Here is a 111,268-nt window from a genome sequence, read left to right as displayed (position 1 = left end):
TGCAGCTCGTCTTCGGTCACCGGGATCTTGCGATCGTTCATATCGGTTGTCTCTGGCTCTGGGGCCCAAAATGTTCTTCGTGGCTCAATGTCGCTCGCTCCATCGGCATGTGGGCGGACAACACGCGATGCATCAACTCTGCCATCATTTCACCCGCCTGAGCGCCGGGCGCTCGCCGTTCAGCGAGGCTTTGACGTGGGCGCGGGCGCGCGCCAGGCGCGACATCACGGTGCCGATCGGCACGCCCTGAATGTCGGCGACCTCGCGATAGCTCATGCCCTCCAGCATCACCAGCAGCAGCACCGAACGCTGCTCCTCGACGAGGGTGGCCAGCGCCTTCTCGATATCGCGTCCTTCGGCCTCGGTCCCGCTGGCGTCCGGATTGTTTTCGGTCAGCGGCATCAATTGCGGCCGCCTCGCCAGTGAGCGCCGCCGGTTCTTGTTGAGGTTGGTCAGGATCGTGTAGAGCCAGCTCCTGACGTCGCCTCCGAGGAACAGGCGCTCGGAGCGCAGCGCGCGCACCAACGTATCCTGCACCAGATCGTCGGCCGCATCCCCATCGCGCGTGAGCGCGCGGGCATAGCGGCGCAACGCCGGGATCATGGCTTCCACACTCTGGCGAAACGCATTCATTGCGGTTTTCACGTCCCAGTGTCCGGCGCGAGCGCCTCAACGATCATAACACCCGAATGAAACGGCTATTCCGGCGCTCGAAACAGCGTTAACGCCGTGCATTAGGACTGTACCGCGAAGGAGGGCTGGTGTACCTCCAGACCTTAACCCGCTCGATGGGACGTTGAGAAATGGCGCAGAATTCAGGTCTGATGCAGGGCAAACGGGGCGTGATCCTCGGTGTTGCCAACAACCGCTCGATCGCCTGGGGCATCGCCAAGGCATGCCGCGCGGCCGGTGCCGAGCTCGCCTTCACCTATCAGGGCGATGCGCTGAAGAAGCGCGTCGAGCCGCTCGCCGCGGAGGTCGGCGGTCTCGTGCTCGGCCATTGCGACGTCACCGACGCTGCCACCATCGACGCCGCCTTCGCGGTGCTGAAGGAGAAATGGGGCAAGATCGACTTCCTGGTGCACGCGATCGCCTATGGCGAGCAGCTCGACGGTCGCTACGTCGACACCACGCAGGAGAATTTTTCGAAGTCGATGCTGATCTCCTGCTACTCGTTCACCGCGGTGGCGCAGCGCGCCGAGAAGCTGATGACGGACGGCGGCTCGCTCATCACGCTCAGCTATTACGGTGCCGAGAAATGGATGCCGCATTACAACGTCATGGGCGTGGCCAAGGCCGCGCTGGAAGCCAGCGTGCGCTATCTCGCCGCCGATCTCGGCGAGAAAAACATCCGCGTCAACGCGATCTCGGCAGGTCCCATCAAGACGCTCGCCGCGTCCGGCATCGGCGATTTCCGCTATATCCTGAAGTGGAACGAGTACAACGCGCCGATGCGGCGCAACGTTTCGACCGAAGACGTCGGTGGCAGCGCGCTGTATTTCCTCTCCGACTTGTCGCGCGGCGTGACCGGCGAGGTTCACCACGTCGATTCCGGCTATCACGTGCTCGGCATGAAGCGCCCGGACGCGCCTGATATCTCGCTGGGTGGCAAGGACTAACTTTCAGCGGCAATGCCCGTGCCTACGATCTACTTTCTGCGCCACGGCGAGACCGAGTGGAACGCGCTCGGGCGGCTTCAGGGCACCCAGGACATCCCGCTGAACGCACGTGGCCGCAGCCAGGCCGCGCACGCGGCTGACGTTCTGGCCGATCTGTTCAGGCGCGACGGCAAGGACAAGGCGGCGCTGCCCTACGTCTCGAGCCCGCTCGGGCGTGCGCGCCAGACCATGGAACTGGTCCGCCGCAAGCTTGAATTGCCGCTTGCCGATTACTCGCTCGACGACCGCCTGCGGGAGATCGGCTACGGCACGTGGGAGGGGCTGACATTGGCCGAAAGCGAGGCCTCCGATCCTGATGTCTATGCAAGGCGCCTCGCCGACAAATGGACGGTCGCGCCCGCTGGCGGCGAGACCTATGCGGCCGTACAGCTGCGCGTCCTCGATTGGTACGAGTCGCTTCTGGTCGATACCGTCGCGGTCGCCCATGGCGGCACCTGCCGGGCCCTGATGGTGGCTTTGGGCATCGAGACCCCCGCCAGCGCCGCCGACCTCTATATCCAGCAGGGCGCCGTCTACGTGTTCCGCGACGGCCGGCTGGAGAAGTTTTATTAGGCGAGATTTCGTCATCCCGGGGCGCCCGAAGGGCGAACCGGGAATCTCGAGATTCCGGGTTCGATGCTCTGCATCGCCCCGGAGTGACGGAACTAGGCTTGAATGCCGTGGCCCTCGGGGCTACGACGTTGACATACAACGTTTATGTAAAAAGTAAGCACAGGCGACAGCCAAGCATGTCCTTCAACACCTTCGGCCACATGTTCCGTGTCACCACCTTCGGCGAGAGCCACGGAGTGGCGATCGGCTGCGTGGTCGACGGCTGTCCTCCCATGATCCCGCTCAGCGAGAGCGACATCCAGGGCGACCTCGACCGCCGCCGGCCGGGCCAGTCGCGCTTCACCACCCAGCGCCAGGAGCCGGACCAGGTGAAGATCCTGTCCGGCGTGATGGCGCATCCGGAGACCGGCGTGCAGGTAACGACGGGCACCCCGATCGGGCTCCTGATCGAGAACACCGACCAGCGCTCGAAGGACTATTCCGAGATCAAGGACAAGTTTCGGCCTGGTCATGCCGACTTCACCTATGAGGCGAAGTACGGCCTGCGCGACTATCGCGGCGGCGGGCGCTCCTCGGCGCGCGAGACCGCGACGCGCGTTGCCGCCGGTGCGATCGCGCGAAAAGTGCTGCCCGACGTCAAGGTGCGCGGCGCGCTGGTGCAGATGGGCCCGCACAAGATCGACCGCACCAAATGGGACTGGGACGAGATCGGGAAAAATCCGTTCTTCTGTCCCGACAAGGACAAGGCCGCCTTCTTCGAGACCTATCTCGACGGCATCCGCAAGAGCGGCTCCTCGATCGGCGCGGTGATCGAGGTTGTCGCCGAAGGCGTGCCGGCAGGCCTTGGCGCGCCGATCTATGCCAAGCTCGACTCCGATCTGGCCGCCGCGATGATGACCATCAACGCCGTGAAGGGCGTCGAGATCGGCGCCGGCTTTGGCGCGGCCGAATTGACCGGCGAGGAGAACGCCGACGAGATGCGCACCGGCAACGACGGCACGCGCTTTCTCTCCAACCATGCCGGCGGCGTTCTGGGCGGCATCTCCACCGGACAGCCGGTGGTGGTGCGCTTCGCAGTGAAGCCGACCTCGTCGATCCTGCAGCCGCGCCTCACCGTCGACCGCAAGGGCACTGATACCGAGATCTTCACCAAGGGCCGCCACGACCCCTGCGTCGGCATCCGTGCCGTCCCCGTCGGTGAGGCCATGATGGCCTGCGTGCTGGCCGACCACTTTTTGCGCGATCGCGGCCAAGTCGGACGCTAGTTTTTCACCTCTCCCCGACCGGTAGAGCTGAACGCCGCCGCCGGCGTTCGTGTCGCACCACAAGCTCTCCGCGCAGCTTGACGGGCCCGCAACTTCGTCCGCAAATGCGGACATGAACAGCTCCGAGCTCCAGCGCATTACCAACTGGCTGATCGACGGCGCTTGGACGTCGCAAGAGCCGGCCGAGATGATCGCCGATTTCTGCGAACGTCTGGTCGCGGCCGGCCTGCCGCTGTGGCGGTTCGGTATCTTCATCCGCACGCTGCATCCGGAAATCTTCGGTCGCAACTTCATATGGCGGCAGGGCGAGGAGGTCGAAATCGGCAGCGTCGATTTCGATATTCTGGACACGCCCGAATTCGCCCGCAGCCCGCTCCGCATCGTGTTCGAGCAGAGGCTGGAGGTCAGGGGACGCGCGAGCGATCCTGACAGCAAGCGATTTCCGTTCCTCGACGACATGCGTGCCGAAGGCGCGACCGACTATATCGCGGTGCCGGTGCCGTTTCTCGACGGATCCATCCACGCGACGAGCTGGATCACGCAGCATCCCGGCGGCTTCAGCGACGACGACATCGCGGCGATCCGAACCATCATAGCGCCGCTGGCGCGCGTCAGCGAGATCATCAGCCTGCGGCGCACCGCCGAGATGCTGCTCGACACCTATGTCGGCAACCGCGCCGGCGCGCGCATTCTCGGGGGCCAGATTCGCCGTGGCCACACCGACACCATGCAGGCGGTGATCTGGCTGTCGGACCTGCGCGGCTTCACCGCGCTGTCGGACCGGCTGCCGGCCGAGACGGTGGTCGCGATCCTCAACCATTATTTCGATTGCCAGGTCACCGCGATCCGGGGCCATGGCGGCGAGGTGCTGAAATTCATGGGCGACGGCCTGCTCGCGGTGTTTCCGATCGACGAATATGTCGGCGATGCTGCCCATGTCTGCGCGCGCGTGCTGGAGGCCGCGCGCGAAGCGCGCGCCAGCGTGGAGTCGCTCGCGTTTCCGGTCGGCGATGCCGTCGAGCGCTTCCGTTTCGGGGTCGCGCTGCACGTCGGCAACATCCTCTACGGCAATATCGGCGGCGGCAACCGGCTGGACTTCACCTGCATTGGCCCCGCCGTCAATCTCGCGGCCCGGCTGGAGAAGATCACGGGGCGGCTGGGCCGGACCGTCGTCGCCTCGGAGGGTTTTGCCAATGTCTGCCACCACCACTGGCACGAGCTCGGCGAGTTTCCGATCGCGGGCTTTTCCAAGGCGCAGCGCGTGTACGGGCTGGCGGAAGAGACGCCGGTGGTGATGGCCTAAAGCATGATCCGGAAAGGTGCGCAGCGGTTTTCCGAAGAGATCATGTTCAACAACAATCTAAAGCGCGATGACGATTCGTTCTATTCGCATCGCGCTCTAGGGCTGGCGCTGCCGGCGGCTCTAGCTGTCGCGAACATAAGACTGTTTCAGACCGAGAGTCAGCACCCTCAAGGTGATCCACAGCCGCAGCATGGCGAAGCTGAAGATGAAGACGAAATAGATCAGGTTCTTGGTGAACTGCGTCGAGGACGAGGTCTGCCAGAAGTTCCAGATCGCGGTACGCACCGCCTCCTGTCCATAGGCGAGAGCCACGTTGATGACGCCGAGGGCGATGACGGCGGCGCCGAGCCACAGCCCGCGTCGTGCGAATTCGCCGATCGCCGCAAACAGGGCGACCCTGCCGTCGTCGCGCTCGGCACGCACGATCATGAGCAGCACGATCGCGGCGATCCATGCGCTCCAGAAACGTCCGGGATGGGTGAACTGATCGAACGCCATGCCGTCGAGGCCGGCCATGAGATGATACGTAGCTCCGTAACCGGCCGCTGCGGCGCTGAGCGCAGCTGCGATCATCACGAGCATGATCCGCCACAGGATCGAGAAGGAAAGCTTGAACTGCTCGCCCATTGTCAGCGCACCCAGCGAGGATTGGCCACCCGCCGCCTCGATCGATTGTTGCGCCGTCGCAAAGAAGGCCAGCAGCACCGAAATGTCGGAAACGATGATTGCGGGCAACGCCACGGCGCCGCCGCCGAACGCGATCACACGCATGGCGGCCGCCAGGATCAGCCAGGGCAGGGCATGCAGCAGCCTGAACGGACCGAACGAGGTTTCGGGGCGGGCCGGCTTGAGCTCGAGTTGTTTGCGCAGTGTGACTGTCATCGCATGGTGGTGACACAGGAGATTAAACCTGCGGTAGCACGGATCGCTAAAATTGACCCGAAGCGGGCAGGCGGCGCCTATTCCTCCGGCTCCGTCGTGAACAGCAGCGGATAACCCTTGGCGCGTCCGGCATCGGTGGCGCGCGTCGCCTTGGTCTCGGCGACGTCCTTGGTGAACACGGCGACGACGCAGGCGCCCAGCTTGTGCGCGGTGATCATCACCTTGTAGGCCTGATCCTCGGTCATGCGGAATTCGGCCTTGAGCACCATCGTGACGAATTCGCGCGGCGTGTAGTCATCGTTGATCAGGATGACCTTGTGCAGCTTCGGCCGCTCGACCTTGGTCTTCGTCCTGGTTTTCGGTGTGGTAACGGTATCGTTCATTCCGCCTCCCGGACACGGCGGGCTCGGGTTCCTGCTGGAGGGATCAGCTCGCGACCTTCGCACCATATTGCAGGACCTGCACCTTCTCCAAGGTGATCAGCCCGCTCGACATCATGCCATCGAGGATGGGCAGGAATGCGTTGATGTTGTCCTCGCTGTCGACGATCTCGATCAGCAGCGGCAGGTCTTCCGAAAGTCGCAGGATCTTCGACGTGTGCAGCCGGCTCGACCTGCCGAAGCCCATCGGACCGCGCAGCACGGTGGCGCCGGCGAGGTGCCGCTCGCGCGCCGTCATCACGATCGCTTCATAGAGCGGCTTGCCGTCGAAATGGTCGCTCTCGCCGATGAAGATCCGGAGCGAAACTGCCTGAGCGGGGATTTGCATGGTCAGCTCCTTGTCAAGCCGTTATAGCGGCTCGCCATTATATGGCCGATCCAGACCGACACCAGCCAGCAGATCACGGACGCGGCAATGTAGGCGAGCGCGGTGTATTTCATGCCGCCGTGGAGCAGGCGGAAGGTCTCCAGGCTGAAGGTGGAGAACGTGGTGTAGCCGCCGCAGAACCCGGTCATGACGAACTGTCGGTGCTCGGGCCGCGCCAGCACGCGGCCGTCGGGGCCGGTCAGCGTCGCGTAGAAGCCGATGATCAACGATCCCGTCGCGTTGATGAACAGCGTGGCGAAGGGAAAGCCCGGCCCGGTGTCGAGCGCGAGACCGACCAGATAACGCGTCAGCCCGCCGACGATGCTGCCGCCGGCAACCCAGGTGTAAAGTATCGCGCTACGCCAGCGATCGGCGGAGGAGGGGACGCTCATGTGCTGCTATCCTCCAAGACTGTCCGCAAGGAGAAAGCCGCAACTAACGGCGGCGAGGCACAGCCCGACCGAGAACACGACGTTGCCGAGTGCGTGCATTGGCTCGCCGCTCCGCGCCAGCGTCAGGGTTTGCAGGCTGAACGAGGACACCGTGGTGTAGCAGCCGAGAAAGCCGGTCACCGCGAACAGCCAAGGGTTGGGCGTGGCGAAAACCGAGCCGGGATGGGCCGCGAGCGCGCCAACAATGCCGATCAGGAAGGCGCCGGTGACGTTGATCGTCATGGTGCCCCACGGAAACGTCTCGCCCAGCCGCCGCGCGATCGCGCCGGACACGAAATAGCGCGCGCAGCCGCCGAGCACGCTCCCGATCATGATCGCAAGCACTCCACTCAGCACGACGAAAAGCTCCCCCTCATCATTTTTGCTCCGCTGCCAGACCGTTGCCGACGGCAAGCAGTCCTACGAGCGAGATCAGCGCAAAGCCGAGCCCTGCCAGAAACGTGCCTGCCGGACCGTAGGCATCCCACAACGCGCCGGCGATCACGCTCGCGGCTAACAAGGCGAGGCCCGTGAACAGGTTGAAATAGCCGAACGCGGTGCCGCGCAGGCTCGGCGGCGCGGCGTCGGCGACGAGGGCCGAGAGCAGGCCTTGCGTCAATCCCATATGCAGCCCCCACAGCACGACGCCGAGCGCGAGGCCTGCAAGGCTCGGGAGCAATGCCAGCGCGAGGTCGGCCCCGGCAAGGAAGATGAGGCCGAGCGCGAGCAGGCCGGTTCGGTTGATCCGGTCCGACAGCACGCCGGCCGGATAGGCCGACAGTGCATAAGCGACGTTCATCAGCACCAGCACCGCCGGCACCCACATCGCATTGAGCCCGATGTTCTGCGCGCGCAGGATCAGGAAGGCCTCGCTGAAGCGCGCGAGCGTGAAGACGACGCCGACCGCGACGACGCGCCAGTAGACCGATCCGAGCTGCCGCATCGCGGCAAGATTGAGCGGGTTCTTCGCAGGCTCCCGGCTCGGATCCGCCGGCTCGTGCACGGCAAGTGCGATCAGTCCGAAGGACAGGAAGGCCGGCAGCACCGCAACCCAGAACACGATCGTAAAATTGTCCGCCGTCCACCACATCAGGCCGATGGCCGCGAGCGGCCCGACGAAGGCACCGATCGTGTCGAGCGATTGTCGCAGGCCAAAGCTCGCGCCGCGCAGGCCGATGGGAGCGATGTCGGCGATCAGGGCATCGCGCGGCGCGCCGCGAATGCCCTTGCCGACGCGATCGATGAAGCGCGCCGCCACCAGCCACCCGACGCTCGACGCGAGCGGAAACAGCGGTTTGGTGAAAGCGGCTAGCCCATAGCCGAGCGCGGCGAGCAGCTTGCGCCGACCAAGCCAGTCCGACAGGGCGCCGGAGAAGATTTTCGTGATCGAGGCGGTCGCCTCGGCAATGCCCTCGATGAAACCGACCGTGAGCGTGGAGGCGCCGAGCACGGTGACGAGATAGACCGGCAGCAGCGCATGGATCATCTCGGAGGAGATGTCCATCAGCATCGAGACGAAGCCGAGCACCCAGATTCCCCTGGGCAGTGAGGCGCGCGCGGCATTCGGTGTCGTCGTCGTCACGTCTTCGCCTTCTCCTGCCCTGGCTTGCTGGCCTTCGTCACCAGGCAACAAAAAACCCGCCATCGGCGGGTTGGTCCATGCTCCCACCAAAGGCGAAGGCCTAACGATTGCCCCACCTCAAGCAGGAGTCATCAGCCCACTACGATCATCGACCGCCGGGCGGTTGTCGGGGGACTCCATCCCCATCTGTGGGTCCAGCCTAGCATGGAAATTGCGCCGGACAAGTGGGCGGGGAAGTGTGCCTACACACCACATCATTACATCCGGGCTTGGCTCTGCGAAGCGCCCCGGAGTGCCGGTGCGTATATGACCGCTCGTGTTCCGGCGGCGCGAGCGCGGCAACAGCGCGGCAGCTTTGCGCAAATTCGGCCGATCCTAACTCGAATGTGAAGCGCAAGCGATCTTCGCACTTTGCGGCAAGGCGATTGCATGTCACCATCGCGTCATACGACGGGAGACTGGTGCGATGCGCTTGCTGTTCTCGATCGGGGCTGTACTGGTGGCCGGCGTGCTTGCCGGAGGGGAAGTCGCGGGCATCGCGGCGCCAGGACCAAAATTCGAGCTGCCCGAGAATCAGGCGCAGCGGCCGGTTGCCGACAAGGATGCGCAGACGGTCGACGTCGAACTGATCCTCGCCGTCGACGTGTCCTACTCCATGGACATGGACGAGCTCGCGATCCAGCGCGAAGGCTACGCGCAGGCGATCCAGTCGAAGGAATTCCTCCAGGCGCTGAAGCTCGGTCCGAACGGCCGCATCGCCGTGACCTATTTCGAGTGGGCCGCTTCCAGCGACCAGAAGATCATCATCCCCTGGCGGCTGATCGACGGCCCCGAGACCGCGGATGCGGTCGCCGCCGAGATCATGAAGACGCCGATCCGGCGCGCCTCGCGCACCTCGATCTCCGGCGCGATCACGTTCGCGATGCCGCTGTTCGACGAGGATCCCTACCGGGGCTTGCGTCGCGTGATCGACGTTTCCGGCGACGGCCCCAACAACAATGGCGGCCCGGTCACGGTGGCGCGCGATGCCGCGCTCGAGAAGGGCATCGTCATCAACGGTCTGCCAATCATGGTCAAGGAGCCATCCTATTCGACCATGGATATCGACAATCTCGACTTCTACTACGAGGACTGCGTCATCGGCGGTCCCGGCTCTTTCGTCATCACGATCAAGGACCGCGACAAGTTCAAGGAAGCGATCCGCACCAAGCTGCTGATGGAGGTCGCCGGCCGCACGCCGGAGCGCCCCGTGATGCGGGTTGCGGACAAGGAGCCGCGCGTCAATTGCATGATCGGCGAGAAGATCTGGTCGGACCGCTGGGGCCGCTAATGGCGCACGGCGATTGGGACCTTTCGCCTCATCCCGCCCGACGGTTGAATTTAACCGCTCGTTAACCGGCACATGGCCCTAATTCGACTGCTTCAGTTCGTTTCCGATTGCTGTTTTGACCCTGCTGTCGGGCGCGATCGAGAGCGGGGGTTCGTCGAACCCGTCCACCGAGCAGACCAATGGCCATCGTCGCCTCGAGCACCAGCCAGATTTCGCCCGCCAATGAGCGGGTCTTTCACCAGAGCAAATTGCTCGGTGAATGGAAGGGCAATTGGGTCGGCAACAACCAGCCTGTCAGCTTCAAGGTCGTGAACATCCGCGGTGCCCGGGCGCAGGTCGAGTACACTCATAACGGGCATACCGAGCGGGGCTTTGCCGAGGTCAATGGCTCGCTGATCACCTTCGGCGGGGTCACGGTCGGCACCAAGGACGGTAAGAGCATGGTGCTGTTGTTCTCGGCGGGCGGCGCTGGCAAGCAGAGCGCCAATCTCGAGAAGCAGGAACCGCCGGCTTCCGACAGCCGCCTCATGGGAAGCTGGGGCGGCTATTCCAGCGATAACGGCAAGAGCGCGAGCTTCAAGGTGCTCTCGGTCAACGGCAAGGAAGCCCAGGTCAGCGTCACCACCGACGGCGTCACCCGCCAGGGCACCGGCACCGTCTACAAGAACGTCATCATGTTCGGGCAGGCGCAGATCGCAACCGACGACGGACAGAATGGCAAGGTCATCTATCAGGTCGGCACAAAATCTTTCATGGTGCCGGTGACGAAATATCCGCCGGCGGACTCCTCGTCTTCGATCGACAAGACGGCCTGAAAGCTGCCTTTCGCCATTTCGGCGGCCGCTCCACGAACGCCCTCAAGCCCTCCTGCGCGTGCGGCCGCGAGCTCGGCATAGCCCGATGTCGTAGTCGGAGGAGGGATGCACGCTGCCCCGCGCGCGTGAGCCGCCGAGCACCACGGCCTGAACGCCCGGTACCTCCGCAAGAATGGGGGTCAGGCGGGTGAGCAAGGGATCGAGGAACATCAGGTGCAACTCTCCGGAAGGCCCGCGCCGTGACGTCGGCCGGATCGCTCCGCTGGCATTGGTAAGGTCCGGCGAGTATAATTTGCAAAACTCTTGACGGTCATCTGAATGTTCAACGTCGCAGATTCATGTGCTCTTGCAACTCTCGCAGTGCTCTGCCTGACCGGCGCACCTGTTCATGCGCAGGTTGCGCCGCTGAGATATTGGATACCCGGCGGGCCTTTCGGCCTTGGTAACGGTGCGGACCAGAACTCCGATACTTACGGCAGCTTCTCGAGCTTCAATGCCGGCGATGCGGCTTGGCGCACCAGCTATGCGAATGGTTTCTTCGTCGGCAGCGAGCGCGGCAATTTTGGTTTGAGCGGCTTCAACCAGGCTGGTTCGGCCGCCAATTTCAGCGCGCTGTCCTATGACAGCACGCAGTTCGGCTACACCACCAAGGCGGCAGGTGGTTTGCCTGTCACGTTCTTCGCCGGTTTCGATACGTTGAAGTACGGCAATGGCATCGGCAGCTCGCTGGCGCCGCTGACCTCCACCGCCACGCCCGGTTATGGTGCGTTCGCGGGTGTCGAGTTCAAGCCGACCCCCAACCTCAGCCTGTCGTTCGGCGCCGGTTTCAGCCAGCAGCAATCGGGACGCATGGACAGCGACATCAACTCCTCGATGCTCCCCGGCGAGTCGCCGGTTTTGGGCGGCCTGCGGCGCTAGAGCATGATCCGGAAAGTGCGAAGCCGTTTTCCGAAAAGATCATGCTCAAAACAAAACCTAAAGCGCGGCGGTTCATCCTGCTCTCATTGCGCTTTAGCGCGTAAGCCGCGCCACCAGCTCCACATGCGGCGTGTGCCGGAACTGGTCGACCGGCACCACCGCCTCCAGCCGATAGCCGCCGTCGATCAGCAGTCGCGCATCGCGGGCAAAGGTCGCGACGTTGCAGGACACGGCGATCACGACAGGCACCTTGCTAGCGGCGAGCTTCAGCGCCTGGGCCTGCGCGCCCTGGCGCGGCGGGTCGAACACCACCGCGTCGAAGTCGCGCAGCTCCGGCGGGACCAGGGGACGGCGGAACAGGTCGCGTGGCTCGGCTTTGATTGGCTTCAGGCCGGGCGTGCGCGCCGCTTTCGCGAGCGCGGCGATCGCGCCGGCGTCGCTGTCATAGGCAGTGACGCGGGCCTTCTCGGCGAGCCTCAACGCAAACGGGCCGACGCCGCAGAAGAGGTCGAGAACTTCCTTGGCCTTGCCGACGCGCTCGGCGACGAGCGCCGCCAGCGTCTCTTCGCCCGCGACCGTCGCCTGCAGGAACGAGCCCGGCGGCAGCGTCACCTCCGCGCGGCCCATCTTCACCGTCGGCGGCAGGCGTTGCAGCACCAGCTCGCCATGCCGCGTCAGTCGTGCCAAGCGGTGCTGATCGGCGACGCGCGACAGCGCCGTGACCAGCGGCGTCGGCAGCGGGCCGGAGCCGCGCACGTCGATATCGAGGCCGTTGGCCGTGGCGGTGACCTGGATGTCGAGCGGTTTCGTCACCGGCATCTTGGACGTCAGCGGCTCGGCGAGCGCCCAGGCGGCATCGAGCGCGCCGGCGAGCGCGGGATCAAGGATGGGGCAGCGATGGATCGGAATGACGTCGTGCGAGCTCGCCGCGGAGAAGCCGACCTTGAGGATGTCATGCGTGCCGAACCGGCCGTGCAGCGTGATGCGTCTGCGCCCCGCGCCGTGCGCATCGACCAGCGGCGCCACTTCGCAATCCACGCCGGCCTGCGCCAGCGTCTCGACCACGATGCCGCGCTTCCAGGCGCGATAGGGCTCGGCCGCCCAATGCTGGATGGCGCAGCCGCCGCAGACGCCGAAATGCGGGCAGAACGGCTCGATGCGCTCGGGGCTTGCGACGTCCACCGCGAGCAGCTTGCGGCGATCGGGATGATGGCCTGCGGCGTGATCGACCTCGACGGTCTCGCCTCGAAGCGTATAGGGCACATAGATCGCTTCGCCCGTCGCCAGCGAGACGCCGTCGCCGCGATGGCCGACGTGATCGATCGTCAGGCGCTCAACCACGCCGCGCGCCCAGGAAGAATTCGATGTTGCCGTCACCCCCCGTGATCGATGACGGAAACACATCGATGTCGGTGCAGCCGAGCGAGGCCGCGAACGCTGCGATGTCGTCACAGATCTCCCGGTGCACGACGGTGTCGCGGATGATGCCTTTCTTGTTGTGCTTCCGGTCGGCCTCGAATTGCGGCTTGATCAGCGCCAGCAGGCTCATGGGCGCCGCTGCCAGCGACAGCGCCACCGGCAGCACCGCCTTGAGCGAAATGAAGCTGACGTCGATGACGACGATATCGGGCCGCGCCGGCAGGCGCTTGCCTTCGTAGGACCGGATGTCGGTCTCCTCCATCGACACGATCTTGGGATGATCGCGCAGCGAGGGATGCAACTGGCTGGTGCCGACGTCGATGGCGAACACCAGGCTGGCCCCGTTCGCCAGCAGCACCTCGGTGAAGCCGCCGGTGGAGGCGCCGACGTCGAGGCAGACATGATCCTCGATTTCAATCGGGTAATGCTCGAGCGCGCCAGCGAGCTTGACGCCGCCGCGGGAAACATAGGGGTGGGCCGGCTCGGCCTGGATCACCGCGTCCTCGGCGATCGTCTCCGATGGCTTGGTCACCTGCTTGTCATCGGCCGTGACCAGCCCGGCCTCGATCGCCGCGCGCGCCCGCGCCCGGCTTTCGAACAGGCCGCGCTCGACCAGCAATACGTCCGCGCGCTTGCGGGGAGTGGACATTACGCTCTCATGGGCACGACTGAGCTGCTTATGTAGCGATCAATCGCGCAGCCGCCATCCGGACGCAAGCCTCGAACGCGGCGAGATCGTGCCAGACATCGATTGGCATCTCGGCCGGCGTCACCAGCGGGCAGCCATGCCGCTCCAGCGCATGGATCATCATGAGGTTGTCGACCAGGCCGAAATCCTCGACCGTCAGTCCCTGCGCATCGACCAGCCGTCCATCCTCGGAGGCGACCTCCATAAAACGGCCGACGCGGTCGGCATAGGCGGCGCCATCATTGGAATAGGCGAGGCAGAATTTACGCCGCCCGGCCATGTAGCCGAGTTCGTAGACGGTACCGGGATCGGCGCCTGCGCCGCGGAACGGGGTGAGATTGGCGATGATGGCATCGGCCTCGTTCATCATCGCCTCGTTGCCACAAAAGATCTGCCGCGAAGCGTCGGGCGCAGTGAGGTCGATCGCGTTGTCGAGCGGATAGAGGCCGGTGAGACCGTGAGCCGTGCAGATATCGATCTTGCGGCGGCCGATCTCGATCGCGTCCGGCAGGAACACGTCGGGGCCTGCAAGATAGATTTTCATGGGATCAAAGCCCGAAAATCATGGATCGAGACCCGAGCCGCGGGGCGTGCTCTGCTCCCTCCCCCGCTTGCGGGGAAGGACTGGGGAGAGGGTGTCTCCTCGATCGAGAACCCCCGAGAGGAAAGAGCCCTCACGCGACGCTTCGCGTCGACCGCTCCCGCAAACGGGAGAGGTGAACATCAAGCCAGCTTGACCGTCTCGGCCTTGACGTCCTTGCCGAGCGCTTCGAACACCTTGGCGACGATGCCCTTGGCGTCGAGACCGGCGCGGGCGTACATCGCGGCGGGCGTGTCGTGATCCAGGAACACGTCGGGCAGCACCATCGAGCGGAACTTGACCATGCCGGTGTCCAGCACGCCCTGATCGGTCAGGAACTGGGCGACATGCGAGCCAAAGCCGCCGATCGAGCCTTCTTCGATCGTGATCAGGATCTCATGGTCGCGGGCGAGCTTGAGCACCAGCTCGGTGTCGAGCGGCTTCATGAAGCGCGCATCCGCAATCGAGGTCGACAGGCCGTGGGCTGCGAGCTCGTCGGCCGCCTTCTCGCATTCGGCGAGGCGCGTGCCGAACGAGAGCAGGGCGATCTTGCTGCCCTGGCGGATCATGCGGCCCTTGCCGATTTCGAGCGGAATGCCGACTTCGGGCATCTCGATGCCGCGGCCTTCGCCGCGCGGATAGCGCAACGAGCTCGGACGGTCATCGATCGCGACCTGCGTCGCCACCATATGCACGAGCTCGGCCTCGTCCGCCGCCGCCATGATCACCATGTTTGGCAGGCAGCCGAGATAGGCGTTGTCGAACGAGCCGGCATGGGTCGCGCCGTCGGCGCCGACCAGGCCTGCGCGGTCGATGGCGAAGCGGACGGGCAGGCTCTGAATTGCGACGTCATGCACGATCTGGTCGTAGCCGCGCTGGAGGAAGGTCGAGTAGATCGCGCAGAACGGCTTGTAGCCTTCGGTCGCAAGACCGGCGGCGAACGTCACCGCATGCTGCTCGGCGATGCCGACGTCGAAGGTGCGGTCGGGGAACGCCTTGTTGAAGATGTCGACGCCGGTGCCCGACGGCATGGCCGCGGTGATGGCTACGATCTTGTCGTCCTTCTGCGCTTCCTTGACGAGGCTCTGGCCGAACACGTTCTGGTAGGCCGGCGCGTTCGGCTTGGCTTTGGCCTGCGTGCCGGTCGCGACGTCGAACTTGACGACGGCATGGTACTTGTCGGCGGACGCTTCCGCCGGGCCATAGCCCTTGCCCTTCTGCGTCACCACGTGGACCAGGATCGGTCCCTCCTCCATGTCGCGCACGTTCTTCAGCACGGGCAGAAGGTGATCGAGATTGTGACCGTCGATCGGGCCGACGTAATAGAAGCCGAGCTCCTCGAACAGCGTGCCGCCATCCATCATGAAGCCGCGGGAGTACTCCTCGACACGGTTGGCGCGGTTGGCGATGATCTTGGGCAGGCGCTTGTTGATCTGCTTGGCCGCATCGCGCAGCGTGCGATAGGTCTTGCCGGAGTAGAGGCGCGACAGATAGGCGCTCATGGCGCCGACCGGCGGCGCGATCGACATGTCGTTGTCGTTGAGGATGACGATCAGGCGCGAGTTCATCGCACCGGCATTGTTCATGGCCTCGTAGGCCATGCCCGCCGACATCGCGCCATCACCGATCACGGCGATCACGTTGTTCTTGCCGCCGGAGAGATCGCGTGCCACGGCCATGCCGAGGCCGGCCGAGATCGAGGTCGAGGAATGCGCCGCGCCGAACGGATCGTAATCGCTCTCGCTGCGCTTGGTGAAGCCGGACAGGCCGCCGCCGGTGCGCAGCGTGCGGATGCGGTCGCGCCGGCCGGTGAGGATCTTGTGCGGATAGGCCTGATGGCCGACGTCCCAGATCAGCCGGTCGCGCGGCGTGTCGAAGACGTAATGGATCGCGGTCGTGAGTTCGACGACGCCGAGACCCGCGCCGAAGTGACCCCCGGTCACCGAGACGGCATCGATGGTCTCCTGCCGCAGCTCGTCGGCGACCTGGCGAACCTGCTCGATCTTCAGCTTGCGCAGGTCTTCCGGCGTCCGGATGGTGTCGAGAAGCGGCGTTTTACTGTATGCGTTCACGGCGATTTCCAATTTGTCAGCGCCGGAAGGTCATTCCGGTGCGCGATGGGTTTGCTCAATATCGGCGCAGCGCGAGTCCTCAAACCGTCGGAGCCACCTGCATGGGGCAAGGCCCCGTCTTCAGCTTAGGTAAGCTTAAGTGCGCTCCGGTTCAGTCTCTGTGATCCCTGTCACTTAGATCGGCTTCGCCCGTCTCAGCCCATTTCTTTAGCAGTTTGAAGCCCTTGTCGTCGGTAATCGATGCCCACGCAAGGCTTACAAAAAGCCACACTCCGCGCAGCTTTACACCAAACCTTTGGCCAAAGCCAACCCGCTGGGCCGATTGGGGGTATGCAGATGCAACCGGCGGGCCGGAGTGGTTAACTGCGGCCCGTGACGCAGGGTTCCGGGCCTGCCGGGTCCTTCGCGGGCTTTTTTGGCCAGAATCGGGTCTTTTTGGTCTCTCAGGGTAGGAATCTGGTACCGGCCGCACCGGTTGGAACCGTCACGTTCGTGGAACGGCGAGGGTGCGATCACGAAAGGTGCAGCTACGCTCCAACCTGCCCTGTTACAGGGCCGACCGGGTCAGAAACCGTGGGGAAGCCTTTGGCTTATTGGACGTCGAGCGGCGCGGTGCCGGTGGCCTGGCCGCTGGCATCGGTGGTGATCTTGTCGACGCGCGCCTCGGCCTGCCGCAGTAGATCCTCGCAGCGGCGCTTCAGGGCCTCGCCGCGCTCATAGATCGTCACGGATTCCTCGAGCGGCACCTTGCCGTCTTCGAGCCGCTTCACGATCGTTTCGAGTTCCTCGATCGCGCGCTCGAAGGTGAGCCTGGAGACGTCGATTTGGGTATTTTCGGCCATATCCGTTTCCGATTGCCCGGTTCGCTTCACATGAGAAAAAGCAGACTTTTGCGGGCTTAATGTGGCGGGTGCGTCATGCGCCCATCAGGGCACCGACATGCGCCGTAACAGATTCTTTCAGTCCTTGCAGGTCATAGCCGCCCTCGAGCACCGAAACAATGCGGCCTCCTGCGGTCTTGTCGGCGAGGTCCATCAGCTTGCGCGTCACCCAGGAATAGTCCTCGGCGCGCAGGTTCAGCGAGGCGAGCGGGTCGCGGTAATGCGCGTCGAAACCTGCTGAGATGATGAGCAGCTCGGGGCTGAATTTTTCGAGCTGCGGCAGGATCAAATGCTCGAACGCGGAACGGAATTCCGGCCCGCCGTCCTCCGACGCGAGCGGCGCATTGACGATGGTGTCGTGGTCGCCGCGCTCGCTCTTGGCTCCGGTACCCGGGAACAGTGGCATCTGGTGCGTCGAGCAGTACATCACGGTCGGGTCCGACCAGAAGATGTCCTGCGTGCCGTTGCCGTGATGCACGTCGAAATCGACGATCGCCGCGCGCTTGATGCCGTATTTGCGCTGCGCATGGCGCGCCGCGATAGCGACATTGTCGAAGAAGCAGAAGCCCATCGGCTTGCCGATCTCGGCGTGATGTCCGGGCGGGCGCACCGCGACGAAGGCGTTGCGATGCTGGCCCGTCATCACGGCTTCGGTTGCCGCGACCGCGCCGCCGACGCCGCGCATCACCGCTTCCCACGTGCCCGGCGACATCGAGGTGTCGCCGTCGATGTAGACTTGGCCGCTGGTCGGCGCGATGTGGCGCAACTCGGTGACGTAATGCTCGTTGTGGCACAGCGTGACCAGATCGAGATCGCCCTCCGGGGCCTGGTCGCGCACCAGAAACTGGAAACGCTCGTGCGACAGCGCTTCCTCCACCGCGCGCAGGCGATCCGGCCTTTCAGGATGTCCCGGCGGCGTGACGTGGTCGAGGCAGGCCTTGTGGGAGAGGAGAAGCGTGCTCATCAGGTCGGCCTCATGGGATGCGGGCTCTTGGCGTCGCTTGGCGCATCCGGCGCCAAAACGCAAATGCAAAACCCAAATCTAGGCGTTTGGGCGGCAACGGCAATGGGCCGTCCCGGGCCGTCCCGTTCGATCCGGATCAATTCACGCGCAGGATGCGGGTAGGCGGCAGCGGTCCAATCGGCCCATGCGCTCGGAAGAACGCGAACAGCGCGTCCGCGTCGTAACCGCCATATTGTGGCGCGGTGCCCTGTTTGGCGACGGTAAAGCCGTCGCCGCCGACGGCGAGGTAATCGTTGAGGGTGACGCGGTAGCCGCTTCCAGGTTCGATCGGCCTGCCGCCGAGACTCATCCTGTCGGTGATCACGCGCTCGCCTAATGGCTTCGCCGCATCCCAGGCATAGCTGAACCCGTTCGACACCTGGAGGATCCGTGGCCGCTTCGGGTCCAACCATTGCTGCTCGAGCAAGTCCTTGAGCAGGCGGCCCGTGAGCGTCATGGTGACGAGGCGGTTGCGAAACGGTTGGCTGGCGAAGACATCGCCGAACGTGATCGCGCCATTCTCCTTGGGAACGATGTCGGTGCGGATGCCGCCGGGATTGGTGAGCGCGATCACGGCGCCGCCGTCCTTGGCATCGCGGGTTGCAAGCAATTGCGCATCGGCAATGACGTCGCCGAGCGCGCTTTCGCCGGCCTCGTTCGGAATGCGCGACAGCGTCTGGGTCACCGATCCGGCCGGCCGGTTGGCGATTGGCGCCGACAGCTTGTCGTAGGCCTCGATCAGCGCGGTCTGATCCGGATCTTTCGCAAGCGAGGCATTGGCGACGACGACGTTCTCGGCCCTGGCGCTGACGATGTCGCGGCTTGCGGGATCGAGCTTGAGATCGATCGCGGTGACCAGCGTGCCGTATTTGTCGCCGCTGGTGACGAGGCGTCCATCGATATCGCAGACATAGGCGCGGTGGGTGTGGCCGCTGACGACGATGTCGACGGCCCGGTCGAATTTCTTCACGATGTCGACGATCGGACCCGAGATGCCGGGACATTCGTTGTAGTCGCCGGTGGGCTCGCCGCCTTCGTGGATCAGCACGACGATCGCTTCCACCCCACGCGCCTTCAATTGCGGCACGAGCGCATTGACTGTCTCGGCTTCGTCGCGAAATTCGAGACCGGCGATGCCGGCGGGCGAGACGATGCCGGCGGTGCCCTTCAGCGTCAGTCCGATGAAGCCGACGGGAACGCCGTCGAACTCCCTGATCTCGTACGGCGGCAGCACGCTGTTGCCGGTGGCGGTCTCGATGGTCGAGGCCGCGAGATAGTGGAATTTGGCGCCCGTGAAGGGATGCGGCCCCTGGCAGCCGTCGACCGGATGGCAGCCGCCGTTCTGCATCCGCAAGAGCTCGGCCTTGCCCTCGTCGAATTCGTGATTGCCGATCGAACTGATCGCAAGACCCATCTTCGAGAGCGACTCGATTGAAGGCTCGTCGTGAAACATCGCCGACAGGAACGGGCTCGCGCCGATCAGATCGCCTGCGGCGACGAAGATCGTGTTCCTGTGTCCTTCGCGCAGCTGCTTCACCAGCGTCGCCATGTATTCGGCGCCGCCGGCCGCCACCATCACCTTCCTGGCCTTGTCCTCGGGATCATTGATGCGAATGCCCCCTGGCGAAGGCCGCAGATTGCCGTGGAAATCGTTGATCGCGAGGATGCGCAGCTCGACCGGGGCTGCGGTCTCGGCTGAGGCGGGGAGGGTGCTGGCGAGAGCGAGGGCGGCAAGGATGGATGGGTATCGCATGGAACAAGATTAGTCGGTCCGCACAAAGATTTCACGAAACTCTTTTGTTGAAGCACCGCGCCTGCCGCACGCTCCCGCCCGCCCCTTGAGGGAGCGGGTCGGCTCGCATGAAATGCGAACCGGGGCGGGGCGACAGACCATCCCGTGAGGAGGTGTTGGCGAGGTTCGTATCCCGGCGAGAGTCTTCGTGCGGCTCACCCTGCCCCGCGCTTCGCGCGAGCGACCCTCCTCCAGGGTCAGGGTGACAGCCGAGTGCTCGCCCTACCGCTTCTTCCTGTTCGCAAACCCATTGAACGCTGCAATCGCCTCTTCCGACTTGAGCCGCTCGCCGAACAAATGGGCTTCCTGGTCGATGCGGCGGGTCAACTCCTCCGGCGGGGCGCGCAGCAGTCTGCGCGAGGTCGCGACCGCCTCGGCCGGCAGCCGGCAGATCTCGCGCGCCACCTTGCGTGCCTCGACCTCGGTGTGTCCGGGCGAGACCACGGTGTTGACGAAACCTGCGGCATGCGCCTCCGCGGCGGAAAAAGTCCGCCCCATCACCAGCATCGCGAAGGCGCGCTGGTAGCCCATCGTGTTCGGCACCAGCAGGCTGGCCGCGCCGACCGGGACGAGCCCGAGATGGATGTAGGGCGCGGAGAAGGTCGCAGCGTTCGAGGCGAGCACATAGTCGCAGTGGAACAGCATCACGGTGCCGATCCCGATCGAGACGCCGTCGACGGCCGCGATGATCGGCTTGGCATTGAGGGCGAGCGAATAGAGAAACTTGGCCCCGTTCGACAGCATTTCGGGGTGCGAGGCGTCGGCCTTCAGGAAATCCTCGATATCGTCGCCGGCGGTGAACACGCCGGAGCCACCGGTGATGATCATGCAGCGGATATCAGGGTTGTTCTGCGCGGTGTCGATCGCGCGGCTCATCTCCTGATACATGTGCTGCGTGATCGCGTTCTTCTTGCTCGGACGACGCAGGGTGATTACGCGCGTTCCACGCTCTTCGGTGACGACGATATTGCCATTCGGCATGAGAGCCCCCTGCGGTCGCCGCGGCGCTTGCCTTCGGCGTGTCTCACGAAGGGTCAGCCTACATCATCTTGCAGGCCTGCCAATGCGCTGCTCAAGCTTTTCGATACCGATCTTGTGTCGTCAGCACAGGCCGCGCGCCGCATCGCTCGTTACGCGCTGTCGCGCGTTACAACATTGGGATACAATGTTTCATTTGAAGAACTGCTGGTTGTGGGGCATGATCGGGCCTGGTGCCGTTTCCTTTGATTGATTGCTCGATCAATGATTGCCGCAGCTGCTGTCGCTGACCGGCAGCATCGGCTTCCGTTCCGCGATGCTGGCGGTCACGCTCGCGATGATGCGGCTGGTGTTGCCGGTGGTCGTGACGTTCATCGGTCGGCCCGCCGGGACCTCGCTGGCATCGGCCGACCGGACGTCCATCCGGTGGCGATGCGGTCGCGCCGAGCCACTCGCGAGCCAAGGGAAGGCCCTCGTCAAAAACGCGGTGTCGTCCCGACGAAGGCCGGGACAGATTGGTTGTGGGGCAGGCAGCAGCCGCCGCCTTCTACCCCAGCAGCACCGCATCCGCCGCCGCAACCGATTCCGCGCTCTCCGTCACCGTGCGCTCGAGCGAAGGCGCCTGCACGGTGATGTTCTCTGCGAAGAAGCGGGCGAGCGAGACGTAGCGGGCGGCGTCCGTGATGCCGTCGGCCTTGGCGGCGAGCGCTTCGGAGGCCAGCATGCAGCCGCCGAGCGTGGCGCCGAACTGCTGCAAATAGGGCGTAGCTCCCGCAAGCGCCTCGTTCGGTGCGGACGCAGCCCGCTCCAAAAGCCATTTGCTGGTGCGCGTCAGCGCCTCCAGCGCCTCGCGCAGCTTGGTGCCCGTGGTGCCGAAGCTGGGATCGTTGGAGGCCTCGACCTGGCTGACGGTGGCCGAGAGCTCGTCGAGCAGCGTCCATACCGAGGCGCCGCCATTGGCCGCGAGCTTGCGCATGACGAGGTCGATCGCCTGGATGCCGTTGGTGCCTTCGTAGATCGCGGTGATGCGGGAATCGCGATAATGCTGCGCAGCGCCGGTCTCCTCGATGAAGCCCATGCCGCCATGAACCTGCACGCCGAGATAGGCGACCTCGTTGCCGATGTCGGTGGAATAACCCTTGGCGATCGGCGTCAGCAGCGCCGCGCGTGCGGCCGCATCGGCCCGCACCTTCGCGTCCTTGGCGCGGTTGGACACGTCGATGGCGACCGCGGTCGCATAGCAGATGGTGCGCGCGGCGGCGGTCTGCGCCCGCATTCGCATCAGCATGCGCTTGACGTCGGGATGGACGAAGATCGCATCCGCGCCGTCGCCCTTGTTGCCGACCGCGCGGCCCTGCTTGCGCTCCTGGGCGTAGGACAGCGCCTGCTGGTAGGCGCGATCGGCGAGCCCGACGCCCTCCAGGCCGACGCCGAGGCGGGCCTGGTTCATCATCGTGAACATGCAGCGCATGCCCTGGTTCTCTTCGCCGATCAGGAAACCGATCGCCCCGCCGTGATCGCCCATGGTCATGGTGCAGGTCGGCGAAGCATGGATGCCGAGCTTGTGCTCGACGCCGCTCGCATAGATGTCGTTGCGCTGCCCCAGCGAGCCGTCTTCGTTGACCATGAACTTCGGCACGAGGAACAGCGAGATTCCCTTGGTGCCGGCGGGCGCGTCAGGCAGGCGCGCGAGCACGAAATGCACGATGTTGTCGGTCATGTCGTGCTCGCCATAGGTGATGAAGATCTTCGTCCCCTTGATGCGATAGGTGCCGTCGGCCTGCCGCTCGGCGCGGGTGCGCAGCGCGCCAACGTCGGAGCCGGCCTGCGGCTCGGTGAGCTGCATCGTGCCGGTCCATTCGCCGGAGACGAGCTTCTCGAGATAGATCTTTTTCAGCTCGTCGCTGCCATGCGCCTCCAGCGCCTCGATCGCGGAGGCCGTCAGCAGCGGGCAGAGGCCGAAGGCGATATTGGCGGCGCTCCAGATCTCGGTGCAGGCGGCGTTGATCGCGAGTGGCAGGCCCTGGCCGCCAAAGCCTTCCGGGCCCGAGACGGCGTTCCAGCCGCCCTCGGTCCAACGCTTGTAGGCATCCGGCCAGCCCGGCGCGGTCGTGACCTTGCCCTCGCTCAGCTTGATGCCGTGCTCGTCGCCGACGCGGTTGAGCGGCGCCAGCACGTCGGACGCGAACTTCCCCGCTTCCTCCAGCACGGCCGCGACAATGTCGGCGTCGAAATCGCCGTAATGGCCGGCCGCCACGGCGGCCTTGAGGCCCGCGCCGTGGTTGAGCGACAGCAGCATGTCAGAGATCGGCGCGCGGTAGGTCATGGCTCACTCCCGTGGACAAATATTGGTGCCGTATTCCCATGAAACGGGGGCGGTCTCAATGGCCGGGAGGGATGGCGCTGGCTGGCGGGACCCGGCGGTTGTCGGGCCTCTTAATAGAGTAGAGCGAGACACGGATGCTTCGGCCGGTCTTCCCAGGCCGCGGTATTTTGCCCCTCCAGGCGGTTGAAATGCCGCCCCGCTCCCTATAGACCGGCTGCGACCCGAGGGAATCTGCGGTAGCCAGTTCTTCCGCCGGCCCCCGGTCGCCAGTTGGGGCGTAGCCAAGCGGTAAGGCAGCGGATTTTGATTCCGCCATTCGGAGGTTCGATCCCTCCCGCCCCAGCCAGAAGCTCCGCTTGATCCGATCCTGCCCCGCTGCGTGGATCAACGAGCGGCGAACCGGTGTTCGGCAAGTCCCTGCGCGATGCGTGAATGGCAAGCAGATGGCCGGCTTCGGACTCCCGGTCCAATTGCATGGGGTCGAGGAATTTTCTTGCGGTGGTGATGAACATGGTGGTCAGGTCACGACCGCCGAAGCAAACGCATGTCGGATTGGTCACGGGGAGGGGAATGATCGTGTCGATCCGGCCGTCCGGCCGATAGCGCACGATCCGGCCGCCGGAGAAGAACGCGGTCCAGAGCCCGCCATTGACGTCGACGCAGGCGCCGTCCGGTCGCTCTTTCGAGGCGGTATAGTCTGCGAACAGTCTTCTGTTGCCGATCACGCCATCATCAAGGTCGAAGTCGAACTGCCAGGTGCAGTATCGCCGCGTATCGGTGAAGTAGAGCGTGCGATTGTCCGGCGAAAACGCAACTCCGTTGCTGACGATGACGCCCGCGAACATCGGCGTGGCTGCACTGCCGTCGACGCGATAGAGCGAGCCGTTCGGCCGGTGCAGATCATTGTCCATCGTCCCGATCCACAGGCGGCCGCGCGCATCGACCCGTCCGTCGTTGAGCCGATTGTCGCGTCCCGTCTCGACTTCGCAGAAGCGGCTCGATCGCCGGCTTGCAGCATCGTAGCGAAACAGCCCCAGATCCTGCGCGAGGATGTGCGAGCCGTCCGACACCAGCGCCTGGCTTCCGAGAAACCGGCAATTGTGGCGAGTTGTCCGGTGAGCACCGGTCGACGGATCGAACGATTGATGAAGCTGGCGGTCGATATCGATCCACCACAGCTTGTTTAAGCGGCTGCACCACAAGGGCGTCTCGCCCAGCACGTCGCCGGCCGGCACCGCGGTTTGCACCTTGTCGGCAGCGATGATCCTCGCCGTCACCGTGCGCTCCTTCAGCGCAGCGCGCTGTTGGCGAGCGCATCGGCAACACAGTTGTTGACATGCGCGCAGAGCACCTTCTGCGCCGTCTCGGCGTCGCGCTTCAGCGCGCATTCCAGCAGTGCCCTGTGCTGCTCGGCCGGCTCGGCGCCACGATAGCGGAAAGCCACCATCTGGTAGCGGAAGTATTTGTCGAAGACGAGGCTGTGCGTTTCCATCAGCAGGCGCGACCCGCAATTCGAGATCAGCGCCTGGTGAAACTCGCCATCATAGCGCTTCCATTGCTCCGGCTCGCCGATCCCCGAGTCCATCAGCCGCTCCGTCGAGGCGAGCTTGTGATGGGCCGAGACGATGCGTCCCTCCCATTCGACGTCGGCGCTGGCGAAAGAGATCGCCATGGCGTGCGACTCCAGCAAAAGCCGCAAGCCGGCGAGCTCGCGCAGATTATCGGCGGACACCCCGGCAACTTCGAAGCCGCGCTTGCCTTCTGCGGCCACGAAGCCTTCCGCCGCCAGCCGGCTCAGGATCTCGCGCAGCGTGCTGACGCTCACGCCATAGCTCTCGCGCAGCGCTTCGAGCCTGAGCCGATGGGCTGGCTTCAGCCGTCCGAAAACGATGTCAGCTCGGATTCTGCGATAGCAGTCCTCGCCGATCGCTGATTCCTCTTTATCAATCAAGGGCATCGTCCGGTCTCCCATGCAAGTATATGATAATTCGAAATTCATATGATGAAAGTGATTTCATACTTTGACTCCGATAATACCCTATGTTTATGCTCCCCAATAAGCCGCGGCCTCAGATCGCGGCGTGATCGAGGGAGGTGGGCATGCAGAGGAAAATGCTGGGCTGGGCCGTCATCGCGGTGGGGGCAGTTCTCGCCGTGCTACCTGCGGTTGCGCAGGTGCAGGAGCGGACGATCCGCTGGGGGCACCTCAACAACACCGACCACCCCGTCAGCCTCGGCGTGCAGAAATTTGCCGAGGTCCTGGCCGCCAAGAGCGGGGGCAAGCTGAAGATTCGCGAATTTGCCGCGTCCCAGCTCGGAAACGAATTGCAGCAGCAATCGGCCGTCCGCGGCGGCACCCAGGAAATCTTCTCGGCGTCGACCACCTCGCTCGCCAGCGTCGTCAAGGATCTTGGCCTGTTCGATTTCCCCTTCAGCGTCGCCACCTTCGACCAGGCGACCGCACTTGCCGATGGACCGTTCGGCAAGACGATGATGGACCTCCTGCCCGAGAAGGACCTGATCGCGCTCGGCTATTGGGGGCTGGGCTTCCGCAACGTCACCAACAGCAGAGGGCCGGTGGCGAAGCTCGAAGATCTCGCCGGCCTGAAGCTGCGTGTGATTCCGAACCCGGTCTATTTGGAGACCTTCAAGGCCTTCAAGGCCAACCCGGTGCCGATGGCGTTCGGCGAGCTCTACACCGCCCTCGAGAACAAGACGGTCGACGGTCAGGAAAATCCCTACAGCGTCATCCTGTCCAACAAATTCTACGAGGTGCAGAAATACGTCTCGGCGACCAACCACACGTTCACCCAGAACATCATCATCGTGAGCAAGAAGTTCTGGGACAAGCTCTCGCCCGAGGAGCAGAAGATGTTCCGCGACACCTACGCGGAGACGGTCCAGTATCAGCGCGAGCAGACCAAACTCGCCGCCGATCGGGCGCTCGGCGAGCTGAAGGCCAAGGGCATGCAGTTCAACGAGATCGCGCCGGCGGAATATGCGCGGATGCAGGAGGCGGTGAAGCCCGTCATCGAGAAGTTCTCCAGCGAATACGATCCGGGCAAGGTGAAGCTCTTCAACGCCGAGCTCGCGCGCATTCGCAGCGCGATCAAGTGACGAGGCGGTAGGTAAAGCGAATGGCAAAGGTCCTCGACGCTTATTGCGAGGTGTTGAAGGCAGCGGTCGCCGTTTGCCTTGCTGCGATGGTCGTGCTCGTTTTCAGCAACGTGGTGCTGCGCTACATCTTCAATTCGGGTATCGCGGTATCCGAGGAGCTGTCGCGCTGGCTCCTGGTGTGGCTGACCTTTCTCGGCGCCATCGTCGCACTGCGCCAGCACGCACATCTCGGCGTCGATACGCTCGTGCGTGCGCTGCCGCCGCGAGGCAGGATTCTCTGCTTCGTGGTCAGCTACCTCCTGATGCTCTATGCCGATTGGCTGCTGACGCTCGGAAGCTGGAAGCAAGCCGTTCTGACCTTCGGCGACACCGCGCCGGCGTCGGGTATCTCGGTCGGGCTTTTCTTCTACTCGTCCGGGCTCGTCTTCGGCGTCTCGGCGGCCACCATTCTCGCTTACGATCTCTTCCAGGTCGTCACCGGCGCGGCGAGCGGCGAAGACCTCATTGCCGTGAAGGAAAGCGACGGGCACAGCTGAGCTCCGCAAGCCCTGTTCTCGGCCGGATTGCACCATGACGATTGTCGTCTTCACAGTCTCGCTCCTCGGCGCCATGGCGCTGGGCATGCCGATCGCGTTTGCGCTGATCGTCTGCGGCATCGCCTTGATGCACTTCCTCGACATATTCGACTCCCAGATCGTCGCGCAGAACATCATCAACGGCGCTGACAGTTTCCCGCTGATGGCGGTACCGTTCTTCATGCTTGCCGGCGAAATCATGAACAAGGGCGGGCTTGCCAGGCGAATCGTGGACATCGCGTTCGCGGTCGTCGGCCACGTGCGGGGCGGGCTCGGCTATGTCGCGATCCTGGCATCCTGCGCGCTCGCCTCGCTGTCCGGATCGGCGGCGGCGGATGCTGCGGCGCTGGCCGCCCTGCTGGTCCCGATGATGGTCGCGGCAGGCCACAAGAAGATGTACGCGGCCGGGCTGGTCGCGGCGGGAGGGATCATCGCACCTGTCATCCCACCGAGCATCGGCTTCGTCTTGTTCGGTGTCGCCGGCGGCGTGTCGATCTCGAAGCTGTTTCTCGCCGGCATCGTGCCCGGGCTGCTGCTCGGCCTCGGCCTTTGTGTTGCGTGGTGGTGGGTCGCCCGTGACGAGAACATCGAAAGCCCGCCGCGCAAGTCCTTTCGTGAGATAGCGAAAGCGGTGTCCGACGGATTTTGGGCGCTGATGCTGCCGGTCATCATCGTCGTCGGTTTGCGTTTCGGCATTTTCACGCCGACCGAAGCGGCAGTCGTGGTGGCGGTCTATGCGTTATTCGTCGCCACCTGCATCTACCGGGAGCTGAAGCTCTCGCAGCTCTACGAGGTGATGGTCTCGGCGGCGCTCAGCACAAGCATCGTGATGTTTCTGGTCGCGGCAGCGCTGGTCTCGTCCTGGCTCATCACGGTAGCCGAGATCGCGACCCAGGTCGTCGATCTCGTGCACCCGTTCATGGGCAGCCCGACGCTGTTGATGCTCGCGATCATGATCCTCATCGTCATCGTCGGCACCGCGCTCGATATGGCGCCGACTATCCTGATCCTGACGCCGATCCTCATGCCGATCGTCAAGCAGGCCGGGATCGATCCAGTCTATTTTGGCGTGCTGTTCATCATCAACAATGCGATCGGCCTGATAACGCCGCCAGTGGGCGTCGTGCTGAACGTCGTCTGCGGCGTCTCGCGGATCAGCATGGAGGACGTCATCAAGGGCGTCTGGCCCTTCCTGATCGCGCAACTCGCCGTGTTGCTTCTGATGGTGCTTTTCCCCCAATTGGTCACGGAGCCGGCAAAATGGTTCGGTGGCTAGTCACATCCTGTCGAAAGGAGCGGCCCCATGGCCACCCGGATCATGATCCTGAACGGCCCCAATCTCAATTTCCTCGGCATCAGGGAGCCACACATCTATGGCTCAACGACGCTTGGCGAAATCGAGGCAAGCTGCCTGGAGCTCGCCGGGCTCCTTGATGTCTCGCTGTCGTTTCATCAATCGAATATCGAAGGTGAGCTCGTCGGCCTGATCCAATCGGCTCGTGGCAACGCGGATGCGATTATCATGAACCCGGCGGCGTTCTCGTTCACTTCGATTGCTTTGATCGATGCCTTGAAGATCTTCGATGGCCCCACGATCGAAGTGCACATCTCCAACATTCACGCCCGCGATGAGCTGCACCGGCATTCGATCACGTCCAGCGCGTCGACGGCCGTGATCTGCGGGCTTGGTCCTTACGGCTATATCGCCGCCATTCTGGCGGCCGTTCAGCGGCTCGGACGATTGCCCGATGGCGTTGTTCCGGCTGCATTGCACGGCTTGAAGCCGAGGAGCAAGGCGTAGAGCAGGGAGGAGCGGATGCGCGGCGCGGGATTTCTGGCAATCTGGAGCGATATCGCGTCTGAGGACCTGACAGATTATCGGCATTGGCTGACCCGCGAGCATACGACGGAACGTGTGACGACGCGGGGCTTTCTCGCCTGCCGTGTCTTCCGCGCGTTGCGCGCCGATATCAACCGCTTCTTCATCTTGTACGAGCTCGAAACGCCTGACGTCCTGGACGGTCCGGCCTATCTGGCGCGCCTCAATTCACCGACGCCCTGGTCGCGGCGCATCATGCCCCGGCTGGGCAATTTCGTTCGCGGCGGGGGCAATGTGACAGTTCGCGCCGGACGCGGCGAAGGCGGCACCGCGATGGTGCTGCGGATCGACCGGCCTCCGGACGATCCGGCAGGGTTTGCCAATGCCATTGCCGGTTGCGACGACGTGGTCGCCGTTCAGATCGGTGCGACGGATCAGGATCGGACCTCAGTTCCGACGGTCGAAAAGGGTATGCGGACGAGCGAAGGCATTTTTGCCGGCCTGCTGATGGTCGAGGCTCTCGACGAGACGGCGCTCCAGGCCGCTTGGCACAAGGCCGCCGAACTGGCGCCTGATGTCGTTGGCCGCCTTGGGAATCCGGAAATTTACCAAGGCATTTTCGCACTCGATGCGCGTATCGCGGATTTCAGCTGATGCGGTCGAGCGGGCGTTCGCAACCAACGGCCTGACACCAGGATGGATAGGCGATGGCGCGCGCGTGGTGTCTCCTTCAGGAGAGGTGGCGATCGGCGCGCGCAGCGGCGTGATTCTGTCCTTGCCGCAACGGTACGCCTGCTGCGCAGGCGCTACGCCGTGGGCAATGATGCGGCAGGCTTAGCCTATCCCTCATACTGATCCGGCCCCATCGCCCAGGCCGCCTCGTCATGTCCGTAAGCATAGTTCCGGTTGGTCAGCGCCGGGTTGCGATTCACCATCGGCCGCATGAACATCGGGTGGGTCGCGCTGCGCACCTCGTGCTCGACGGTGAAGAGGCGCTTGCCGCTATCGAGGTCGACGATGTCGCAAAACCGGTACTGGTATTGATTGTCCTCGCGGGAAATCAGATCGCGGGCCAGGAGCTTGCGATAGGGACCGGAGAAGTCGGTGATGTAGAACTGGACATGGTGGCCGTCATAGTCCGGCTGCGGCCGATCGGTCTCGCGGAACAACAGGTGCTGGTCGCGGCCCGTCTTCACCGCGGCCACCTTGCCCTCGCCGTTTCGCAAGTCGGCGGGCATGCCCAGGACTTCAGGATAGAACGCGCAGATGCCGGTTGCCGATCCCACCGGCACGTCGAACTCGACATAGGGAATCCCGAGCGCGATGCGCCCGAAGCGCGCGGCGTCGGGCTCGTAGCAGCGCAAGCGGTTGCCCCATGGACAAACCGCCTCGACATGGTCGTTGCGCTCGGCGAAGGTGAACGCGGTGCCCTCTAGCTTTTTGGCGACCGAAGCCAGCCGCGCGAGCAGCGCCTCGCGGCCGGCAATGACCAGCCCGACATGGCCGCGCAGCACCTGCGGCCTGCCGCTCGGCAAATGAAACTGGCTCCGTCCGGCGTTGATCCACATGTTGGTGTCCGACACCATCAGATAGGGATCGCGGGTCAGCCCGAGTCCTGCCACGTAGAACAGGGTGGCGAGGCGCTGATCGGGGACCTGGATGTTGACGTGCTCGAAATGGATCGCGTTGCCGAGATCTTCCTTGGAGCGATCGAATGGCTGCGGCATGGATGGGGGCACTGGCTGGGGCACGGAGTTCATATTAGAGCAAACTTCTCCGCCAGTCGAAATTGTTCGCGCACGGGCATCATGTCCATTGCCAAGCCTTGCTGGGGTCGCCAGTCGCTGCAGGCCGCACCGTGCGAGCAGGCGCCGGCGTGTGACGGGGGAAAAATTTTTGCGGAGCCCCCTTGAACAAAGATCGCTTTGTTCCTAGGTCGTTTGCCGCCCGGGGGCCGGTTCCGGACCCGGATTTTGGACATCGCTGAACCTAGCAAGGAGGATGTGCATGCATTTCCGCCCGTTGCACGACGGTGTGCTCGTGCGCCGCATCGATGCCGAGGAGAAGACCGCCGGCGGCATCATCATTCCCGACACCGCCAAGGAGAAGCCGCAGCAGGGCGAGATCATCGCCGCTGGGCCGGGGGCGCGTAACGAGCAAGGCCAGCTCGTGCCGCTCGACGTCAAGGTCGGTGACCGGGTGCTGTTCGGCAAATGGTCGGGCACCGAGGTCAAGATCGACGGCGAGGAGCTCTTGATCATGAAGGAAAGCGATCTTCTCGGCGTGGTCGAACAGGCCGGCACGCTGAAGAAGGCGGCGTAACACTGACAGTCATCGAACGGAAAGGAGTTTGCAAAAATGGCTGCCAAGGACGTGAAGTTCGCGACCGAGGCCCGCGAGCGCATGCTGCGGGGCGTCGATACACTGGCGAATGCGGTGAAGGTCACGCTCGGTCCAAAGGGACGCAACGTCGTCATCGAAAAGTCGTTCGGTGCGCCGCGCATCACCAAGGATGGCGTCACCGTCGCCAAGGAGATCGAACTGGAGGACAAGTTCGAGAATATGGGCGCACAGATGGTGCGCGAGGTCGCGTCAAAGACCAATGATCTTGCCGGAGACGGCACCACGACGGCGACTGTGCTGGCGCAGGCCATCGTCAAGGAGGGTGCCAAAGCAGTCGCCGCCGGGATGAACCCGATGGATCTCAAGCGCGGCATCGACCTTGCCGTGGATGCCATCGTGACGGACCTCAAATCGCACGCCAAGAAGGTTACCTCCAACGACGAGATTGCCCAGGTCGGCACCATTTCCGCCAATGGCGATACCGAGATCGGGCGCTTCCTGGCCGAGGCCATGCAGAAGGTCGGCAATGAGGGCGTGATCACGGTCGAAGAAGCCAAGAGCCTCCACACCGAGCTCGAGGTGGTCGAGGGCATGCAGTTCGATCGCGGCTACGTCTCGCCCTACTTTGTCACCAATCCGGAGAAGATGCGGGTCGAGCTCGAAGACCCCTATGTGCTGATCCACGAGAAGAAGCTGTCGGGCCTGCAGACGATGCTGCCGCTGCTCGAACAGGTCGTGCAATCGGGCAAGCCGCTGCTGATCATCGCAGAGGAGGTCGAGGGCGAGGCGCTGGCGACATTGGTCGTCAACCGTCTGCGCGGCGGTCTGAAGGTTGCCGCCGTCAAGGCGCCGGGCTTTGGCGACCGCCGCAAGGCGATGCTGGAGGACATCGCGATCCTCACCGGCGGCACCGTGATCTCCGAAGATCTCGGCATCAAGCTGGAGAATGTCTCGGTGAAGATGCTGGGCCGCGCCAAGAAGGTCGTCATTGACAAGGAGAACACCACGATCGTCGACGGGGCCGGCGCCAAGAAGGACATCGAGGCGAGAAGCCAGCAGATCAGGACCCAGATCGAGGAAACCACCTCGGATTACGACCGCGAGAAGCTCCAGGAGCGGCTGGCCAAACTCGCCGGCGGCGTCGCGGTGATCCGGGTCGGCGGCGCGACCGAGGTCGAGGTGAAGGAACGCAAGGACCGCGTCGACGACGCGCTGCATGCGACCCGGGCCGCGGTCGAGGAGGGCATTCTGCCTGGCGGCGGCGTGGCCCTGCTGCGCTCCCTCAAGGCGCTCGAGGGCGTCAACACCGCCAATGCCGACCAGAAGGCCGGCGTGGATATCGTGCGTCGCGCAATCCAGGTGCCGGCTCGTCAGATCGTGCAGAATGCAGGCGAGGACGGCTCCGTCATCGTCGGCAAGCTCCTCGAGAACCAGACCTACACTTGGGGCTTCAATGCGGCGACCGGCGAGTACCAGGACATGGTGCAGGCCGGCGTGATCGATCCTGCCAAGGTGGTGCGCACGGCCCTGCAGGACGCGGCCTCGGTTGCTTCGCTGCTCATCACGACCGAAGCGCTGGTCGCCGACCAGCCGAAGAAGACGGAAGCGGCAAGCGCTCCCGCGATGGACTTCTGAGACGAGCGAGCCCGGCCCAGCGGCCGGGCTCGTTCTCCATGAGCTGTCACGATCGATTGAATCTGTTTTCGAACGATAGGAGGATGAGATGATCAAGGATCGTACGTTCTCCGCTCGCGCGGAGAACGCCCGAACAATGCTGCGGCACCTCGCCGCGCTGGCCGTTGGTGCCGGCCTTTCCCTCGTGCCCTTTGCGGCCTACGGCGCCGAAAGTCCCGGTTCTGTCAGGAACGCGCCAGACAGTTTCGAACAGCTCGCGTTGCCGCCGATCCTGTACCTGGACACGATGCCCTGGCAGAATTGGGAGCGGGCCAATGCAACCATGAAGGTGGATACATTGCTGTCGCCGGTCCTGGGACCATCAGGCATCCGGCTCGATCTCGCGCCGCCGGATCGGGTCCGAACACAGCCTGCCATGAGCTGACAGCGGAGCGGCCGGCCGGCCGCTCCGGACGTCACGCGGCCGCTCACTGCCGCGAACCGAAAGGAGGATGATCAGAGATGAGAGGCGTTATCGCTGCCATTGCCTTGTTGGGGATGCTCAATGCGCTTCAGGCCAAAGAGGCGGACTCTCCGCGCGCAGAGGCGCGGATTTCGGCCGAGCCCGCCCGGCAGCTCGCTACCAGTTCCGTTGCAACGTCTCGGAGCAATGCTGAAAAAGTGCGCCAGAATGGGCGCAGAAGCGCTGACTTTTCTGCGGAACGTATCGTCCCCGACATCTGCAGAGGATGCTGATCGGCCTTGGCCGATCAGCATCCGTTTCGCGCTCATCTAATGTATCGCAAGGGTCGGATCGGCCAGGGCCGCGCAGACCTTCGCCTTGATCCGTTGCAACGCGCGCTGCTCGATCTGGCGGATTCGCTCGCGCGAGATGCCGAACTTGCCGGCGAGCGCGTCCAACGTCTTGTGCGGCTCGTCCAAAAATCGTGCTTCGATGATGCTGCGCTCCCGTGGCGACAGGGCAGCAATGGCGTCCGTGAGGGCAGCTTTCTTTCGTTCACGATCGGCTGCTTCCAGCAGCAGACTTTCAGGATCGGGGGAGGGATCCACGAGACGATCCTGCCATTCATCGCCTTCTGTCTCGACGCTGAGCGGCACGTTGAGCGAGATGTCGCCGCGCAACCTGCCATTCATCTCGACCACGTCGTCCTCCTTCACCTCGAGACTATCGGCGATATATCTGAGCTGGTCGGCGCGCAGATCGCCATCCTCGGCCATGCCAAGCCTGCGCTTCAGCTTGCGGAGATTGAAGAAAAGCTTCTTCTGCGCCGCGGTGGTGCCCAGCTTGACCAGCGACCATGATCTCAGGATGAATTCCTGCACTGATGCCCTGATCCACCAGGAGGCATAAGTCGCAAGCCGGAAGCCTTTCTCCGGATCGAACCGCTTGACGGCGAGCATCAGTCCGACGTTAGCCTCCGAGATGAGGTCGGCGATTGCCAAGCCGTAGCGGCGATGCTGCAGCGCAATCTTGGCTGCCAGCCGCAGGTGGCTCGTCACCAGCCGATAGGCCGCGTCACGATCGCCGCAATCGCGCAAGCGCCGGGCGTATTCGGCTTCTTCCGACGCTTCGAGCAGCGGAAATCGATGGATCTCCTTTAGGTAGCGGGATAGCCCGCCTTCGGAATGGATCGCGGGAAGTGATGAGGCAAGTAACATCGCGCACCCCCCCTCACGAACATCGTTCGCGCCGATCGGGGGCGCGCTGCTGATCAATGTGGGAGTGGCGAAGAAGCGCCGAAAGCGGCAGAGCTGGGAGCGCGGCGATTTTGGCGGGCCGCGCGGTCGTAGCGCAGGCAGGTTTCATGTCCAAATCCTCAATCGAGCAAGATGGTCAGAATCACCACCAGCCTCACTCGCTGAGCCCGAACTTGGCACCCAGACGCTCTCGGGCCGGTGGACGCATTTAGAATTTGAAAATCGGCGGAAGGTTCCGACTTGAATGTTGCATGCTGAAACTGGCAAAGGAGCGGCCTGCCCCTTCTCCGATGCAGACAGCCTCTTGAAACCTGAGGCCTTCGTTCCAATTTGGTCCACGCACGTGGTGGAGTTCTGCGAATGCCATTCGCGTGCCCGGCAGGTCGGTTGGCCCCCTTCGCCTGGTGCGCATGTCTGGTTAGTGGGATGGATGATTATCGTGATCTTGTCAGCGCGGCTCTTGCGCTGTTCTGCGCCGGCGTGATGTTGGTGGCCGGCCATCTCTTGATCGAATGGCACGCCAGGCATGCCGAGCCCGGCATAGAGATCGAGGCGCCGAAGAGCGGAGGCTCGCCTTCGCCGCTCCTCTCGAACGGCTCGCCGCCAAATGGGAAGATGATCGAATTATCAACAGAGGTCAGGCGGAAGCGGCCTACTTGAGCTGTCTTGCGCCATGAAGGTCAAATCGCACGCAGCCCCTCCTTGGGCATTTCGTGGATCAGCGCATCGATATCGCTCTGCTCCAGTGTCTCCCGTTCCAAAAGCTTCTTCGCGGCGCGGTCCAGGATCGGCCGCCGCGTGTTCAGGATGCCCTGGGTGCGCTGGAAGACTTGATCGACAATGGCTTTCACCTCGCGGTCGACTGCGGCCGCAGTTTCTTCCGCATAGTCGCGCTCGCGAACCGGATAGGGACGGTCGGCGCCGGCAAGGAAGTTGCCGGGATCGCGTTCATAGGCGACGCTGCCCAGTCTCTCGGACATGCCGTACCGCGTCACCATGCTGCGGGCGATGTCGGTCACGCGCCGCAGATCGTCGGCCGCACCGGTGGACAGGTGTCCGAACACGATCAGCTCCGCGGCGCGGCCGCCGAGCAGCACCGCCATCTTGTTCTCCAGCTCCTCCTTGGTCATCAGGAAGCGGTCTTCGATCGGTCGCTGAATGGTGTAGCCGAGCGCGCCCACACCGCGCGGGATGATCGAGACCTTGTGCACGGGATCCGTCCCCGGCAGCGACAGCGCGACGAGGGCGTGCCCCATCTCGTGATAGGCGACGATCTCGCGTTCCTTGGCGTTGAGCAGGCGATTGCGTTTTTCGAGGCCGGCGACCATGCGCTCGACCGCATTGTTGAAGTCACTCATGCTCACCGCATCAGCCGCGCGGCGCGTCGCCAGCAGCGCCGCTTCATTGACCAGATTGGCGAGGTCCGCACCCGTGAAACCCGGGGTGAGCGCGGCAACGGCGTCCGCATCGACGCCTGCCGCCAGCCGCACTTTCTTCATGTGCACCTTGAGGATCTCTATACGGCCCTTTTTGTCGGGCCGGTCGACCAGCACCTGCCGGTCGAAGCGTCCGGCGCGGAGCAAGGCGGGATCGAGGATTTCGGGCCGGTTGGTGGCGGCGAGGATGACGAGCCCGGAGCGCGAATCGAAACCGTCGAGCTCGACGAGCAGCTGGTTGAGCGTTTGCTCCTTCTCATCATGGCCGCCGGCGAAAGGGCCGATGCCGCGGGCCCGGCCAAGCGCATCGAGCTCGTCGATGAAGATGATGGCCGGCGCCTTCTCATGCGCCTGCTGGAACAGGTCCCGCACACGCGCGGCGCCGACGCCGACGAACATCTCGACGAACTCCGAACCCGAGATCGAGAAGAATGGCACTCTGGCCTCGCCGGCGACGGCCTTGGCCAGCAGGGTCTTGCCTGTGCCCGGCGGGCCGACCAGAAGCACGCCTTTCGGCATGCGGCCGCCGAGGCGGCTATAATCGGTCGGGTTCTTCAGGAAATCGACGACCTCGCGAAGCTCGTCCTTGGCTTCGTCGACCCCGGCGACGTCGGCAAAGGTGACCCCGGTATTGGACTCGACATAGACCTTGGCCTTGCTCTTGCCGATGGCCATCAATCCGCCGCCGATCCCGCCGCCTTCCGCCATGCGGCGGCCGATGTACCACCACAGGCCGAAGAACAGCAGCACGGGCATGACCCACGACAAAAGGTCGCGCAGGAACGTGCTCTCGATCTGCCCGGTGAAACGGACGTTGTATTTCTCCAGCTCCTGCGCAACGTCCTGGTCGACACGCGTGGTGACGAATTGTTTCTGGCCGCCCGGCAGCGGCTCCTTCAGCGTGCCCTGCAGGGTGCGGTCGGAGATGCCCACGCTATCGACCTTCCCCTGACGCAGGAGCTGCTGGTATTCGCTAAAGGGGATCACGGCTATCTGGTGGGCCGCGGAGATCAGGTGCTGGATCAAGAAGACCGCGAAGATTGCGGCGACAGCATACCCAAGATTGAAGCGGACATTCTTGTTCATGCGAAAGCCAGGTGCGATATTGTTGCGCAGCCGGGTAGCCTCGAGGCGCGTTTTTTAGCGCGCTCGTTTGGGCCCGGTACGCATCCGGACCTGCATCGTACCGACAGAACTTTTCCCGCCGCCATCTGTTCCTGGCAGACCAACTGCGCTCGCGGTGAGAGGTACTCGCATCCGCAGGGGCGTGTTCAGGCATGGCGACGTAAGATAGCGATAAGGCCCGGTTGCAGGCCGGGCCTTATCTCAGCTCACCAGGGATACCAATAGGGATACGCCGCCGGATAATAGCGGACGGTCCGATAGTATCGGGGTCCATAATAGACCGGCGGACCATAGACCGGCTCATAATAAACCGGCGGTGCAGTCGCGGCAGCCAATGCTCCGGTGAACAGGCCGAGCGCGACGGCCGGACCGATGCCTGGACCACCCCAGTGATGATAGCCTCGCCAGTGGGCCGAAGCCGGCGCAACCGTTCCGATGAGGAGCGTTGCTGCCGCGGCGATTGCAAGAGCAAGCTTTCTCATGTGACTTCCCTCGAGTACGCGCCCGCGAAAGCGCGGGCTTCCCAATCCTCTGCATGAGTTCCGTTTTGCCGAACACGCGGCCCGGCAGCATCAAAATTTAGGATTGGCCGGGGCGAGTTCAAGTCTCGTGCTTTCTGCTCCTTTGCGGATCCGACGTTTGGTCGCACTGCCGAACGTGCTCGGCCTCCCTTGCCGTGGCGGCCAGCCGCTGTAGTTTGGAGCGCAAATATCAGCGGGGAAGCGATCGATGGGAGGAGTTCTGCAAGGCGTCCGCGTGCTCGATTTCGGGCGCTATATCGCGGGGCCCTATTGCGCGACATTGCTGGCCGAATTCGGCGCCGAGGTCATTCGCGTCGAAAAGCGCGACGGCAGCGAGGATCGCTTCGTGGCACCGGTCGGCGAAGATGGCGAAGGCGCGCTGTTTCTCCAGATCAACCGCAACAAGAAATGCATCACGCTCGATCCGATGAAGGAGGAGGGGCAGGAGGTGATGCGCCGCCTGGTTGTCACCGCGGACGTGGTCGTCGCCAATCTGCCGCCGCAGACCCTGCGCGCGATGAAGCTCGACTACGCGTCGTTGCAGACGATCAAGCCCGACATCATTCTGACCACGGCGACCGCGTTCGGCGGGCCGGGGCCCTGGTCCGACCGGGTCGGCTTCGATGGCGTGGGGCAGGTGATGTCGGGGGCGGTGTACATGACCGGCGCAGGCGATCCGCCGTATCGGGCCGCGGTGAACTGGGTCGATTTCGGCACGGCGCTGCACTGCGCGTTCGGAACGCTTGCCGCGCTGATCGAGCGCGGCAAATCCGGGTGCGGGCAGATCGTCGAGGGCGCGCTGCTCGCAACCGCTTTGTCCTTCACCAATGCCACCTTGATCGAGCAGGCCGTCATCAACGTCAATCGCGTGCCGACCGGCAACCTCGGCCAGACCGCGGCGCCAGCCGACATCTACCGCACCAAGGACGGCTGGGTGCTGTGCCAGGTCACGGGTCAGCCGCTGTTCAAGCGCTGGGCGAGGCTGATGGGCGAGGAGGAGCTGTGGCTGAACGACCCGCGCTTTGCCGACGACATCAGCCGCGGCAACAACGGCCCCGTCATCAGCGAGCGGATGGCGCGCTGGTGCGCCGAGCGCACCACGCAGGAGGCGGTCGACACCCTGGGCCAGGCCATGATTCCGACCGGACCTGTCCTCAGCCCGCAACAGGCGCTGGACCACCCGCACATTCGCGCCGCCGGCTTCATGCAGGACGTCGACTATCCGGGCCTGCCGAAGCCGGCACCGACCGCCCGCGCCGCCGTGCGGCTGTCGGAGACGCCGGGCGAAATCGCAACGCGCCCGCCGACGCTGGGCGAGCACACCGATCTCGTCCTCACCGAGCTCGGCTACGATGGGGCCGCGATCGCGGCGCTTCGGCGAGATGGCGTCATCTAGACCATGACAGGAGGGCGCAGCCGATCCGAAGGCTGCGAGCACGCCCGCCACTGAACACTCCGCGGCGAAAAACCGGTTAGAGCGGCGCAAAGGTCTTGCAAGGAGGGAGCAAAAAAATCGATCGCGGACGCTCGCGTCCGGCGGACAAACGGAACGAGGCGGGGAGCGGCGAAGGAGCATCTTGACAGCGTGACAAGCCGGAATATTTTTCACGCCGGAAGAACCGTCTTTCGATATATCGAAATCAAGAGGACCGTGGAAAGACCGTCAGGAGTGACGATGATGCTCGACCAGGATCTGGCCCGCATTCGTGCGCACCGAAGCAACCTCCAGCGCTATCGGCGCCTGCTGAAGACGAAGCTCTCAGACATCGAACGCCAGTTCATCGACCGACGGCTCGCCGAAGAGCAGGCCGCGCTCGAGGCGCTTGCCGCCGATGTTTTTCCCGCCGCGTTCACGCTGCCGAATATGCAATCGGCTTCCGCCGCGATGGGAGCGGAACGATGAGCGACGTCCGCAACCTCCTCATCCGCGGCAGCGAGAAGGTGATCCAGCACTATCGCCTGCTGCTGGCCAGCGCGAAGACCGAAAGCGAGCGCCAGCTCTATCGGAGCCGGATCGAGCGAGAGCAGCGCCTGCTCGAGACGCTGCAAGACGGTGTCCCCCAGCGATCGGCGGCATGAGGTCCCACGCTGGTGTAGCGACAATCAGGTGCAGCGCAGTGTGGCCGGGCGCTACAGCAATTGCTTCAACGCCCGGGCATCCGCCGGCGCCGCGCTCTTCTGGTCATTGTCGAAATAAACATAGACGTCGCAGCCCTGCCGCTTCCACGATTTGATACGTCGCGCCCATTGCGCCAGCATGGCCTTGGTATAGTGCCCGTGATAGCGCCCGCTCGGCCCGTGTCCGCGCACATAGACGAAATCCGCCGTGCGCTTCCAGGGCGCCGGCGCATCGTGATGATCCGACAGGCACAGCGAGATGTTCTCGTCGGCCAGCATGCGCAGGATGCGCGGCTGGTACCAGCTCGGATGACGGAATTCGAAGCTGTAGCGCCGTTTCCTCGACAACAGCTTGAAGAAGGCGGCGAGGCGGTCCGCGTTCGCCTCGAATTGCGGCGGAAGCTGGAACAGGATCGGGCCGGCCTTGCCGCCCAGCCGTGAGATGCGATCCTCCATCAGCTCGAGGCTGTTGACGGAGCGGTCCGACAGGCGCTTCCAATGCGTGATGAATTTCGACGCCTTCCAGGCGAACACGAAATCGCGGCCGGTCTGCTCGCGCCACCCCTTCACCGCTTCCGGCGTCGGCGTGCGGTAAAACACGCCGTTCAGCTCGGTGGTATCGAACTGTCCGGCGTAGTAGCCAAGCTGCTGCTTCAGCGGCAGGCCTTCGGGAAAGAACGGTCCTCGCCAGGAATCGTAGTGCCAGCCGGAGGTGCCGATCAGAACGCGCGCCATGTTTCACGTGCCATCCGTTGCCATTTGCCGGAGGGAACGTCCGCGCGGCCGATACGTTGCTCGTGAGCTTGATCAACGCAGGACCGAACCGATGTACGCGCTGTTCGAAGGCAACAAGCAGATCGGGGATCCCTTTCCGACCGAGAAAGAGGTGTGGGAGGCCGCCTTGATCGAGGGATTGGTGACCGACGTCCCGGTCGCCGACGAGGAGGGCGGCGGCCGGCTGCTGCCTGCCGGCTATCATGTCGAGCGGGTGGAAGAGGTTTGCGAGCCGCGGCCGGACTGGAAGCTGCCGCGCGAGATCTCCTGAATAGGCCCGCGCCTAATTCGACGCCAGCGCCATCTTGGCGACCTCGGCCATCCAGCCAGATGCGACGGGGAGGATCGCGTCGTTGAAATCGTAGCGCGGGCCGTGCAGCTCCGCACCGTCCCGCAAGTCCCCGTTGCCGATCCAGACGAAGGCGCCCGGCCGCTGCTGGAGATAGAATGCAAAGTCCTCGCCGGCCATGCTGGGCGCGAGGTCGCGCCGCACGGGAGCCTGCACCTTCTCCGCGGCGATGCGAGCAAGCTCCGCTTCGGCCGGCGTGTTGATCACCACACCCACACCCCAGACGATCTCGGGCGTGACCGTGACGCCGAAGCTCGTCGCAATCCCGGCGCAGGTGCGCTCGATCCCCTCGAGGATGGTGTCCTTGACCGCGTCGCGATGGTACCGCAGCGTGCCGCGGATCACGACGCGTCCGGCGATCTGGTTCGGCGCGGTGCCGCCTTCGATGGTGCAGAGCGAGACCACTGCGGTGTCGAGCGGATCGACGCTGCGCGAGGTGATCGATTGCAGCGCCACGATCAGATGGCCGGCCGCCACCACCGGATCGCGCGTCAGATGCGGCATGCCGGCATGTCCGGCATGGCCCTCGATGGTGATGGTGATGCGCCCGCCCGAGGCCATGACGACGCCGTCATGCACCGCGATGGTGCCGGCCGCAAGGCCCGGCCAGTTGTGAAAGCCGAACACCCGCTCCATCGGAAAGCGGTCGAACAGCCCGGCCGCGACCATCGCGCGCGAGCCACCAAAGCCTTCCTCGGCCGGCTGGAAGATGAAATCCACCGTGCCGCTCCAATCGGTGTCGGCGGCGAGCAGTGCTGCTGCGCCGAGCAGCGAGGCGGTATGCCCGTCATGGCCGCAGGCATGCATCACGCCGGGAGTTTTTGAGGCGTAGGGCAGGCCGCTGTCCTCGGTGATCGGCAGCGCATCCATGTCGGCGCGCAGGCCGACGCGCCTCTGCGCATGCCCGCGCATCAACGTCGCGACGATGCCGTGGCCGCCAATGCCTGAGACGAAGGAAATGCCGAGCTCGGTGAGCCTGTCCTGCACGAAGGCAGAGGTCTCCTTGTCCTGCAGGGACAATTCGGGATGCGCATGCAGGTGGCGGCGCCACGCGGTCAGTTTCTGGTGCAGCTCGGGTGTCAAGGCAGGGCTCTTGAGTGATGTCGGTTGTCGCCATCATATCGAAGTTTGCGACCCACGCATCTAGCAGGGGGGAATAGCACGCGTGCAGCAACGATGAACGGCATGATTGGTGATGGAGCAATCGTGGCGCGGGCTCCACTTCACCTCTCCCCTTTGCGGGAGAGGTCGGCGCTTAGCGCCGGGTGAGGGTTCTTTCGCCTGGGGGGTTGTCTCCCCAACCCTCTCCCGCAAGCGGGAGAGGGAGCGCACCTCGTTCGCGGCCGCGATTGTGCCCTACGCCGCCAGCTTCGCCAGCCCCTTCCAGTCAAAACCGACGCCGTGGCCGGGACGATCCGGCGCCAGTGCCATGCCGTCCTTCAGCACCAGCGGATGCTCGATATAGGCGTCGAGCCCGAAACCATGCGCCTCCAGATAGGAGCGGTTCGGGCAGGCCGCGAGCAGATGCACGGTGATGTCATGCGCGCCGTGGCTGGTGACGGGCAGGTTGAAGGCCTCCGCCAGCCGCGCGATCTTCATGAACGCACTCACCCCGCCGCAATTGGTGACGTCGGGCTCGGGATAGGACACCGCGGCATTGGCGATGTAGTTCTTGAACTCCCACAGCGAACGCAGATTCTCGCCCGCTGCGATCGGCACACAGCCCTCCTGCATGATCCGCGCGTGGCCTGCGACGTCATCGGGGATGATCGGCTCCTCGAGCCAGGTGAGGTCGAAGGGCTGAAGCGCGCGGGCGGCGCGGATGGCCTCCTCGACGGTCCATTTCATATTGGCGTCCGCCATCAGCGGAAAACCGTCGCCGAGATGTTGTCGCATCGCGGAGACGCGCGCGATGTCGGATTTCAGGTCGGGCCGGCCGACCTTCATCTTGATGGCGCGAAATCCCTTGGCGAGATTGCCGTCGGTCTGCTTGAGCAGCGCCTCCAAGGAAAGATCGAGGTCGATGCCGCCGGCATAGCACGGCACGGCAGCGTCAAAACCGCCGAGCAGACGGAACAGCGGCAGCTTCGCGCGCCGCGCCTTCAGATCCCACAGCGCGATGTCGAGCGCGGAGAGCGCCAGCACCACCGGCCCGCCGCGGCCGCCATAGTGCAGGGCCCACCAGACATGATGCCATATCGCCTCGGTGTCCTCCGCCTCGCGGCCCTCGATGAGCGGTGCAATTTCGCGCTTGAGGATATCCGCAGTCGCCCCGCCATTGCGTCCGACCGTGTAAGTGTAGCCCACGCCTTCGGCACCGTCAGCATCGCGGATGCGGCAGGTGATCAGCTCGAACGCCGCCATCTCGCCATGCATGGAATCGGAGAGCGTAACGGGCAGCGGGATCCGGAACAGTCCGGTCTCGATCGTCGCGATGCGTGCCATGTTTCCTTCCTGCGCTTTTCACGCAGGCTAGGGCGATGTGCGCGCCCCCGCAAGCGCGCACCGTGCAAGGCAGCTCACCGCATCGTCGCGAGCTGCACGGCCAGCGCACAGGCGCGGTCGTATTCGTCAAGATTGATCCACTCGTCGATGGTGTGCGCCTCGTTCTGGCCGGCGCCGAAGGTCACCGTCGGAATGCCGTGGCGGACCATCCAGTTGGCATCCAGGCCGCCATTGGCGGCGCGGACGTTCGGGGTTCCGCCGATCGCGGACACCGCCGCGATCGCGCGTTTGACCACGGGCAGGCTCTCCTTCATGCGGAACGGATAATAGTCGGTCTCGGCCTTGAATTTGACCCGACCGGACTTGCCTTGCGCGTTGGTGACCTTCTTGGCGGCCTTCTCGAACGCGGCCTTGTAGGACCTGGTGATCTCTTTGAAGAATTTTCCGTCGTGGCTGCGGCTCTCGCCGCGCACATGCACGTAGTCTGTGACCACATTGGTGGCATCGCCGGCGGGGCGGCCCTCGCCGCCGGTGACGGGACCGACATTGCTGGTGCCTTGCCGCTTGCCCTTCACCACCTTGCCGAACCAGCCGCCGGCCTTCACCTCGGCAAGTGCGACCGCCATGATCATCGTCGAGGAGATGCCGCGCTCCGGCGCGACGCCGGCATGCGAGGCGCGGCCGAAGATCTCGACGGTCCAACGGTCGGCGCCGACCGCGCCGATGACGACGTTGGAGGCCGAGCCGCCGTCATAGTTGAATGCCATCACCGGCGCGCCGAGCTCGTCGAGCTTGACGTGGCGCGCGCCGTAGAGCCCGCTCTCCTCGCGCACGCAGAACAGCAGCGTGATCGGCGGATGATCGAGCTTCTGCTTGGCAAGCTCCGCGGCCAGCGTCACCAGCACGCCGCAGCCGCAGCGATTGTCGCCGCCGAGCGCGGTCCTGGCCTCGTTCACGATCTTGCGCCCCGATTTCTTCGGCTTGGCGCCGGCGCAGAGCGGCACGGTGTCCATGTGGGTCATGAACATGATGCGTGGCTGGTTGTGCAGCGCGCCGCGGCCGGGCAGGTCGACGATGAGGTTGCCGGTCTCGGTCGGCACGGGAATGCGCGTGTTGGCATCGTCGAGCCGGATCGCCTTCGCCGGCACGCCGCTCTCCCTCAGCGCGGCCGCGAGCTCACGCCCGATCGCCGCCTCCTGTCCCGTCACGCCCTCGACAGAGAGGAAGCGCATGAGGCGGTCGGTGGCGGCTTTGGTGTCGACAGGCATGAATGATTCCTTTGGCGAGCGGGGCGCGTCATCCTATGGGCTTGGCGCGGTGTAAGCCAAGAAGATCAGCACGCCGAATGCGAGCATGGCAGCCATGAACAGCAGCACCGCCGGCAGCCCGGCGAGCGCCGCCACCGCACCGGTGACCGACTGCATCAAGGCCGCGCCGAGAAAGAACGCGAGGTTCACGGCTGCGAGCGCCTTGCCCGCTGTCTGCGCATCGACCAGCTGCCGGGACATGCCGAACAGCAGCGGCTGCGCAGAGGTCGCAAGGCCAATGAGCACGAACAGCACGAGATCGTATTGCGGCGGCATCACCGGAAGGCCGAACAGCACGGAGACCGCGTAATGCGGTGCCCCCAACGCCATCAGCGCCAACAACAGCGCCCCGACCATATGCGTGCCTGCCACAAGCGCGCGGCGGCGGCCCAGCCTGCGGTCGATCATACCGATGCACAGCGGGCCGGCGATCATCGCCAGCGTGAACGCGCCGAGCTGGTTGCCGGCTTCGACCCGCGACAGGTCCTTGACCTGCATCAGCCACGGCCCGCCCCACAGGCCGCGCAGCACCAGCGAGGTCGCCAGCGACACCAGCGCCAGTGCGATCAGGCCGCGCAGGGGCCGCGACAGTCCGAGCCGGAGCACCTCGATCATCTGCGACAGCGGCGAGGACTCGTCCTTGTGCTCGGCCGCCTGGTGCGGCACCAGCGCGACCACGGCGAGCGCCACCGCGACGCCGCCAGCCGCGGAGATCCAGAACCCGGCGCGCCAGCCCCAAGTGTCGACCACGAAGGCGAGCGGGCTCGACGACAACAGCATGCCGATATTGCCGATCGAGAGGATCGCGCCAGACCATAGGCCGAAGCGACTTGCCGACAATTGCTTGGCCGCCAGCGTCATCGGGCACATCAGCATGCCCGAGGTGGCAACGCCGAGCAGCACCTGCCCGACGGCAAAGCTCGCAGGTCCGGCCGCAAACCCCGACGCGATGGCGCCGATCACGGTACCCGCGAGCAGGCTGAGCGAAACGGGGCGCACACCGAAGCGGTCCATCGCCGCCCCGACCGGGATCTGCGCCGCGGCAAAAGCGAAAGGATAGACCGAGGTGAGGCTGGCGAGCGCCTGCGGCTCGATATGGAAATCCGCCGCCATCAGGTCGAGGCTGACCGCAGGAATCGTGCGCAGCAACGTGGAAAGCATGTGCCCGCAGGCGAGCGCGAGCAGCGCGAAGATCAGCGCGCGGGTGCCATCTCCCGCGTCATCCGTGGCAGCGGTCGTCATGAGCGTCCCGTCCCTGGAAGGTTTCAGATCGGCGTACATGATCGTCGGGCGGACGCCAATGGCGGCAGCGGGACCCCCTCATTCCGGAATGTGGCTTCTGGATCACCGCGCGAAATGACCAGGTGCAGACAGCCGGCAATCAGCATGGCGCTTGCCGAGCGCCGGCCGTCACGCCGACGCGCTTGGCAGGCGTTCAGGCTGCGGACGGTTTGTGAACCAGGACGGACGCCAGGACGTTATACTCGGGAAAAACGTGGTATCCTGCCAGGCAGGAAGCGCCATGATCTGCGGCAGCAGCGGCAATGTCTTCGTCCGAGAGTCCAAGTCAGACGACCAGCGACGCGGCCCGCCGAGAGCGGAGAAGGAGCAATTCGTTACTGTTGGTCCTCGCCGTTGGATTTCTTGTTTTTGGCGTCGCGGCGGGTGCACTCTATTATGCGTTACGGCCGGACATTCTGCGGATCGCCGTTGGACCGCCGGGCAGCGACGACTACAAAACAATTCAGGCGATGGCCGATGCCTTCGGCAGCGAAAGCCGAACGATCAGGCTGGCTCCGATCAAGACCGAAGGGGCGGTGGAGTCTCTCGCCCTGCTTGGAGCGGGCAAGGCAGATCTTGCCGTCGGCCGCGGCGATCTGGAAATGCCCGCCGAGGCGCAGACCGTTGCAGTCGTGCGTAAGAATTTCGTCGTGCTATGGGCGCCGTCTGGACTTGCCGGCAAGAACTCCAAAAGAAAACCCTCGCCGAAAATCAAGGAAGTCGCCGATCTCGCCGGACGCCGTGTCGGCGTGATCGGGCGGACCCCGGTGAACGCCGCGTTGCTGCGGGTCATCCTGAGCGCGTCCGGAGTACAGGCGGACAAGGTCGCGGTGGCGCAATTTGGCACTGACCAAATCGAGGAACTAGCACGCGATCTCACCCTGGATGCATTCATGGCGGTCGGGCCCCTCGACAGCAAGATCACATCCGATGCGGTGGCCGCAACGGCGCGGGTGCGCGGCGAGCCGAAGTTTCTCCCCATCGAGACATCGGAAGCGATCGCCCTGAAGCACCCCCGCTATGAATCCGAGGAGATTCCGCCCAGCGTCTTCAATGCGGATCCGGCTTGGCCGGATGACAAAGTTGAGACGGTCAGCGTCAGCCACCTCATCGTGGCGAGAAAGAGCTTGCCCGAAACGACGGTCGCCGCGTTTTTCCGGCAGCTCTTTGCCGTTCGTCAGGCGATTGCGAGGCAGGTCCCCGGTGCGGCACACATCACCAAGCCGGACCTCGAGAAGGACTCCGAGCTGCAGGTACATCGGGGAGCGGCCGCCGTCATTGACGGCAATGAACGCACCTTCCTCGATCGCTATGGCGATTACTTCTGGTTCGGGCTCCTGCTTCTCTCCGGAATCGGCTCGGCCGCCGCCTGGTTGCGCCGCTATTTGAACCGCGACGAAAGGGAGGATAACACCAGCCATCGCAAGAGAATCCTGGCCATGGTTTCCAGCGCGCGGACCGCGGAATCCAACCAGGAACTACTGGCCCTGCAGCGTGAGGCCGATGCCATCATCGCCGAGACGCTCGAGTGCTACGATGACGGTGCTATCGAGGAAGAGGAGCTCGCGGCATTCGGGCTGGTGCTCGACCTCTTGAGCAATGCCATTGCCGAGAGGCGAGCCGCGCTGCAACGGGCTAGCTTCGAAACCGTTCGCGGCGCGGCAACAAGCCATGGCGTCACGCCGCGCGGATAAGGGCAGCCATCTGAACCTGTCGTAGCGGGCTCCGCGGCGCCTGCGACGGCTGCCATTCGCCGCCTCGCCGTACTCACTTCCCTTCTTGAGTGGCCTTCCGGTCGGCGGACGCAGGAACCAAAAAGACATCGTCGCTCTTACCTCGGTCAGGAGACCTACTCATGCTGTCCTCAAAACCGCCACGGCCCATTCGCACAACGCTCGATCTTGCGAACGCAGAGCAGGTCAAGTCTGTACGCAGGCGGCTTCGCATCTCAGCTACCGATCTGGTCAGGATCGTCGACAAGATCGGCAACTCTCTAACAGCCATAGAGAAGGAAGTGGAGCTCGAAAAGCTCACCGTTCAGCAGTGTAATGCCAAGAACGCGCCCACGACCCTCGAATAAATTTCGAGTCATCCCGTCGAAAAAGGAGAATTGCTATGAACGGCCTGATTTACCTCATAGGCCTAGTCGTTGTGATCGCGGCCATTCTTTCGTTCTTTGGCTTGCGATGACGGTCTCGGTCCTGCAGGCTGACGCACCGCCGATCCGGTGAAATCGTTCGCAATTTCGCGTGCAGCAAATGGTTGATCCGCACCAGGTGAATACCATCATAGCCACGACGATTTGTGCGTTCTTCAAGGGACATCCTGACGCCCAAATCGGAGCGGAAGAAGCCAAGCTGCTGGCCAAGCAGATCACTGAAGCGCTGAACGGGGCTGGGCTGCAGATTGCTGCCGTCAATGAGATCACGCCGCGCTAGCCCTGCCGCTGGTGGGGATTTAGCTCGATGCGTGGAGATCGGGCTTGGCGGCGGCGGCGGCAGCCGTGCATCGTTCGGCGCGAGATCGAACATGTGCGCACCGTTTGGGGCACCGTCGGGTCATTTGTCGGCCAGGATCGTCGGATCCGGGGCTGAGCGCTAGCTCCGTTCGAATGTATCGACGTTCGTTGTCACGGCGCGCCACCAATTCACCGCTTTCAGCTTCGCCGGCTCGCCCTCGCTGGAGGCGCTCAGCGCTTGGTCTGCAATCACGACCCAGGCGGTCTCCATCTTTCCGTGACGCAACAGTCCGGTGTAGGAGACGGCCCGGTCGCCCGTCGCAGACGAGCCCACCGCGACAAAGGCGATGCATTTGCCCTTGTGAAACCCGGTGATCGGCACCGCTTGCCCGTAAAAGCCGCTGTCTTCGAGCGCGGTCTCGAAATTCCCCTCGATGCGGCCGTTCGCATCATCAGTGATGCGCAAGATGGAGCCGAATTGATTTCGCCAATTGCCGACCCAGGCCATCTCGGTTCCCATGCCGGTTCTCCTACGCTCGTCCATTTGGCTCGGCGCGCAGCCGGGCAGCCTGTCCACTTCCTTCGCGACGCCGCCCGGCTCTGGCTGATCTTGCTGCCCCTTCGAACGCCTCGAGAGGCGCGACGGTGCTTCAGCCGGAGATCGCGCCCGCGTGCTGTCCGCCTGCCTGTGAAATCCCATGCAGCGCCTTCGCGGCACCGTCGCCCGGCTTGCACACGGCGATGTCGCCGAGCGAGATGATGCCGACCAGCCGCTTGTCTCGATTGAGCACGGGCAGCCGCCGCACCTGGATGTCGGCCATGTTGCGGGTGACCTCGTCGATGTCCTGGTCGTCGAAACAATATTTGACGTCTGCCGTCATGACGTCACGGACCGGCGCATCCGGTCCCAAGCCCATCGCGACACCTCGCGTGGCGATATCGCGATCTGAGATCATGCCGACCAGGCGGTCATCGTCGGTGACCGGCAACAGCCCGACATTGAGCGCCGCCATCGCCTCGGCGGCCTCCCTGATGGTGTCTTGGGGTGTGCAAAGCTGCACGTCGTGGGTCATTGCGTCGCTAACTCTCATTGGAAACCTCCATCGCTGATAGGCCGCCAACAAAAATCGCTGGCGGTCGTTCCTCCGGGAGCAGGTCGCCGAAGGCGACGAATTCATGACGTGGCGATGGCGTGCCCATGGCAGGTTTCTCGGGAGCGACAGCGCATTTGACTGACCTGCCACGGACCATCTGGCGCGTGGGGCGCACTGCAACTTACTTTAAGTCATTCAGAAGCTTCCATGCTTCATCCAGCAAGACCTGAACCTGCCGTCGCTCGGCGACACTATCCTTTGTGAACATTCCGTGCTTCCGCGCATTCTGATTTCCCTTCGGCGCGCCGGATCTCCGTGCGCCGCCGTGCATGCGGCAGCGGACCTTGCCGTGCATTGCCGGCGCACGACAGACGGTGCCGCTGCGCGTCCGTGCGCCGCAGCGCGGGCTCGACTGCATTGCATCCGTGTTGCGGACGTGCTCGCTGCTCATGCGCTCGCGTCATTTTCCACGCCGAGTCCGTCTTGTCCGCCCTCGCGTGCCGGCGCCGTTTCTGCCTCCGCCGCGCCTGGCTGCGCCACGATCACGCTCGCATGCTGGGTGACGTTGCCCACAATAGCGCTGCCGCCGTCCTGCACCGACACGTTCTGCACCGTGATGGCGCGCTCGCCATTGCTGCGGTGGCGGCTGAGCGCCTCGGTCTGGGCTGCAAACGTGCGGGCCAACCGGGTCAATGCGCGGGTGATGCCTTCCTGCTGCTGAAGATTGTCGGTGAGGGCGAGGCGAAAGGCGGAGCGCATCGCCGCGACGTGGACGGACACCATCTGCGCCATCAGCATGGTTTCGATGGAATCCCTAGGCCCGATGCTCTTCATCATCGAGATCATGAAGGCGAGATTGGCCTCGTCCGGCTTTTGGTTGATCACGCTGGCCTTGAGCAATTGCTTGAGGATGCCATGCAGCGCGTCGCGATCGACGGCACCGAGCGCCTCGGCCAGCAGCCGCTCGCCGGCTTGCGGGTCGGGATGTTGGATCGTCAAGCGCCGTCGGGTGAGCTTGATGCGAGGCGTGGGTCTGCCGCGGTCCGTTGTTGCCGCGGCGGGTGCCGTGCTGGTGCAATTGAGAGATGTCGTCATGTCCTGGATCCCTTGGCCGAAGAGGCGCGAGCGCTTGCCGCGCGAAGGCGCGTCACGCTGGGCGCGCGGTGATTGCGATTTTCAGATGTCGATGAAGGGCTTATGCGCAACCAGCTCGATGTGCCCGGGGGCTGGAACGGCCTGGACGCTCACGGCTGCTGCGATGATGCCATTCTGCCAGTGTTTTGCCCGACGAGTCAATTCGATTTCGCAATACCAGAAATTCCGCTCGTGCTGCGCAAGCCCTTGTTCCGACAGCGGTCCGCTACTGTGCATGGGGTTGTTTTCGCATTTTTCGTTGCAGAGCTGCTCTCTCGTGCCGCGCGGCGGAATGCCTGCGTGCAAACGTGATTGCGAATTTTGGCGGAGCCGCCCATCATGAACTACGAGCGCGTCGCGCCAACAAGCATGCACAAGCGGCGCGACGAGGTCTGGGGAGGGAACGAATGCAACGAACGCTTCGCCTGCTGGCGATTGTCGCCGGATTGTGCGTGACGACACAGGCGCTCGCGCAGAAATATCCGGCGCGGCCGGTTAAGATCATGGTCGGCTTCAGCGCCGGCGGCCCGGTCGACGTCGTCGCGCGCATCATCGGCGATCGCTTAAGCAACAAGCTCGGACAGCCCTTCGTGGTCGAGAACCGCGCCGGCGCCAACGGCATGATCGCGGCCGAAGGCGTCGCGCGCGCGGACGCGGACGGCTACACCATCCTCGCCTGCAATTCGTCCACGATCACGCTCAACAAGACGCTGTTCAGGGATATCCGCTACGATCCGGAGAAGGACTTCGCGCCGCTCACCACGGTGGTATCGGCACCGCTCGTGCTCGTCGTCAATCCCGAGAATCCCAAGACGACGAACATCAAATCGCTGGCCGATCTCGTCGCCGCCGCGAAGGCCGCGCCCGGCGCGCTCGCCTACGGCTCGGGCGGCAACGGCAACCTCGCGCATCTCGCCATGGAGCTGCTCAGCCAGAAGGCCGGCATCAAGATGATCCATGTGCCCTATCGCGGAGGTTCGGCGTCCGAGGTCGCCCTGCTCGCTCAGGAGGTGCTGGCGGTGTTCGATCCGCTCTCCGCGGTGCCGCTGGTGAAGGCCGGCAAGCTGCGCGCCCTCGCGGTGTCCTCAGCCGAGCGGCTGCCGTCACTGCCTGATGTGCCGACCGTTGCGGAAGCCGGCTATCCCGGCTTCGATATCTCGTTCTGGGTCGGCTTCTTCATGCCGAAGGCGACACCCGCGCCGATCCTGGAGACGCTGCACCGGGAGATCATCACTGCTGCCAGGGATCCGGCGGTCGAGGATAAGCTCGGCTCGCAAGGCGTGGTCAGTGTGCTCAGCCCGACCGAGTACGCCGCCAAGATCGCGAAGGAGACCAAGGAGCTCGCCGACGTCGTGGCGGCCGCGAACATCAAGGCGGAATAGGAAAGTCTGCTTGGCTTGAAATGGCCGTCATCGCCACGGCCCCTATTCGCCGCCGGCCAGTCGCTTCAGCCGATCAAGCAGCGGGCGTTGTCCTGCGTTGATCCTCGCCTGCGCCTCTTCGAGGGTGAACCATTCGGCACGGTCGACCTCCGGGAAGGTCTGCCGTTTGCCGCTGCGTGGCGGCCATTCCATCTCGAACGTGTTGCTATGTATGCTGCGCGTGTCGATGTCGAACTCGGCTGCGAACGCGGTGACGAGTTTGCCGCCGCGCTGCCTGACCTCTCCAAGCGCGATCAGCGGCACGGACAGCTCGAGTCCAAGCTCCTCGGCAAACTCCCGCCGCGCGGCGATTTCCGCCTCTTCTTCGTCCGCATACTCCCCCTTTGGGATCGACCATGCACCGAGTTCCTTGTTGCGCCAGAACGGGCCTCCGGGATGAACCAGGAGAACCTCGAGCCTGCGGCCCTTCCGATAGGCGATGATCCCGGCGCTCTTCGATGGCATCGCAGTTCCGTGGCGGGGTCTGTCCGTCTCTCGGGAAAAAGTGGAACCGAGGGTTGTAATACAAGTTGGTAGCCAATGTTCATTTGATAAAATGGAGTGAACCATGATCCGCCTGTTGGCAACCACCGCCTTAGGGCTGGTGCTGGCGAGCGCCGCTCTTGCGCAATCGCCAAACACGACCACGAAGTCCGAGCAGACACCGCAATCCCAATCAAATTCCACCGCGCCGTCCACCACCTCGCCATCGGGCGCGGCTGACAAGCAGTCGACTACATCGCAACCGCAGCAATCACCGCCGACAGGACACTCGGCGCAGAATGCGCAGACAAGCGCACCGCCTTCCGGGCCTGCGAACTCCGGTTCCGGGACCTCCAATGCTGCCAACAGCACGGACACGTCCACGCGGCCGCAGAGCGGCATGGCAGGCTCGAACACGGCCGGCAACCAGCCTGCGACGCAGCAGGGCGCCAACCCGCCACCGGCGAACACCAACCAGGCGCAGGATCGGTCCAATCCGCCGCCGGCCAATCAGGCTCAGCAGGCGCCCGCGGCATCTGGGGCCAACCAGGCGCAACAGTCGCCGAATGCGCCAGCCAGCAATCAGGCGCAGGGCGAGCGGTCCGGCACCAATTCACAGGCGGCCGCCCAGACCGACGTCAACCTCAACAAGCAGCAGGAGACCAAGATCAGTACCTCAATCTCGCGCCTGAACGTGCGGCCGCTGACCAACGTGAATTTCTCGCTGAATGTCGGCACCGTGGTGCCGCGCGACGTGCATCTCTCGACATTGCCGCCTGACGTCGTCGAGATCGTGCCGCAATATCGCGGCTACAGCTTCGCGCTGGTGAAGGATCAGATCGTCGTGGTCGATCCGGCGACCTACAAGATCGTGACGGTGCTGCCATATTCGGGGCAGTCCACCGCAACAACGACGACGACCACGCGCGAGCGTAGCGCGAGCAAGTTTTCAGATCGCGATCGTGAAGCGATCCGTAAGCATGTGAAGACCCGCACCGAAGGACGGAGCGAACGGCAGACCACCGGCAGCACGGCACGCACCGAGTTTCGCGTCGGCGACCGCGTTCCTGAGAGCGTCGAGGTGGAAGAATTTCCGAGCACCGTCTATCGCGATGCGCCGGACCTGCGGGAATATCGCTACCTCCACCGTGACACGCGGACCTACGTCATCGAGCCGCGCGAGCGTCGCGTGATCGAGGAGATCGACTAGCCTCCCGCCGATCGGAAGTCGCTCCATCGAGCGGCTTCCGAATCGGAGCATCAGCCCGAAGTTCGTTCGCGCGCGGCGAAACGGATAGCGCGGTCCTTCGCGCTCTTTGCGGCCGCGCGCGCTGCAATCATGCTGCGCGCCTTGCCGTGAGCCGAAGTGTTCTTCCGCAGCAAGGTCGCGAACCGCTTGCGGGCGCGGTTTGCGGTCAGCCGCGCGGCAAGCTGTTCGCCCTTGCGAATGATGGTCGTGACCGAAGGCGTCAGGTTGACCGGAACCCAGGCGACATCCTTGGCTTTTGAGAGGCTGCCGACGCCTTCGCACGGCGCTTCGCGCGGCAGGTCGATCCGGATCGCAAGCGCTTCCGCGCGCTCGGTCCAGTCGTCGGCCCTGGTCCCGGTGATGATGCGGACATAGTCGCGTGTCTCGCGCGGCAGCTCGCTCTCCTTTGCAAGCCACTTCTGGATGCGGCCGGGGCCTGCGTTGTAGGCGGCGGCCGCGAGGCCCAGATTGCCGAAATCGTCACGGAGCTTGCGCAGGAATTTTGCCGATGCCGGCAGCGCCTTCATGGGATCGAAGGGATCGTCGAGCCCGACCTCGGCGGCGGTCTCGGGCATGAATTGCGCGACGCCCTGCGCGCCGGCGTGGCTAACCTCGTTGGACTTGAAGCGGCTCTCCTGCCAGATGAGACGCGCGAAGAACGGCACCGGAATGCCGCTGGCTTCGGCCGCCTCACGAAGCGCGTGGCAGAACCGGTCTGTCGGTGAAACGGGCCCCTCGGCGACGGTTTCGGTCGCGCGCGGCGGATCGCTCTTCTCCTCATAGGCCGCGCGTGCATTGGCGAGCTCGATCGCCTGCACGCTGGCAAGGAAGAGCTCGACCACCGGAACAAGTGGCGAGGCATGATTGTTCTGAAGAACAGTGGTGTCGAATGTTGATGTTTGCCGGGACGCCGACGGATCGAGATCGCACATCAGAATCAGAAATGCGGCGCAAGCCGCGACGACAAATCGCATTACTGGGACAACCTCGAACTGTGGGGTGAGCGGCCAGCGATGCGCCGGCGATAAGGAGTTCTTAATCGCGCGATTGCGGCAAAGCTGCGGTCTCATGGGTTCCGTCGGTGCTACTACGGTGTTCCCACAGAGAAACTCTCCGCGGGTTTGCGGATCGCTGTTGCGAGCTGGGACGAGCGATCATGGTGCGATGGATGCTTGGCGCGGTGATGTCGCTCTGGTTGCTCTGCCCGGCATTCGCGGGCAATCTCGATGCAGCAGCGGTGAACGATGCTGCGCGTCCTGAAAAGCAACCGGCGACCGACAAGATCAACGCTTCGGTGTTGAAGCTTCAGATCCTGCTCGATCGTGCGCTATTCTCTCCCGGCCAGATCGACGGCAAGTTCGGCGAGAACGCGCAGAAGGCGCTGAAGGCATTCGCCGAGCAGAACGGGATCGCATCCGACACGGGCATAGCACCGGAGCTCTGGGAGAGGCTGAGCACGGCGAGCGAAGGTCCTGTCGTCGTCGACTACAAGATTACCGAAGCAGATGTGAAGGGGCCGTTCCTCAAAAAGCTGCCGGCCAAGCTCGATGACATGAAGTCGCTGCAGGCGCTGAGCTACACCAGTCCGCTCGAAGGGCTCGCGGAAAAATTCCACATGAGCGAGGAGCTGTTGAAGGCGCTCAATCCAAGAAAGGCCTTCGACAAAGCCGGTGAGACGATTGTCGTGGCCAATGTTCCGGCGCGACGGGAGCTTCCGCGCATTGCGCGGGTCGAGATCGACAAGACCAACGCAACACTGAAGGCGTTCGATGACACCGGTCGTCTCATCGCGTTCTATCCGGCGTCAATCGGCAGTCCGGATCGCCCGACGCCAACGGGGACGCTGAAGGTAACCGGCACCAACGAGCAGCCGACCTATCACTACAATCCCGAGTACAAGTTCAAGAGCGTCAAATCCAAAAGGCCGTTCGACATCAAGCCGGGGCCGAACAATCCGGTGGGTTCGTACTGGATCGGCCTGTCGGCGCAGGGCTACGGCATTCATGGAACGGCAGAGCCCGACAGGGTCAGCAAGTCCGCGTCTCACGGCTGCATCAGGCTCACCAATTGGGACGCTCGTGTGCTCGGCGAGAACGTGAAGCGCGGTACCCCCGTCGTCTTCCTCGATGCGCCGACGGAATCCTCCTCCAAGCAGCGGAGCAGACCGACCGGCGGGCGGACCTCGAACTGATCTTTCGGAAATCTTGCGGATCGCGATCTCGGCGGCATCGCCGGGGCTGCAGCACCGTCTGGAAGGCTGGCTTGGACGCTGAACGCTAAACAGCCGGGAAATACCAGGGCTGCCGGTAGGCTTGTTAAAGAATTGATTCAGATCAGCCGGCAACGAAGGCGAGCAGGGTGCCGTTGGCCTTGGCCGGCGGCACGCAGATCGCGTCGCGGCTGCGCATGGCTGCCGAACCGAGCGCCTTCTCGGTTGCCGCGAGGTCGCCGCTGATGAGCACCAGCGCCGCGCCGCCGCGCTCGGAGAGGCCCGCGAGCGGCACGCCGGGATAGCGCTTGCCGAGTTGGTCCAGCGTCAAATAGACGAAATCGGCGCGATCGCCGCCGGAGGGCACGGTGACCGCGCCGTCCGCCTCTGCCTTCGGCTCGCGATCGATCAGTTGGCCGAGATGCGCAGCTTCTTTCGCGGGCTCGCGCGTTGCGATCAGCGTCTGCTTGATCCGCCTGGCTGCATTGGCATGCTTCATCAATTCAGGAATCCACACCGTCTCGCGGGTCTTGTGCTGGCAGGCGAAGATGCGGACGCCGCCCGGCGCCTCCACGGTCGGCCACATGAAGGTGCGGAATTTTGCCGCCGAGACCGTGCCATTCGGCAGCGTCACGGGCCGTTCGAAATCGGTCGGGCCGATCGGCTCCAGGCCCCGTGCACGGATCTCTTCGGCGCCTGCGGCGGAATCGACCGCGGTGAAGGCGATGCGCTCGATGCCTTCGCCGTGCTTGTCGAGGAAAGCGCGCGCCGGGGCATTGAGCTCGGTCGTAGCGAGCACGCCGAGCAGCTCCATATAGTCGGGATCGAACATGATGGTGTAGTTGCCCGTGCCCATATGGACGCTGTGGGTGCCGCGCGGGGAGACGGTGAAGCCGAGCTGCCGATAGTTCTCGGCGGCCTTGTCGAGGTCCTTCACCATGACCACGGCGTGGTCGATACCGATGACGTTCTTGAGGGCCACTGTTCTTTCCCCGATTGCGAGCTGAATTGGGCCGCTCCGGCGGCTGCCGGTCCTGTCTACGCCTGATAGACGGTCAAGTCATTTTCAATTCAGCGAAACATGCGGAAATTTCATTCTGCGAAATGCTGTCGATGCGCGGCGGCATCAACGGGCCTGCTCGATGTAAGCGGCGAGGATGGCGCGCTCCTCACTGGTCATCTCGGTGATGTTGCCCGGCGGCATCGCATTGGACCAAGCCGCGACGCGGCCGATCAGCCGGATGTTGCGATGGATGTGCTCGGGCGCGTCGAGCAATATCCCTTTCGGTGCGGCGACGATACCGGCCCAGACCGGCTCGGCGGCGTGGCACATGCTACAGCGGGACATCACGATCTCCTTGACATCGGCGAGCGTCGGCTGCGCCGGCAGGGCGCTGGTCTTGACGTTGCGCGGTCCGGCGGCGGAGAGGAACAGGATCGCGATCACGCCAACCGCTGCCACGCCCCACACCCACCACGGCGATTTGCGCCCCGCATGCCGCGCGTTGAAGAAGTGGCGGATCACCGGGCCGAGTGCCAGGATGATCGCGACGATGATCCAGTTGAAGCGCGTGGCGTAGAGCAGGGGATAGTGGTTGCTGATCATCAGCACGACCACGGGCAGCGTCAGATAATTGTTGTGGACCGAGCGTTCCTTGCTGGCCTTGCCGAGCCCGGGATCGGGCGCCTGTCCAGCGATCAGGCTGGCTACGATCTTCTTCTGGTTCGGGATGATCAGCGCGAAGACGTTGGCGACCATGATGGTGCCAATGATCGCGCCGATCTGGTTGAAGGCGCCGCGACCGCTCAGCACATGCGTGAAGGCGTAGGTCAGCGCGACCAGGAACAGATAGCCGCCGATGGCAAAGGGCAGCTCGCGCCGCGCAAGCCCGGTGCGACAGGCAGCCTCATAAAGCAGCCACGCCAGCGCGAGGCTGAAGAAGCTGAACAGGCCGGCGTGGAACGGCGTGAGGTCGAGGATCGATCTGTCGACCAGGAACAAATCGGCCTCGAGATAATACACCACCACCATCAGCGCGAAGCCGGACAGCCAGGTGGTGTAGGCCTCCCATTTGAACCAGGTCAGCTCGTCCGGCATCTGGCTCGGTGCGACCAGATATTTCATGATCCGATAGAAGCCGCCGCCATGGACCTGCCAGGCTTCGCCCTGCACGCCGTCAGGCAAGTCGCCCGGTGGCTCGCTCTTGGGCCTGAGGCCGAGGTCGAGGGCGATGAAGTAGAAGGAACTGCCGATCCAGGCAATCGCCGCCACCACGTGCAGCCAGCGTAGCAGCAGGCTGGCCCATTCCGATAAGACGGATCCCCACATGATCACCCCAATCGGTCGCGACACCAATGCCGCAGCTTTGAACAACCGGCAGTCGCGCCCCAGCAATGTGTCGCACCGATCAGCCGCATTTTCCAGTACGATGGGCCGCGGCTGATGCCCATCGTGCGGGCATGAACTGACGTCGGATTTGGCAGGCGCATGACCTGCCGCAGAACGTTCGCGGATCGTTTGCGTATTGACCTTTGAGACGCGCAGGCCGGGAGGAAGACGTGAAGAACAGAATATGGTCCGTTGCGATGTTCGCGGGATTGCTGGTCGCGGCTGCCACCAGCGCACAAGGTGAGCCGGTGCTGCAGGGCAAGGATGCCTACGGCGATTGGCGGGCCGACAAGCCCGGCACGGTCAGGTTGATCCGACCACAGGATCTGGTCAGGCCCGGCGCGACGCGCTCCGTTGCGAGCTCGTCGCGTGTGGTGTCGCGTCCAGCGGAGGCCGCGCTCCAGGTCCCGGCCGGATTCAAGATCGAGCTGTTCGCCGAAGGCCTGCGCGCGCCGCGCATCGTGCGGGTCGCGCCAAATGGGGATGTCTTCGTCGCGGAAACACGGGCCGGCACCATCCGCGTGCTGCGCGCGGGCGATGGCGGCAAGGCCGCGACCAACGAGGTGTTTGCCGGCGGCCTGAGGCAGCCGTTCGGCATCGCCTTCTTTCCGGGCGGTGACAACCCGCAATGGGTCTATGTCGCCAACACCGACAGCGTCGTTCGCTTTCCCTACCAGGCCGGCGATCTCAAGGCACGCGGCAAGGCGGAAACGATCGTGGCAAGCCTGCCGCATGACGGCGGACATTCCACCCGCGACATCGTGTTCACGCCCGACAACAAACGCATGCTGGTGTCGGTTGGCTCGCTCAGCAACGTCGCCGAGGGCATGGGCACGCCGCCGGGTGGATTGGAGGCGTGGTCGAAAGCGCAACCGCTTGGCGCTGCCTGGGCCAGCGAGACGGAGCGCGCCGCCGTGCTGGCCTTCAATCCCGACGGCAAGGAGCGGAAGATCTACGCCACGGGCCTGCGCAATTGCGTTGGTCTTGCGATCCAGCCGCAGACTGGGCTGCCCTGGTGCTCGACCAACGAGCGCGACGGCCTCGGCGACGATCTCGTGCCCGATTACGTGACCAGTGTGAAGGAGGGCGGCTTCTACGGCTGGCCCTGGTTCTATATCGGCAACAATGAAGACCCGCGCCACGCCGGCGCGCGGCCGGACCTCAAGGACAAGGTGACCGTCCCGGACGTGCTGATCCAGCCGCATTCGGCCTCGCTCGGCATGACCTTCTATCAGGGCACGCAGTTTCCGCCCGAGTATCAGGGCGACGCCTTCGCCGCCGAGCACGGCTCCTGGAACAGATCGAAGCGCACCGGCTACAAGGTGATCCGCATCCGCATGAAGGACGGCAAGCCGACGGGCGAGTACGAGGATTTCGTCACGGGGTTCGTCGTGAGCGACACTGAAGTGTGGGGACGGCCGGTTGGCGTTGCTGTGGCGAAGGACGGATCGCTGCTGGTGTCGGAGGATGGCAACGGCACGATCTGGCGGGTGACATATTCGCGCTGAGCGCGCCGCGTGACGCTGCCCCTCTCCCCTTGTGGGACCTTGTGGGAGAGGGTGGCTCGCCGCGAAGCGGCGAGACGGGTGAGGGGGTCTCCATCCTCACGAACGGTTGGGCGATTGGAGAGAACCCGTCATCCGGCGCTTCGCGCCACCTTCTCCCACAAGCGGAGAAGGTGACAGAGAACCCTACCCCCGTCTCACGCTCGCACCGCCATCCACCGGCAGCGTCACGCCGGTGATGAAGCTCGCTTCATCTGAAGCCAGGAACAGCGCGGCATTCGCGACGTCCCATCCGGTGCCCATCTTCCTGCGCAGCGGCACCTTGCTGTCGCGTTCGGCTTCGACTTCGGCGCGGGTCTTGTGCCATTCGCGGGCGCGGGTATCGACGGCCATCGGCGTGTTCATCAGGCCGGGCAAAATGACATTGGCGCGGATGCCGTATTCGGCATTCTGGTAGGCGAGCTGTTCGGTGAAGGCGATCATCGCCGATTTCGTCGCCTTGTAGGCGACGTAAGGATAGGTCGTGATCGCCGCCATCGAGGAGATGTTGATGATGGCGCCGTCTCTCTGCGTGCGCATGATCGGGATCACCTCTTTCGCGGCGAGAATGCAGCTCTTCAGATTGATGGCGACGACGCGGTCGAACGCTTCTTCGGTCAGTTGCAACAATTCTGCATCGCCGCCGGCAAGGCTGACGCCGACATTGTTGTGCAGCACGTCGATCCGGCCCCAGCGCGATTGCGCGTCCGCGACCATCGCCTTGATGTCGGCGGCTTTGGTCACGTCGGCCTTGAAGGCTGCGGCTGTGCCCTGCTTCGCCGTGATCATCGCGACCGTCTCCTGCGCCGAGTCCACATGATGATCGACGCACAGGACCTTGGCACCCTCCCGCGCGAAGGTGAGCGCAGTGGCGCGGCCGTTGCCCATGCCCTCGCCCGGGCTCTGCCCCGCGCCGACGACGATCGCAACCTTGTCCTTCAAGCGCATCTCGGTTTACTCCCGGGCCCGGATCCTGTTGATCCAATATTTTCGTGCAGATTAGCAATCGCCTCGACCGGAGAGAAGGGCGCCGCTCCCGCGTTCATGTCATTGACATCACATGCGATTGCATGTTGCGGCCGGCCGACCGCGCATGGCTGACCCCAGCGGTTCAGGAACCGTTCTGAGGTCGCAGCGTTTGTTGCGGAGCCTTTCCCGCGCTAGGCTCTGTCCCGGGGCTTTCCAACCGCCAGTGGCTTGCCGATGAATCTGCTCGATCCGCAAGGGCCTGTGGCTGCGGCCAACAGCACCATCCTGATCGATTCCGTCTTCATCATGCTCGTGATCGTGGTGCCGACCATCGCCGCGATACTCGGCTTCGCGTTCTGGTTTCGCGCGTCCAATCCGAAAGCGCGTTACCAGCCCCACTTCGTCTATTCCGGGCGCGTCGAGATGGTGGTGTGGGCGATCCCTGCGCTCACCGTCATCCTGCTCGGCGGCGTCGCCTGGATTGGCTCGCATCAGCTTGATCCCGCAGCACCGGTGCCGGGCACCGGCAGCCCGGTGCGCATCCAGGCCGTCTCGCTCGACTGGAAATGGCTGTTCATCTATCCGGATCAGCGCATCGCCACCGTCAACACGCTGACGGTGCCGGCCGGCGCCGAGCTGAATTTCCAGCTGACGTCGTCGAGCGTGATGAACACGTTCTTTATCCCGCAACTCGGCAGCATGATCTACACCATGAACGGCATGGTGACGAAGCTGAACTTGCGCGCCGACCACGAGGGCAGGCTCCAGGGCCTGTCGGCGCATTTCTCCGGCGACGGCTTCCCCGACATGATGTTCGACGTCAACGTGATCTCGCCGCTCGCTTTTCCGGACTGGGTGGCGACCACCGCGAAGACCGATGCCGTGCTGAATGCGGACAGCTACAAGAAGCTGATGCAGCAGGGGGTCGAGAAGAGCCGGCCGACCTATCGGCTCGAGGATCCGCGCCTGTTCGACCTGATCGCAACCCAGCACATTCCGCCGGGTCCTGGACCGGAGCTGGCATCCGAAGCCGGCCGGTCGCACAGTGGAGGCCACGATGCTCGGTAAGCTCGATTGGTCCGCCATTCCGTTCGATCAGCCGATTCCGCTCGTCGCCGGCGCGGTGGTGCTGGTTGCCATCCTGGGCGTGCTGGCCTGGGTCGTGGTGAGGGGGCATCTGCCCTATCTCTGGAGCGAATGGATCACCAGCGTCGATCACAAGCGCATCGGCGTCATGTATGTGCTGCTGGCCTCGGTGATGCTGCTGCGCGGCGGCAGCGATGCCATCATGATGCGAATCCAGCAGGCGGTCGCCTACCAGTCGCAAGGCTATCTCCCGCCCGAGCACTACAACCAGATTTTTTCCGCGCACGGCACCATCATGATCTTCTTCGTGGCGATGCCGTTCGTGATCGGGCTGATGAACCTGATCGTGCCGCTCCAACTCGGCGTGCGCGATGTCGCGTTCCCGACGCTCAATTCGGTCGGGTTCTGGCTGACCGCGACCGGCGCACTGCTGGTCAATATTTCGCTCGTGGTCGGTGAATTCGCGCGCACCGGCTGGCTCGCTTTTCCGCCACTCTCAGAACTGTCCTACTCGCCCGGGGTCGGCGTCGACTATTACGCCTGGTCACTCCAGATCTCCGGCGTCGGCACGCTGGTCGCCGGCATCAATCTCGTCACCACCGTGCTGAAGCTGCGCACCAAGGGCATGAACTATCTGCGCATGCCGATGTTCTGCTGGACCACGCTGGCCTCGAACCTCCTCATCGTCGCCGCGTTCCCGATCCTCACCGCCACGCTGGCGATGCTCTTGCTCGACCGTTACCTCGGCTTCCACTTCTTCACCAACGAGGCCGGCGGCAACGTCATGATGTTCATGAACCTGATCTGGGCTTGGGGGCATCCCGAGGTCTACATCCTGGTGCTGCCGGCCTTTGGCATCTTCTCCGAGGTGGTTTCGACCTTCTCCGGCAAGGCGCTGTTCGGCTATCGCTCGATGGTGCTCGCGACCATGGCGATCTGCGTCATCTCCTTCATGGTGTGGTTGCATCATTTCTTCACGATGGGTGCCGGCCCCGACGTCAACGCCATCTTCGGCATCGCCAGCATGATCATCGCGGTGCCGACGGGGGTGAAGATTTACAATTGGCTGTTCACGATGTATGGCGGCCGCATCCGTTTTGCGACGCCGATGCTGTGGGCGGTCGGCTTCATGGTGACGTTCATCGTCGGCGGATTGACCGGCGTCCTGCTCGCGGTGCCGCCGGCCGACTTCATGCTTCACAACAGCATGTTCCTGGTGGCGCACTTCCACAATGTCATCATCGGCGGCGTGCTGTTCGGCGCCTTCGCCGGCTTCGAATATTGGTTTCCGAAGGCGTTCGGTTTCCGCCTCGACGAACGCTGGGGCAAGGCTGCGTTCTGGTTCACTTTCCTCGGCTTCTTCATCACCTTCATGCCGCTCTATGTCGCCGGCATGCTCGGCATGACGCGGCGCATGCAGCATTACGATGTCGCGGCCTGGCGGCCCTGGATGCTGGTGGCGGTGGTGGGCATGGCGGTGCTGACGATCGGCGTGATCTGCCAGATCGTGCAGATCGTGGTCAGCATCCGCAACCGCGAGGCCTTGCGTGACCGCACCGGCGATCCCTGGGACGGCCGCTCGCTGGAATGGGCGACCTCGTCGCCGCCGCCGGTGTTCAATTTCGCGTTCCACCCCGACGTGCGCGGCGAGGACGCCTATTGGGAGATGAAGGCCCACGCCAAGCAGCAACTGCTCGAGCACGAAGAGCCGGAATATCAGGACATCGAGATGCCTCGGAATTCTCCCACCGGTTTCGTCTGCGCGTTCTTCGCCACCATCATGGGCTTTGCGCTGATCTGGCACATCTGGTGGATGGTGATCCTGGGCGGCCTGGGTGCCTTCGCGACCTTCGTCGTGTTCGCCTGGCGCGACCATGACGAATACGTCATCCCGGCCGATGAGGTCGCCCGCATCGACCGTATCAATCTCGAGGAGCGGCGCAGCCTCGTCAGCATGGCGGGGGCAGTCTGATGTCGATGACCGCCACGGCCGGCCGCGCCCACGCCGATCCACATCACATCGGGCTCATCATCGAGCATCCCGGACCCGCGCCGAAGCGGATCGTGACCGCCTACGGCTTCTGGATCTTCCTGCTCTCCGACATCGTGATGTTCTCCTGCTTCTTTGCGGCCTATGCGGTGCTGGCCGGCCAGACCGCCGGCGGCCCGAAGGGCTCGGAGATCTTCGAGCCGAAGAACGTGGCGATCGAAACGGTCTGCCTGTTGCTGTCGAGCTTCACCTGCGGCATGGCCAGCATTGCCGCCGACGTGCGCAACCGGCTCTGGTTCTATCTCGGCATGGCCGTGACCTGTGTGCTCGGCCTCATATTCCTCGCCATCGAGTTCCGCGAATTCGCCGACCTCGTCGCCCGTGGCTATGGCCCGTCGCGCAGCGCGTTCCTGACCGCGTTCTTCTCGCTGGTCGGGTGTCATGGCCTGCACGTCTCGGCCGGAGTGCTGTGGCTGCTCACCATGATGGCCCAGGTGTTCGCCAAGGGCTTTCGCGCCGACATATTGCGGCGGATGATGTGCTTTGCGCTGTTCTGGCACGCGCTCGACATCATCTGGGTCGCGGTGTTTTCCGTGGTCTACCTGCTCGGGAGCGCGCCATGAGTGATCAGACCCATGGGTTAGTCAAACACGACCTCGCGCCCGGCGAGGAAGAGCAACACAGTGTCGGCACCCGCATCCTCGGTTATGTCGTCGGTCTTGTCTTGGCCCTGCTGCTCACGGCGACGTCGTTCTTCATCGCCGGTACGGATCTGGTCTGGCAGCCGTCGATCCCTGTCGCGCTGATCGTGCTCGCGATCGCACAGATGGGCGTGCATCTCGTGTTCTTCCTGCACATCACCACAGGTCCGGACAACACCAATAACGTGCTGGCGCTCGCCTTCGGGCTTCTGGTTGTCTTCCTGGTGGTCGGAGGAACGGTCTGGATTATGGCGCATCTGAACGCCAACATGCCACCGATGGACCACATCATGCAGATGCGGACTTAGGACCCGCCCAAAAAGAAAGAGCCGCTTGGATGGCAAGCGGCCCAAGTCAAGGGAGGAAACGCCCGAGCAAGGCAATCGGACCGAAGCCGGATTGCTGCCAAAGGAAACGCTCGCGCAAAGCGCTTGCGTACGCATACGAATGACGCAACTCCCGATAGACTTCAATTCCGGATCAATACGGTCTCGGACTACTACTCACGGATGTGTGAAGGAATTGTTCACTTCGGCCGACGGCAATTATAGGCCTTGCGGAAACCGGCGGCCTGGGCGTCGTCCTCCGAGCAGAACCAGCGGTCGGGCTTCGTCGTCGCCGGATAGCTCGGGCAGCCCCGCAAATGATAGATGCCGATATTGCCGGTGACGCGTGCGCGCACCGCGAGCTTGCCCTTGATGCTGCAACTCGGCGGCATCGTCAGCTCCTCGGGGAACAGCACGGCGCGGATTTCCTTGTCCCGGTCGGGGCGGCACGCGGCGCCGAGAAGCGCGCCATCCCTCTTGCCGGCGCGGAAATCTTGCGGTGCAACAAAGCAGCCCTTCCAGATCCCAGCGGCCGCCGTCTTGGCCTCGGTGGCCGCCGGTTTGACGTTGGCCTTGATCGGCTCGCGCGCGAGGGCGAAGCCGAGCTTGATCAACTGCTCGTTCAAGCTGGCCTTGTCGCCCTCGGCCGTGCAGATGGCGCGGTGCCGCTTGCCAAAACTCTTTTCCGGTCCGACGTCGTCGCAGCGCACCGTCCGTTTTCCGATCAGTTTCGTCAGCTGGTCGCGGGCCTCGATGCCGCAGCTCCAGGAATCGGCGTGCTCGTCGATGCAGACCTGATCAAGTTCGGGCGCATCAACGCCGTCGAGCCGGTAGGTGACGTCGCCGAGCTGGATGGAGTTGCCGTCGCGGGCTGTCGCGGCGGCAGTCAGCGCGGAGGCTGGTCCGGGCGAGACCAGAAATCCGGACAAGGCGAAAAATGAAGCGAGCGCAAAAGCGCGCGCGGAGGCAAAGAAATTTCGGAAGGACATACGATCTCGCTATCGATGGCTCGTGCGGCCCTGTTCCTAGCATCCGGATGTGGCGAGACCAATGGTCTGCGCCCTGCGAAGTGCGACATTCCGGCCTCGCGGCTTTACTCAGCCGTTGCTCTGATCCTATCGTTCGCCGGCCTTGCGGGCCGCAGGGCCGAATCGCCTGGTAAGCGGCGAGGGGGAGGAAAAGGTTGCAATGAAAGACCCCGTGGACGTCCTGATCATCGGCGCCGGCGCTTCCGGCGCAGCGGTGGCGTGGTCGCTGGCCGAGACCAAGATGCACATTCTCTGCCTGGAGCAGGGCGGCTGGATGAATCCGGCGGAATATCCCAGCACCGGGCGGGACTGGGAAGCCAAGTTCTACGGCGAATGGTCGTCGAGCCCCAACGTCCGGGGCCGGCCCGAGGACTATCCGATCAACGACGACAATTCGCCGATCAAGGTCGTCAACTACAATGCAGTGGGCGGCTCGACGGTCATGTACACCGCGCACTGGCCGCGGCTGCATCCCTCCGATTTCAAGGTGAGGACGCTCGACGGCGTCGCCGACGACTGGCCGATCGACTACGATGCGCTGACCCCGTTCTTCGAGGAGAACGACCGGATAATGGGGACGTCCGGCCTGTCAGGCGATCCGCTTTCGCCGCTGACGCATCCGCCGATGCCGCAACAGCCGCTCGGATTGTCCGGCGCCATCATCGGCAAGGCCATGAACAAGCTCGGCTGGCACTGGTGGCCGTCTGACACGACGGTCGCGACCATGGATTATGAGGGCCGGGCGCGCTGCATCAATCTCGGCCATTGCACGCCGGCCTGCGCGCAAGGCGCAAAGTCTTCCACCGACATCACCTATTGGCCGCATGCGATCCGTGCCGGCGTCGAGCTGCGAACCCATTGCCGCGTGCGTGAGATCACTACCGACGAGACCGGCATGGCCTCGGGCGTCGTCTATTACGACAAGGACGGCATCGAGCAATTTCAGCCCGCCCACGTCGTCATCATCGCCTGCAACGGCGTCGGCACGCCGCGACTGCTGCTGAACTCGGCCTCGGGGCGTTTTCCGAATGGACTTGCCAATTCGTCCGGCCTCGTCGGCAAGAACCTGATGTTTCACCCCTATGCGCAGATCTACGGCTATGTGAAGGAGCCGACGGACAGCAACCGCGCGCCGCCGACCTGCCTGTGGAGCAAGCAGTGGTATGACACGGACCTGTCGCGCGGCTTCGTGCGCGGCTACGGCGTGCAGTTCGTTCGCGGGGCAGGGCCGGTGTTCGAGGCCGTCGTCAGCGAGCAGAAGGGCATTTTGCCCTGGGGCGCCGACCATCACCGCGTCTTCCGCAAGCTCAATGGCCATCGGCTGGGTTTCTCCGCGATCTGCGAGGACCTGCCCGAAGAGCATAATCGCGTCACGCTGGATCCGGTGCTGAAGGACAGCCATGGCATTCCCGCACCGAAGATCGATTATACGATCAGCGAGAACAGCCGGAAGATGATGGAGCATGCGCTCGCCCGCGGCCGCGAGGTTCTTGAAGCGGCGGGCGCGACCGACATCTGCATCAATTCGCCGATCCCGTGGGGCGGCTGGCACCTGCTCGGCACCGCGCGGATGGGCACCGACCCCGAACGCTCGGTCGTCAACGAATGGGGCCGCACCCACGACGTCAAGAACCTCTTCATCGTCGACGGCAGCATCTTCGTCACTTCGGGCGGGGTAAACCCGACCTCCACCATCCAGGCCCTCGCGCTCTACATCGCCGACCAGATGAAGCAGCGCCTGGCCAATTTGTTCGATTAGAGGATCGCCATGTCCGAGCAGCCGACCCTCACGCCGCGGCAGCGCGATGACCTCCGCACCATTGCCGCGATGATCATTCCTCCGAGCGAGGAATATCGCGTTCCGGGCGCCGACGACGACATCATCCAGGCCGACATCCTCGCAACGCTCGGCCGCGACACCAAACAGGTCGCGGCGGCGCTGGATCATTTGGCGCAGTTGGCCGGCATGCCTTTGGCCGATCTCGAGCCGGCCGCGCGTGACGGCGTTGCCCGGCAGTTCCGCACCTCCGGCGGCGTTCCTGCCGCAACCCTCGTCCGTGTCGTGCTGCAATGCTACTACCGCGATGACCGCGTGCTGGGCTCGCTCGGGCTCGAGCTGCGCGCGCCATTTCCCAAGGGCCATGTGCTTCCGGACGGGGACTGGTCGCTGCTCGATCCGGTCAAGGCAAGAGGCGGCTCGCTGCGGCGGTCGCCCTAGCCATCTGGCCAGTCAGGCGTTGCGCTCCGGGCGGGCCACTTGCGTCGACGGGAGCAGGCCACCATCTGTGTGAGCCTTCGAGGACTCTTACCATGTTAGACTTCACCTCAGATGTCGCCGATGACGCATCGTCATCGCAAACGACTGCGGCCGCCCCGGTCGATGACCGGGCGCTGCTGGACGCCTATTCCAATGCGGTGATCGACGTCACCGACCGGGTCGGGCCCGCGGTCGTGCGGGTCGAGACTGGACCAAAAGTGCCTGATAGACGCGAGCGCGGCGGGCTCGGCTCGGGCATCGTGATCTCGCCGGATGGACTCGTGCTCACCAACAGCCATGTGGTCGGCACGTCGAAGGAGATCCGGCTGCGCGACGTTGAGGGGCACGTCGGCGACGCCCAGGTGCTCGGTGCCGATCCCGACACTGATCTCGCGCTCCTGCGCGCCAACGGCGTGCGCCACTTGCCTTATGCCGCGCTTGGCAACTCCAAGAGCCTGCGGCGTGGCCAACTCGTGATCGCGATCGGCAATCCGCTCGGCTTCGAGTCGACCGTCACGGCCGGCGTCGTCTCGGCGCTCGGCCGCTCGATCCGCTCGGTCAGCGGGCGCACCATCGAGGATGTGATCCAGACCGATGCCGCGCTCAATCCCGGCAATTCCGGCGGACCGCTGGTGTCGTCGAATGCCGAGGTGATAGGCATCAACACCGCCATCATCAACGGGGCGCAGGGCATCTGCTTTGCGGTCGCCAGCAACACCGCGCAGTTCGTGCTGTCGGAGATCATCCGCCACGGTTATGTCCGCCGCGCCTATATCGGCGTTGCCGGGCAGACCGCGCCGGTCCCGCGGCGGCATGCGGTGCTGGCCGGTGTCGAGAACAAGATGGGCGCGCTCTTGATGCAAATCGAGCCGGACGGCCCGGCGGCGAAGGCGGGCCTGTTGCCCGGTGACGTCGTGATCAGGCTCGACGGCATCGAGATCAACGGCGTCGACGATCTGATCCGCGTGCTCGACCGCGACCGGATCGGCCGGCGGCTGTCGATGGACGTGCTGCGGCTCGGCCGCCTGCGGGCGATCGATATCGATCCGATCGAACGCAAGCCAGCGCGCTAGCGCGGTTCCCCACTCGCAATGACGCGGGGCGAGAGCTTCGCACTCTCGCCGCTACTCGGCCGCGGCGGCAAAGCGGCTGTTCTCCAGCTCCGCTTCTAGCCGCGCCGTCTCGGCCGAGGCAAGTTTGATGTTTGCTTCCTTTACGTGGCCGAAGCCGCGGATCATTTCCGGCACGCGCGCAAGCCGCACCAGCAGCGGGATCTGCTCTGCCTTCAGTCCCGCGATCCGCTGATCGATCATGCCGAGATAGTCTTCAATCAGCTTGCGCTCTGTCTTGCGCTCCTCGGTACGGCCGAACGGATCGAACGCGGTGCCACGCAGGTACTTGAGTTTCGCGAGAACGCGGAAGGCGTGGATCATCCAGCCGCCGAACTCCTGTTTTTGAAGCCGGCCCGTCTTGTCGCGTTTCGCGAAGATCGGCGGGGCAAGATGGTATTTCAGCGTGAAGTCGCCGTCGAATTTTTCCGACACCTTCTTGGCGAAGCTGCCATCGGTGTAGAGCCGTGCGACCTCATACTCGTCCTTATAGGACATCAGCTTGAACAGGTTCTTTGCGACGGCCTCGGTCAGCTCGGCGGAGCCCGGCGTGGCCGCGCTCTCCGCCTTGCGTACCTTGGCGACGGCTGCGAGGTAGCGCTCGGCATATGCCCTATTCTGATAGCCAGTCAGGAACTCGGCGCGGATCGCGGTGATGTCGTCGAGCGACTTGGTCGGTGCGGCCGCCCTGTTCTTGAACTGGAGCACGCTGCGCACCCGCGACATGTCGTGGGCGGCGAGACGGCCCCAGGTGAAGGCGCGCTTGTTCATCTCGATCGCGGTGCCGTTGATCTCGAAGGCGCGGAGCAGGGCCTCCAGCGACAACGGGATCGCGCCCTTCTGGAAGGCGAAGCCGAGCATGAAGGGGTTGGTGGCGATGCTGTCGCCCATCAGCGCGGCGGCAACGCCCGTCGCGTCGATGATGTCGAGATTCTTGTCCCCGACGGCATCGCGCAGCACCGTCTGCATCGTTCCCATCTCGAAATCGAGATCCGGGTTTTGCACGAAGCTCGCGGTCGGCTGCAGATCGGCGTTGATGTAGGCCTTGGTCACGCCGCGCTCGGCGCGGCTCAGCGCGGTCGCACCGGCCGAGACGATCATGTCGCAGCCGAGGATGACGTCGGCGCCGCCGGTGGTGATGCGGACGGCGGAGATATCCTCCGGCTTCGGCGCGATACGGACATGGCTCATCACCGCGCCGTTCTTCTGCGACAGTCCGGTGAAATCGAGCGCCGAGCAGCCGCGGCCCTCGACATGGGCGGCCATGCCGAGCAGCGCGCCGATGGTGATGACGCCAGTGCCGCCGATGCCGGTGACGAGGATGTTATAAGGGCGGTCCAGCTCGCGCATTGGGGGCAGCGGCAGGTCGGCGAACAGTTGGCCGGAATCGACCGCTGACGTCTTCATGCGCTTCAGGCTGCCGCCATGCACGGTCACAAAACTCGGGCAAAAGCCCTCGACGCAGGAAAAGTCCTTGTTGCAGTTCGACTGGTCGATCTGGCGCTTGCGGCCGAACTCGGTCTCCAGCGGCTGCACCGAGACGCAGTTGGAGGCCTGCGAGCAGTCGCCGCAGCCTTCGCAGACGAGCTCGTTGATGAAGGCGCGCTTGGCGGGATCGGGATAGAGCCCGCGCTTGCGGCGGCGGCGCTTTTCGGCGGCGCAGGTCTGGTCGTAGATGATGACCGTGAGGCCCTCGATGTCGCGCAGCTCGCGCTGCACGGCGTCGAGCTCGCGGCGGTGATGGATGGTCGCGCCTTGCGGGAAGTAATGTCCTGGCGGATACTTGCTCGGATCGTCCGAGACGATCGCGAGGCGCTTGACGCCTTCGGCCCAGACCTGGTGCGCGATCTGCGCGACGTTAAAGCTGCCTTCGGCTGGCTGGCCGCCGGTCATGGCGACGGCATCGTTGTAGAGAATCTTGTAGGTGATGTTGATGCCGGCAGCCGAAGCGGCGCGGAGCGCCAGAAGTCCGGAATGGGTATAGGTGCCGTCACCGAGATTTTGAAAAATGTGCTTCTCGGTGGTGAAGGGCGATTGGCCGATCCAGTTCACGCCTTCGGCGCCCATATGCGAGATCAGATCGGTGCGGCGCGTCGGCATGCTCAGGGCCATGCCGTGGCAGCCGATGCCGGCCATGGCGCGGCTTCCTTCGGGCACGCGCGTCGAGGAGTTGTGCGGACAGCCCGAGCAGAAGAACGGCGTGCGCGCGAGCTTGATCGGCGTGATGGCGGTAACAGGGTTGTCGAACGCCTCGAGCCGCGCGAGGCGCTGCTCCAGCACCGGGCTATGATGGCCGAGCTTACGTAACCGCGCCACCAGCGCAGAGGCAACGATGGTGGGCGTCAGCTCGCCCTCGCTCGGCAGCAGCGGCGCGCCGCGCTCGTCGCGCTTTCCCGTGACAGTCGGGCGCTTCGAAGCATCGATGTTGTAGAGGATGCGCATCAGCTGGTCTTCGATGAAGCCGCGCTTCTCCTCGACCACGAGCACGTCCTGAAGACCCTCGGCGAAACGCTTGGCGCCGCTCTCTTCCAGCGGCCAGGTCATCGCAACCTTGTAGATGCGAAGGCCGAGGTCCTGCGCGTCCTTGTCGGTGATCCCTAGGTCGGCGAGCGCTTGGCGCAGATCGAGATAGGCCTTGCCGGTCGCGACGATGCCGAGCCGAGCCGGCTTGGAATCGAGCACGATACGGTCGAGCTGGTTGGCTCGGGCGAAAGCCTGCACCGCTTCCATTTTCGGCCCGAACAGGCGCCTCTCGGCCTCCAGCGGCGGATCGGGCCAGCGGATGTTGAGACCGCCGGCCGGCATCTCGAAATCGTCGGGAAGCCTGATCTGGATGCGCTCGGGGTCGCTATAGATCGAGGCCGAGCTCTCGACAGTTTCGCTGATCGCCTTGAAGCCGACCCAGCAGCCGGAGAAGCGCGACAGCGCAAAGCCATAAAGGCCGAGGTCGAGATAATCCTGAAGCGTGGCGGGATTGATCACCGGGATCAGCGCTGCCGCCAACACCTGCTCGCTCTGATGAGCCAGCGTCGAGGACTGGCAGCCATGATCGTCACCGGCCAGCGCCAGCACGCCGCCATTGCGCGAGGTGCCAGCGGCGTTGGCGTGCTTGAGCGCATCGACCGAGCGATCGACGCCGGGGCCCTTGCCGTACCAGATGCCGAACACGCCATCGACCTTGGCGCCGGGAAACAGCCCGACCTGCTGGCTGCCCCAGACCGCGGTCGCCGCAAGGTCCTCGTTGAGGCCGGGGACGAAGGCGATGTCGTGCTGCTGCAGATGCGATTTCGCGCGCCACAGCGCGTGGTCATACATCCCGAGCGGGGAACCGCGATAGCCCGAGATGAAACCGCCGGTGTTGAGCCCCTGAAGCCGGTCGCGTTCGCGCTGCAACATTGGCAAGCGGACCAGGGCCTGGGTGCCGGACAGGAAGATCCGCTTCGATTCGAGCCGGTATTTATCGTCCAGCTCGACCTGCATTAGCGTCATTTCGGAAGTCCTCGTCTTCTTGCTCGGCGTGGGATCTGTGCTGCGGGAGGGATTGCGCGGCGCGACGCGAATTGTGACAGTCAAAGCATGGGTCGGCGAAGTCAATATCGCTGGCCGCATCCGTGGCGCTCCTGCTAGTCATGGCTGCTTGTGGAGAACACCATGGCTGCAAACGCATTCGACACCGAGATCACTGAGACGGCCCAGGCGTTGATCGGACCGTGGCGCAGGCCGCGCCAGATGCTGCAAGCGCAAACTTACGAGGCGCACGCCTCGATCCATGACGACGCCACGGCGCAGAAGCTCGGCTTCAAGGGCGGCACCATCGAGGGGCCCACGCATTTCAGCCAGTTCGCACCGCTCGGCGAACGGCTGTGGGGGCGCGCTTGGTTCGAAACCGCGTGCCTCTCCGCGCATTACCGCAGCGTCTGCTATGAGGGTGAGGAGGTGCAGGCAATCCTGTCGAAGCCGCTGCCGGCTACCCGCCAGTGCGAGATCCAGATGGTCAAGCGCGACGGCACCGAGGTGCTGCGCGGCACCGCCTCGGTCGGCGAGCCGCACGTAGCGACCGCGCTCGAGACGCGCCTTGGCGAGCTCAAGCCGCTGACCGATCCCGTGATTCTGCGCGACGTGAAGGTGGCGCAGACCAGCAAATGGCAGACTGTCCGCATGGCATTTGATCAGAATATGGGCGATCTCTACCCGTTCTCGCTGCGGCAGAAACTCGCGGTCATCACGGAGAGCTCTCCGTACTACTCTGGCGCCGACAATCCATGGCGCAAGCCGATCATCCCGATGGAGATGCTCAGCGTGCTGTTCCAGTACCGCTCCAAGGACGATCCGCTGCCGGCCAAGGGGCCGGCGGTCGGCCTGTTCGCCGATCAGGAGATCCGCCTGCTGAAAGGCCCGCTCTTCGTCGACGAGGACTATGAGGTGGAGCGCGAGGTGGTCGCACTCTCCGGCAGCCGGCGAACCGAAAGCGCCTGGGTCAAGACGCGCGTGTTCGACAAGGCGAATGCACAGGTCGCCACCATGCTGCTGAACATGGCTACGCTGAAGGAGTCGTACGCGCCATACGAGGACGAGTATCGGCAGCTGTATGGGGCGGGAGGGTAGCGGCGAGCGGTGGCGTCCGCCTCTCCCGTGAGAACGGGAGCAAGACCAGAGAGCGTCGCTTCGAATGGCACGGCGCTTGCACAAGTTTGCGATACAGCGTTTCGGGCGGGGGGCATCATGCTGAACTCAACCAAGCCGGCACGGGGAATCATCAACGCCGAGCCCGAGCCGATCGGGCTCGACTGGCGCGTCACCGCGCTCCTCATTATCGACATGCAGCGCGACTTCATGGAGCCCGGCGGCTTCGGTGAGACGCTGGGCAACGACGTCAGCCAGCTCGCGCGCGCGGTGAATCCGATCGGCGCGGTGCTGAAGGCGGCGCGCGACACCGGCATGCTGGTGATCCACACCCGGGAAGGCCATCTGCCGGATCTCTCCGACGCACCGCCGGCAAAGGTCGAACGCGGCGCGCCGTCCTTGCGCATCGGCGATCCCGGCCCGATGGGGCGTATTCTCATTCGCGGAGAGGCCGGGCACGATATCATTCCCGAACTCTATCCGCTCGACAGTGAGATCGTGATCGACAAGCCGGGCAAAGGTGCGTTCTACGCCACCGAGCTCGGCGACGTCTTGGAGAAATACGGCATCGAAAACTTGCTCGTGTGCGGTGTCACCACGGAGGTCTGCGTCCACACCACGGTGCGCGAGGCCAATGACCGCGGCTATCGCTGCGTCGTCATCTCCGACGGCTGCGCATCCTACTTTCCCGAGTTTCACGAAATGGGCCTGAAGATGATCAAGGCTCAGGGCGGCATCTTCGGCTGGGTCGCGGATTCGGCCGCCATCCTGGTGGCGATGAAGACTTCGACGGGCTAGACGACGGCCAGTTATCACTTACGGCCGCACCGCCGGCGTCTCCATTGGCAAGCCGCGCGCCCGCGACATCAGATAGAGCTCGAGCGCGACGAGCTCGGGCGAGCCGTAATCATAAGCCTGGGCGCGCACGCCGGTCATGCAGCTGCGCAGCCGTCGCTCCAGCGAACCCAGCGTCTGCCATTCCAGGCGATAGAGTGGATATCCGGTCGGCTGTCCCTGCGTGATCGGCGCACCGGCGAGACGTTTATCGAAATTGTCGTCATGGCAATTGGAGCAGGCAAGATTGAGCTGGCCCTCGCGCTGCATGAACAGGTCGCGGCCCTGGTCGACGAAGGGTCTTACTTGCGGATCGTCGCCGGCGGTGATCGGAACGCCGCGCGATTGATGGGCGATGAAAGCGGACAACGCCAGCAGGTCGTGGCTCTCGTATGGCAGTGGCGTAGCCTGCTGGTGGTTGCTACGGCAGAGATTGACGCGTTGGTCGAGCGTGACGGGGCGGCCGAGCGCCTTGTCGAAGGCGGGATAGCGCGCCGCGACGCCCTTCATGCTGCCGCGGGCATCGCCATGGCAGTCGGCGCAGGACTTCTGCGCACGGCCGGTCTTCTTCCCCCACAGCGCCTCGCCGTCGAGCACGAACAGCATGCCCGGATTGGAGGTGTCGTCATCCTGCATCGCGCGCGTGTCGGGTCCCATGAAGGAATAGCCGGAGCGACGTGCCTCGGGCGGGATTTCACCGGCGAGCAGGGCAGGGACCGTGGCGGTCAGCGCCACCGCTATCGCGCGCCAAAACCTCATTCGACTAGGATGGACGCCGATGCGGTGGACGAATAGCCGTTGTCGCCGATCCATTCGAATTCGAACTTGCCGCTGTCCTTGGCGACCGTGAAGAACGACAGATAAGGGTTCGCGGCGATCGCCGGGAATAGATCCGCGCGGAAGATCTCGGTGCCGTTGTAGCGGCACGTGAAGCTCGTGATGATGTCGCGCGGCACCAGCGCGCCGGCTGCGGTGTGGCGGAAGCCGGTCTCCATGGTGTGTGAAGTCAGCGTGCGGATCTCGATGATCTCGCCGCGTTTGGCCTTGGCCGGAACATTGATGAGCGCTGCCATCAGTTCATCTCCTCAGTGCAGGCGGCCAGCGTCACGACGACGTCGGCGGCGACCTGCCAAAACGTGTCGTCGGAAAGGCGCGCGATCGCGACCACCTTCTGGCTGTCGGCGAGCCGAATCCGAGTCGAGACCTGGGCGCGGCCGGAGGAGGGACCGAGATGGAAATTGCCAATGTTCGGCTGCGGGTTCTTCTCGTTGAAGACGTGGATGCTCTTGACGTAGTCCGCGGCCGTCATTGGACTTGCGACGCTCACCGTCAACGGCACGGTATTGCCGTTCTCGACCAGCGGCGGGATGTCGAGCTTGATCTTGCCGGTGCGAATCTGTGCCTCACCGACGACGTTGCGGATCGCGGTGTTGAGCATTGCCGGTGTCGCCTCGACTGGCCGAAGCGTGACGATCGGGATCGTGCCGGCGGCCGTCACGCTGCCGGCGAGGCTTAAGAATTGTCGTCGCGTGGTTGGCATGAGCGATCCTAGTCTCAAAGCGTTGCAAGATAGGCCACGATGTCCTCGATCTCGATGGCCGACAATATCGGCTTGCCGGCGAAATTGCGCCCGACGCGCACAAGCCCGTCATTGCGATAATAGGACGGCATGATGGTCTGCGGGTTGAAGCGCGAGGCATCGACCAGACGAAGCCGCAACTGGCTCGCCGTCCACCGGTTCCCGGCACCGGTGAGATCGGGCGCGAGATCGCCCTGGAACTGCGTTTCCGGGAATGGACCGGAATGGCAGAGGATGCATGTCGTCGTGCGAGCCAGCACCAGCGCGCGGCCGCGCACGGCATCGCCGGGCGCGCCGGTGAGTGATTCAGGAATGCCGTCGCCGATGATTGTGTAGGGCGCGAGCTCTTCGGCTCTTGCACCGCAGGCCAGGGCGAGACTGGTGACGATCAGCGCTGCGATAGGAACGGATGCTCTAGCCAAAGGTGTCCGCCGTGATGGTTTGAAACCAATGCTCGGCCTCAATCGCCTCGCGCGCGCGAAGCTCGCGCGGCGCGTCAACGGGGCTGGTCGCGGCGCCTTCGACCTCCGCAAAGATGTCGCCCTTCGGCTGGTAATTGCCGGCAAGTGAAAAGCCGTAGCTGGGAGCGACAATGTTGTAGCAGACGCCGGTGAGCCGTGGCGTCTCCGGCGCACGGCCGGCAAGGAGGTTCACGATGGCAGCGGCGCAAGCCCTGCCTTGCGCGCTTGCAGCGGAAGCCGATTTGGGAATGCCGCCGCCGAGGCAGGCATCGCCAATGACGTGGACATTCTTGACGAGCTTTGACTCGAAGGTAATGGGATCGATCGGGCACCAGCCGGTTGCATCCGCAGCGCCTGCGATTTCGGCAATGCGCCCTGCGCGCTGCGGCGGAATCACATTGGCAACGTCAGGGGTGTAGTTGCCGAACTCGGTGACGATGGTTCTGGTTGCGGCATCGACCGACGTGACGCGGCCGCCTTGCGATAGCGCGACGCGCTCGATCATATCGCCGTAGAGCTCCTTCCATGCCGTTTCGAACAGCCGCTGCTGCGAGAAACTGTCCTTGGCGTCGAGGATCAGCACCTTCGAGCGCGGCTTGTTCGTCTTCAGGTAATGCGCAATCAGGCTGGCACGCTCGTAAGGCGCTGGCGGACAGCGCGAGGGATTGGCGGGAATTGCGATCGCGACGGTGCCGCCGTCCGCCATCGCCTCCAATTGCTTGCGCAGTAGCAGTGTCTGCGCACCCGCCTTCCAGCCGTGCGGCATCCTTTCCGACGCGGCGTCGTCATAGCCGGGCAGCGCTTCGACATGGAAGTCGATGCCGGGCGATAGCACGAGACGGTCATAACCGAACGCTTCGCCATCGGCCGCCGTCACGCTGCGCTTTTGCGTGTCCATGGCCGTCGCAGCCTGAGCGACGACACTGATGCCCTCGGCGGTGAGCTTGTCGTAACCGAACTGCTGCGCCTCGATCTCGCGCAGGCCCGCGATCACCTCGTTGCTGAAGGGGCAGGAGATGAAGGTCTTGTTCGGCTCGATCAGGGTCACCTGCAATTTCGCGTCGGCACGCTTGAGCGCGCGGGCACAGGCCGCGCCGCCAAAGCCGCCGCCGACCACGACGACGCGGCCCGCCGATTGCGCGCGCAGGATCGAAGGTGCGGCGAGCGATGTGGCCGCAGCGGTGATGCCGAGGACGGCATTCCGCCGTGTCACCGGCGCATTCATGAGACTTGTCCGGAAAATGCTGCGGCTGCCGTTGTGGCAGCCGCAGCGCTCTCTTAGGCGAAGGTGATGTTCTGGTCGCGCAGCGGCACCGAGCGGATGCGCTTGCCCGTTGCCGCGAAGTAGGCGTTGAGCACCGCCGGCGCCGCGACGCCGATGGTCGGCTCGCCGACGCCGCCCCAGAACCCGCCGCTCGGCACCATCACCGTCTCGACCTTCGGCATCTCGTTGATGCGCATCGAGTTGTAGGTGTCGAAGTTGGTTTGCTCGATCTTGCCGTCCTTGACAGTGCAGCCGCCGTAGAACAGCGCGGAGAGGCCATAGACGAAGGAGCCAGCGATCTGCCGCTCCACCTGAGCTGGATTGACGACGTAGCCGGGATCGGTGGAGGCGACGATTCGATGCACCTTGATCTTGCTGCCATCGGTCACCGAGATTTCGGCGGCGCCGGCGACATAGCTGCCATAGCCCATGACCTGCGCGATGCCGCGATAGACGCCCTGCGGCGCCGGCGTGCTCCAGCCGATCTTCTCGGCCACGGCATTGAGCACCGCGAGGTGCTTGGGGTGATTGCCCATCAGCTTGCGGCGGAATTCGAGCGGGTCCTGGCCTGCGGCCTCGGCCAGTTCGTCCATGAAGCATTCCATATAGATCGCGTTGTGATTGACGTTGACGCCGCGCCAGAAGCCGGGCGGAACGTGCGGGTTACGCATCGCGTGCTCGATCAGCAAGTTCGGCACCGAGTAGCCGAACGCGGCCTCGCCCGATTGGGCGACGCCCTGGAATGCGGCCGGATCCATGCCATTCTGCAACGCTTCGGGGCGTAGCGAGAACAGGATCGATTGCCCGGACAGGCGGTAGTGCAGCGCGATCAGATTGTTGTCGGCATCGAACGCGCCAGTCATCTTGCACTGGGTGATCGGGTGATACTTGCCGTGCGCCATGTCCTCTTCGCGCGACCACAACAGCTTGATCGGTGTGCCCGGCATCTGCTTGGCGATCATGACCGCCTGGCGGACATAGTCTGTCTGACCGCGCCGGCCGAAGCCGCCGCCGAGCATCACCTTGTGCACGTCGCACTTCTCCGCCGGCAGGCCCGACGCCTCCAGCACCGCCGCGAACGCCGCCTCGCCATTCTGCGTCCCGCACCAGACCTCGCATTTGTCCGCGGTGTAGAGCGCCGTGGCGTTCATCGGCTCCATGGTGGCGTGGTTCTGGTACGGGTAGCTATAGACGGCCTCGATCTTCTTGGCGGCACCGGCGATTGCCGCTTTGGCGTCGCCGTTCTTGTTGCCGACATAGGCCGGCTGCGAATCGTCGAGGCCCTCGGCCAGCCATTTCGCAATCGACTCGCTGGAGACCTTGGCGTTGTCGCCCTCGTCCCAGACGATCGGCAGCGCCTCCAGCGCGGTCTTGGCGTGCCACCAGGTATCGGCAACGACCGCAACCGCGGTATCGCCGACCTTGACGACCTTCTTGACGCCCTTCATGTCGGAGACCTTGGCCTCGTCAAAGCTCTTCAGCTTGCCGCCGAACACCGGGCAATCCTTGATTGCGGCGTTCAACATGCCGGGCAGCTTGACGTCGATGCCGTAGATCATGGCGCCGGTGGTCTTGTCGGCGGTGTCGAGCCGCTTCACGCCCTTGCCGATCAGCTTCCAGTCCTTCGGATCCTTCAGCTTGACGTCCGCCGGCGGACTAAGCTTGGCCGCAGCCTCGGCGACCTTGCCGTAGGTCGTGGTCCTGCCCGAGGGTGTATGGGTAATGACGCTGTTCGCGGCCGTGCATTCGGATGCCGGCACTTTCCACGCATCGGCGGCGGCCTGGATCAGCATCACGCGCGCGGTGGCGCCACCCTTGCGGACATAGTCCTGCGAGGAGCGGATGCCGCGGCTGCCGCCGGTCGAGAAATCGCCCCAGACACGCTTGCGGGCGACGCTCTGGCCGGGCGTTGGATATTCGGTCGTGACCTTGGTCCAGTCGCATTCGAGCTCCTCGGCGACGAGCTGGGCGAGACCGGTCAGCGAGCCCTGACCCATTTCCGAACGGGCGATGCGGATCACCACGGTGTCGTCGGGCCGGACCACGACCCAGGCGCCGATCTCAGGCGAGCCGTCGGCGGCGCGGACCACGGCGGGGCCGCCGAACGGGATGTCGAGGCCGATTGCGAGGCCTGCGCCGACCGCGGCCGTGCCGATGACGAAGGCACGACGGTTCATTTGGGGCGAGACATGCTTGTTCATGTTGCGGCTCCTTTAAGCGCTTGCGATCGTGTGGATCGCCTCGCGCACCTGGGCGAAGGTGCCGCAGCGGCAGATATTGGTGATGGCCTCGTCGATGTCGGCGTCGGTCGGCTTCGGCTTCTCGTTCAAGAGCGCGGCCACCGCCATGATCATGCCGCTCTGGCAATAGCCGCATTGCGGCACGTCCTGGGCGATCCAGGCTTCCTGCACCTTGTGCAGCGAATCTCCGGAGGCGAGCCCTTCGATCGTGGTGATCTTCTTGCCCTCGGCCTCACTGACGGAAACGCCGCAGGAGCGCATCGCCACGCCATCGATGTGAACCGTGCAGGCGCCGCATTGTGCAATGCCGCAACCGTATTTGGTGCCGGTCAGGCCGGCGTTCTCGCGGATCGCCCAGAGCAGCGGCGTATCCGGCTCGACGTCGAGCGTGAAGGTTTTTCCGTTGATTGTTAGATTTGCCATCGCAAGTCCCCTGATTGGCCCAATCCACCGATTGAACTCAGGGGCGCAATGTGTCGGGCAAACTGGAACTGTTCAAATCAACAGTCCGAGGGTAGCTATTGCACTGCCACTCCAGAGGATGGACCGAAGCGCTGTTTTGCCTCATCCCTTCTCGATCGATTCGAGCTGACGCCTCTTCCGTGGGCGCCAATCCGCGGCTTAACGCGACGTCCGGCCGTGAACGCCGGTTCCAGGCTGGACCGCCGCCGCAGCACAGCGGCGACAGTTTGTCCCTTTTGCGGGATGCAAGACGCAGGCACTTTGGTACACTGCGCCGCCGCCAACAGGAGTTCCATGAACGTGCCGAGTCCCTGCAACGTACTGATGCTCTACCCGCTGTTCTCGGCAGAGTCCTTCTGGACCTTTGGCGAATCTTGCAAGGTGCTGGGCGTCAAGCGCCCGGCCGCCCCTTTGGGGTTGATCACCGTCGCCGCAATGCTCCCCAAGAGCTGGACGATCCGGCTGATCGATTGCAACACGGCGCCCTTCAGCGACGAAGATCTCGCCTGGGCGGACGTCGTCTTCACCGGCGGAATGTTGCCGCAGCAGGCCGACACGCTGCGCCTGATCGAGCTCTGCCGCGCCGCCGGCAAGCCGGTGGTCGTCGGCGGTCCCGATCCTACCTCGAGCCCCCACATCTATGAGCGGGCCGACTTCCGGGTGCTCGGCGAGGCCGAGAGCGTCATCGACGAATTCATTGCGGCCTGGGACAGCGGCGCCCGGTCAGGCGTCTTCACCGCGCCGAAATTCCAGGCCGACGTCACCACGACGCCGGTTCCGCGTTTCGACCTGCTCAAGTTCGAGGACTATCTCTATCTTGGGGTGCAGTATTCCCGCGGATGTCCGTTCACCTGCGAGTTCTGCGACATCATCGAGCTCTACGGACGCGTGCCGCGGACCAAGACCAACGAGCAGATCCTGCGCGAGCTCGATACGCTCTACCAGATGGGCTATCGGGGCCATCTCGACTTCGTCGACGACAATTTCATCGGCAACAAGAAGTCGCTGCGGCTGTTCCTGCCCCAGCTCGCCGAATGGCAGCGCGCCCACGGCTATCCGTTCGAATTCTCCACCGAAGCCTCGGTCAACCTCGCCGACGATCCGGAGCTCCTGGAGCTGATGGGGGCGGCCAATTTCTTTGGCATCTTCGTCGGCATTGAGAGCCCTGATCCGGCGACGCTGGTCGCGATGCGGAAGAAGCAGAACACGCGGCGCAATATCGCCGAGAGCATCCACAAGATCTACGCCGCCGGCATTCTCGTCACCGCGGGCTTCATCGTCGGATTCGACAACGAGAAGGTCTCGATGGCGGAGGCGATGATCGATTTCATCGAGGAGGCAGCGATCCCCGTCAGCATGGTCGGCCTGCTCTATGCCTTGCCGAACACGCAGCTGACGCGCCGCCTGGAGCGGGAAGGCCGGCTACATCCGGGCCACGATGTGGCGCCGACGATCGGCGCCGATCAGTGCACGGCCGGGATCAACTTCGATCCGGTGCGCCCGCTGCGTGACATCCTGACGGATTACAAGCGGGTACTCGAGCACATCTACAGCCCTTCGTCCTATGCAGGACGCGTCGACCGCTTGATGACGCTGCTCGACCGTTCCAGGCAGCGCCACGAACTCGCGGAAGGCGACAAGCGCGCCAAGCTCGGCGCGATGGAGACGGTGCACCGTGTGGTCACCGCCCTTCCCGAGGCGCGCGGGCCGCTGTGGCAGACTTTCATGAACTGCGCCAAGCGCGATACCTCATCGGCGCGCATCGCCGTGCAGATGATCGCCGCCTATGCCCATCTCGGACCGTTCTCGCGCAAGGTCATCGCTGCCATCGATGAGCGCCTGGCGGCGCTGGACAACGAAACCGTCACTCCGGCGATTGTCGACGTGACGGCGGCTTGACACCTGCTCGAGAGCCTACTTCACCGCCAGACGCAGGAAGCTCATCACGCTGCCGAGCGCGGCAAAGCCTGCGCCGAGCGCCAGCGCCAATGTCGTGCCGTCGTGGCCTGCGAGCGCGAAGCAGGCCGCGGCGAGCGCCGCGCCCGTGGTCTGCCCGGTCAGGCGCGCGGTGGCGACGATGCCGGAGGCGCTACCGCTGCGATGCGGCGGCGCGCTCGACATGACCGCCTTCATGTTCGGCGCCTGGAAGAAGCCGAATCCCATGCCGCAGATCACCATCCGCCAGATGATGTCGGCAATGGCGGGATTGGCCGGCAGCATCGCGAGCAGCGCCATGCCGAGGCCGAGCAGCACGAGGCCGATGCCGCCGAGCAGGCCGACCGCGTGGCGGTCGGATAGGCGCCCGGCGATCGGCGCCATGATGCCGACCACCAGCGGCCATGGCGTCATGAAGAATCCAGTCTCGACCTGTGAGCGCCCGAGCACGTCCTCGAAGTAGAACGGCAGCGAGACGAAGGCGAGGCCCTGCACGGCGAAGGAGCACACCGCGGTTGCCGCCGACAGCGCGAACATCGGCCGGCTGAACAGGTCGATCGGCAGCATCGGCGCGGGATGGCCGGCATGGCGGCGCGTCAGGATGATTCCGAGCGCGAGCGCCGAGACCAACTCGATGCCGACAACCACCGGCGACAAATTATGCGCGGCGCTGCCGATGCCGATGATGAACAGGCCGAGACAGGCGGACGCCAGGATCGCGCCGAGAAAGTCGAAACCGTGATCGGCGCGCGGTGTCTTCGGCAGCATTGCAAAGCCGATGCCGATCGCGATCAGGCCGAACGGGATGTTGACGGCGAACAGCCATGGCCACGGGCCGAGCGCCAGGATCGCCGATGCAATGGACGGCCCGAAGGTGAAGGCGGTCGCAACCACCAGCGCGTTGTGGCCGAAGCCGCGGCCCTGCATCCGGCCGGGATAGACGAAGCGGACCAAGGCAGTGTTGACGCTCATGATGCCGCTGGCCCCTAGGCCTTGCAGCGTGCGTGCGACGAGCAGGCTGTCCAGCGACCAGGCCACCGCGCAGAACAGCGAGGAGATGGTGAACAGGATCAGGCCGCCGAGATAGATGCGCTGGTGCCCGACGATCTCGCCGAGCGCCCCGAGCGGCAACAGCGTCGCCACCAGCGCGATCTGATAGACGTTGACGACCCAGACCGATTGCTCCGGCGTGACGTGCAGGTCGGCGGCAATGGCGGGCAGGGCGATATTGGCGATCGCGGTGTCGAGCGAGGCCATCGCCAACGCGGTGAAGATCGCGGCGATGGCCCAGCGCCGCTGCGCGGCCGGCAGGCCATCGGAAATGGTGTGATCGGGCTCGCGCGCTGCGGCAGGTAACGTGATTGTCATTGCGTTATTGTCATTGCCTTGCGCATTGCACCGGCGGCGTGTTGAGGGGCTTTCGGCATGTACTACGGCCGGGCCGCCTGCCACAGAGACAAGCATGCATGCTGTGTATGCGCACGCCCGCAGCTGGGCGCTCAGACAAAAGTGCGAAAACAACCCCATGCACAGTAGGGATGGGTTTGATCGATAAGGGAATTTTCAAGCTGCATCGGGACGACATCCGCCGTCGCGGCGACGTTGACACGTCGGGCAAAACACCGGCAGGACGCTAGCTTGCCATCGCTGGGCCCAGGGACCGCATAGGTTCGGCTGGAATGCGCGGTCCACTTTGCGAGCAGCAGATCCGATCATCTTGTCGTCACGCGCCGACTCGATGCCCGCTGTCGTCAACTGATCCGGACAACCATCTTCCCGAGGGCGGAGCGCGTTGTCATCGCCGCGAACGCATCCCGGAATTCCTCGAAAGGGAAAACCTTTCCGACAACCGGAATAAGCGTCTTGTTGCTGAGCCAGTCAAACAATTGGGCAACCGAACGGTCTCGTACCTCCGGCTCTCGACGGCCGATCTGGGCCAGGTCCACGCCCAGCAGCGCACCCCCTTTCAGGAGGGGCAGGTTGAACCGCAGCGCCGGAATGGTCCCTGAGGCAAAGCCGATCACGAGGTGCCGGCCGTTCCACGCGATCGACCGAAACGCCTGAAGGCTCAGGTCCCCGCCGACCGGATCATAGATGACATCGGCGCCGTGACCCCCTGTCAGCTCGCTGAGCTCGTCGCGCCACTTCTCACCCGTGTAGTCCAGGGCGGCATCCGCGCCGAACCTGATCGCAAATCTTCGCTTGTCTTCGGTGGATGCCGCCGCGATCACTCGCGCGCCCAGCAACTTTCCGACTTGAACGGCGGCTATGCCGACGCCGCCCGCAGCACCCAAAACCAGAAGTGTCTCGCCGCTGACCAGCTTGGCCCGCGCACTGAGCGCATAGAGTGCCGTGAGATAGTTGGCAAAGAAGGCGGCGCCCGTTTCTGGATCGATGCCATTCGGCGTCACGAAGAGGTCTGCGGCCCGAACGCAAATATAGTCTGCAAGGCCGCCGTTTCGGACCATCCCGATGACCGGCGTCCCTCGTGCAAAGCCCGCCACATCGGAAGCCGCCTCATCGACGACGCCCGCAAATTCCGAGCCGGGCGTAAAAGGCAGAGGGTCCTTGGTCTGGTAGAGGCCCTGCACCTTCAAGCCGTCCACGAACCCGACCGCGGCCGCCTGGACCCGAACCCTGACGCGCCCTGGCGACAGCTCCGGCCTCGCGACCTCCTTGATGGCGATGTTTTCAATGCGATCGTAGTTTTCGACGACAACTGCTCTCATGACTCGTTCCCAAACCTGGCGTCGGGCGAGGACGAAGCTCCGCTGCCGCTCGAAAAGCAAATGGTATTGTTCGCTTCCTCCTCCGGCAATAGCGCCCATCGGTTGCCTTCGAACTTCATCAAACGAACCTTCGCTGGAAGTCCATCTGCTGACGGCTGACCTTGAACAGCGCCAGATCGCGGCGGTTGTCGACCTGGAGATCCGCCGAGACGGACCAGACTTGCTTCAGGCGATGCGCTGGTGCGGTCCGTGCCCGCATGCATGATTTAATTTGACTTTTGTACAGCGTCAAAATTATATGGTTAATACATTTAAATATTTAATAATTATAAGTGGTTATTTCGATCTAAGGGTGTTTTGGGCGAGGACTGAAACCGTGCGAACAGGTCGAGCTATTCGCCGCAACGGACTCGCTGTCGAACGAGGCCTGATCCATGCGCCGACCAATTGATACTGCACCGAGGAACGGAGAATGCATCTGGGTGGAAGATGCGACCGGGGCTGTTGAGGTTGGCCATTGGTCATCGGAGGCGGGCAAATGGGTCTGGCAGGACGGCTCTCCCATCAATCCTGCGCCGACCCATTGGTGTCCGGTAATCGAGGATGCCGATCCAGAGGAGGAACGATCGGGCAGTTGGCTGGTGGCGGTTGCCATTTTTGTTCCCATCATCCTAGTTGGCGCTTCCCTGCTCGGTGTGTTCGAGCCCTTCAATGCGCAAACGTTACCGGACATGACGCGCATCGGCAGTGAGAGCGCCCTCAGCCTCGATCAGCGGCCGGAAATCACGACCGGATCGCTAGCTCTCCTTCAGCACGAAACGGCCGGAGCCCTGATGCACGCGGAGCCGGCAAGCGTGGTTCGAGCTCAGCAGCGGCTGGACGAAAACGCTCCGCGCGTTGAAGCACTCGCCAATCAGCTGGCCGAGGCGCACCGAGTGCTCGACGAGCAAGTCCTGCGCACGCAGACGGTGGAAGTCGCCGCGGAGGAGCTGCGGAAATCACTTCAACAGGAGCAAGCCCACAGCGCCGCGCTCGTGAACGAACTTGCCGAAGCCCGCCGCGAGATCGATGCTGGTAAGGCACAATCCCGAAAGGCGGACGAAGTGGCCGCGCAGCAGAGAGAGGCGGCGGCGGGCGAGATCGCAGAACTGCAGCAGTCCCTTCAGCAGGAGCGGCAAAGAAGCGGCCTGCTCGTGAAGCAGGCGAACACCGCGCAGGCAGCAGCAGCGAGCGCTGAGCAACAACGCCACGAGGCGCAGGCACGCGCCGCCGCACTCGCGAGCGAACTCGCCGGAATACCTCGCGGATCGCTCATGGCGGAAGCTGCGGCAGCGGAACAAAGCGAGGCGGCGGAGCGGGAGATTGCGGAGTTGCGGCAGCCTTTGCAAGACGAGCGGCAGAAGAATGCCGACCTCGTCGCGGGAGCCAAAGTAGCGCAAGCGATGACGGCCAATGCCGAACAACAACGTCGCGCTCTCGAAGAGGCCCAGGCGCATGCAACCGCGCTCGCGAGAGAACTTGCGGAAACGCGCCGTGAGATCGAAACCCGGAACGTGCAATTGCGCGAGGCGGCCGATGCGGCCTCGCAGCAGAGACAGGCAACGACGCGCGAGATTGCCGAGTTGCGGCAGTCGCTGCAACAGGAGCGGAGCGCGGTGGAAGCTCGGGAAAGAGCCGGCGCATCGGCAACGGGCCTGACCGATGTGCGCCTGCCGGTGGAGCAAACGAATGAAGGCGTCCTCTTGCCGGCGAGGCAGAACGTGGAAGTGACCGTACCAGAGGCGCCGACAGCCGCAAATCAAAACGAGGCGGAGGCCCGATTGATCCCGCGCGCCAGGGCATTGCTCGACCAGGGAAATATCGGTGCAGCGCGGATTGTCCTCGAGCTCGCGGCTGAGAAGGACATTGCGCAGGCAAGCTTCATGCTCGCGGAGACTTATGATCCGGCGGTCTTATCCGCCTGGGGGACTTATGGAACGCGCGGCGAAGCGGCCAAGGCGCGAGAACTCTACGCGAAGGCACACCGGGGCGGTATTCGCGAAGCGAAGGAACGGCTGGATGCGCTGCGGCGCTGAGAATCGGCCCGTTGCATTGCGGCGGGACGAAAGGTTGCGACAGATGATCCAGAAGGGAACGACATGAACAGGGTGCCAAATTCAACCTCGTTGCTTCTGCTCGCCGCGCTGACGACATTCGCCTCGATGCTTCAGCCGGCTCGCCTGGAAGCGCAAACCGGAAAAAGCGCCAGGGCCGAGGCGCAAATGGTCCGACGGCCGCTCCCGCTAGAGAACGAAAAAGACCGGATGAACGCCTGGACGGTCGGGCTCGCCAGCGGCCTGCTCGAGGGCGCGCCGATCCGCCTCGCCGCAGAAATGGCTCGCGTCGTCGATGACGGAGCAGACCTGCATCTCCTGCCGATCGTCACCCGGGGCGCCACCGACAATCTGAATGCGCTGCTCTACTTGCGTGGCGTCGATACCGCCATCATCAATTCCGACGCACTCGAAGAGTACAAGGTTCAGGCACCGCAGATCCGAAGCCGCATCACGTATCTGCTCAATCTCTTCCCATCCGAACTGCACATTTTCGTGCGACCGGAAATCGCGACTCTGCAGGATCTTGCCGGCAAGAAAGTGAACTTCAACACTCTGGGCACCGCAGCCGCCTATTCAGGACCACTGATCTTCAGCCGTCTCGGCATCGATGTCGACAAGACATTCATTCCGCATCAAGTGGCCTTGGAACAGATGCGCAAGGGCGAGATGTCGGCCGTGGTGTTCATCACATCGAAACCGGTCGACGCCTTCGTAAAGGGCCGCTGGGAGGCTGGATTCAAGTTCCTCCCGGTCCCTTACGACAGCAAGTTCGAGGACTATTATCTGCCCGCGAGCCTGGACGCCAATGAGTATCCCAATCTGATCAGGCAAGGCGAGCGGGTCTCGACCATCGCGGTGCCGACAGCGCTCGTTGCCTTCAACTGGCCGCAACGTTCGAATCGCTACCAACGCGTGGCGCGCCTTGTCGAGTACCTGTTCTCGCGAATCGACCGCCTGCAGGCTCCAGGCTTCGATCCGAAATGGCAGTCGATCAATCTCGCGGCAGAGGTTCCAGGGCTCACCCGCTTCCGAGCTGCGCAGGTATGGTTGGATCGCAAGGCGCGCAGCGTACAGGCGAGGCCATGAAGACTGCCGCTCCTCCGATCGCCCTCGCCTTGAACGTCGCCTGCGGAATCGCTTACGCGCAAAACACGAGTGATCCCATGGAAGCACTTCGGACTTGTTCGGCGATGGAGGGGGCGGTCCGGCTGGAATGTCTACAAGATCTGTCCCGCAAGATTCCGCCGCCCGGCCGGCGGGCGTCGGACGATAGCTGGCTGGTCAGCGAGACCACTTCGCCGGTCGACTATTCACCAATCGTCACCGCCACCACCTCTTCCATTGGCGGCTCGGATGGCGCGGCGATGCAACTCGCAATCCACTGCCGCAAAGGCCGCACGGAAGTCATGGTCACAGGACCGACGGTGTCACGCAATGCAAACGAATACGTCGTCACCTTTCAGCTCAATGCGGAGCCGCCAATGCAACTCACGGCAGCCTCGCCGTCATTCGGCTCTGGCGTCGCTTTCGGCGGCGACGTCGTGCAATTGCTGAGGTCGCTGCCCGATGACGGTTACATCGATGTGCGTCTTTCCACCCGTACTGGCGCGGTGCAAGAGGGACACTTCCTGCTCAGCGGATTCAAGAATGTGCGCAAAAAAATGGGGGCTGCATGCAAATGGCCACATGCCGTCGCCAGACCAGGAAAGTGATGGTCAGGGAACGGGAGACACGAGATGATCAATCCAAACTTGACGACGGCCGTCATCAGCGGCTTGGCGATGCTGCTTCTGGTCGGACCAAGCGCGCAGGCGCAGCAGGACAACCAGTGGCTCCCGCAGGCGAGTGCGAACAGTCACGCGAGCTACCCGAAGCATCCGGCACGACAGAAGCAGGCGAGAAAGCCGGAGCATAACCACACGAGCAAGCAGGCCGCTGCGAACAACACGATGGTGACGCAGGCGACAAAAACGGAGAGCGCCAGCAAGCCGCACCGGCTGATCCTGCAGGTCAATTCCAACGAACCTGCGATGATGAACCTCACACTCAACAATGCGACCAACGTCGCGCAATACTACCGCGATCGCGGTGAACCAGTATCGATCGAGGTTGTCACCTTTGGCCCAGGTCTTCACATGCTGCGTGACGACACCTCGCCGGTAAAGCCTCGGATCGAGGTGCTCGCGATGAGCAATCCCGAAATCGCCTTCAAGGCTTGCGGCAACACGCAGGAAAACATGCGTAAGGCGGAGAACAAGGACATAAGCCTGATTCCACAGGCCACAATTGTCAAATCCGGTGTCGTCCGTGTCATGGAGCTGCAGGAACAGGGCTGGAGCTACGTCAAACCGTGAGGTCCGCCCGCAAACCCAGGGCAATCGCATATGGCAAGCAGGATTCTCTGCGGCCCATCCTTCGGGACGCCCGCTTTGGCGGGCTCCTCAGGATGGGGGCGGAGTGTGCGGCAGCAGTTCAACGGGCTCGATGCCAATTAGCCTCATCCTGAGGAGACCGCTGCAAGCGGTCGTCTCGAAGGACGAGGCGCTTGCTTAGGCCGTTCCAAGAGATCATATGCGACGGCCCTGCCAGCAAACCGCACCCCGCATGCATTCGCGGGCCGAGCGGATCAGCAGCCCGCCCTAAAACTGATATCTCCGCAAGCCGCCGTCCACCGGGATCACCGTGCCCGTGATGTAGCGCGCCACCGGTGATGCCAGGAACACCGCGAGCGCGGCGAGATCCTCCGGCTCGCCCCAATAGCCGACCGGGATCTCTTCCTCGGCAAAGCGCTCGCGATAATCCGGCGGGTAGTTGCGGCGGATCTGCTCGCTCATGATGCGGCCGGGCGGGATGCAGTTGATGGTGATGCCGTGCGCGCCGATCTCGCGTGACAGGCCCTTGGCCCAGGCGTGCACGGCGGCCTTGGCGGCGAAGGCGGCGTTCAGGCCCTCCGGCTCGGACTTGCCCGTGATATTGACGATGCGGCCCCATTTGCGTTCGATCATCTGCGGCAGCAGCGCGTGCGCGATGCGGCGGTAGCTGGTGAAATTCAGCGCCATCGCCTCGTCCCATTTGCTGTCGGGCGCATCGACGGGCAGCGGACGGCTGCCACCGGCATTGTTGACGAGGATGTCGACATGGCCGAGCTCGCGCACGGCGAAGGCCGCGATGTTCTCGGCGGCGTCCTTCGCCATCACGTCCTGCTCGAACGGAGCAATCAACCCGCCGCCGACTTCTTTCACCAGTTCGGCGAGCAGGGCGTTCCGCCGCGCCACGCCCACGACGCGCACGCCTTCGGCGGCAAGGCCCTTGGCGATGGCGCGGCCGATGCCGATGCTCGCGCCCGTGACGACAGCGGTTTTCGATTTGAGCCCGAGGTCCATGGTCACACGCCTTCTCGATTGCTTCTGGCTGTTGCTTTCGTTTCCTGCCCCGTCCTGCGGCCTTGCGAATTGCCCGACCGGGACTAGCAGTGGTAACCAGAAGCTTCGGCGAAGGAAACACGAAAAAGAAAAGGCGCGAGCGATGGTTTGGGACCCGCAGCAATATCTGAAGTTCTCCGGCCACCGGCTCCGGCCCGCCGTAGATCTGTTGATGCGGATTCCGGATTTCGCACCGCGCGCGATCGCCGATCTCGGCGCCGGCGCCGGCAACGTGACGAAACTGATTAGGGAGCGTTGGCCTGAGGCCACCGTGACGGGAGTCGAGGGCTCGGCCGAGATGGTCGCGGCGGGACGCAAGGCCGCGCCCGACGTGGAATGGTCGCATGAGGATCTTGGCCACTGGCGCCCTGCCAAACAGTACGACTTGATCTATTCCAATGCCGCACTGCACTGGCTGCCCAATCACGCGGCGCTGTTTCCGTCGGTGATGGAGAAGGTGACCCCCGGCGGCATGCTCGCGGTGCAGATGCCGCGCAACTTCACCGCACCGTCGCACGTGCTGATCGGCGAGACCGCGCTGAATGGTCCCTGGCGGTCCAAGGTCGCGCATCTCGTTACGCCACCGCCGGTCGAAGCGCCGGCCTTATATCATGATCTGCTTGCACCGATGTCGGCCCATATCGACATCTGGGAGACGGAATATCTGCAAGTGCTCGAAGGCGAGAACCCCGTGAAGGAATGGACCAAGGGGACCTGGCTGACGCGCTATCTCGATGTGTTGCAGGGAGATGAGAAGGCCGCGTTCGAAGCGGCCTATGGGATGCGCGTTGCAAAGGCCTATCCGAAGAATGCGGCGGGGCAGACGCTGTTCCCGTTCCGGCGTCTCTTCATAGTCGCCCAGCGCAAAAGCTGATGGCTGCCGCAATGCGGCATAAGCGCTCGCTTCCTTGCACTGTAGCGGGCTCCGGGTTGCGCACCCGGCCGCCGTCAAGTTAGCTTGGCTGCGGCAAATTGGGCTTAGGTCTAGTTGTTCGGGTGGCAGATTGCTGCCACTACTGACCTGAAAAACAAAAAGAACCCGGCTTTCGAGGTTGTTGGGAGGTTACTTCATGCGCAAGCTGCTTGTTGCGGTCGCCGCCACGGCCATTCTCGTGGCCTCCGCCGCTGCCCAGACCCAGAACCCCGTCGTCATCAAGTTCAGCCACGTCGTTGCCAACGATACTCCGAAGGGCAAGGGCGCGCTGAAATTCAAGGAGCTCGCTGAGAAGTACACCGACGGCAAGGTCAAAGTCGAGGTCTATCCGAACTCCACGCTGTACAAGGACAAGGAGGAGATCGAGGCGCTCCAGCTCGGCTCGGTGCAGATGCTCGCGCCGTCGACCGCGAAATTCGCGCCACTCGGCATCAAGGAGTTCGAGGCGCTCGACTTGCCGTGGCTGTTCAAGGACGACCAGACCTATGCCAACGCGATGAAGGGCACGGTCGGCAAGTGGCTGTTCCAGAAGCTCGAGGCCAAGGGCATCACCGGGCTCGCTTATTGGGACAACGGCTTCCACATGGTCTCCGCCAATCGCCCGCTGATGAAGCCGACCGATTTCCAGGGCCTCAAGTTCCGCATCTCGGGATCGAAGATTGCCGACCAGTATTTCCGCCTGGTCGGCTCGATCCCGCAGATCATGGCGTTCTCCGAAGTCTATCAGGCGCTCCAGACCGGCGTGGTCGACGGCTGCGAGAACACGGCGTCCAACTATCTGACGCAAAAGTTTTACGAGGTGCAGAAGGACATCACCGTCTCTTATCACGCGCATCTGCAATATGCCGTCATCGTCAACTCGAAATTCTGGTCGGGCTTGCCGCCCGACATCCGCACCCAGCTCGACAAGGCGATGGCGGAGGCGACCGACTACACCAACTCGATCGCGCGCCAGGAGAACGAGGACGCGCTGGCCGAGATCAAGAAGACGGGCAAGACGACGCTGCATTATCTCAGCGACGCCGATCGCAAAGCGTGGCAGGAGGCGATGCAGCCGACCTACAAATGGGCGAAGGGCCGGGTCGGGCAGGAGGTGCTCGATCTCCTCGCCAAGGAACTCGACGTCAAGATGAACTGACGGCCGCGCCCTAATAAGAACAATAACAACGGTCGGGGGTGATCGCACTCCCGGCCGTTTCGCTCTTGAATGGACGAGCCAATGCTGGGGGGACCAAGTTGCTGCGGGTACTGAATCGTTTTCTCGATCATCTCGAGGAATGGCTGATCGCGACGATGATCGCGGCTGCGACGTTTCTGATCTTCGTCGCCGTGCTGCACCGCTACGGGGCAGGGCTGTCGATCGATATCGCCAAATGGGCCGAAGCCCGCAACCTGGCTTTCCTCGCCGTACCCGCGCGCGCTGTGTTCGTGTGGCTTGCTTCGCTCGACCTGTCCTGGGCGCAAGAGCTCTGCATCTACATGTTCATCTGGATGGCGAAGTTCGGCGCGGCCTACGGCGTGCGCACCGGCATCCATGTCGGCGTCGACGTGCTCGTCAACATCCTTCCGGGCGGATCGCGCCGTCGCGTTATCACCTTCGGGCTGTTGTGCGGCGCGCTCTTCACCGCCATCGTGGGCTATTTCGGGGCCGCGTTCGTCGGCCAGATGTGGCAGACGGGCCAGCAGTCCAACGATCTCGAAGCGCCGATGTGGATGGTGTATCTCACCATCCCGCTCGGCTCCGGCCTGATGTGCTTCCGCTTCCTGCAAGTAGCGTGGTCGTTCTACCGCACCGGCGAGCTGCCGCATCACGACATGGCGGGCGTCGAGGGCGTCGAAGCGGATCCGGTGCATCCGGCCCCGGTCACGCCCAGCCAGGTCGCCAGGGACGAGCGCAGCCCGCTCGGCTGGATCCTGATGCTGCTGCCGGTTCTGATCGTCGCCCTGTGCTTTGCGCATGCCGGCCACGTCATCACACTGCCGCAAGGCCTGCGCGTCGCCATCGTGTTCGCGCTGCTGCTGTCATTGATGCTGACGGGCATGCCGATCTCGATCGCGCTTGGTCTGACCGTGCTCAGCTTCATGTTCACGCTGACCGACGTGCGCACGGAATCGGTGGCGCTGAAGCTGTTCACCGGCATCGAGAATTTCGAGATCATGGCGATCCCGTTCTTCATTCTCGCCGGCAACTTCCTGACCCATGGCGGCGTGGCACGCCGGATGATCACGTTCGCGACCGCGCTGGTCGGCCATTGGTACGGCGGCCTCGCACTCTCCGGCGTGGTCGCCTGCGCGCTGTTCGCGGCGATTTCCGGCTCCTCGCCGGCGACCGTGGTGGCGATCGGCTCGGTGATCCTGCCTGCGATGGTCGCGCAAGGATTTCCCAAGCGGTTCGGGGCGGGAGTGATCACGACCTCCGGCTCGCTCGGCATTCTCATTCCGCCGTCGATCCCGATGGTTCTCTACGCCGTCTCCACCAACAGCTCGGTGGGCAAGCTGTTCATCGCCGGCATCGTGCCGGGGTTGGTGCTGGCCTCGCTGCTTGGGGCGACGACATTCTATCGGGCCTGGCGCAACGACTATCCGCGGATGCCGAAGGCTACGTTCCTCCAGCGTCTCGACGCATTTCGCAAATCGATCTGGGGCATTTTGCTGATCGTCATCGTGATCGGCGGCATCTATAGCGGCCTGTTCACGCCGACGGAAGCTGCCGCCGTCAGCGCGGTCTACGCCTTCATCGTCGCAGTGTTCATCTACAAGGATCTGAAGCTGCGCGACGTGCCGCGGGTTCTGCTGTCGTCGGCGAACCTATCGGCGATGCTGCTCTATATCATCACCAACGCGGTGCTGTTCTCGTTCCTGATGACCTACGAGAACGTGCCGCAGGCGCTGGCACAATGGATGATCGACCAGGGCCTGGGCTGGATCGGCTTCCTGCTGCTCGTCAACCTCCTGCTGCTGCTGGCGGGCAACGTGATGGAGCCGTCCTCGATCATCCTGATCATGGCGCCGATCCTGTTTCCGGTCGCGGTCAAGCTCGGCATCGATCCGATTCATTTCGGCATCCTGATGACGGTCAATATGGAGGTCGGGCTGTGCCATCCGCCCGTCGGCCTCAATCTCTACGTCGCATCAGGTATCGCCAAGATGGGCATCACCGAGCTCACCGTCGCGGTGTGGCCCTGGTTGCTGACGATGCTGTGCTTCCTGGTGGTCGTGACGTATTGGCCGGGTCTGTCGTTGTGGCTGCCGAGGCTGCTGGGGATGTAGCTGATAGCCCTCTCCTTGTCGGAGAGGGTGGCTCGCCGCGCAGCGGCGAGACGGGTGAGGGGTCTCTCTCTGCGCGTGACGCTCGCGCAATTGAGTTCGCGGAGAGAGACCCCTCATCCAGCGCTTCGCGCCGCCTTCTTTCACAAGGCGCGAAGGGAATGGGGCACTGTCCGGGAGGAGAGCAACATGGCTGAACCCAACAACGAATCGAAAGACGCTTCTCCCTCCGTCATCGCGCAGCATGACGCCATGCTGAACGCGCTGCCGTTTTTAGACAGGCGCGATTTCGACGATGCCGCGCGCGGTTTTCTCGGCACGATCGAGAACGCGACGATCACAAATCCGCAAGGGCGGACGGTCTGGAGCCTGGAGCCTTACGGCTTTCTCTCTGCTGAACGGGCGCCAGCCACCGTCAATCCGAGCCTGTGGCGGCAGTCGCGGCTCAACATGCATCACGGCTTGTTCGAGGTCGTGCCCGGCGTGTATCAGGTGCGCGGGTTCGACATCGCCAACATGACGCTGATCGAGGGCGACAGCGGCGTCATCGTCGTGGATACCCTGACCTCGATCGAGGGCGCGCGCGCCGCGCTCGATCTCTACTTCAGCCATCGTGGCAAGCGCCCGGTCGCGGCCGTCATCTTCACGCACACCCACACCGATCATTGGGGCGGCGCGCGCGGCGTGCTGGAGGAAGAGGCGCTGGCGGCCAGCCGCGTGCCGATCATCGCGCCGAACCTGTTCATGGAGCACGCCGTCTCCGAGAACATCATCGCCGGACCGGCGATGCTGCGCCGGGCGCAGTACCAGTTCGGTCCCTTTCTCGCGAAGGGCGTACGCGGGCAGGTGGATTGCGGGCTCGGCAAGTCGATGGCGGCGGGATCGGTCGCACTGCTGCGCCCGACCGACTTGATCATGGCGACCGGCGAGACGCGTGTCATCGACGGCGTCGAGTTCGAATTTCAGATGGCGCCGAACAGCGAAGCGCCGGCGGAGATGCATTTCTTCGTCCCGCGCTACAAGCTGCTGAACCTTGCCGAGAACTGCACCCACAATTTCCACAATCTGCTGCCGTTCCGTGGCGCCGACGTGCGCGATGCGCTGGCCTGGTCGAAATATCTGGGCGAGGCCCTGCTGCTTTGGGACGGCAAGGCGGAGGCGATGTGCGGCCAGCATCACTGGCCGGTGTGGGGGCGGGAGCGCATCGGCACCATGATCCGGCAGCAGCGCGATCTCTACAAATTCGCGCACGACCAGACCATCCGCCTGATGAACCACGGCCTTACCGCCGCCGAGATCGCCGAGACGATCCAGCTGCCGAAGAGCCTTGAGGCCGCTTGGCACGGCCGCGGCTATTACGGCCACATCCGGCACAACGTGAAGGCGATCTACCAGAAATATCTCGGCTGGTACGACGCCAATCCGGTCAATCTCGATCCGCTGCCGCCGGTGGAATCAGGCAAGAAGTATGTCGAATACATGGGTGGTGCGGATGCCATTCTGGCGCGGGCACGGACGGATTTCGACAAGGGCGAGTTTCGTTTCATCGCGCAAGCGCTCGGCCATCTCGTCTTCGCCGAGCCGGATAATCAGGCGGCGCGCGCGTTGCTGGCGGATACGCTCGAGCAGCTCGGCTATGCCGCCGAAAGCGCGACCTGGCGCAACGCCTATCTGTTCGGCGCGCAGGAGCTGCGAAACGGCATGCCGAAGACGGCGCCGCGCCCGCCAATGCCGCGCGAGGCGCTGGCCGCATTGCGCACCTCGCAGCTCTGGGACCTGCTCGGCATCCGCCTCAACGGCCCGAAAGCGGAAGGCAAGCACATCGTGCTGAACTGGAGTTTTTCCGACACCGGCGAGACCTTCGTGCTCAATCTGGAGAACTCTGCGTTGACCTATGCCGAGGGCGTGCAGGCGGAGCGCGCGGATGCCAGCTTTACGCTGACACGCGCGACGCTCGACGAAGTCATTGCGAAACAGACGACCTTTCCGGAGGCGGTCGCCGCCGGCAAGATCAAGCTATCAGGCAATCCGATGCGGCTCGCCGAGCTGATGGGCCTGATGGACGAATTCCCGCGCATGTTCGAGATCGTCGAGCCGAAGCGAGCGGTGGTGAGCTAGGCGCGCGGTCCGTTGGCTCTGACCTGTTTCCTTCTCCCCTTGTGGGAGAAGGTGGCGCGAAGCGCCGGATGAGGGGTCCGTTTCCGCGGAAAGATTTTTCCGTGGCGAGGCAAACCCCTCACCCAAGCGAGTGTGCCGCGCAGGCCTTGAGCCCTCTCCCACAACGGGAGAGGGCACTTCGACCAGCAGCGGTGCAGAAGCTCTACTCCGCGCTGCTCACCAGCTTGATCCGCGGCGCCTGTGCCTCGGTCAGGCTGCGATACGCCGCGAGATAGTCCAGTGCCATCCGCCGCGCCGTGAAGCGGGTCTCGAACTGCTTGCGGATCGCAGTGCGGTCCAGTTGCGCGAGGCGGTTGACCACTCCCGCTGCGCTGATGACGTCCTCGACGATGAAGCCGGTGAGGCCCTCGTCGATGATCTCCGGCACCGAGCCGCGGTTGAAGGCGACCACCGGCGTTCCGCACGCCATCGCTTCGATCATCACCAGACCGAACGGCTCCGGCCAGTCGATTGGCAGCAAGAGACCGAGCGCGCCGCTCAAAAAGTCCGATTTCTCGTGATCGCTGATCTCGCCGATGAACTCGACCAGCGGATTGTTCTCGATCATCGGCCGGATCAGTTCGTCGTAATAATCCTGGTCGGCGCGATCGACCTTGGCGGCGATCTTCAGCGGGATGCCGCAATGGGTCGCGATCTTGATGGCGCGGTCGACGCCCTTCTCGGGCGCGATGCGGCCGAGCACGGCGAGATATTCCTGCTTGACGGGCTTCGGCGTCAGCAGATTCTCTGGCAGGCCATGATGAATGGTGGTGACCCAGTTCGCCTGCGGCACGGGCCGCCGCTGCGCATTGGAGATCGAAATGACCGGCATTTTCGAGAAAGTGTTGAACACCGGCTGGTGCTCCGGCAGGTCGAGACGGCCGTGCAGCGTGGTCACGAACGGCGTTGGCTGCCGATAGAACAGCGACCACGGATAATAGTCGAGGTGGAAGTGAAGGAAGTCGAACTCCTCGTCGTCACATTTCTGCCGCACGCGCTCCAGCAACACCATATGCAGCGCGTTGGGATCACGCACGGAACCGTCGAGGCGGAGCGCCCGCGGCCATAATGCATCTAGCTTTGCCGAGGTTTGCGAGTCGCCGCTGGCGAACAGCGTCACATCGTGTCCAAGGGCCACCAGCTCTTCCGTCAACCAATGCACCACCCGCTCGGTGCCGCCATACAGTTTGGGTGGAACAGCCTCCGTCAACGGAGCAACCTGCGCGATGCGCATCTCACCATCTCCTCTGTGCGATCATGTATTGAAAACCCCCCGCCTGTACGGCACCGGCAATGCCAGACAAGGGAACGTTCCCGCACCTGCGAAGTTCCTTCCTCCGAACGTTACATATTCGACACGTCAGGGGGACGTCTCGATGCTGCCACTACATCTTCTCAGATCGTCCGTATCCGCATGTCGTGATCGCCGGGCCCGGGAACCGAGGCGAAGTGGTCGCTGTTCACTCGACCAGTAACGAAATGAAAACCAGCATAACGGGGCGATAGCCATATGGATCAGCTTTCTGGATACGCGCGCAGGCCATTTGCCTTTGTCTTGCGCTACCTCCGGCGTCGTCTCGCGTCACACCTGGTGATCCTGACGGCTGTCGTGGCAGCCGTTGCCTGCTCCGTGGGCACCCAGTACGGCGTCAAATCGCTGGTCGACAGCCTGTCCGCCGGACCATCTCATGGCGGCAGCGTATGGCTGGCATTCATTCTGCTCATGTCACTGATCGCCGCCGACAACTTCCTGTGGCGGATCGCGAGCTGGACGGCGAGCTTCACCTTCGTCCGGGTCACCGGTGATTTACGTCGCGACATATTTCGTCATCTGACCGGCCACGCCCCGAGCTATTTCTCCGATCGCATGCCGGGCATGCTGACGAGTCGCATCACGGCGACTTCCAACGCGGTGTTCACGGTCGAGAACATGTTCGTCTGGAACGTGCTGCCGCCCTGCATTGCCACAATTGCGGCAATCATGCTGATCGGAACCGTGAGTCCGTATATGGCGCTGGGCCTGATCGTGATCGCCGGCGGCATGGTGGTCGCGATGTTCCACCTGGCCGCCGCCGGCAAGCCGCTGCATGATGATTTCGCCGACAAGGCCGCGGTGGTCGACGGCGAGATGATCGACGTGATCAGCAACATGCCGCTGGTGCGCGCCTTCTGTGGCATCAGCCACGAGCATGAGCGGTTCGACGCGACGGTGAATCGGGAGCTCACCGCGCGGGGCCGCAGCCTGCGGTATCTGGAGAAGCTGCGGATCACGCATGCCGGCGTGACCGTCGTGCTGACCGTGGCGCTGATGGCCTGGGCGATCACGCTGTGGCAGAAGGGCGAGGCGACCACCGGCGACGTCGTGCTGGTCTGCACCCTCGGCCTGTCCATTCTCAATGCAACGCGCGATCTCGCGGTGGCGCTGGTCGACGTGACCCAGCACGTCGCGCGGCTGACCGAGGCCATCGCCACCCTGCTGGTGCCGCACGAACTGCGCGATCACCCCGAGGCCGAGCCTCTGGTCAAGAGCGGCGCCGCGATCGCGTTCAATAACGTCACCTTCGGCTATCCCGGCGGCGAGAAGATTTTTGAGCGGTTCAGTCTACGCTTGCAACCCGGCCAGCGCGTCGGCCTGGTCGGCCAGTCCGGCGGCGGCAAATCGACCCTGTTCACGCTGCTGCAGCGCTTCTACGACGTCGACGAGGGTAACATCACCATCGATGGCCAGGACATTTCCAAGGTGACGCAGCTGAGCCTGCGCGAGGCGATCTCAGTTGTGCCGCAGGACATCTCCCTGTTCCACCGCTCCATCCGCGAGAACATCCGTTATGGCCGGCCGAACGCCACCGACGACGAGGTGCTGCGCGCGGCGATCGCGGCGCGTTGCGATTTCGTCGAGAGCTTGCCGGAAGGTCTCGATACCATGGTCGGCGACCGCGGTGTGAAGATGTCGGGCGGCCAGCGCCAGCGCATCGCGATCGCGCGCGCCTTCCTCAAGGACGCGCCGATCCTGCTGCTCGACGAGGCAACCGCAGCGCTCGACAGCGAATCGGAGGAGGCGATCCGCGAGGCACTGTCGCGGCTGATGCGCGGCCGCACCGTGGTTGCGATCGCGCATCGCTTGGCGACGCTGCGCAATTTCGACCGCGTGGTCGTGCTCAAGGCCGGCAAGATCATCGAGGACGGCGCGCCCGACCGGCTGATGCAGGGTCACGGCCCCTACCGTGAGCTGGTGACGCAGGAGATGAGCCGGCTCGCGAAGGTCGCCGCGTAGATCGAGCAGTCACATTCGCGTTGGTTGCGTTTCGAATCAAGGCGCAGGGGAGCAGCTCATGGCAGCCGAAACCGTAACCCAGATCATTTCCGTGTCCCAGACGGTGGAGGCCGTCGCGGAGCAGACGTTCTACATTCCGATGACGGGACCCGCCGCCCGGCCGCGGCGGTCCCTCAAGCACGACGATACCTTCATCGTGCTCGACAGCCACGGCGACATCGGCGCTTCGGCGGGCGGGCCGGACGGGCTGTTTCACTCCGACACGCGCTACCTGGCGCGGCTGGAGCTCGTGCTCGACGATCTTCAGCCGCTGCTGCTCGGCTCGAACCTCCGCGACGACAATTCGGCGTTGACGGTCGATCTCACCAATCCCGACATCTATCGTCAGGGCCGCCTCGTGTTCCAAAAGGATCTGCTGCACATCGTGCGCACGATCTTCCTGTGGCGCGGTAGCGCTTATCAGCGCATCGGCGTGCAGAACCACGGCGACGCACGCGCCAGCTTCGAGCTGACGCTGCTGTTCGACAACGACTTTGCCGACCTGTTCGAGGTCCGCGGCGAGCGGCGCCCGCGCCGTGGCACCGGTACGAGCCGCTTGTTAGGTCCGACCGACGTGCTGTTCGAGTATCGCGGCCTCGACGAGGCCGAGCGCATCACTGGGCTGCATTTCGATCCGCGTCCGACGCGGCTGTCGGTCAATGCTGCGACTTGGCAGCTCGAGCTCGACCCGCACGAGGCCAGATCGCTGTTCGTTGCCGTCTCTTGCAACCGGCCGGTGACGGAAAAGCCGGCGCGGTTCTTCCCGGGCCTCTTGGCGCACCGCCGCGAGATGCGGCAGTCGACCATGGGCGCCGCCAGCATCGAGACCTCCAACAACATCTTCAACGAGGTGCTGTGCCAGGCCATGGCCGACCTCAACATGCTGATGACGGAGACGCCGCAAGGGCGTTATCCCTATGCCGGCATTCCCTGGTACTCGACGACGTTCGGTCGCGACGGCCTGATCACCGCGCTCCAGATGCTCTGGGTCGATCCGCGCGTCGCCAAGGGCGTATTGCGGCGCCTTGCGCATTTCCAGGCGAAGGCGGTCGATCCGCTCGCCGACGCCGCGCCCGGAAAGATCCTGCACGAGATGCGCGGCGGCGAGATGGCGGCGTTGGGCGAGGTGCCGTTCTCCCAATATTACGGCAGCGTCGATTCGACCGCGCTATTCGTCCTGCTCGCGGGAAGCTATTTCGAACGTACCGGCGACGAGGCCACGTTGATCGAGCTGTGGCCGGCGATCGAGGCCGGGCTCGCCTGGATCGACGGCCCCGGCGATCCCGATCAGGACGGTTTCGTCGAATACCAGCGCGCGACGGAGAAAGGACTCGCCAACCAGGGCTGGAAGGATTCCTACGACGCGATCTTCCATGCCGACGGCCAGCTCGCGGAAGGCAATATCGCTCTCGCCGAAGTCCAGGGCTACGTCTACATGGCCAAGCAGTCGGCGGCGCGCTGTGCCCTGCAGCTCGGCAAGCCGGACCGCGCGCGCCAGCTCGAGGCCGAAGCCAAGGCGCTGGCCGAGCACTTCGAGAAGGCGTTCTGGTGCGAGGAGCTCGGCACTTATGCGCTCGCCCTCGACGGCAAGAAGCGCCCCTGCAAGGTGCGGACCTCGAATGCCGGGCAGGTACTGTTCAGCGGCATGATCCGCGAGGACCGCGCCCGTCTGGTCGCAGCCGATCTAATGCGGCCGCATTTCTATTCGGGCTGGGGCATCCGCACCGTCGCGCAAGGCGAGGTCCGCTACAACCCGATGTCCTATCATAACGGGTCGATCTGGCCGCACGACAACGCGCTGATCGCGCTCGGGCTCGCGCGCTACGGCCTCAAGCATTCGGTGGCCCATGTCTTCAAGGGGCTGTTCGACGCGGCGACCTATATGGATTTGCGTCGGCTGCCCGAATTGTTCTGCGGCTTTCGGCGCGAGAAGCGGCGCGGCCCGACGCTGTATCCGGTCGCCTGCGCGCCGCAGGCCTGGGCCAGCGCGACGCCGTTCACGTTGCTGGAGGCGGCGCTCGGCATCGAGTTCGACGTGGCGCGCGGGGAGATTCGCCTGCGCAATCCGCATCTGCCGGCGTTCCTGAACGAGGTGATCCTGCGTGATGTGCGGCTGGGCGAGTCCAGCGTGGATCTGCGCGTCAGCCGCCATGCCGATGACGTGGCGCTGGAAGTGTTGCGCACGCGCGGCCAGATCCAGGTCTCGATCGTGCTGGCGCGCTAGCGGCGTGCCGTGAGGAGGGTGTGATGCGTGCTATCGGAGCGCTGATCCTGGGCATAGCCATCGTCGCGGGCCTGGCGGCTGCGCCCTCGCGCGCCGCGGAGGATCAGCCCGCGAGCCAGAGCGAAGCGAATGCGCCGCCGGCACAGCCGCCGGCCTCGACCGTTCCGGTCACCCCGAAGGATGCCGCCCCGCCGCCCTCGGTGACCATCATCGGCGCGAGCGAAGCGCATGGCGTCCTTGGCCGCGACGTGCGCAGCGCCGCCGGCGAAGACATGGGCCGTATCGTCGACGTCATCGTCGATCGCACCGGCCATGTGCGCGCGGCGGCGATCGATTTCGGCGGCTTCCTCGGCGTCGGCAGCCGTAAGATCGTGGTGGACTGGAACGCGCTGCGCTTCGGCAAGATCGCCAACAAGAAGGACAGCATCACGCTGGAATTGACCAAGGCGCAGGTCGCGGCTGCGCCGGAATACAAGGAAGACACGCCGATCGTGGTGCTCGGCGCGTCCGGCAGCCTTCAACCGCTGCAAGCGATTCAGTGAGGTGCCCGGAGGGCTGACCGCCTGTGCTGTTGTCGAGCAAGCCGAAACATGCAGATCGCGACGCCCCGGTTGAGCAGGACCACGCCGCCGCGCTATCGGCTGCAGGTCTTCCGGCACCGTCGCGTCAGAGCCTGCGCGGGCTCGACTGGTTCATCTTCTTCCTCGCCGATGTGCAGACCGGATTCGGTCCGTTCATCGCGGTTTACCTCACGACGCAGAAATGGACCCAGGTCGAGATCGGCCTCGTGCTGTCGATCGGCGGCATCGTCGCCCTGATCGGGCAGATGCCGGGCGGGGCAATCATCGATGCGGCGAAATCGGAACGGCTGGTGGCCGCGCTTGCGATTGCCACCATCGGCTGCTGCGCGCTGGCCTACGCCGCGATGCCGATCTTCCCAGTGGTGGTGACCGCCGCCACCCTGCATGCGATGGCGAGCTGCGTGCTGGGGCCGGCGATTGCCGCGATCAGCCTCGGCCTGGTCGGTCCGCTCGCGATCGGCGAGCGTCTTGGCCGCAATGCGCGCTTTGCCTCGCTCGGCAACGGCGTCGCGGCGGCGGTAATGGGTACCGCCGGCTACCTGCTGTCGAGCCGCTCGGTATTCCTGGTCACCTTCCTGCTCGCGATCCCGACCCTGATCGCGCTTTCGCGCATCCGCGAGCACGAGGTCGACATCGCGCGCTGTCACGGTGAGATGCCGCCTGAGGCAGCCGATCGCGGCGACACCAATGTCTGGCACCTGATCCGGCAGCGTCCGCTGATCGTGTTCGCGCTGAGCGTGCTCTTGTTGCAGCTCGCGAACGCGGCGATGATGCCGCTGATGGCGAGCGCGGTGACGGCGCGGTCGAGCCAGTGGGCGACGGTGCTCGTCGCCTTTTGCATCGTCGTCCCGCAGGCGATCGTGGCGCTGCTGTCGCCGACGGTCGGGCGCAAGGCACAACTTTGGGGCCGACGGCCGCTGCTCCTGATCGGATTCGGCGCGTTGACGATTCGCGGTCTGCTGTTCGCAACCGTGCGCGATCCCTATCTGCTCGTGCTGGTGCAGGTGTTCGATGGGCTCACCGCGGCCGTGTTCGCGGTGATGATTCCGCTGATCGTCGCCGACGTTGCCTTCGGCAGCGGTCACTTCAACCTGGCGCAGGGCATCGTCGGCACCGCGACCGGCATCGGTGCGGCCTTGAGCACCGCGCTTGGCGGCTATGTCAGCGACAAGTTCGGCAACGCCACCGCCTTCATCGGACTGTCCGGGGTTGCCGCGACGGGGCTTCTGCTGATTCTGTTCGTAATGCCGGAGACGCGGCGCGCGGGTATGACTGCAGCAGCGGATCGTCCATCCTGGTGATACTCAATTCGTCGCTGGCGTAGCGCCCACGCCGGCCACGCAACCGTGCCAGCCGAAAGCATCGAACGACCGCCAGCACGGCCGTGCCGACCAGTCCGCCACAGAAATAGCAGGCAAGATAGGTGCCGCCGGCGATGCCGCTGTTGTCCGAGGCCGCCTGTCCGACGAAGCGGATATGGACGCACTGCCGATTGCGGCGGACTGAGAGCCTTGTTGGTCATTGTTTTGCGCAATGGCGATTTCGCAGGCGCGCGGTCCGGGCTATTGTCGCCATGTCTTCGTCGCGAGGCTTGCAATTGGTTGGTGAAAAAGATCTGGAGGCATCGCTCGATAGGCTGCGCGCGAACGCAGCGGGACCGGTCGCCGGCGTGTTCGGTCCGGCCTCGCTGACCTGGCAGATCGACCGGGAGGCCGTAATCTTTCTCGGCGCCGGCCGCGCGCTGCTGCTGCAACTGGCGCATCCTTGGGTCGCGGCGGCGATCGCCGAGCATTCGCGCACCCTTGCCGATCCGATCGGCCGCTTCCATCGCACTTTCGACATCGTCTTTACCATGGTGTTCGGCTCGCTGGACCGGGCGCTGCGGTCGTCCCGGCAGTTGCACCGGCGCCACAGCATGATCGTCGGCGAGATGCCCGACACCGTCGGGCCGTTCGCGGCCGGCTCGCGCTACTGCGCCAACGACATTCCCTCGCTCCGCTGGGTCCATGCGACGCTGGTCGAGACCGCACTGATGGCGCATGATCTGGTGCTGCCGCCACTCTCGGCGGAGGAGCGCGAGCGCTATTGGAGCGAGGCCCGGCTTTACGGCGCCCTGTTCGGATTGACGGGGGATGATCTGCCGGCGGACTGGTCGGGCTTCGCAGCCTACACCAAGGCGATGGCGCAGTCGGATACGCTGACCGTCAGCCCGGCGGCGCGCGAGATCGCCGAGCAGATCTTCAGCGGCGCCCGTCCCTGGTTGCGGCCGCCGCGATGGTACCGCGCGCTCACGGCGAGGATGCTGCCGGAACGCTTGCGGGCCGGCTTCGGATTTGAGCTCGATGAGCGGGACATCAGAACTGCCGATCACGCGCTGAAATGGATACGGCGTGTCTATCCGAGATTGCCCGACAGGCTGCGCTATGTCGGGCCCTATCAGGAGGCGCAAGCGCGGCTGCGCGGCGAGCCGCAACCCGATTGGCTGACCCGATGCCTCAACAGAGCCTGGATCGGGCGGCCGCAGATGGATGTGCGGGGGCAGTAGAGCCTCAAAAGCCAGGCCTGTCCGGTCGTCCGTGCCGTTCACGGGGTGCCGTTATCCTCCATCATTCCGGCGGTACGATGGATTCCGGGCTCGCGCCAAAACCCGCGCCCCGGAATGACAGCGTCGCCTCACACCGCCGCCAGCTTCCGGTACAGCGCGCTGTAGCTGCCGGCCGAGATGCTCCAGGAGAACGATCGTCCCATCGCGCTGCGGCGCATGGTATCGAGCTGGTCCTGCGCCATGAACGCCTCGAACGCGCGGCGGACGCCGCCGAGGAAGGATTCACGCGAGGGTCTTGAGAACAGGAAGCCGGTCTCGCCGTCAGTGATGGTTTCGGCAAGGCCGCCGGTCTGGTGTCCGATCGGCAGCGAGCCGAAGCGCTGCGCGTACATCTGGCTGAGCCCGCACGGCTCGAAGCGTGAGGGCATCAGGGTGAAATCGCTGCCGGCGAAAATACGGCGAGCCTGGGCGTCGTTGAAGCCGATCACGACCCCGATGGCGTCGGGGCGGCGCCGGTGCGCGTCGATCAAGGCTTGCTCGAGCGCCGGCTCGCCGGAGCCGGTGACCACGATCTGCCCGCCGGCGTCGACGATCTCGTCGGCGGCCGACAGCACGAGGTCGATGCCCTTCTGGTGCACAAGGCGGGCAACGATGCCGAACATGGGACCGCGTGAGACCGCAAGCCCGAATTGCTTGCGCACGTAGTCCGCATTCGCTTTCTTGCCGACCCAGTCGCCCGCGCCGAATTGCTGCGCGAGCTGTGCGCAGGAGCGTGGGTCCCAGCTCTCGTCGATGCCGTTGAGGATGCCGGTGAGCTCGGCCGCGTCGGAGCGGACGCGAAGCAGGCCTTCGAGGCCGCAGCCGTATTCGGCCGTCGTGATCTCGCGCGCATAGGTGCCGCTGACCGTGGTGAGGTGAGACGCATAGACCAGCCCCGCCTTGAGGAAGGAGACCTGGTCGTAGAATTCGACGCCGTCAATGTGGAACGAGCTCTCCGGAGCGCCGATCCGCCGCAGCGAGTCCTTCGGGAAGAGACCCTGATAAGCGAGATTGTGGATGGTCAGGATCGACGGCAGCTTGGCGCCGCGCCAGGCGAGATAGGCCGGCACGAGCGAGGCCTGCCAGTCGTTGGCATGGATCAGGTCTGCTGCCCAATTCTTGTCCAGCGTGCCCATGGCCAGCTCAGCGGCGGCCGAGGCAAGGCGCGCGAAGCGGATGTCATTGTCCGGCCAGTCGCGCCCGGATTCGTCGCCATAGGGATTGCCGGGTCGGTCGTAGAGCTGTGAGCACAACAGCACGTAGACCGGCAGGCCATCCTTGGTCGCGGCCCGTCCGAGCGAGCAGGCCGGCATCTCCGCAAATGCCGGACAGCGGCCAACGATTTGAATGTGCGTGAGTTGCTCGATGATGTCGCGATAGCCGGGCAGCATGATCCGGATATCGGCAAAGGAGCGAAGGGCGCGAGGAAGGGCCGCGGAAACGGCGCCAAGTCCGCCCACGCGGACGAAGTCGTCCATCTCTGTCGTGACGAACAAGACCCTCAAGAACAGCTGCCCTCTGCCGAGCCCGCTTGCCTCTATGCAAGAACGGGTCCAGTTGCCGTCACATTCAAATCCCCGCCCACGCGGCCTGTCCGTTCGGTAAAGACTTTCCTACTCAGCCGCCGCCCTCTAGGGTCGGCGCATCAACAACAAAGAACACTGAAGGTTCCATGGGGCTCCGCGGATGCAGCTAGCAGATAAGCATGGGGGAAAGACGACAAAGGCCTTCGCGGGCCTGCGGGTCCTGGATTTTTCGACCACGATTGCCGGTCCCCATTGCACGCGGATGCTCGCCGACATGGGCGCTGAGGTCATCAAAATCGAGACCGATGGCGGAGAGACGATGCGGACCCGACCGCCGCTCCGCAAGGGTTGCAGCACCACGTTCGGCCAGCTCAATGTCGGCAAGAAGAGCGTGGTGCTCGACCTCAAATCCGAGGACGGCAAGGAGGCGGTGCGCCGGCTGGCCACAACCGCCGACATCCTCGTCGAGAACTTCCGCCCGGGGGTGATGCGCCGGCTGCGGCTCGACTACGACAGCATGCGTCAGATCAACCAAAGGCTGATCTACTGCTCGATCTCCGGCTACGGCCAGACCGGGCCGTCGGCCGAACTGCCGGCCTATGCGCCGGTGATCCATGCGGCCTCGGGCTACGACATGGCGCATCTTGCCTACCAGCCCGGTCGCAGCCGTCCCGACTATTGCGGCATCTACCATGCCGACGTCGTCACTGGCACCTACGGCTTCGGCGCGATCGCGTCTGCGCTCTATCAGCGCACCGTTACGGGCCTTGGCCAGCATATCGACGTTTCCATGCTGGAAACGATGCTGTCGCTGACGCTGACCGAGTTGCAGAGTTCGCAATTCGCCGTGAAGCCGCCGCCGCGCCCGATGTTCGGGCCGACGGAGACGGCCAGCGGCTACGTCATGATCACAGTCGCCAGCGAGAAGACGTTTCGAGGTCTGATGGAGGTGATCGGCCGCACCCAATGGATTTCCGATCCGCGCTTTTCGACCTACGCCGCGCGCCGCGAGAACTGGGCCGAGATGATGGACGGCGTCGAAGCCTGGTCGCGGCAGCTCACGACCGATGCATGCCTTGCCGCGCTCGGCGCGGCCGGCGTCCCGGCCTCGGCCTATCGCACCGTGTCCGAAGCGCTGGCCGATCCGCAGCTCGCGCACCGGCAGGCGCTGTCCGAAGTGCGGGATGAAGGCGGCTCATTCCAGGTGCTCAATTTGCCGTTCCGGATGTCGGGCGCGGAGACCGCGCCAGCCAAGACGATGGCCGTGCTCGGCGAGCATACGGATGCGCTGCGCGCCGAGATCGGTCTTGCGAGCGATGCACCAATTCCGTCAGGCAAAACGGCCGCAACGCGCTGAACGCAACGCGCCGCGACATGCGGCGCTCGAACTCTCGTGCGTTCCTCTTGCCGTGGCGGACATTTGTCGCCAATCTTGCTCCCGAGTCATTCAACGATCCGAAACATCGGACGAGGGATCCTGGGAGGAACCATGACGAAGGCGGCTGCAGTCGCACGCAAGCGCGTGCCGATTTTCCTCGTCGCGGCATTTGCTCTGGCCGCGCCTGCGCAAGCGCAGAAATCGGGCGGCAGCATCACCGTCGGACAGGAGCTGGAAATTGCAGGGTTCGACCCGCTCAAAGTCGGCGTCTACGACACCTCCACCTTCACCGCGGCCGCCGCAATCTTCGACACGCTGACGACGCTCGATGAGAAAGGGCAGGCCGCGCCAAAACTGGCGGTGTCCTGGACCCATTCCGATGATTACAAGAGCTGGACCTTCAAGCTGCGCCAGGGCGTGAAATTCCATGACGGCACGCCGTTCAACGCGCAGGCTTTCAAGGAGAATTTCGACCGGCAGAAGGACCCCGCCAACAAGTGCCGCTGCGCCTTCTACATCACCAACGTCAAGGAGGTGCTGGCGCCCGACGAGTACACCATCGTCTATAATCTTACCGATCCGGCCGTGAACCTGCCGGCGACGATAACCATCCAGAGCCAGAACAACGTCGTGCATTCGCCGACGGCCTGGAAGACCAAGGGCGACGACTATAATCGCAATCCCGTCGGCACCGGCCCCTACATGCTGAAATCCTGGACTGCGGGCGACCGCATGGTGCTGGAAAAGAACCCCAACTACTGGGACAAGGGCCGCCCCTATCTTGACCGCATCATCCTAAAGCCGCTGCCGGACGCGCAGTCGCGCTTCGCTTCGCTGCAATCCGGCGAGGCCGACATCATCTGGGACGACGAGAACGACGCCGACAACATCATGAGGGCGCAGAAGGATCCCAAGCTCACCGTGCACACCTACAAGGGCTCGGGCGCGCAGGTCTATGCCTTCAACACCAAGGTTGCGCCGTTCGACGATGTCCGCGTGCGGCAGGCGCTGGTGATGGCGATCGACCGTCCAAAAATGTCGCAGGCGATCAGCAACGGCCTGAGCCGGCCGGCGAGCAATCCCTATGGCGACGGCTCCTGGGTCAAGTGCAAGGACGACGGTGCGCTGCCGTTCGACGTCGAGAAGGCCAAGGCGCTGATCAAGGATTATGGCAAACCGGTCGAGTTCAAGATGCTGGTAACCGCGACGCCGCGTGGTCGCATGATCGGCCAGGTGCTCCAGCAGTTCTGGAAGCGCGTCGGCGCCAACATGGAGATCGAGCAGGTCGACCAGGCCACCATTCCGTCGCGCGCCTTCGCCCGCCAGTTCCAGCTGACGCCATGGCGCATCGTCGATCTCGCCGATCCCGATCCGCAGATGTACGCCAACTTCCGCAGCGGCAGCCCACTCGCGCTCGCGGGCTTTTCAGATCCCGAACTCGACCGGCTGCTCGATCACGCCCGCGTCACCGCTGATCCGGCACAGCGCACCGAGGATTATTGCGCGATCAGCCGCCTCATCAACAAGGAGGCGATCTGGTTCTGGACGTTCCAGAACACCTATTACGCGCTGTCGAGCGCCAAGCTGAGAGGCTTTCCGAAAATCTACAACGGCGTGATCGACGTCTCGAGCACCTGGCTGGAATGAAAGCGCGATGCTGAACTTCGTCGTTCGGCGGCTCCTTGCGATCCTGCCGGTTCTGCTGGCCGTCTCGTTGCTGACCTTCCTGATCGCATCGCTGCTGCCGGGCGATCTCGCTTTGGTCATCCTCGGCGACCAGGCGACGCCGGAGAACGTTGCGGCACTGCGCCGTGACATGGGGCTCGACCAGCCGCTGTGGTGGCGTTACCTGAGCTGGCTCGGTCATGTCTTGCAGGGCGATCTCGGCCGCTCCTTCCGCACCGGGCAGACGGTGCTCCAGGCAGTGGCCGAGCGCATCCCGGTCTCGCTCCAGCTAATGCTGATGGCGGAGTTCATCGGGCTCCTGATCGGCGTGCCGCTCGCGATCGCCTGCGCTGCGCGCGCCGGCGGCGCCTTCGACCGCTTTATGACCGGCAGCGCCTTTGCCATGCTGTCGATGCCGTCCTTCCTGACGGCGATCCTCCTGATCTATCTGTTCGCGGTCGAGCTGCACTGGTTGCCGGCGACCGGCTATGTGCCGTTCACGGAGGCGCCGCTGGCCAATCTGCGCTTCTTCGTGCTGCCCGCGCTGACGCTGGCGCTGGCGGAATGGCCGGGCATCATGCGCGTGCTGCGCTCCGACATGATCGCGACCTTGCAGGAGGACTATATCGCGTTGGCCAAGGCCAAGGGCCTCAAGCCAGCGCGCATTCTGTTCGTGCATGCGCTCAAGCCGTCGTCGCTGA

At 64.1% G+C, this 111,268-nt stretch carries 105 protein-coding genes, 1 tRNA gene, 3 pseudogenes and 1 riboswitch (2 of these 110 only partly in view); of the genes and pseudogenes, 55 read left to right on the top strand and 54 right to left on the bottom strand.

Annotated features, from left to right (window positions below):
- Both IVB12_RS25685 and IVB12_RS25680 read right to left on the bottom strand, forming a co-directional pair.
- Positions 1 to 41: the 5' portion of an anti-sigma factor gene (locus tag IVB12_RS25685; RefSeq protein ID WP_247303221.1), read on the bottom strand. The gene continues 730 nt to the left of window position 1, outside the view; 41 of the gene's 771 nt are visible here — the first part of the coding sequence; its start codon is at positions 39 to 41; its stop codon lies off the left edge, out of view.
- A gap of 103 nt (positions 42 to 144) precedes the next feature.
- The gene (locus IVB12_RS25680) at positions 145 to 633 is read right to left on the bottom strand and encodes an RNA polymerase sigma factor (protein ID WP_247303220.1); all 489 of its coding nucleotides are present in this window, start codon (positions 631 to 633) and stop codon (positions 145 to 147) included.
- Positions 634 to 803: 170 nt separating this feature from the next.
- Here IVB12_RS25680 and fabI point away from each other — a divergent pair, with 170 nt between their 5' ends.
- From fabI to IVB12_RS25660, 4 genes are all read left to right on the top strand, one after another.
- Positions 804 to 1,619 carry an enoyl-ACP reductase FabI gene (gene fabI / locus IVB12_RS25675; RefSeq protein ID WP_247303219.1) on the top strand — a complete coding sequence of 272 codons (816 nt, stop codon included), beginning with the start codon at positions 804 to 806 and terminating at the stop codon, positions 1,617 to 1,619.
- Between the two features lie 12 nt (positions 1,620 to 1,631).
- Positions 1,632 to 2,231: a histidine phosphatase family protein gene (locus IVB12_RS25670; protein WP_247303218.1), complete on the top strand. Its 600-nt coding sequence runs from the start codon at positions 1,632 to 1,634 to the stop codon at positions 2,229 to 2,231.
- Positions 2,232 to 2,407: 176 nt separating this feature from the next.
- On the top strand, positions 2,408 to 3,496 hold the full coding sequence (gene aroC, locus IVB12_RS25665; RefSeq protein WP_247303217.1) for a chorismate synthase: 1,089 nt from the start codon (positions 2,408 to 2,410) through the stop codon (positions 3,494 to 3,496).
- A gap of 112 nt (positions 3,497 to 3,608) precedes the next feature.
- Positions 3,609 to 4,799 (top strand): adenylate/guanylate cyclase domain-containing protein, encoded by a 1,191-nt coding sequence (locus tag IVB12_RS25660; RefSeq protein ID WP_247303216.1) that lies wholly within the window; start codon positions 3,609 to 3,611, stop codon positions 4,797 to 4,799.
- A gap of 120 nt (positions 4,800 to 4,919) precedes the next feature.
- On the opposite strand, the gene IVB12_RS25655 is transcribed toward IVB12_RS25660, so the two are convergent.
- The 6 genes from IVB12_RS25655 to IVB12_RS25630 all read right to left on the bottom strand — a co-directional run bounded on the left by IVB12_RS25655 (position 4,920) and on the right by IVB12_RS25630 (position 8,501).
- Complete coding sequence (locus IVB12_RS25655) at positions 4,920 to 5,681, bottom strand: hypothetical protein (RefSeq protein ID WP_247303215.1); 762 nt, start codon at positions 5,679 to 5,681, stop codon at positions 4,920 to 4,922.
- Between the two features lie 77 nt (positions 5,682 to 5,758).
- Positions 5,759 to 6,064, bottom strand: coding sequence for an ATP-dependent Clp protease adapter ClpS (clpS, locus tag IVB12_RS25650; protein WP_057753578.1), 306 nt, complete (start codon positions 6,062 to 6,064; stop codon positions 5,759 to 5,761).
- Positions 6,065 to 6,107: 43 nt separating this feature from the next.
- On the bottom strand, positions 6,108 to 6,449 hold the full coding sequence (locus IVB12_RS25645; protein WP_247303213.1) for a DUF190 domain-containing protein: 342 nt from the start codon (positions 6,447 to 6,449) through the stop codon (positions 6,108 to 6,110).
- Between the two features lie 2 nt (positions 6,450 to 6,451).
- Positions 6,452 to 6,880 (bottom strand): fluoride efflux transporter CrcB, encoded by a 429-nt coding sequence (crcB, locus tag IVB12_RS25640; RefSeq protein ID WP_247303212.1) that lies wholly within the window; start codon positions 6,878 to 6,880, stop codon positions 6,452 to 6,454.
- 6 nt (positions 6,881 to 6,886) lie between these two features.
- On the bottom strand, positions 6,887 to 7,276 hold the full coding sequence (crcB, locus tag IVB12_RS25635) for a fluoride efflux transporter CrcB (protein ID WP_247303210.1): 390 nt from the start codon (positions 7,274 to 7,276) through the stop codon (positions 6,887 to 6,889).
- Between the two features lie 19 nt (positions 7,277 to 7,295).
- Positions 7,296 to 8,501, bottom strand: coding sequence for an MFS transporter (locus IVB12_RS25630; protein WP_247303207.1), 1,206 nt, complete (start codon positions 8,499 to 8,501; stop codon positions 7,296 to 7,298).
- Positions 8,502 to 8,616: 115 nt separating this feature from the next.
- Positions 8,617 to 8,694: riboswitch (Fluoride riboswitch) on the bottom strand.
- Positions 8,695 to 8,967: 273 nt separating this feature from the next.
- Here IVB12_RS25630 and IVB12_RS25625 point away from each other — a divergent pair.
- Both IVB12_RS25625 and IVB12_RS25620 read left to right on the top strand, forming a co-directional pair.
- Positions 8,968 to 9,831 (top strand): DUF1194 domain-containing protein, encoded by an 864-nt coding sequence (locus tag IVB12_RS25625; protein ID WP_247303206.1) that lies wholly within the window; start codon positions 8,968 to 8,970, stop codon positions 9,829 to 9,831.
- Positions 9,832 to 10,010: 179 nt separating this feature from the next.
- Positions 10,011 to 10,646, top strand: coding sequence for a hypothetical protein (locus IVB12_RS25620; RefSeq protein ID WP_247303204.1), 636 nt, complete (start codon positions 10,011 to 10,013; stop codon positions 10,644 to 10,646).
- A gap of 42 nt (positions 10,647 to 10,688) precedes the next feature.
- On the opposite strand, the gene IVB12_RS25615 is transcribed toward IVB12_RS25620, so the two are convergent.
- The gene (locus IVB12_RS25615; RefSeq protein ID WP_247303202.1) at positions 10,689 to 10,856 is read right to left on the bottom strand and encodes a nucleotidyltransferase domain-containing protein; all 168 of its coding nucleotides are present in this window, start codon (positions 10,854 to 10,856) and stop codon (positions 10,689 to 10,691) included.
- 108 nt (positions 10,857 to 10,964) lie between these two features.
- On the opposite strand from IVB12_RS25615, the gene IVB12_RS25610 reads away from it, so the two are divergent.
- On the top strand, positions 10,965 to 11,564 hold the full coding sequence (locus tag IVB12_RS25610; protein ID WP_247303200.1) for a hypothetical protein: 600 nt from the start codon (positions 10,965 to 10,967) through the stop codon (positions 11,562 to 11,564).
- A 93-nt stretch (positions 11,565 to 11,657) separates the two neighbouring features.
- Here IVB12_RS25610 and IVB12_RS25605 read toward each other — a convergent pair whose 3' ends face one another.
- The 9 genes from IVB12_RS25605 to IVB12_RS25565 form a co-directional block, all read right to left on the bottom strand.
- Positions 11,658 to 12,905 carry a methyltransferase gene (locus IVB12_RS25605; protein ID WP_247303198.1) on the bottom strand — a complete coding sequence of 416 codons (1,248 nt, stop codon included), beginning with the start codon at positions 12,903 to 12,905 and terminating at the stop codon, positions 11,658 to 11,660.
- A complete protein-coding gene (locus tag IVB12_RS25600) occupies positions 12,898 to 13,632 on the bottom strand; it encodes a TlyA family RNA methyltransferase (protein WP_247303196.1) in 735 nt (244 codons plus the stop codon). Before IVB12_RS25600 ends, IVB12_RS25605 begins: the two co-directional genes overlap by 8 nt.
- A 28-nt stretch (positions 13,633 to 13,660) precedes the next feature.
- The gene (locus tag IVB12_RS25595; protein WP_247303195.1) at positions 13,661 to 14,215 is read right to left on the bottom strand and encodes a nucleoside 2-deoxyribosyltransferase; all 555 of its coding nucleotides are present in this window, start codon (positions 14,213 to 14,215) and stop codon (positions 13,661 to 13,663) included.
- A 179-nt stretch (positions 14,216 to 14,394) separates the two neighbouring features.
- Complete coding sequence (gene dxs / locus IVB12_RS25590; RefSeq protein WP_247279195.1) at positions 14,395 to 16,323, bottom strand: 1-deoxy-D-xylulose-5-phosphate synthase; 1,929 nt, start codon at positions 16,321 to 16,323, stop codon at positions 14,395 to 14,397.
- Positions 16,324 to 16,913: 590 nt separating this feature from the next.
- Positions 16,914 to 17,165, bottom strand: coding sequence for an exodeoxyribonuclease VII small subunit (locus IVB12_RS25585; protein ID WP_008551229.1), 252 nt, complete (start codon positions 17,163 to 17,165; stop codon positions 16,914 to 16,916).
- Between the two features lie 73 nt (positions 17,166 to 17,238).
- On the bottom strand, positions 17,239 to 18,168 hold the full coding sequence (locus tag IVB12_RS25580; RefSeq protein WP_247303194.1) for a histone deacetylase family protein: 930 nt from the start codon (positions 18,166 to 18,168) through the stop codon (positions 17,239 to 17,241).
- A 136-nt stretch (positions 18,169 to 18,304) separates the two neighbouring features.
- Positions 18,305 to 19,960 (bottom strand): bifunctional metallophosphatase/5'-nucleotidase, encoded by a 1,656-nt coding sequence (locus IVB12_RS25575; protein ID WP_247303193.1) that lies wholly within the window; start codon positions 19,958 to 19,960, stop codon positions 18,305 to 18,307.
- A 261-nt stretch (positions 19,961 to 20,221) separates the two neighbouring features.
- On the bottom strand, positions 20,222 to 20,980 hold the full coding sequence (locus tag IVB12_RS25570) for an enoyl-CoA hydratase-related protein (protein ID WP_247303192.1): 759 nt from the start codon (positions 20,978 to 20,980) through the stop codon (positions 20,222 to 20,224).
- Positions 20,981 to 21,524: 544 nt separating this feature from the next.
- Positions 21,525 to 23,303, bottom strand: a complete 1,779-nt coding sequence (locus tag IVB12_RS25565; RefSeq protein ID WP_247303191.1) for an acyl-CoA dehydrogenase — start codon at positions 23,301 to 23,303, stop codon at positions 21,525 to 21,527.
- Positions 23,304 to 23,574: 271 nt separating this feature from the next.
- Between IVB12_RS25565 and IVB12_RS25560 the strand changes: the two genes are divergently transcribed.
- Positions 23,575 to 23,649: transfer RNA gene (locus tag IVB12_RS25560), tRNA-Gln, on the top strand.
- A gap of 205 nt (positions 23,650 to 23,854) precedes the next feature.
- On the opposite strand, the pseudogene IVB12_RS25555 reads toward IVB12_RS25560, so the two are convergent.
- Together IVB12_RS25555 and IVB12_RS25550 are read right to left on the bottom strand one after the other, a co-directional pair.
- Positions 23,855 to 24,691: pseudogene (locus IVB12_RS25555) on the bottom strand (SMP-30/gluconolactonase/LRE family protein); the annotation flags it as partial.
- On the bottom strand, positions 24,592 to 25,260 hold the full coding sequence (locus IVB12_RS25550) for a GntR family transcriptional regulator (protein ID WP_247303190.1): 669 nt from the start codon (positions 25,258 to 25,260) through the stop codon (positions 24,592 to 24,594). The pseudogene IVB12_RS25555 and the gene IVB12_RS25550, both read right to left, overlap by 100 nt.
- A gap of 143 nt (positions 25,261 to 25,403) precedes the next feature.
- On the opposite strand from IVB12_RS25550, the gene IVB12_RS25545 reads away from it, so the two are divergent.
- The 5 genes from IVB12_RS25545 to IVB12_RS25525 are packed head-to-tail and all read left to right on the top strand — an operon-like array spanning position 25,404 to position 29,468.
- On the top strand, positions 25,404 to 26,420 hold the full coding sequence (locus IVB12_RS25545; RefSeq protein ID WP_247303189.1) for a TRAP transporter substrate-binding protein: 1,017 nt from the start codon (positions 25,404 to 25,406) through the stop codon (positions 26,418 to 26,420).
- 20 nt (positions 26,421 to 26,440) lie between these two features.
- Positions 26,441 to 26,956: a TRAP transporter small permease gene (locus tag IVB12_RS25540; RefSeq protein ID WP_247303188.1), complete on the top strand. Its 516-nt coding sequence runs from the start codon at positions 26,441 to 26,443 to the stop codon at positions 26,954 to 26,956.
- A gap of 34 nt (positions 26,957 to 26,990) precedes the next feature.
- Complete coding sequence (locus IVB12_RS25535) at positions 26,991 to 28,271, top strand: TRAP transporter large permease subunit (protein ID WP_247303187.1); 1,281 nt, start codon at positions 26,991 to 26,993, stop codon at positions 28,269 to 28,271.
- Between the two features lie 27 nt (positions 28,272 to 28,298).
- A complete protein-coding gene (locus IVB12_RS25530) occupies positions 28,299 to 28,796 on the top strand; it encodes a type II 3-dehydroquinate dehydratase (RefSeq protein ID WP_247303186.1) in 498 nt (165 codons plus the stop codon).
- A gap of 15 nt (positions 28,797 to 28,811) precedes the next feature.
- Positions 28,812 to 29,468: a hypothetical protein gene (locus IVB12_RS25525; RefSeq protein ID WP_247303185.1), complete on the top strand. Its 657-nt coding sequence runs from the start codon at positions 28,812 to 28,814 to the stop codon at positions 29,466 to 29,468.
- A gap of 185 nt (positions 29,469 to 29,653) precedes the next feature.
- Here IVB12_RS25525 and IVB12_RS25520 read toward each other — a convergent pair whose 3' ends face one another.
- Positions 29,654 to 30,541: a hypothetical protein gene (locus IVB12_RS25520; RefSeq protein WP_247303184.1), complete on the bottom strand. Its 888-nt coding sequence runs from the start codon at positions 30,539 to 30,541 to the stop codon at positions 29,654 to 29,656.
- Positions 30,542 to 30,821: 280 nt separating this feature from the next.
- Here IVB12_RS25520 and groES point away from each other — a divergent pair, with 280 nt between their 5' ends.
- The 3 genes from groES to IVB12_RS25505 all read left to right on the top strand — a co-directional run bounded on the left by groES (position 30,822) and on the right by IVB12_RS25505 (position 33,216).
- A complete protein-coding gene (groES, locus tag IVB12_RS25515) occupies positions 30,822 to 31,136 on the top strand; it encodes a co-chaperone GroES (protein ID WP_247303183.1) in 315 nt (104 codons plus the stop codon).
- A gap of 36 nt (positions 31,137 to 31,172) precedes the next feature.
- On the top strand, positions 31,173 to 32,792 hold the full coding sequence (groL, locus tag IVB12_RS25510) for a chaperonin GroEL (protein WP_247303182.1): 1,620 nt from the start codon (positions 31,173 to 31,175) through the stop codon (positions 32,790 to 32,792).
- A gap of 136 nt (positions 32,793 to 32,928) precedes the next feature.
- On the top strand, positions 32,929 to 33,216 hold the full coding sequence (locus IVB12_RS25505) for a hypothetical protein (protein WP_247303181.1): 288 nt from the start codon (positions 32,929 to 32,931) through the stop codon (positions 33,214 to 33,216).
- Positions 33,217 to 33,563: 347 nt separating this feature from the next.
- Here IVB12_RS25505 and rpoH read toward each other — a convergent pair whose 3' ends face one another.
- Complete coding sequence (rpoH, locus tag IVB12_RS25500; protein ID WP_247303180.1) at positions 33,564 to 34,451, bottom strand: RNA polymerase sigma factor RpoH; 888 nt, start codon at positions 34,449 to 34,451, stop codon at positions 33,564 to 33,566.
- Between the two features lie 465 nt (positions 34,452 to 34,916).
- On the opposite strand from rpoH, the gene IVB12_RS25495 reads away from it, so the two are divergent.
- A complete protein-coding gene (locus IVB12_RS25495; RefSeq protein ID WP_247303179.1) occupies positions 34,917 to 35,150 on the top strand; it encodes a hypothetical protein in 234 nt (77 codons plus the stop codon).
- 20 nt (positions 35,151 to 35,170) lie between these two features.
- Here the strand turns inward: IVB12_RS25495 and ftsH are convergent, their stop codons facing one another.
- Both ftsH and IVB12_RS25485 read right to left on the bottom strand, forming a co-directional pair.
- Positions 35,171 to 37,012, bottom strand: coding sequence for an ATP-dependent zinc metalloprotease FtsH (gene ftsH / locus IVB12_RS25490; RefSeq protein ID WP_247303178.1), 1,842 nt, complete (start codon positions 37,010 to 37,012; stop codon positions 35,171 to 35,173).
- Positions 37,013 to 37,257: 245 nt separating this feature from the next.
- Positions 37,258 to 37,533, bottom strand: coding sequence for a hypothetical protein (locus tag IVB12_RS25485; RefSeq protein ID WP_247303177.1), 276 nt, complete (start codon positions 37,531 to 37,533; stop codon positions 37,258 to 37,260).
- A gap of 247 nt (positions 37,534 to 37,780) precedes the next feature.
- Between IVB12_RS25485 and IVB12_RS25480 the strand changes: the two genes are divergently transcribed.
- The 3 genes from IVB12_RS25480 to IVB12_RS25470 all read left to right on the top strand — a co-directional run bounded on the left by IVB12_RS25480 (position 37,781) and on the right by IVB12_RS25470 (position 39,651).
- The gene (locus IVB12_RS25480) at positions 37,781 to 38,968 is read left to right on the top strand and encodes a CoA transferase (protein ID WP_247303176.1); all 1,188 of its coding nucleotides are present in this window, start codon (positions 37,781 to 37,783) and stop codon (positions 38,966 to 38,968) included.
- A 282-nt stretch (positions 38,969 to 39,250) separates the two neighbouring features.
- The gene (locus IVB12_RS25475) at positions 39,251 to 39,475 is read left to right on the top strand and encodes a hypothetical protein (protein WP_247303396.1); all 225 of its coding nucleotides are present in this window, start codon (positions 39,251 to 39,253) and stop codon (positions 39,473 to 39,475) included.
- Entirely contained in the window at positions 39,472 to 39,651 is a 180-nt protein-coding gene (locus tag IVB12_RS25470; protein WP_247279214.1) for a hypothetical protein, read from the top strand. The genes IVB12_RS25475 and IVB12_RS25470 overlap by 4 nt, the downstream gene beginning before the upstream one ends.
- Positions 39,652 to 39,702: 51 nt before the next feature.
- Here the strand turns inward: IVB12_RS25470 and IVB12_RS25465 are convergent, their stop codons facing one another.
- Positions 39,703 to 40,425: a DUF72 domain-containing protein gene (locus IVB12_RS25465; protein WP_247303174.1), complete on the bottom strand. Its 723-nt coding sequence runs from the start codon at positions 40,423 to 40,425 to the stop codon at positions 39,703 to 39,705.
- 91 nt (positions 40,426 to 40,516) lie between these two features.
- Here IVB12_RS25465 and IVB12_RS25460 point away from each other — a divergent pair, with 91 nt between their 5' ends.
- Positions 40,517 to 40,735, top strand: coding sequence for a hypothetical protein (locus tag IVB12_RS25460; protein ID WP_247279216.1), 219 nt, complete (start codon positions 40,517 to 40,519; stop codon positions 40,733 to 40,735).
- Between the two features lie 12 nt (positions 40,736 to 40,747).
- Here IVB12_RS25460 and IVB12_RS25455 read toward each other — a convergent pair whose 3' ends face one another.
- The 4 genes from IVB12_RS25455 to IVB12_RS25440 all read right to left on the bottom strand — a co-directional run bounded on the left by IVB12_RS25455 (position 40,748) and on the right by IVB12_RS25440 (position 45,807).
- Positions 40,748 to 41,896, bottom strand: a complete 1,149-nt coding sequence (locus IVB12_RS25455; protein WP_247303172.1) for an amidohydrolase — start codon at positions 41,894 to 41,896, stop codon at positions 40,748 to 40,750.
- 273 nt (positions 41,897 to 42,169) lie between these two features.
- A complete protein-coding gene (locus IVB12_RS25450; RefSeq protein ID WP_247303169.1) occupies positions 42,170 to 43,258 on the bottom strand; it encodes a mandelate racemase/muconate lactonizing enzyme family protein in 1,089 nt (362 codons plus the stop codon).
- 74 nt (positions 43,259 to 43,332) lie between these two features.
- The gene (locus IVB12_RS25445; RefSeq protein WP_247303167.1) at positions 43,333 to 44,526 is read right to left on the bottom strand and encodes a M20/M25/M40 family metallo-hydrolase; all 1,194 of its coding nucleotides are present in this window, start codon (positions 44,524 to 44,526) and stop codon (positions 43,333 to 43,335) included.
- 33 nt (positions 44,527 to 44,559) lie between these two features.
- Positions 44,560 to 45,807 carry an MFS transporter gene (locus tag IVB12_RS25440; protein WP_247303165.1) on the bottom strand — a complete coding sequence of 416 codons (1,248 nt, stop codon included), beginning with the start codon at positions 45,805 to 45,807 and terminating at the stop codon, positions 44,560 to 44,562.
- Between the two features lie 302 nt (positions 45,808 to 46,109).
- Between IVB12_RS25440 and IVB12_RS25435 the strand changes: the two genes are divergently transcribed.
- The 3 genes from IVB12_RS25435 (at position 46,110) to IVB12_RS25425 (ending at position 48,284) form a co-directional block, all read left to right on the top strand.
- Positions 46,110 to 47,540 carry a TAXI family TRAP transporter solute-binding subunit gene (locus IVB12_RS25435; protein WP_247303163.1) on the top strand — a complete coding sequence of 477 codons (1,431 nt, stop codon included), beginning with the start codon at positions 46,110 to 46,112 and terminating at the stop codon, positions 47,538 to 47,540.
- Positions 47,541 to 47,701: 161 nt separating this feature from the next.
- Complete coding sequence (locus IVB12_RS25430; RefSeq protein WP_247303160.1) at positions 47,702 to 47,926, top strand: DUF3606 domain-containing protein; 225 nt, start codon at positions 47,702 to 47,704, stop codon at positions 47,924 to 47,926.
- Positions 47,927 to 48,104: 178 nt separating this feature from the next.
- Complete coding sequence (locus IVB12_RS25425; protein WP_247279223.1) at positions 48,105 to 48,284, top strand: hypothetical protein; 180 nt, start codon at positions 48,105 to 48,107, stop codon at positions 48,282 to 48,284.
- Positions 48,285 to 48,443: 159 nt separating this feature from the next.
- Here the strand turns inward: IVB12_RS25425 and IVB12_RS25420 are convergent, their stop codons facing one another.
- The 5 genes from IVB12_RS25420 to IVB12_RS25405 all read right to left on the bottom strand — a co-directional run bounded on the left by IVB12_RS25420 (position 48,444) and on the right by IVB12_RS25405 (position 50,838).
- The gene (locus IVB12_RS25420) at positions 48,444 to 48,824 is read right to left on the bottom strand and encodes an avidin/streptavidin family protein (protein WP_247303158.1); all 381 of its coding nucleotides are present in this window, start codon (positions 48,822 to 48,824) and stop codon (positions 48,444 to 48,446) included.
- A 130-nt stretch (positions 48,825 to 48,954) separates the two neighbouring features.
- Positions 48,955 to 49,395 carry a CBS domain-containing protein gene (locus tag IVB12_RS25415; protein WP_247303156.1) on the bottom strand — a complete coding sequence of 147 codons (441 nt, stop codon included), beginning with the start codon at positions 49,393 to 49,395 and terminating at the stop codon, positions 48,955 to 48,957.
- Positions 49,396 to 49,579: 184 nt separating this feature from the next.
- The gene (locus tag IVB12_RS38275; RefSeq protein ID WP_276576804.1) at positions 49,580 to 49,816 is read right to left on the bottom strand and encodes an HGGxSTG domain-containing protein; all 237 of its coding nucleotides are present in this window, start codon (positions 49,814 to 49,816) and stop codon (positions 49,580 to 49,582) included.
- A 29-nt stretch (positions 49,817 to 49,845) separates the two neighbouring features.
- Entirely contained in the window at positions 49,846 to 50,493 is a 648-nt protein-coding gene (locus IVB12_RS25410; RefSeq protein ID WP_247303154.1) for a hypothetical protein, read from the bottom strand.
- 81 nt (positions 50,494 to 50,574) lie between these two features.
- A complete protein-coding gene (locus IVB12_RS25405) occupies positions 50,575 to 50,838 on the bottom strand; it encodes a hypothetical protein (RefSeq protein WP_247303152.1) in 264 nt (87 codons plus the stop codon).
- Positions 50,839 to 50,939: 101 nt separating this feature from the next.
- Between IVB12_RS25405 and IVB12_RS25400 the strand changes: the two genes are divergently transcribed.
- A complete protein-coding gene (locus IVB12_RS25400) occupies positions 50,940 to 51,914 on the top strand; it encodes a tripartite tricarboxylate transporter substrate binding protein (protein ID WP_247303149.1) in 975 nt (324 codons plus the stop codon).
- A 42-nt stretch (positions 51,915 to 51,956) separates the two neighbouring features.
- Here the strand turns inward: IVB12_RS25400 and IVB12_RS25395 are convergent, their stop codons facing one another.
- The gene (locus IVB12_RS25395) at positions 51,957 to 52,418 is read right to left on the bottom strand and encodes an NUDIX domain-containing protein (protein WP_247303146.1); all 462 of its coding nucleotides are present in this window, start codon (positions 52,416 to 52,418) and stop codon (positions 51,957 to 51,959) included.
- 103 nt (positions 52,419 to 52,521) lie between these two features.
- Here IVB12_RS25395 and IVB12_RS25390 point away from each other — a divergent pair, with 103 nt between their 5' ends.
- A complete protein-coding gene (locus IVB12_RS25390) occupies positions 52,522 to 53,646 on the top strand; it encodes a DUF1236 domain-containing protein (RefSeq protein WP_247303144.1) in 1,125 nt (374 codons plus the stop codon).
- A gap of 50 nt (positions 53,647 to 53,696) precedes the next feature.
- On the opposite strand, the gene IVB12_RS25385 is transcribed toward IVB12_RS25390, so the two are convergent.
- Entirely contained in the window at positions 53,697 to 54,659 is a 963-nt protein-coding gene (locus IVB12_RS25385) for a lytic transglycosylase domain-containing protein (protein ID WP_247303143.1), read from the bottom strand.
- A 182-nt stretch (positions 54,660 to 54,841) separates the two neighbouring features.
- Here IVB12_RS25385 and IVB12_RS25380 point away from each other — a divergent pair, with 182 nt between their 5' ends.
- The gene (locus IVB12_RS25380; RefSeq protein WP_247303141.1) at positions 54,842 to 55,876 is read left to right on the top strand and encodes a L,D-transpeptidase family protein; all 1,035 of its coding nucleotides are present in this window, start codon (positions 54,842 to 54,844) and stop codon (positions 55,874 to 55,876) included.
- A 142-nt stretch (positions 55,877 to 56,018) separates the two neighbouring features.
- On the opposite strand, the gene IVB12_RS25375 is transcribed toward IVB12_RS25380, so the two are convergent.
- Together IVB12_RS25375 and IVB12_RS25370 are read right to left on the bottom strand one after the other, a co-directional pair.
- The gene (locus IVB12_RS25375) at positions 56,019 to 56,876 is read right to left on the bottom strand and encodes a VOC family protein (protein WP_247303138.1); all 858 of its coding nucleotides are present in this window, start codon (positions 56,874 to 56,876) and stop codon (positions 56,019 to 56,021) included.
- A 144-nt stretch (positions 56,877 to 57,020) separates the two neighbouring features.
- Positions 57,021 to 58,223 carry a urate hydroxylase PuuD gene (locus tag IVB12_RS25370; protein WP_247303136.1) on the bottom strand — a complete coding sequence of 401 codons (1,203 nt, stop codon included), beginning with the start codon at positions 58,221 to 58,223 and terminating at the stop codon, positions 57,021 to 57,023.
- A gap of 230 nt (positions 58,224 to 58,453) precedes the next feature.
- On the opposite strand from IVB12_RS25370, the gene IVB12_RS25365 reads away from it, so the two are divergent.
- On the top strand, positions 58,454 to 59,791 hold the full coding sequence (locus tag IVB12_RS25365) for a sorbosone dehydrogenase family protein (RefSeq protein WP_247303135.1): 1,338 nt from the start codon (positions 58,454 to 58,456) through the stop codon (positions 59,789 to 59,791).
- Between the two features lie 183 nt (positions 59,792 to 59,974).
- On the opposite strand, the gene IVB12_RS25360 is transcribed toward IVB12_RS25365, so the two are convergent.
- Positions 59,975 to 60,775, bottom strand: a complete 801-nt coding sequence (locus tag IVB12_RS25360) for an SDR family NAD(P)-dependent oxidoreductase (protein ID WP_247303133.1) — start codon at positions 60,773 to 60,775, stop codon at positions 59,975 to 59,977.
- A 255-nt stretch (positions 60,776 to 61,030) separates the two neighbouring features.
- Between IVB12_RS25360 and IVB12_RS25355 the strand changes: the two genes are divergently transcribed.
- From IVB12_RS25355 to cyoD, 4 genes are read left to right on the top strand one after another with little or no spacing between them, the layout of a single operon-like run.
- Positions 61,031 to 61,864: a cytochrome ubiquinol oxidase subunit II gene (locus IVB12_RS25355; RefSeq protein WP_247303131.1), complete on the top strand. Its 834-nt coding sequence runs from the start codon at positions 61,031 to 61,033 to the stop codon at positions 61,862 to 61,864.
- The gene (gene cyoB / locus IVB12_RS25350) at positions 61,854 to 63,854 is read left to right on the top strand and encodes a cytochrome o ubiquinol oxidase subunit I (protein ID WP_247303129.1); all 2,001 of its coding nucleotides are present in this window, start codon (positions 61,854 to 61,856) and stop codon (positions 63,852 to 63,854) included. The genes IVB12_RS25355 and cyoB overlap by 11 nt, the downstream gene beginning before the upstream one ends.
- The gene (locus IVB12_RS25345; protein WP_247303127.1) at positions 63,854 to 64,495 is read left to right on the top strand and encodes a cytochrome (ubi)quinol oxidase subunit III; all 642 of its coding nucleotides are present in this window, start codon (positions 63,854 to 63,856) and stop codon (positions 64,493 to 64,495) included. The genes cyoB and IVB12_RS25345 overlap by 1 nt, the downstream gene beginning before the upstream one ends.
- On the top strand, positions 64,492 to 64,881 hold the full coding sequence (gene cyoD / locus IVB12_RS25340) for a cytochrome o ubiquinol oxidase subunit IV (RefSeq protein WP_247303125.1): 390 nt from the start codon (positions 64,492 to 64,494) through the stop codon (positions 64,879 to 64,881). Before IVB12_RS25345 ends, cyoD begins: the two co-directional genes overlap by 4 nt.
- Before the next feature lie 218 nt (positions 64,882 to 65,099).
- Here cyoD and IVB12_RS25335 read toward each other — a convergent pair whose 3' ends face one another.
- Complete coding sequence (locus tag IVB12_RS25335; RefSeq protein ID WP_247303123.1) at positions 65,100 to 65,888, bottom strand: thermonuclease family protein; 789 nt, start codon at positions 65,886 to 65,888, stop codon at positions 65,100 to 65,102.
- Positions 65,889 to 66,087: 199 nt separating this feature from the next.
- Here IVB12_RS25335 and IVB12_RS25330 point away from each other — a divergent pair, with 199 nt between their 5' ends.
- The 3 genes from IVB12_RS25330 (at position 66,088) to IVB12_RS25320 (ending at position 69,257) form a co-directional block, all read left to right on the top strand.
- Complete coding sequence (locus tag IVB12_RS25330; protein WP_247303121.1) at positions 66,088 to 67,686, top strand: GMC family oxidoreductase; 1,599 nt, start codon at positions 66,088 to 66,090, stop codon at positions 67,684 to 67,686.
- Positions 67,687 to 67,695: 9 nt separating this feature from the next.
- Positions 67,696 to 68,145, top strand: coding sequence for a hypothetical protein (locus tag IVB12_RS25325; RefSeq protein ID WP_247303119.1), 450 nt, complete (start codon positions 67,696 to 67,698; stop codon positions 68,143 to 68,145).
- A 92-nt stretch (positions 68,146 to 68,237) separates the two neighbouring features.
- Complete coding sequence (locus tag IVB12_RS25320; protein ID WP_247303117.1) at positions 68,238 to 69,257, top strand: trypsin-like peptidase domain-containing protein; 1,020 nt, start codon at positions 68,238 to 68,240, stop codon at positions 69,255 to 69,257.
- Between the two features lie 51 nt (positions 69,258 to 69,308).
- On the opposite strand, the gene IVB12_RS25315 is transcribed toward IVB12_RS25320, so the two are convergent.
- Complete coding sequence (locus tag IVB12_RS25315) at positions 69,309 to 72,782, bottom strand: indolepyruvate ferredoxin oxidoreductase family protein (protein ID WP_247303116.1); 3,474 nt, start codon at positions 72,780 to 72,782, stop codon at positions 69,309 to 69,311.
- A 162-nt stretch (positions 72,783 to 72,944) separates the two neighbouring features.
- Here IVB12_RS25315 and IVB12_RS25310 point away from each other — a divergent pair, with 162 nt between their 5' ends.
- Together IVB12_RS25310 and IVB12_RS25305 are read left to right on the top strand one after the other, a co-directional pair.
- Positions 72,945 to 73,898 carry a hypothetical protein gene (locus IVB12_RS25310; RefSeq protein WP_247303115.1) on the top strand — a complete coding sequence of 318 codons (954 nt, stop codon included), beginning with the start codon at positions 72,945 to 72,947 and terminating at the stop codon, positions 73,896 to 73,898.
- A gap of 117 nt (positions 73,899 to 74,015) precedes the next feature.
- Entirely contained in the window at positions 74,016 to 74,714 is a 699-nt protein-coding gene (locus IVB12_RS25305; RefSeq protein WP_247303114.1) for an isochorismatase family cysteine hydrolase, read from the top strand.
- Between the two features lie 18 nt (positions 74,715 to 74,732).
- Here the strand turns inward: IVB12_RS25305 and soxA are convergent, their stop codons facing one another.
- Genes soxA through IVB12_RS25270 form a run of 7 tightly spaced genes read right to left on the bottom strand, consistent with a single transcriptional unit; the run spans position 74,733 to position 80,717 of the window.
- Positions 74,733 to 75,509 (bottom strand): sulfur oxidation c-type cytochrome SoxA, encoded by a 777-nt coding sequence (soxA, locus tag IVB12_RS25300; protein ID WP_247303112.1) that lies wholly within the window; start codon positions 75,507 to 75,509, stop codon positions 74,733 to 74,735.
- Positions 75,506 to 75,823 (bottom strand): thiosulfate oxidation carrier complex protein SoxZ, encoded by a 318-nt coding sequence (gene soxZ, locus IVB12_RS25295; RefSeq protein WP_247303111.1) that lies wholly within the window; start codon positions 75,821 to 75,823, stop codon positions 75,506 to 75,508. Before soxZ ends, soxA begins: the two co-directional genes overlap by 4 nt.
- On the bottom strand, positions 75,823 to 76,290 hold the full coding sequence (locus IVB12_RS25290) for a SoxY-related AACIE arm protein (protein ID WP_247303109.1): 468 nt from the start codon (positions 76,288 to 76,290) through the stop codon (positions 75,823 to 75,825). The genes soxZ and IVB12_RS25290 overlap by 1 nt, the downstream gene beginning before the upstream one ends.
- Positions 76,291 to 76,304: 14 nt before the next feature.
- Entirely contained in the window at positions 76,305 to 76,751 is a 447-nt protein-coding gene (gene soxX / locus IVB12_RS25285; protein WP_247303107.1) for a sulfur oxidation c-type cytochrome SoxX, read from the bottom strand.
- On the bottom strand, positions 76,744 to 78,015 hold the full coding sequence (locus IVB12_RS25280) for an NAD(P)/FAD-dependent oxidoreductase (protein ID WP_247303105.1): 1,272 nt from the start codon (positions 78,013 to 78,015) through the stop codon (positions 76,744 to 76,746). Before IVB12_RS25280 ends, soxX begins: the two co-directional genes overlap by 8 nt.
- 53 nt (positions 78,016 to 78,068) lie before the next feature.
- Positions 78,069 to 80,255: a molybdopterin cofactor-binding domain-containing protein gene (locus IVB12_RS25275; RefSeq protein WP_247303103.1), complete on the bottom strand. Its 2,187-nt coding sequence runs from the start codon at positions 80,253 to 80,255 to the stop codon at positions 78,069 to 78,071.
- A gap of 12 nt (positions 80,256 to 80,267) precedes the next feature.
- Complete coding sequence (locus tag IVB12_RS25270) at positions 80,268 to 80,717, bottom strand: (2Fe-2S)-binding protein (RefSeq protein ID WP_247279253.1); 450 nt, start codon at positions 80,715 to 80,717, stop codon at positions 80,268 to 80,270.
- A 333-nt stretch (positions 80,718 to 81,050) separates the two neighbouring features.
- Between IVB12_RS25270 and IVB12_RS25265 the strand changes: the two genes are divergently transcribed.
- Positions 81,051 to 82,655: a radical SAM protein gene (locus IVB12_RS25265; RefSeq protein WP_247303100.1), complete on the top strand. Its 1,605-nt coding sequence runs from the start codon at positions 81,051 to 81,053 to the stop codon at positions 82,653 to 82,655.
- Positions 82,656 to 82,670: 15 nt separating this feature from the next.
- On the opposite strand, the gene IVB12_RS25260 is transcribed toward IVB12_RS25265, so the two are convergent.
- Positions 82,671 to 84,059, bottom strand: coding sequence for an MFS transporter (locus tag IVB12_RS25260; RefSeq protein ID WP_247303098.1), 1,389 nt, complete (start codon positions 84,057 to 84,059; stop codon positions 82,671 to 82,673).
- A gap of 383 nt (positions 84,060 to 84,442) precedes the next feature.
- Positions 84,443 to 85,420: an NADPH:quinone oxidoreductase family protein gene (locus tag IVB12_RS25255; protein ID WP_247303095.1), complete on the bottom strand. Its 978-nt coding sequence runs from the start codon at positions 85,418 to 85,420 to the stop codon at positions 84,443 to 84,445.
- 482 nt (positions 85,421 to 85,902) lie between these two features.
- Between IVB12_RS25255 and IVB12_RS25250 the strand changes: the two genes are divergently transcribed.
- The 4 genes from IVB12_RS25250 (at position 85,903) to IVB12_RS25235 (ending at position 89,870) form a co-directional block, all read left to right on the top strand.
- The gene (locus IVB12_RS25250; protein WP_247303093.1) at positions 85,903 to 87,495 is read left to right on the top strand and encodes a hypothetical protein; all 1,593 of its coding nucleotides are present in this window, start codon (positions 85,903 to 85,905) and stop codon (positions 87,493 to 87,495) included.
- 63 nt (positions 87,496 to 87,558) lie between these two features.
- Complete coding sequence (locus IVB12_RS25245) at positions 87,559 to 88,602, top strand: TAXI family TRAP transporter solute-binding subunit (protein WP_247303091.1); 1,044 nt, start codon at positions 87,559 to 87,561, stop codon at positions 88,600 to 88,602.
- Positions 88,599 to 89,228, top strand: coding sequence for a hypothetical protein (locus IVB12_RS25240; protein ID WP_247303089.1), 630 nt, complete (start codon positions 88,599 to 88,601; stop codon positions 89,226 to 89,228). The genes IVB12_RS25245 and IVB12_RS25240 overlap by 4 nt, the downstream gene beginning before the upstream one ends.
- Positions 89,229 to 89,267: 39 nt before the next feature.
- Positions 89,268 to 89,870 carry a hypothetical protein gene (locus IVB12_RS25235; RefSeq protein ID WP_247303087.1) on the top strand — a complete coding sequence of 201 codons (603 nt, stop codon included), beginning with the start codon at positions 89,268 to 89,270 and terminating at the stop codon, positions 89,868 to 89,870.
- Between the two features lie 285 nt (positions 89,871 to 90,155).
- Here the strand turns inward: IVB12_RS25235 and IVB12_RS25230 are convergent, their stop codons facing one another.
- Positions 90,156 to 90,899, bottom strand: coding sequence for an SDR family oxidoreductase (locus tag IVB12_RS25230; protein ID WP_247303395.1), 744 nt, complete (start codon positions 90,897 to 90,899; stop codon positions 90,156 to 90,158).
- Positions 90,900 to 91,041: 142 nt separating this feature from the next.
- Between IVB12_RS25230 and IVB12_RS25225 the strand changes: the two genes are divergently transcribed.
- The 5 genes and pseudogenes from IVB12_RS25225 (at position 91,042) to IVB12_RS25205 (ending at position 97,257) form a co-directional block, all read left to right on the top strand.
- Positions 91,042 to 91,812: a methyltransferase domain-containing protein gene (locus IVB12_RS25225; protein ID WP_247303085.1), complete on the top strand. Its 771-nt coding sequence runs from the start codon at positions 91,042 to 91,044 to the stop codon at positions 91,810 to 91,812.
- Positions 91,813 to 92,008: 196 nt separating this feature from the next.
- Complete coding sequence (locus IVB12_RS25220) at positions 92,009 to 93,010, top strand: DctP family TRAP transporter solute-binding subunit (RefSeq protein ID WP_247303083.1); 1,002 nt, start codon at positions 92,009 to 92,011, stop codon at positions 93,008 to 93,010.
- 155 nt (positions 93,011 to 93,165) lie between these two features.
- Positions 93,166 to 93,642, top strand: a pseudogene (locus IVB12_RS38460) (TRAP transporter small permease subunit); the annotation flags it as partial.
- Positions 93,643 to 93,861: 219 nt separating this feature from the next.
- The gene (locus IVB12_RS38455; RefSeq protein WP_247303394.1) at positions 93,862 to 95,142 is read left to right on the top strand and encodes a TRAP transporter large permease subunit; all 1,281 of its coding nucleotides are present in this window, start codon (positions 93,862 to 93,864) and stop codon (positions 95,140 to 95,142) included.
- Between the two features lie 186 nt (positions 95,143 to 95,328).
- A complete protein-coding gene (locus IVB12_RS25205) occupies positions 95,329 to 97,257 on the top strand; it encodes an alkyl sulfatase dimerization domain-containing protein (protein ID WP_247303081.1) in 1,929 nt (642 codons plus the stop codon).
- A 202-nt stretch (positions 97,258 to 97,459) separates the two neighbouring features.
- Here IVB12_RS25205 and IVB12_RS25200 read toward each other — a convergent pair whose 3' ends face one another.
- On the bottom strand, positions 97,460 to 98,530 hold the full coding sequence (locus tag IVB12_RS25200; RefSeq protein WP_247303079.1) for a glycosyltransferase family 4 protein: 1,071 nt from the start codon (positions 98,528 to 98,530) through the stop codon (positions 97,460 to 97,462).
- A gap of 276 nt (positions 98,531 to 98,806) precedes the next feature.
- Here IVB12_RS25200 and IVB12_RS25195 point away from each other — a divergent pair, with 276 nt between their 5' ends.
- The 4 genes from IVB12_RS25195 to IVB12_RS25180 are packed head-to-tail and all read left to right on the top strand — an operon-like array spanning position 98,807 to position 104,715.
- Positions 98,807 to 100,570 carry an ABC transporter ATP-binding protein gene (locus IVB12_RS25195; protein ID WP_247303077.1) on the top strand — a complete coding sequence of 588 codons (1,764 nt, stop codon included), beginning with the start codon at positions 98,807 to 98,809 and terminating at the stop codon, positions 100,568 to 100,570.
- A 58-nt stretch (positions 100,571 to 100,628) separates the two neighbouring features.
- Complete coding sequence (locus IVB12_RS25190) at positions 100,629 to 102,833, top strand: amylo-alpha-1,6-glucosidase (protein ID WP_247303075.1); 2,205 nt, start codon at positions 100,629 to 100,631, stop codon at positions 102,831 to 102,833.
- 23 nt (positions 102,834 to 102,856) lie between these two features.
- The gene (locus IVB12_RS25185; protein ID WP_247303073.1) at positions 102,857 to 103,375 is read left to right on the top strand and encodes a PRC-barrel domain-containing protein; all 519 of its coding nucleotides are present in this window, start codon (positions 102,857 to 102,859) and stop codon (positions 103,373 to 103,375) included.
- 23 nt (positions 103,376 to 103,398) lie between these two features.
- The gene (locus IVB12_RS25180; RefSeq protein ID WP_247303071.1) at positions 103,399 to 104,715 is read left to right on the top strand and encodes an MFS transporter; all 1,317 of its coding nucleotides are present in this window, start codon (positions 103,399 to 103,401) and stop codon (positions 104,713 to 104,715) included.
- Positions 104,716 to 104,718: 3 nt separating this feature from the next.
- On the opposite strand, the pseudogene IVB12_RS25175 reads toward IVB12_RS25180, so the two are convergent.
- Positions 104,719 to 104,884 (bottom strand): annotated as a pseudogene (locus IVB12_RS25175) (MFS transporter); the annotation flags it as partial.
- Positions 104,885 to 105,011: 127 nt separating this feature from the next.
- Here IVB12_RS25175 and IVB12_RS25170 point away from each other — a divergent pair.
- Positions 105,012 to 105,959: an oxygenase MpaB family protein gene (locus tag IVB12_RS25170; protein ID WP_247303069.1), complete on the top strand. Its 948-nt coding sequence runs from the start codon at positions 105,012 to 105,014 to the stop codon at positions 105,957 to 105,959.
- 128 nt (positions 105,960 to 106,087) lie between these two features.
- Here IVB12_RS25170 and glgA read toward each other — a convergent pair whose 3' ends face one another.
- Positions 106,088 to 107,503, bottom strand: coding sequence for a glycogen synthase GlgA (gene glgA / locus IVB12_RS25165; RefSeq protein WP_247303067.1), 1,416 nt, complete (start codon positions 107,501 to 107,503; stop codon positions 106,088 to 106,090).
- 181 nt (positions 107,504 to 107,684) lie between these two features.
- On the opposite strand from glgA, the gene IVB12_RS25160 reads away from it, so the two are divergent.
- The 3 genes from IVB12_RS25160 to IVB12_RS25150 form a co-directional block, all read left to right on the top strand.
- Positions 107,685 to 108,881 carry a CaiB/BaiF CoA-transferase family protein gene (locus IVB12_RS25160; protein WP_247303064.1) on the top strand — a complete coding sequence of 399 codons (1,197 nt, stop codon included), beginning with the start codon at positions 107,685 to 107,687 and terminating at the stop codon, positions 108,879 to 108,881.
- A gap of 132 nt (positions 108,882 to 109,013) precedes the next feature.
- On the top strand, positions 109,014 to 110,549 hold the full coding sequence (locus tag IVB12_RS25155; RefSeq protein WP_247303062.1) for an ABC transporter substrate-binding protein: 1,536 nt from the start codon (positions 109,014 to 109,016) through the stop codon (positions 110,547 to 110,549).
- Between the two features lie 7 nt (positions 110,550 to 110,556).
- Positions 110,557 to 111,268 carry the 5' portion of an ABC transporter permease gene (locus IVB12_RS25150; protein ID WP_247279274.1) on the top strand. 239 nt of this gene lie beyond the right edge of the window, so only the first 712 of its 951 coding nucleotides appear in the window; the start codon lies at positions 110,557 to 110,559; its stop codon lies beyond the right edge, outside the window.

Source organism: Bradyrhizobium sp. 179, from assembly GCF_023073535.1.
Classification (GTDB): domain Bacteria; phylum Pseudomonadota; class Alphaproteobacteria; order Rhizobiales; family Xanthobacteraceae; genus Bradyrhizobium.
The sequence above is the reverse complement of the archived record's forward strand: the minus strand, read 5'-3'. Positions and strand labels throughout refer to the sequence as shown.

What these genes read in the sequence shown, in the direction of transcription:
- IVB12_RS25580 (WP_247303194.1), bottom strand. Translation starts at nt 18,168, where the DNA reads ATGAGCACGCTTCTCCTCTCCCACAAGGCCTGCCTCGACCACGTCACG.
- IVB12_RS25540 (WP_247303188.1), top strand. Translation starts at nt 26,441, where the DNA reads ATGGCAAAGGTCCTCGACGCTTATTGCGAGGTGTTGAAGGCAGCGGTC.
- IVB12_RS25450 (WP_247303169.1), bottom strand. Translation starts at nt 43,258, where the DNA reads ATGGCACGCATCGCGACGATCGAGACCGGACTGTTCCGGATCCCGCTG.
- aroC (WP_247303217.1), top strand. Translation starts at nt 2,408, where the DNA reads ATGTCCTTCAACACCTTCGGCCACATGTTCCGTGTCACCACCTTCGGC.
- IVB12_RS25535 (WP_247303187.1), top strand. Translation starts at nt 26,991, where the DNA reads ATGACGATTGTCGTCTTCACAGTCTCGCTCCTCGGCGCCATGGCGCTG.
- IVB12_RS25460 (WP_247279216.1), top strand. Translation starts at nt 40,517, where the DNA reads ATGTACGCGCTGTTCGAAGGCAACAAGCAGATCGGGGATCCCTTTCCG.
- IVB12_RS25205 (WP_247303081.1), top strand. Translation starts at nt 95,329, where the DNA reads ATGGCTGAACCCAACAACGAATCGAAAGACGCTTCTCCCTCCGTCATC.
- IVB12_RS25190 (WP_247303075.1), top strand. Translation starts at nt 100,629, where the DNA reads ATGGCAGCCGAAACCGTAACCCAGATCATTTCCGTGTCCCAGACGGTG.
- IVB12_RS25600 (WP_247303196.1), bottom strand. Translation starts at nt 13,632, where the DNA reads ATGTCCACTCCCCGCAAGCGCGCGGACGTATTGCTGGTCGAGCGCGGC.
- cyoD (WP_247303125.1), top strand. Translation starts at nt 64,492, where the DNA reads ATGAGTGATCAGACCCATGGGTTAGTCAAACACGACCTCGCGCCCGGC.
- IVB12_RS25445 (WP_247303167.1), bottom strand. Translation starts at nt 44,526, where the DNA reads ATGCCTGTCGACACCAAAGCCGCCACCGACCGCCTCATGCGCTTCCTC.
- IVB12_RS25480 (WP_247303176.1), top strand. Translation starts at nt 37,781, where the DNA reads ATGGGAGGAGTTCTGCAAGGCGTCCGCGTGCTCGATTTCGGGCGCTAT.
- fabI (WP_247303219.1), top strand. Translation starts at nt 804, where the DNA reads ATGGCGCAGAATTCAGGTCTGATGCAGGGCAAACGGGGCGTGATCCTC.
- IVB12_RS25505 (WP_247303181.1), top strand. Translation starts at nt 32,929, where the DNA reads ATGCTGCGGCACCTCGCCGCGCTGGCCGTTGGTGCCGGCCTTTCCCTC.
- IVB12_RS25485 (WP_247303177.1), bottom strand. Translation starts at nt 37,533, where the DNA reads ATGAGAAAGCTTGCTCTTGCAATCGCCGCGGCAGCAACGCTCCTCATC.
- IVB12_RS25430 (WP_247303160.1), top strand. Translation starts at nt 47,702, where the DNA reads ATGCTGTCCTCAAAACCGCCACGGCCCATTCGCACAACGCTCGATCTT.
- ftsH (WP_247303178.1), bottom strand. Translation starts at nt 37,012, where the DNA reads ATGAACAAGAATGTCCGCTTCAATCTTGGGTATGCTGTCGCCGCAATC.
- IVB12_RS25385 (WP_247303143.1), bottom strand. Translation starts at nt 54,659, where the DNA reads ATGCGATTTGTCGTCGCGGCTTGCGCCGCATTTCTGATTCTGATGTGC.
- IVB12_RS25465 (WP_247303174.1), bottom strand. Translation starts at nt 40,425, where the DNA reads ATGGCGCGCGTTCTGATCGGCACCTCCGGCTGGCACTACGATTCCTGG.
- IVB12_RS25360 (WP_247303133.1), bottom strand. Translation starts at nt 60,775, where the DNA reads ATGCGCTTGAAGGACAAGGTTGCGATCGTCGTCGGCGCGGGGCAGAGC.
- IVB12_RS25625 (WP_247303206.1), top strand. Translation starts at nt 8,968, where the DNA reads ATGCGCTTGCTGTTCTCGATCGGGGCTGTACTGGTGGCCGGCGTGCTT.
- IVB12_RS25595 (WP_247303195.1), bottom strand. Translation starts at nt 14,215, where the DNA reads ATGAAAATCTATCTTGCAGGCCCCGACGTGTTCCTGCCGGACGCGATC.
- IVB12_RS38275 (WP_276576804.1), bottom strand. Translation starts at nt 49,816, where the DNA reads ATGCAGTCGAGCCCGCGCTGCGGCGCACGGACGCGCAGCGGCACCGTC.
- IVB12_RS25660 (WP_247303216.1), top strand. Translation starts at nt 3,609, where the DNA reads ATGAACAGCTCCGAGCTCCAGCGCATTACCAACTGGCTGATCGACGGC.
- IVB12_RS25155 (WP_247303062.1), top strand. Translation starts at nt 109,014, where the DNA reads ATGACGAAGGCGGCTGCAGTCGCACGCAAGCGCGTGCCGATTTTCCTC.
- IVB12_RS25265 (WP_247303100.1), top strand. Translation starts at nt 81,051, where the DNA reads ATGAACGTGCCGAGTCCCTGCAACGTACTGATGCTCTACCCGCTGTTC.
- rpoH (WP_247303180.1), bottom strand. Translation starts at nt 34,451, where the DNA reads ATGTTACTTGCCTCATCACTTCCCGCGATCCATTCCGAAGGCGGGCTA.
- IVB12_RS25355 (WP_247303131.1), top strand. Translation starts at nt 61,031, where the DNA reads ATGAATCTGCTCGATCCGCAAGGGCCTGTGGCTGCGGCCAACAGCACC.
- IVB12_RS25220 (WP_247303083.1), top strand. Translation starts at nt 92,009, where the DNA reads ATGCGCAAGCTGCTTGTTGCGGTCGCCGCCACGGCCATTCTCGTGGCC.
- IVB12_RS25225 (WP_247303085.1), top strand. Translation starts at nt 91,042, where the DNA reads ATGGTTTGGGACCCGCAGCAATATCTGAAGTTCTCCGGCCACCGGCTC.
- IVB12_RS25415 (WP_247303156.1), bottom strand. Translation starts at nt 49,395, where the DNA reads ATGAGAGTTAGCGACGCAATGACCCACGACGTGCAGCTTTGCACACCC.
- IVB12_RS25645 (WP_247303213.1), bottom strand. Translation starts at nt 6,449, where the DNA reads ATGCAAATCCCCGCTCAGGCAGTTTCGCTCCGGATCTTCATCGGCGAG.
- IVB12_RS25330 (WP_247303121.1), top strand. Translation starts at nt 66,088, where the DNA reads ATGAAAGACCCCGTGGACGTCCTGATCATCGGCGCCGGCGCTTCCGGC.
- IVB12_RS25400 (WP_247303149.1), top strand. Translation starts at nt 50,940, where the DNA reads ATGCAACGAACGCTTCGCCTGCTGGCGATTGTCGCCGGATTGTGCGTG.
- IVB12_RS25185 (WP_247303073.1), top strand. Translation starts at nt 102,857, where the DNA reads ATGCGTGCTATCGGAGCGCTGATCCTGGGCATAGCCATCGTCGCGGGC.
- IVB12_RS25435 (WP_247303163.1), top strand. Translation starts at nt 46,110, where the DNA reads ATGTCTTCGTCCGAGAGTCCAAGTCAGACGACCAGCGACGCGGCCCGC.
- IVB12_RS25230 (WP_247303395.1), bottom strand. Translation starts at nt 90,899, where the DNA reads ATGGACCTCGGGCTCAAATCGAAAACCGCTGTCGTCACGGGCGCGAGC.
- IVB12_RS25255 (WP_247303095.1), bottom strand. Translation starts at nt 85,420, where the DNA reads ATGAGAGCAGTTGTCGTCGAAAACTACGATCGCATTGAAAACATCGCC.
- IVB12_RS25410 (WP_247303154.1), bottom strand. Translation starts at nt 50,493, where the DNA reads ATGACGACATCTCTCAATTGCACCAGCACGGCACCCGCCGCGGCAACA.
- IVB12_RS25470 (WP_247279214.1), top strand. Translation starts at nt 39,472, where the DNA reads ATGAGCGACGTCCGCAACCTCCTCATCCGCGGCAGCGAGAAGGTGATC.
- IVB12_RS25390 (WP_247303144.1), top strand. Translation starts at nt 52,522, where the DNA reads ATGATCCGCCTGTTGGCAACCACCGCCTTAGGGCTGGTGCTGGCGAGC.
- IVB12_RS25260 (WP_247303098.1), bottom strand. Translation starts at nt 84,059, where the DNA reads ATGACAATCACGTTACCTGCCGCAGCGCGCGAGCCCGATCACACCATT.
- IVB12_RS25395 (WP_247303146.1), bottom strand. Translation starts at nt 52,418, where the DNA reads ATGCCATCGAAGAGCGCCGGGATCATCGCCTATCGGAAGGGCCGCAGG.
- IVB12_RS25325 (WP_247303119.1), top strand. Translation starts at nt 67,696, where the DNA reads ATGTCCGAGCAGCCGACCCTCACGCCGCGGCAGCGCGATGACCTCCGC.
- IVB12_RS25545 (WP_247303189.1), top strand. Translation starts at nt 25,404, where the DNA reads ATGCAGAGGAAAATGCTGGGCTGGGCCGTCATCGCGGTGGGGGCAGTT.
- IVB12_RS25420 (WP_247303158.1), bottom strand. Translation starts at nt 48,824, where the DNA reads ATGGGAACCGAGATGGCCTGGGTCGGCAATTGGCGAAATCAATTCGGC.
- IVB12_RS25240 (WP_247303089.1), top strand. Translation starts at nt 88,599, where the DNA reads ATGAAGACTGCCGCTCCTCCGATCGCCCTCGCCTTGAACGTCGCCTGC.
- IVB12_RS25610 (WP_247303200.1), top strand. Translation starts at nt 10,965, where the DNA reads ATGTTCAACGTCGCAGATTCATGTGCTCTTGCAACTCTCGCAGTGCTC.
- IVB12_RS25440 (WP_247303165.1), bottom strand. Translation starts at nt 45,807, where the DNA reads ATGACGACCGCTGCCACGGATGACGCGGGAGATGGCACCCGCGCGCTG.
- IVB12_RS25680 (WP_247303220.1), bottom strand. Translation starts at nt 633, where the DNA reads ATGAATGCGTTTCGCCAGAGTGTGGAAGCCATGATCCCGGCGTTGCGC.
- crcB (WP_247303212.1), bottom strand. Translation starts at nt 6,880, where the DNA reads ATGAGCGTCCCCTCCTCCGCCGATCGCTGGCGTAGCGCGATACTTTAC.
- IVB12_RS25200 (WP_247303079.1), bottom strand. Translation starts at nt 98,530, where the DNA reads ATGCGCATCGCGCAGGTTGCTCCGTTGACGGAGGCTGTTCCACCCAAA.
- groL (WP_247303182.1), top strand. Translation starts at nt 31,173, where the DNA reads ATGGCTGCCAAGGACGTGAAGTTCGCGACCGAGGCCCGCGAGCGCATG.
- IVB12_RS25290 (WP_247303109.1), bottom strand. Translation starts at nt 76,290, where the DNA reads ATGCCAACCACGCGACGACAATTCTTAAGCCTCGCCGGCAGCGTGACG.
- IVB12_RS25160 (WP_247303064.1), top strand. Translation starts at nt 107,685, where the DNA reads ATGCAGCTAGCAGATAAGCATGGGGGAAAGACGACAAAGGCCTTCGCG.
- soxA (WP_247303112.1), bottom strand. Translation starts at nt 75,509, where the DNA reads ATGAGGTTTTGGCGCGCGATAGCGGTGGCGCTGACCGCCACGGTCCCT.
- IVB12_RS25525 (WP_247303185.1), top strand. Translation starts at nt 28,812, where the DNA reads ATGCGCGGCGCGGGATTTCTGGCAATCTGGAGCGATATCGCGTCTGAG.
- IVB12_RS25550 (WP_247303190.1), bottom strand. Translation starts at nt 25,260, where the DNA reads ATGCCCTTGATTGATAAAGAGGAATCAGCGATCGGCGAGGACTGCTAT.
- IVB12_RS25565 (WP_247303191.1), bottom strand. Translation starts at nt 23,303, where the DNA reads ATGACCTACCGCGCGCCGATCTCTGACATGCTGCTGTCGCTCAACCAC.
- groES (WP_247303183.1), top strand. Translation starts at nt 30,822, where the DNA reads ATGCATTTCCGCCCGTTGCACGACGGTGTGCTCGTGCGCCGCATCGAT.
- IVB12_RS25245 (WP_247303091.1), top strand. Translation starts at nt 87,559, where the DNA reads ATGAACAGGGTGCCAAATTCAACCTCGTTGCTTCTGCTCGCCGCGCTG.
- IVB12_RS25280 (WP_247303105.1), bottom strand. Translation starts at nt 78,015, where the DNA reads ATGAATGCGCCGGTGACACGGCGGAATGCCGTCCTCGGCATCACCGCT.
- clpS (WP_057753578.1), bottom strand. Translation starts at nt 6,064, where the DNA reads ATGAACGATACCGTTACCACACCGAAAACCAGGACGAAGACCAAGGTC.
- soxZ (WP_247303111.1), bottom strand. Translation starts at nt 75,823, where the DNA reads ATGGCAGCGCTCATCAATGTTCCGGCCAAGGCCAAACGCGGCGAGATC.
- IVB12_RS25380 (WP_247303141.1), top strand. Translation starts at nt 54,842, where the DNA reads ATGGTGCGATGGATGCTTGGCGCGGTGATGTCGCTCTGGTTGCTCTGC.
- cyoB (WP_247303129.1), top strand. Translation starts at nt 61,854, where the DNA reads ATGCTCGGTAAGCTCGATTGGTCCGCCATTCCGTTCGATCAGCCGATT.
- IVB12_RS25615 (WP_247303202.1), bottom strand. Translation starts at nt 10,856, where the DNA reads ATGTTCCTCGATCCCTTGCTCACCCGCCTGACCCCCATTCTTGCGGAG.
- IVB12_RS25670 (WP_247303218.1), top strand. Translation starts at nt 1,632, where the DNA reads ATGCCCGTGCCTACGATCTACTTTCTGCGCCACGGCGAGACCGAGTGG.
- IVB12_RS25320 (WP_247303117.1), top strand. Translation starts at nt 68,238, where the DNA reads ATGTTAGACTTCACCTCAGATGTCGCCGATGACGCATCGTCATCGCAA.
- IVB12_RS25315 (WP_247303116.1), bottom strand. Translation starts at nt 72,782, where the DNA reads ATGACGCTAATGCAGGTCGAGCTGGACGATAAATACCGGCTCGAATCG.
- IVB12_RS25620 (WP_247303204.1), top strand. Translation starts at nt 10,011, where the DNA reads ATGGCCATCGTCGCCTCGAGCACCAGCCAGATTTCGCCCGCCAATGAG.
- IVB12_RS25570 (WP_247303192.1), bottom strand. Translation starts at nt 20,980, where the DNA reads ATGCCGAATGGCAATATCGTCGTCACCGAAGAGCGTGGAACGCGCGTA.
- IVB12_RS25195 (WP_247303077.1), top strand. Translation starts at nt 98,807, where the DNA reads ATGGATCAGCTTTCTGGATACGCGCGCAGGCCATTTGCCTTTGTCTTG.
- IVB12_RS25585 (WP_008551229.1), bottom strand. Translation starts at nt 17,165, where the DNA reads ATGGCCGAAAATACCCAAATCGACGTCTCCAGGCTCACCTTCGAGCGC.
- IVB12_RS25335 (WP_247303123.1), bottom strand. Translation starts at nt 65,888, where the DNA reads ATGTCCTTCCGAAATTTCTTTGCCTCCGCGCGCGCTTTTGCGCTCGCT.
- IVB12_RS25345 (WP_247303127.1), top strand. Translation starts at nt 63,854, where the DNA reads ATGTCGATGACCGCCACGGCCGGCCGCGCCCACGCCGATCCACATCAC.
- IVB12_RS25520 (WP_247303184.1), bottom strand. Translation starts at nt 30,541, where the DNA reads ATGCCGCAGCCATTCGATCGCTCCAAGGAAGATCTCGGCAACGCGATC.
- IVB12_RS25425 (WP_247279223.1), top strand. Translation starts at nt 48,105, where the DNA reads ATGGTTGATCCGCACCAGGTGAATACCATCATAGCCACGACGATTTGT.
- IVB12_RS25530 (WP_247303186.1), top strand. Translation starts at nt 28,299, where the DNA reads ATGGCCACCCGGATCATGATCCTGAACGGCCCCAATCTCAATTTCCTC.
- IVB12_RS25655 (WP_247303215.1), bottom strand. Translation starts at nt 5,681, where the DNA reads ATGACAGTCACACTGCGCAAACAACTCGAGCTCAAGCCGGCCCGCCCC.
- IVB12_RS25270 (WP_247279253.1), bottom strand. Translation starts at nt 80,717, where the DNA reads ATGGCAAATCTAACAATCAACGGAAAAACCTTCACGCTCGACGTCGAG.
- IVB12_RS25305 (WP_247303114.1), top strand. Translation starts at nt 74,016, where the DNA reads ATGCTGAACTCAACCAAGCCGGCACGGGGAATCATCAACGCCGAGCCC.
- IVB12_RS25495 (WP_247303179.1), top strand. Translation starts at nt 34,917, where the DNA reads ATGGATGATTATCGTGATCTTGTCAGCGCGGCTCTTGCGCTGTTCTGC.
- IVB12_RS25370 (WP_247303136.1), bottom strand. Translation starts at nt 58,223, where the DNA reads ATGTGGGGATCCGTCTTATCGGAATGGGCCAGCCTGCTGCTACGCTGG.
- IVB12_RS25275 (WP_247303103.1), bottom strand. Translation starts at nt 80,255, where the DNA reads ATGAACAAGCATGTCTCGCCCCAAATGAACCGTCGTGCCTTCGTCATC.
- IVB12_RS25575 (WP_247303193.1), bottom strand. Translation starts at nt 19,960, where the DNA reads ATGCGATACCCATCCATCCTTGCCGCCCTCGCTCTCGCCAGCACCCTC.
- IVB12_RS25310 (WP_247303115.1), top strand. Translation starts at nt 72,945, where the DNA reads ATGGCTGCAAACGCATTCGACACCGAGATCACTGAGACGGCCCAGGCG.
- IVB12_RS25475 (WP_247303396.1), top strand. Translation starts at nt 39,251, where the DNA reads ATGCTCGACCAGGATCTGGCCCGCATTCGTGCGCACCGAAGCAACCTC.